The organism is Mucilaginibacter auburnensis, assembly GCF_002797815.1.
GTDB classification, from domain to species: Bacteria; Bacteroidota; Bacteroidia; order Sphingobacteriales; family Sphingobacteriaceae; genus Mucilaginibacter; species Mucilaginibacter auburnensis.
In genome coordinates this window covers 691,001-806,343 of sequence record NZ_PGFJ01000002.1, presented here as the reverse complement: position 1 = coordinate 806,343, position 115,343 = coordinate 691,001, and the positions used below count along the sequence as shown (strand labels likewise).

Genomic DNA, 115,343 nt, shown 5'->3' with positions numbered 1-115,343 from the left:
TGGTTACGGCTTGCGGGCACAAGCAAACGCAGGAAATATCTGAGCAACCCGAAGGACGGAAGGATACTCTTACTACATTGGTAAAAAGTGATTTAAAAGAAAAGCTTGATAGCACCTTAAATGTAGATGATGAATACGCAACCTATTATGTTGTTGTTGCCGATACCGGCGCTAACTATTATACCCTCCGAGGTAAGATGCTGAAAATAAACAAGCAGTTTGATATTCCTATTGATACCATCGGGCGTTATTATAATGCTAAAAAGAATTTGATAGCGCTTCCGGACGATGCCGATGACGAAATTTATGCGGGAGATTATTTCCCCCGCCGATATCCATCCGGTAATTTGAGTCTTGAATATCTGTCGGTTTATCAGCCAACGGCTAAGGATAAAACCATTGCTTTGGTTACAGGCATTTATGAAAATGAAACCAGCGCGGATAGTGCTCTAATTGCAATGAAGAAGGTTGACAGCCGTTCTTTTAAGCTCAAGTCAAAAATTTATGTTGGATGTATGCACTGATCAACACAGCCTGCAATACATTGACCCGATCAATAACATAAAAGCTCGCTTATCTTAAAGCTTCGCTTTTATGTTACAATGTGATAGAGAACTTAATCTCTCACAAACCTTACCGGGAAGCGGTACTCTGGCAAATTGCTGTTGCTGAAAAACTGCACATTCAGTAAGCTGCCGTTTGTGCCGGCCTCCATAATACTGAAGGTACTGCCGCTGGCCGTCCAGAACTCGGCTACGTCGCCATCTATAGCAGGCTGGCCATTATAGATCATGTTACTCGGAAACAGATTTAAACCAGAAGCATTGCTTCCGGTAGCGTTTTTCCAACCGGTTTTTGATATCAGTTTTTTGGCTGCTTCGGTATTTTGCGCTCCGGCAGTGAAATTAATACCTACAGCCTGGCCCATGGTTTTGTAATCATCAATAGTTGGCAGTCGCCAGCCTGCAGGTAGGGCAATGGCTTTCACTTCTGTGTAAGTGTAGTACTTGCCATACTCGGGTTTGACTGTTGGTCCGTAAGCCAAACCGCCGTCACCGGCATAGCTCTCGCTTGTCCATGTTTGGTTGCCTATTTGAACAGTTTTATAGTCTTTCCCGTTAATACTGATTGTACCGGTAGTTGGTGGTGGTGTGGGTTCTTTTTTTTCGTCTTTTTTGCAGGCAGTAAAGCAGAACAAAAGGGTTATTATTGCTAACAAGGTGGTTTTTAAACGCATAACAAGTATATATTTAATTGTAATTGTGCGGTAAGACGAGATGCGCTGCCCTATCGTTACACCTGTTTACAAAAAACGTACTTATACTTAGAATGCCCGGTTATAGTATCTGCCTGAAAGTTAAATTAATTCGCGCTTTCATGGGCTTGGCAGATTTGGCAATACGGTGCTGCCACTGCTCCTGCAAGCCGCTTTTCATCAATAAAAATGAGCCGTGCTCGAGTTTTACCGAGTAGTGCTCTTTGTGGTCGTCTTTATTTCGGATGTCAAAGCTGCGCACCTGGCCAAAACTTACCGATGCAATTACCGGCTGGCTGCCCATAATGCTTTCCTTATCACTATGCCAGGCAACCGAGTCGTTCCCATCGCGGTAATAATTGAGCAAAACGCTGTTAAAATGTATTCCTGCTAATGGCTCTACCAAATCCCTTATGGCTTGCAGATCGGGTGTCCAGGGCAGTGTGCCTTCAATGCGGTTGGTCTCACCGTACCAGCAGGTTAGGCGTGGCGTTAAAAATTCTTTGTCCCAAAGTTTTTGCGTAGTTTGTTTCCACGGTGTTTCTGTAATCAACTTTGTTAAAAGCAGATCACTTTCAGTTGCGCTAAGCAAAGCAGGGCGATATTCCAATAAATGCTTGGGCAGCCCTTTGCTTTGCCCTGCTTCTGCAAATAACGCCAGTTGTTCCATTACAAGCGCTCCATGTAGTTAATGATGAAGGAGGCGATCTGTTCCTGATCTGCTACCTGTAAATGGTATCCATCATATATCCAGTAGCCCTCAGCGTCAAATAAAATACGCCCTAAATTCTCGGTAACCTGTTCGTAAGATGTGTACAACTCATAGCATTGCTGCCCGACAGGCGCGTAGGAGGGAACCACGCGAATAACTTCGCCGCTGCCATTTGGGCGACTTAGCCATGCCCTGGCTTCGGCTGTTAAATATTGCTTTACTTTAGTTAACGGCATTGTTAAAACTTTTGTCAAAGTTAGTGTTTGCTAATAATATTAGCAAGTTTGTGAGCCGTTCCGAACCTCATAAATGAAAAAAGCAGCCGGATATTGTCCGGCTGCTTTTAAAAAAGAGTTTAAAATGTTTTACTGTTTACGGAAGGTGTAAACAATGTAGGCCGTTTTGCTGCCATTAGCAACGGGCGATTTTAAGGTCATTGACGTATCATCAACCTGGGCAACGTTAAGCTGGTAACCTTCGGCTATCTTGTTCGCCTTTTCACCCTCGTAGATTTTTTTGAACTGAAAAATAGGGTTGGCTTTATCAGCATTGTTATAGCTCCAGAATATGCTTTGTGATGTGCCATTACTTAGCGTGTACTTGCCGTTCCCGTTATTTGGCAGCTCCCATGTGCTGTTTACAAACGATGCAGGCGAAGCCTGATCAAATACGTTTTGTACCGCTCCCGGTACAAGCCCTTCGTAGCTTACGTTGGTTAATGTCCAGGTGCCGCGCAGCGGACCATTGTTAGTACCTACTACACTTTTGGTAGTTGAGCAAGCCTGTAAAATAATTGCAACGGCTAAAACGGTAAATGTTAGTTGAAATATCCTTTTCATGATGTTGTTGTGTTGTTAACGATGCTGATAGCATAAATCTTGCCAAATCACACTTAATGCAGCTATGACATATTTGGGTTAAATAAGGTATTTAACATCTTAATAAGGCGTATGTTTGCCAGTAATTTTTGTACAGGTTTTAAGGCGAAAAGTTTATTTATTGTAATTGGCTGGTTAGGTCGCTTATTAGTTTTTGATACGGAGCCGGATCGTCAATTACACCTTTGTCTTCCACAGAGATCACCCTGTTCTGCGTGCTTCCGCCCCAGTTCAGATCTTCGGCATAAATGTTTAAGAGCAATCGCGTTTTGCTGCCATCAGGAACAAACAAAAAACTAATAAATGTGCGTTCGCCTGCTTTTGCCGACAGTAATTTGGAGTTTTTGGAAAATGTTTTTGCCTTTATAAAGCCGCTCGCTTTATCGGTAGATTCTATAAAGTAGTTGTTTTCATGCAGAAAGACCAATGTTTTAGTAAAGCAAACATCTGTATTTTGCTGAAAAGTGGTTTGTTTGTATTCTTTGGTTTGCCCCATGCCGTTTAAGCAGAGCAATATAAACCAAGCTATTATTGATAATGCCGAGCCTAAAGTTTTATTATTCATACTAACTCAACGCAAAAAGCTTTAAATTAATATATACAATTATCTATTCAACATAAACGCAGCCACAATTGGCTCAACCGCTGGCTTATAATTGTAAAAAGCTTTGTAAACACTGTATGCCCAATCTTTTACAATTTGCTGGCAAGGATTGGGAGTATTGGCAGTTAACAGATCAACGGTAGTTATGCTGCCCCTTTGACCGACAGTTGGCGGAGTAGTAATGGGTTTATGAGTTCTTTTGAAATCATTAACAACATCGCTAAGTACAGGAGTGAGGCTGTAATTCCAGTCGACTTTATTTTCAAATATCAACACGAGTCGCGCAAAATGGATGTAATTGTTCCAAGGCCCGTGCACCTCATAATGGTGTAAGGCCATGGCATCAACACTTAAAAAGCGGGTGATATAGTTGGCAGGGTCATTATAGTCAAGTATTTCTGCAATGTGATGTACGTTTTGATGGCATTCGGCAACTCCATTTAAAACAGGAGCGCCGCAAAACTGACAAGGGCCTTTATCAAGCAATTTAATGCCGTGTTTTTCAGCGTAGGTTTGCCAGTTTTGCATAAGTAGATTGATTCAGTCTAAAATAGGTCTTTTCATCATTAAAGAACCGTTAAAACACGTTCTTATAAACGAGCAAGTGACCTAAATTTGAGAAAAAAAATCCATGAAACTAAATCTTAATCTTCCGCAAATGGCGTTTGCTGTCATTCTATGTATGGTGATTTTAACGCAAAGAGCTGATGCCCAATCGTATTTGGTTACGCCTGTAAACAATTTCTTTTCTGAATACAGAGGTAAAGAGGAAATTATAAAAAAATACGTGGAAAGTCGAACTGATTTGAATATAGAACAAAGACTTGCGCTGTTTCAATCTGAAATGAACAAACTTAGAGATCAGTACAAAGCATCAAGAAAAGCGGAATACGAATCAAAGAGTATCGAACTGGCAGTAAGGAATAGTTGTACCAGCAAATCAAGCGGGGGTAAGAAAACATGTGGAATTAAATACGTGTATGCTCCGATTCCTGAGTTGTTTACTACGCAAAATTGGATGAGGGTTGTTGGGACTAACAAAGGTACAGTTATATCTCCTGACGGCTCTACTGCCGGACTCAAAATGTCTGTTGCCGGTAAAGGAAAAAATGTTGGAACCCTGTTTGCCGTATATAAATATAGGCCGAACCGCATAACTGAGCTTATTGAGACAGAGCTTGCAGTTATATTTCCTGGAAGCTTGAATGGATAACTATAAAGGCAGTAGCGGTAAAATACTACTGCCTTCATACTAGGAATTTGAGTTGATGAGGTTAACCCCAAAATCCCTACATCGGGCCAATCAGTTCAATAAAGTTGCCATCAGGGTCTTGGACAAACGCAAACTGGCTTTGCGCGTTAAGGGTAGTTGGTGTGCTGCCCAATAGTTTTACGTTCATTTTGGTCAGCCTGTCAATTACTTGCTTTAACGATTTTACATTGATGGTAATGTACTGCGGCCTCACATCATCCTGAATGTAGTTTTGCTTAGGATGCGTTGCTTTAGCGCCTTTGATGCTAATGAGCTTCCACTCGTTGGCATCGGGGCTGTTCTCCAGCTTCAAAACGGTTACTGCGAAAGGCACACCGTTAGACAGGCCCGAACGTTTGGCAAAATCTTCGGCAATATTAAAACCACCGGTTTTTACCATGCCAATGCCGTTCACATAAAAATCAACCGACTTCTCAATGTCGGATACAACAACGCCAACGCCTATCAGCTTACTGCTGAAATTAGATTGCGCCATAGCTGCGGTGCCTCCAAATAAGACACACGCAATCAAAAGTGATAATAATCGCTTCATTTAGTTAATGGGTTAAGTGGGTGTTTTGTTCGGGTTTAAAAAACAATATAAATATGAGGCCTATTTCTTTCGGTATTTTATCAGGAATTGACTGTATTTTGCAGGTAGTCCGCACGTCGGGAAGTCCGAAAGTCCGAAAGTCCGAAAGAAGTACTTAAGTTGGACTGTCTGAAGTCGGTCAAGCAATTGTCTTTCGGACTTCCCGACTTCCGCGGACTTCGGACTATCAAAACATCCTATCCAACAAAAACAACACCGCGAACACCACGCTGGCAATGCCGTTGGTGGTCATGAAAGCAAAGTTTACCCGGCTCAGATCATTAGGTTTAACCAACAAATGCTGATAAATGAGCATAGCGCAGAAAAATACAATGCCGATATAGTATAAAACGCCAACGTTTGTATAGAACACAGGCATCACAATAAACAAAGCCGATAGCACATGTAAAAATGTTGACAGCCTCAACGCATTTACCTTACCCAGATAGGCCGGTATAGAATGCAGGTGCTGGCTGCGATCAAAGTCTTCATCTTGCAGGGCATAAATAATATCAAAACCACTTACCCAGCAAAGTACTGCCAACGAGAAAAATATGGGTAACAAAGCAAACTCACCAGTTACCACCAGATAAGCGCCGATAGGAGCGAGGGAAAGCCCCAGGCCCAGTACCAAATGGCACAAAGCAGTAAAGCGTTTGGTAGCGCTGTAACCTAAAACCACCAGTAAAGCCACCGGCGATAAATAAAAACACAACCGATTAATAAACCAGGTAGTGGCAATAAATAAAGCGCAATTAATAAGGGTAAAAGTAAGTGCCGAAGCCGGAGTAATGCGTCCCGCCGGAATATCGCGCACTTTGGTGCGGGGGTTTTGGGCATCAATATCCCTGTCCAGCCAGCGGTTAAAGGCCATTGCCGAGTTGCGGGCAAACACCATACAAAGCACCATCATAACCAGTTTTTGCCACACAAAGGGATGGTTGGTTGTAGTTACTGCCAGAAAAAAGCCTATAAAGGCAAAAGGCATAGCAAATATGGTGTGCGAGAAGGTTACCAGAGATAGATATTTCTTCATTTAAACAGTGCAATTTAGCGCTGCAAAAGTAACCAAAACTTTATATAAATGACGTCAGGCTTATGCCACAACAGATAGGAAGTTATTAATCGTATTCTCTGAGTCTTTTACTATCTCCCTGATCTTTTCATCCAGCTCTTTAACCGTATACTCCAGCATTTCCATATACTCATTCTCTGCTTTGGCTTGCTCCAGTTTTAGTAAAGCCATTATGCCTAACAGAGAGGCAACCGGTCGGCGCAACTCGTGTGATTGTATGATGGCTATGCGTGTTAGGGCAGCGTTCTGTATGTTGATCTGGTCTTCCTGCAATTTACGTTCTGTAATGTCAGTAGAGTTGGCTGCTACGCCAATAACATCTCCGTTAGCACCGTTAATTGGCGTAAATTCAATTTCCCGCCAGCTTTCAATCGCTGCATTTGCAATCTTCCATTCAATTTTGATCGTACCGCCATTAAATGCCTTTTCAAAATAGGGAAGGAGTTCTGCAAAGGTTCTGGCGCTTACAATTTGGTTAACGTGTTCCCCGGCTTGAAGCGGCTTACCTGTGTGCTGAACAAAAAAATCATTAGCGGCTTTATTAAAAGCCAATATCTCCATTTTTTTGTCTATCAGCATGTGCGTGTCTTTTGAACTGTCAAAAACAGCGCGCAATTTCAATTCAGATTCTTCTATGATCTTCTTTTGCAGTTCTGTTTGTTCATGGCGTTCTTGCAGCATCCGCATGGTCCAGCTGGCTTCCATTAAGTGCATCACCTGTTTTGACAGCGTTTTTAACGCGGTTCGTTGCATGTCATTGAGCTGGCGCGCTTCCATATCCACTACGCATAGTGTACCTATGTTTTGCCCGTCGTTGGTGGTAAGGGTTGCACCGGCATAAAACCTCACATTAGGCGCTTCTGTTACCAATGGATTACCAATAAAACGCTCATCGGCCAACATGTTGGGAATTTCCATAACTCCGGACTGCTGTATGGTATGGTGGCAAAAAGCAATACTGCGGTCGGTACTTTCCATATTCACACCCTTAGCCGCTTTAAACCATTGAACATGCTCATCAACCAGTGTTACCAGGGCAACAGGTGTATTGCAAATTTGCGCTGCCAGATCAATAATATTATTCAGATCAGCGGTAACACTCGCTTCAAGCGTAGTAAACCTGCTTACGGCGTTAAGGCGGTCTATCTCGTGCATATGTTCACGGTTGAGTATTGTGTGTTATTCGGGTAAAAATATGTTAAGGTACGTTTAAAACACACGCACAGTTTTAAAGTTCGTGTTTTAACATCAATTGTACTGTAAATATTAAAATACAAATGTTGTTCTATAGTTAGAAATTAACCGAAAGGAAAGTATTTGGGCGTTTTTACTGTTCTTTTCATCCTAAGTTCATATTCAATTGAATACTTTTGCCGCAAACAAACAATATATGCGAGCTTTTCTATTCGACTTAAACGGCACCATGATACATGATATGGAATTTCATACCCGCGCATGGATGCATTTAATGAACAACGATCTTGGCGGCAATTTTACATGGGATGAAGTGAAGGCGCAGATGTATGGCAAAAATCCAGAGGTATTGGTGCGCATGTTTGGGGCCGATAGGTTCACTGAACGTGAAATGAAAGAATTATCTTTTGAGAAGGAACGCCGCTATCAACAGGAATTTTTGCCGCATCTTGCCCTTTTGCCAGGCTTGCATGAGTTTTTAGAAAAAGCGCATAAGGCAGGTATTGTAATGGGAATTGGATCTGCCGCGATACCTTTCAATATTGACTTTGTGCTGGATAATTTGAACATACGTCACTACTTTAAGGCCATTGTAAGTGCTGATGATGTTACCATCAGTAAACCTCATCCCGAAACGTATTTGAGCCTGGCAAAATTGTTAGAGGTAGAACCGTCTGATTGTGTGGTTTTTGAAGATGTACCTAAAGGCGCCGAAGCCGCGCTGAATGCCGGAATGCAGGCAGTTATATTAACCACTACCCACCAAAAACATGAATTTGATGAACTGCCTAATGTGATACATTTTGCAGACGATTTTACCGGGGAGTTCTTTGATGAGCTGGTGACATAGATGTATGCTATTAACTAACAGACTTTTTTCTGTTTAACTTCGTTACTATCCATATGAAAATACAACTACCTGTAATTATTTTAGGCGCGGTTTTATTGTTGAGTTCATGCTCGCAGGTATACACACCGGCGCTGTACCATCAGGATATTGCATACATGCCTAAGCCGGCATCTTTTGATAAAGAAAGCACTGCCAACTATGTATCGGCAGGCTTGAATATGCACAGCACAAGTACTTATAATGATGTGCTGATAAGCGGGCAGCTTAACCTGAGCCGTGCGCACACCTTTCAAAACTTTAACGTAGCCTATGGCGCTTTTGGCGCTATTGGCGATTACCAGAACGGAGAAGACGACAAAAGTAAACCCAACTACTTTCGCAGCAAATATTTTGGCGCTGTAGGCGGGCGTTTCTCGGCTAACTTTTATGTAAATAGCGACAGGGTTGATTTTCGTTTTATTGGGGTGGAAGCTGCTTATAGTCATGAGTTTGGAGATTATGCCAATTTCAGGCAGACTTTGGTTAATCAGCCAGGTTATTATGTAGACCCAAGAACCAACCTGTTCAGCATGGGTTTAACTACCGAAGTATTGTTTCACAATCAAAACAATACCGACTTTCAACATGGCATACGCGGATACCTGGGCACAACCTTTGGCTACAACCGTGTTAATGATACCTTTTACGCCGACGATACTGCTACGGAGAGAATGCTGAGAAATATCTACCCAAAAGCAAGCTACTTTATAAAGTTTAAAGACTACTTTGGTACTGTTGAAGTAGGCAGCGCGGTGTTTTTAAGAGCGGGTATAAAGTTTTAAACAAGCCGTGTCGAACATTAACGTCGGCAACATGTTAATTAACCGTTTATTATCATTTAATAGTAAAACCAATCTTTGATAACCCAACTTTAATCTTCAATAACTAAATTTACCAAACAACATTAAACACACAACATTATGAAAAGAACAGCAAAAGCCCATTGGAACGGCACATTAAAAGAAGGAGCCGGTACGCTTACTACTCAAAGTACTACCTTAAATAATACACAATATTCATTTAAAACCCGTTTTGCTGATGGTGTAGGTACCAATCCTGAAGAATTATTAGCGGCTGCTCATGCAGGTTGCTTTACCATGGCCGTTGGTGCTGCTTTAACTCAGGCAGGTTTTACACCTGGCGATCTGGATACCGAAGCAATTTTAGAGCTGGATATGGTTGCCCTTTCAGTTACTGGTATTCATCTTGAAATGAAAGGCTCAGCTATTGAAGGTGTTTCTGAAGAACAATTCAAAGAAATTGCCGAAGGTGCTAAAGCCAACTGCATTATATCAAAAGCATTGAGCGTGCCTATTACTTTAGGTGTTAGCTATCAATAATAATATACCCAGGCTTTTTGCCGGTTACAACACAAAGGCCATGCATCAGCATGGCTTTTTTTGTGCTGTGTACTTGAAGCATTGATAAAATTTTGAATACGCATTAGTTTATTCGGCAAACATTTTTATTTTTGTGCCAGTAAATAAAATCAATATCATGATATCACCACAAGAAGCAAATTCACCACGTCATTACATGTTGTTAGTAGTTGCTATAGTTATAGGTATAGCGGGTGTTTACCTTCGCTTTTTCGATTTTAAATTTGCATCAGCTATTGCTAACGTACTATTGGTGATAGGTACAGGTATTGCATTAAAAGCAGTATTTGCTATTATAAAGTAGGTTTATATAATCAGCTATAAAGAAATAGCGTCCTGATAAATTATCGGGACGCTATTTTTATTTAGGGCGATATTTAGCCTCATTCAATATCTTCTGGGCATCTCGCTCTTCCATTAACTGCTGCAGGGTAACATCTGTATGTTCGGCCATGTATTTACGTACAATTTGCCAGCCCGTCCAAATGCCCAGTTTTGGTGCCGAATCATTGTGCTCACCTAAGCCCGGCGTAAAGGGCGCTTCATTAAGATAGGTTTGTAAGCGTTGGTAGTCGGTTTCATACAGCAGGTTCTCTTCCAAAAAGTAAGCCCAAATATTGCTTTCCATTGCCTTGCACCAGTCAAGTTGTTTGTTAGTGTAACCTATCTTAACAGAGTCGGCAGCGTTGGGTAACACCTTGTCCATAAAGTACAATATTTTGCCGGCGTAAACCATTTTTGATAATAGGGTTTTATCAGGATCATTTTCTGGGAACATATCCTCACGCGCTATTCCTTCAACAACTCGTGGTGCAATATAATCCGGGGTAAACCTGCGCGACAGATAGAATGGAAAAGTTTCGCGCAATGCCGGATAAAAACGCGAATCGGCACCTAAAAATAGATCTAATCCTATTGCGAAATAACCATCTCCTATAGAAGTTTGCGCTTTAAAGCCAGAGAAGTAGGCGTATACCTTAGGTAATTTTTTTTCAGGATAATAATATTTAATGCGGCGGAAAGCATCGGTAAGCTCCTCGTTCTGTTTTTCCATATTGCCGGGGAAAACAGCGTCAATATCATGCTTTAGATCTTTATAGGCCTGCGCGGCAAAAATCTGCCTTAATAAATTAAAATAGCTGGTATCCTGCACGTTGCCAACTTCCAGTATTTGCTGCACATAGTCGGCATAAAAGTTGCCATATTTTTGTTGCAGCAAATAAGCCTGTTGCGGCATAGGTTTACGGCTCATGGCGTCGAAATCGCGGTCAAACCGTTCAATCTTAACATCAACAGGTATGTTGCTAACGTCGATATCTTTGTTGTCGTCACATGAGGCAAACAATATACCGATGCAAAAAATTAAATAAATTTGTTTGATTTTGCTGATGGATAAAGGCATTTTTATACTTTCAGCAAAATTAGTTTATTATTTGCATTTAGTGTGCAATAACAATCAATACTACTTATGAAAATTGCCTTAGCCCAGCTTAATTATCATGTTGGTAATTTTGAATCGAATACCGCCAAAATCATACAATCAGTAGAAGAAGCAAAGCAAAACGGTGCCGATCTGGTGGTTTTTGCCGAGCTTTGTATAAGTGGATATCCGGCACGCGATTTCCTGGAATTGAACGAATTTATTGCCATGTGCGATGAATCTGCCCGTACTGTAGCTGCTGCCTGCAAAGACATAGCCTGCATAATAGGCCTGCCTATTCCTAACTTAAAGCCTGAGGGAAAAGACCTGAGCAATGCTGCCTGGTTTATTGAGAATGGCGAAGTAAAAGCCGTGGTTGAAAAAGCTTTGCTGCCTAACTATGATGTGTTTGACGAGTATCGTTATTTTGAACCATCAACCCAGTTTAACTGTATTGACTTTAAAGGCAAGCGCATAGCCTTAACTATTTGCGAGGACCTGTGGAACGACATCGAAAATCCGCTGTACGTTACCCGTCCTATGGATAAGTTGATTGAGCAACAGCCTGATGTAATGATCAACATCGCGGCGTCACCTTTTGCTTATAATCACGACGAGGAGCGTATTGCTATTTTAAAGGATAACATTAGTCGCTATAAATTGCCGTTATTTTATGTTAACCATGTTGGCGCTCAAACCGAGCTGATATTTGACGGCGGCTCGTTGGTATTTGATAAAACAGGTAAAGTGGTAGACGAGATGCCTTACTTCACCGAAAACATTGCTTATTACACTTTAGGTGAAGACGGAGCTATCACTTTTGACCACCCAACAACACTTAAAGCTGAGCGCGACAGTGATATATCACAGATACATGATGCACTGATATTAGGCATACAGGATTACTTTAAAAAGTCAGGCTTTAAGCAGGCCATTTTAGGTTTATCCGGTGGAATTGATTCGGCTGTTGTATGCGCTTTGGCCGCCGAGGCTTTAGGTCCGCAGAATGTAATGGCAGTATTACTGCCATCCAAATTTTCCAGCGATCATTCCTTAAAAGACGCGCAGGATCTGGTGGATAATTTGGGTTGCATGAGCCAGACCATCGCCATTGAACACATTACTGATGCTTTCGAAACAGCCCTGCACCCGCAGTTTAAAGATCTGCCATTTAACATAGCCGAAGAAAATATACAATCACGCAGTCGTGCTGTGTTGCTCATGGCTATGTGCAATAAGTTTGGCTATATATTGCTAAATACCTCCAACAAAAGCGAGGCGGCCGTAGGTTATGGCACTCTATATGGCGATATGTGCGGTGGTATATCTGTTATTGGCGATGTTTACAAAACGCAGGTATTTGAACTGGCGCGGTATGTTAATAAGGATAAGGAGATCATCCCGATCAACTCTATTGTTAAACCGCCATCAGCAGAGCTGCGTCCTGGCCAAAAAGACTCGGACTCGCTACCTGAGTATGATATATTGGATAAAATTATTTTTGAATACGTAGAGCAGCGCCGCTCATCTGCCGAGATCATTAAAATGGGTTATGACGAGGCCACAGTGCGCCGTACGTTAAGATTGATCAATATTGCCGAGCATAAACGCTATCAAACGCCACCAATTTTACGCGTATCGCCTAAAGCTTTTGGTATGGGCAGAAGGATGCCTATAGTTGGGAAGTATTTGCAGTAGCAATCTCTCCCAGCCTCCCCTTTAGGGGAGGCTGGGAGGGGCATTTACAATACCTCCGCCAGTTTCTTATCCAGATCCTCACCACGCAAGTCGCGGGCTATGATGCGGCCTTGTGGGTCAAGCAGGAAGTTAGCCGGTATGGACGAGATATTGTAAAGCTGCGCCACTTCATTGTTCCAATATTTAAGATCGGATACCTGTGTCCAGGTCAAACCGTCGTTCTTTATAGCGGCCAACCAGCTATTGCGTGCTTCAGGTTTATCTAATGACACACCCAAAATGGTGAACTTTTTGCCTTTATATTTATTATATGCCTTTACTACGTTAGGGTTCTCTTGTCTGCATGGTCCGCACCACGATGCCCAAAAATCTATCAGTACATATTTTCCACGGAAAGAGGACAGTGATACCGGCTTGCCGTTAACATCATTCTGTGTAAAATCCGGCGCGATGGAGCCAACGGCAGTTGCTTTGGCCACATCAATACTCGCCCGAAAAGTTTTGGCAGTTTGTGTGTTTTTTAATTGGGTTGATAGCAAACTGTAAAGGTTTTCCATTTCAGCCATATCTCCAGCATGGCTACCCAACATGCTCAGCGCAATAATGCTCAAAAAGCTATTGGTGTGGCCTGTAATAAAGCTTTTTAAAATTTGCTTTTGCCGGTTCTGTAATATAACCGCTTTAGCCTGTAACGCATTTTTAAACGCCAGCGAATTTTGCTTGTCAGGACCGGCAGCGGCAAATTCTGCCTGTAGCTTTTTTGCTTCATCTTCCACCTGGCTTAGCTGTGCTCTCAGCTCTTTGCTTTCGTTATTGAGCAGATCACTAACGGTGGCATTTTTTACTGAATCAGTAACGCTGTTTATTTTGATGTTCTCGTTAGATAAGAAGAAGGCCAGCACATCGACATTTTGTTGATCTCCTAATTTTTGCAGGCCTACGCCTTTATGATCAATAGCCAGTTGCGCCATTTCCGGCTCCAAAACATCTCCCGTAATATTGAAAACGCCATTCTCAATTGCTGATGAGTCTACGTTTTGATTAGCTCCAACTTTATAAATAAGATATGCTTTGGCAGGCGCATTAAGGCTGCCTATTTTGCCGGTAACGGTAAATTTAGCCGCGCCGCTTTGCGCGTTGGCCAGTAAGGGAAATGCCGCAAGGGCAAATAACCATTTCTTCATCTAATAAATATTTGTGTACATAACGTGCAAACGTTCTTGCAATTGCCTGTTAAGATAATTTTTGGTATGTGCGCCACCACAGATCGGGCATTTCGCCGTCTACCGCGGTACGGTAATCTTCGTAACGGCAAGGTACCAAATGGAAGCGTTCATTTAACGAGCCGGCTGTAGGGTAGGGTACCTGCATCCACCACCGGTCGGTCTTTTTGCTTTTTACAAACACCAGTTCGTGGTCGTCATGCTTTAAACTGGTTTTGTAAATAAGGTACTGCGATTTTGGGTTAAGCGGAAAATCGCGCTTACGGTTATAAAAGCCATCAATAAAATACCATATCATTTGCGCCAGTAGGGTAGCGGTTTGGCCGTTGTTGTCATAGGCCGGATTGAACTCGTAAAAGCCTATCGAGGTTAGTTTATCGTTCATGCCTGCATAGCGACAGATCTGGCAGGCCTCTTCACCATAAAAACCGTTAGGGCCCGCATTGGCATTGCCGCCACCGTCAGACGAGCGTACAGCACCTATATCAAAACTGATCATGTTAGCATTACGAATGATAGGTTCGGTAACGGTAACTTGTCCGCTCAACTCACCAAGGCGATGGGTATCAAAGTAGAGTTTCTCCATTACCCGCAAACTATCCTGACTGGTATAATAAGTTTGATAACCCAGATTGCTATAGTTAAACAGGTAGTTAGGCTGGTGCAATAATATTTTTTGTAAAAACGATGTTGATGTTGTTTCTATCGAATCAATATGTTCATCATCATCCAGGTCAAAACGTGGGTCGATCACTACCAGGTCGACCTTTTGTTCTAATGTTTCATAAGCGAGATACTGGGCGTAGGTAAGGTCTTGTCCGCCACCAATTATAACGGGTAGAATGTCTTTTTTGATGAGCTCATTTACCACCGTTTTAAGCGCGAAGTAAGTATCAATTACCGTTTCACCATGGATAATGTTGCCGAGGTCTGCAATTTTGGTGTTGTAAGCGCCTTCGTTCAACAGGTAAAGTTTTTCGCGAACATAATCAGGCCCCAAAGCACAGCCGGAATTATTAACAGCATTCCTGTCTTCCTGCACGCCAATAATGGCAAGGTCAAACTTTTGTTCCAGATCAGGAAAATCAACAGAAAAATGCTCTATCTTACTACCTAAATGGCTGGTGTAATAACCGTTTTTAGGTTGAATTTTTTTGAGATCAATAGGAGAAAAAAAATCGGACAAAGACATATGTATGTGCAAACTTAGTAAATGTGCAGATGCGAAGATATGCAAATGTGCAGATGTTTACTGCGAGAAAGTTTTTACGAGACATGACAGACCACTCAACTGTAACATGCAGATCTACGTATTCTGATATCAATAAGCACATTTGCACATCAGTATATTCCCACATCAAAAATAATGCGCACATTTGCACATCCACACATTTGCATATCAGAATAATGATACTTGTTACCGGTGCTACTGGTTTTTTAGGGGCCGAAGTTGCCAAACAATTAGCCGAAAAGGGTCTTGCTCTGCGTTGCACCAAAAGGGCAAGTTCTGCAATACCTCAGCTTTTACAGCCATATACAGCTATTGAATGGGTAGATGCAGATATGTTGGACATAGCCGCTTTAGAAGATGCTTTTGAAGATGTTGGGCAGGTTTATCATTGCGCTGCCTGGGTGTCGCTTAAGCAAGCCGAAAAAAGGCCCATGATCAACGCTAACGTTAATGGTACCGCCAATGTGGTAAATCTCTGTTTGCTGAACGATGCGAGGTTGATCCATGTAAGTTCTATTGCCGCGGTAGGTTACGCTAAACCCGGCGAGTTAACCAATGAGGAACACCAGTTAGACGTAAACGCTGAAGACGATGGTTACGCCATCTCAAAACTGGAAAGCGAAATGGAAGTTTGGCGAGGCATTGCCGAAGGGTTAAGCGCAGCGATTGTTAATCCTTCATTAATAATTGGCCCCAATGCCGGCACTAAAGGCAGCGGGCAATTATTTGAAGCCGTGCGCAAAGGCTTAAAGTTTTATACCGAAGGTATTGCCGGTTTTGTTGATGTGCAGGATGTTGCTAAAAGCATGATTGCTTTGATGGAGAGCGAAATTAGTGGGGAGCGTTATATCATTAGCGCGGAAAACCGTAACTACCGTGAGTTAACTACCGAAATTGCCTCTTGCTTTGGCGTGGCAGCACCAACCTTATACGCTAAACCCTGGATGATGGAAACCGGCTGGCGCTTGGCGCGCGTGGTATCTACCATAACCGGCAAACCTCCGTTTTTAGATAAGATAGCCGCCAAGGCTGCAAGTCAGGTACGCAACTTTGATAACAGGAAAATAAAACAAGCCATTGGAATTGAATTTAAGCCGATAAGTGTAACGGTGAGGGAGATATGTGAAAGGCTTAGCCCCCCAGCCCCCTAAAGGGGGAGTAAGAGATCAATTGTTCCCCCTTTAGGGGGTTAGGGGGCTCAATCAAACTCCAACGGCCCAATTATTTTCATGTTACGCTTAATAAGGTACTGTTTGTGCCTTACATATTTACTCGGGTTGGTTGGCGACCACTTAAGCGGACTTGGAAATATAGATGCTATAGCCGCGCATTGTGAGCGGGTAAGGTCCTTGGCATCTTTATGGAAATAAACTTGCGCAGCTGCTTGTGTTCCGTATATACCGTCGCCCATTTCAATTACGTTAAGGTAAACTTCCATTACCCGCTCTTTGCTCCAGAAAATTTGGATCAATACGGTAAAATAAGCCTCAAGCCCTTTGCGCAGCCATGAGCGCCCCGACCACAGAAACACGTTTTTTGCCGTTTGCTGCGTAATTGTACTGCCGCCTACCACTTTTTTACCTTTTTGATTTTTTTTGGCTGCGCGTTCAATAGCTTTAAAATCAAAGCCAACGTTGTTTAAAAAGGTTGCATCCTCTGCCGCAACTGCTGCGCGAGGCATGAAAGGCGACATCTCATCAAGGTCGCGCCACTCTTTATCAATTTTCCAGTCTTTACCATCAGCTTTGCGTTCAAAGCCTCGGCCTATCATCAACCAGGTGAAAGGCGGATTAATAAAACGGTAAGCAATAACGCCTAAAATGCTAATGGCGAAAAATGCAATAACAAATAATTTAACAAAGCGCCAAACAAGTTTGCCAATACCTTTCATGCAACTAAAATATCGGTTTATCCAATAAGTTTATAAAAGCAAAATAATTATTTAGCGCGCCTTGGTTTGCCACCCATGTTGCCATCTTCACGGTTTTTGGTTTTCTTTTTATCTGCCTTACCAAAGCCTCTGCCACGTTTCTCGCCACCACGTGGGTTGCCTCTGCTGCCACCTTTGTTACCACCTTGAGGCGGTGGAGCAAGTGGAGACGCAAGTGATGCCGCGCTCATAGGGTAGGGATGTTCTTCATTAACAGGTATTTGCTTGCCTATTAATTTATGGATATCCTTGATGTAGCCAATTTCTTCTCTGTCGCAAAAAGATAAGGCCATACCATTAGCACCTGCGCGCCCTGTACGGCCAATGCGATGGACATAGGTTTCAGGTATGTTAGGTATCTCGTAGTTGATAACGTAGGCCAGTTCATCAATATCAATACCACGCGCGGCAATGTCGGTCGCAATTAAAACACGTGTGGTTTTGTCCTTAAAGTTATTTAACGCGCGCTGTCTTGCATTTTGTGATTTATTACCGTGAATGGCTTCCGCAGTTATGTTGAGTTTGTGCAGATCTTTAACCACCTTATCGGCACCGTGCTTGGTGCGGGTAAAAACCAATACGCTTTTCAGATCCTTATTTTTCAGGATGTGCGCTAACAGGGAACGCTTGTCATTCTTCTCAACATAGTATAGTTCCTGTGTTATGGTGTCTGCGGTAGAAGATACCGGGGTAACCTCAACTTTTTCCGGGTTAGTTAAAATGCTATCAGCCAGGGTTTGAATTTCTTTGGGCATGGTGGCCGAAAAGAAAAGTGTTTGCCTTTTGGCGGGCACTTTGGCTATTACTTTTTTAACATCGTTCACAAAACCCATATCCAGCATACGATCGGCTTCATCTAATATTAATATTTTGATCTGGTCAAGTTTAATAAAACCCTGACTCATTAAATCAATAAGACGGCCAGGCGTAGCTGTTAATATATCAACACCTCTACGCAGAATATCTACCTGTGGGTTTTGCGATACACCACCAAAAATAACAGTATGCTTCAAGCCGGTATGGCGACCGTAAGCCGCAAAGCTCTGATCTATTTGTATGGCCAATTCGCGGGTTGGCGTAAGTATCAACGCCTTGATGCTTTTTTGTTCCTTGTGTTGCTGCCTGTACTGATGTAGCAATTGCAGGGTAGGTATAGCAAAGGCAGCAGTTTTGCCTGTGCCTGTCTGAGCGCAGCCCAGCAGGTCGCGGTGTTGTAAAATAATGGGTATGGCTTGTTGCTGTATAGGCGTGGGCGTGGTGTATCCTTCTGTTTTTAAAGCCTTAAGTATAGGCTCAATCAGTTTTAAATTTTCAAATGACATTATTGTATCTTATTTGCTAACGCGATTGCATAGCGGATTGAAGAGTCTCCCTTATTTGTAGAATTTCAAAGCCCTAAACTAACGGGTATTTGCGGCAAAGATACGGTTTTTGATTGGATGTTGGGAATTGTTCAAACCAATGGATAAATTGGTCGTTCTTTCATTAAACATCACCACCATGCCCGAATTACCCGATCTGCAAGTTTTTGCCCGTAACCTTAACAAACTTTTTAAAGGTAAAACCCTTGAAAAAGTTGAAGTGCCTCATTCTAAAAAGTTAAATGTGTCAATAGAACAGTTAAAAGATGCGCTTGAAGGAGCAAAACTCCATGATGTTAGGCGTGTAGGTAAAGAACTGCACTTTGCGTTCAACAATAAACATGTATTGGGCCAGCACCTGATGCTGCATGGCGAATTCAGGTTGTTTGATGGAGAGAACAAGCATAAGTCAACAATTATTGAATTGCATTTTAAAGGGGAGCAGGGATTAGCAATAACCGATTTTCAGGGAGCCGCAACGCCAACGCTTGACCCTGAAGAGAAAGATGCACCTGATGCATTGGATGTTGAAAAGGAATATCTGATGGGCAAATTAGCTAAGACCAAAAAGCCGGTTAAAACAGTGTTGATGGATCAAAAAGTTTTACGCGGCATTGGTAACGCTTATGCAGACGAGATACTTTGGGACGCTAAAATATCACCGTTCTCTATATCCAATAAGCTGCCCGAAGAGGTTGTTTCTAAACTTATTAAGTCAATCAAAGAAGTACTTGAGGATGCAGAAAAGCAGATAATCAAAAGCAACCCGGACCTGATAAGCGGTGAGGTGCGCGATTTTTTAAAAGTGCACCTGCCGCGGCAAAAGCAAACTGCAACAGGTGCAACTATTTATCAAAAGGAGCTTAACGCGCGCAAGACATATTATACAGATGAGCAGGAGTTGTTTGAGTAATTGATATTTGTTAATACAATAATATTGCTGTATTTTGAACCAACTATTGTATTAGCAAACACAAAACAAATGGAAGAGATAAAGCCGGAAGCAATTCAGCAGGTAAACGCTGATGACGAACGCACTAAAAAATTGATCACTGCGGGTTATGTATTTGCCGTTTTAGGCGGATTGATCGGCATATTTATCGGGCAGTATCTGGCTGGTCACAGAAAAACACTACCTAACGGCGAAATTGTTTTTACCCACACTGATGATGTTCGCAAACAAGGGCGTTACATTCTTACCTTAGGTACTATAATGTTTGTTGTTTTTGCCTGTTTGAAATTAGGTAGAGTGATATAAAATAAAAAGGCTCTCTTTATTCAAGAGAGCCTTTTACCTTTAGCCTTTCAGCTTTTACCTTATTTTTTGTAAGCGTATTTAAAATTTTTGCCGATGAATTTTGCGTTCTCGCCTAATTCTTCTTCAATGCGCAGTAACTGGTTGTATTTAGCGATCCTGTCTGAACGTGATGCTGAACCGGTTTTGATCTGACCACAGTTTAAAGCTACAGCTAAGTCGGCAATAGTGGCATCCTCAGTTTCGCCAGAACGGTGGCTCATTACTGATGTGTAGCTGCTGGTTTGCGCTAATGATACCGCGTTGATGGTTTCGGTTAATGAACCTATCTGGTTTACTTTTACTAAGATTGAGTTAGCGGTAGCATTGTCAATACCTTGTTGTAAACGTACAACGTTAGTTACAAACAAATCATCACCTACTAATTGTACTTTGCTGCCAATTTTGTCGGTAAGCATTTTCCAGCCATCCCAGTCATCTTCAGCCATACCGTCTTCAATAGAGATGATAGGGTATTTTTCTGTTAATGAAGCCAGGTAGTCTGCTTGCTCAGCGCTGGTGCGGATAGCACCTTTTTCGCCTTCAAATTTAGTGTAATCGTATTTACCGTCTTTGTAAAACTCAGATGCAGCACAGTCAAATGCCAGGCAAATGTCTTCTCCCGGTTTGTAGCCTGCTTTTTCAATAGCCTGCAAAATGGTTTCAACACCATCTTCAGTACCTCCAAACGTAGGAGCAAAGCCGCCTTCGTCGCCAACAGCGGTTGACAAACCACGGTCATGTAATATTTTTTTCAAAGTGTGGAACACTTCAGCGCCCCAACGTAAAGCCTCAGAGAATGATGGCGCGCCAACCGGCATGATCATAAACTCCTGGAACGCGATAGGCGCATCAGAGTGTGAACCACCGTTAACAATGTTCATCATTGGTATAGGTAAAGTGTTGGCGTTTACACCACCAATGTAACGGTATAAAGGCTGGCGGCTTTCCTGAGCAGCAGCTTTAGCCGCAGCTAATGATACACCTAAAATAGCGTTAGCACCTAATTTAGCTTTGTTAGGTGTGCCGTCAAGATCGATCATTATTTTGTCGATGCTGTTTTGATCAAACACATCAACGCCCTGCAATTCTTTAGCTATAATGTTATTAACGTTATCAACAGCTTTTAAAACACCTTTACCCAGGTATTTTGATTTATCGCCATCGCGAAGTTCAACTGCCTCATGTGCACCGGTTGATGCACCAGATGGCACAGCAGCACGACCCATAAAGCCATTTTCGGTTAACACATCAACTTCGATAGTAGGATTACCACGCGAGTCAAGTATCTGGCGGGCGTGAACATCAATTATTAAACTCATTTTCTTATTTAGGATTAATTTACAAGTTTCAAAGTGTATCCTGTACACTTTGGTAAGTCAAAGATACAAATCTCTTATAAATATGAACAAAAACTTTAAATATTAACAATGGCTTAATACCGGTATTAATCGGCCGAAGTTGGGATATGCTCTTTTGACTTGGCGTGATCGCGGTGTATGCGATAGTTAATGTTTATAGCAAGGTTGTTTTTAGCCCCGGCATTTGACAGGTTGTAGTTATACTGGTTCAACCAACCCAACTGTAAGCTGAATGATTTATCAAACTGATAACCAAGTCCTGCCGAAAAACGATTCCGCTCAAAATGAGGAGCCTTGTTGTTAAAGAACACCTCGTCGAATATGCCGATGAAGAAAGTGCCCGGCACAACTTTTTTATTGTTTAAAGGGATAACCATGTTGAGGCGGTAACGGAAACGGTTACGATAGATGCCATTTACCCAGCGCTGCTCGGCACGGTAGCGGTGTTCAAACTTAACACGGTCTAAAAAGCTGTTAACGGTCATTTGTTCCCACATCCTGAACTCGGTATTAGGTGTTAAACCCAGGTCGTTCTCATCAGTAACATACCTGCCGGTACCTAATAAGGCGGTGTAATTATTGGCAATATCATAGCTGATACCACCTTTGGTTTCGTAATAAAAAAACTGGTTAAAAAACTTATTGGAGCGCGATTGCAGCTCAATGTAACCGCCCCAACGGCTTAAACTATCGCCGGGCAAGGTTATTGTAGCTACACCGAAAATACCTGTTTTGTTGTTTTGTGCCTTTGCAGAAAATGCACATGCCGAAATGATGAAAATGATGAGCGCTAACTGCGACTTAAACTTTACCATGTTAAATTTGTGTAAATTTTAAGTGCAAATCTATTTTCTTAATATTATCTCAATATTAAGGTTTTGTTGTTGAGTGTTAAGTTTATGTTAACACTACTCCCATTTAAAAGTCTTAACGGCTACACCATATACAACTACGCCCCATATTAACATAATTAAGATCTGGTGCCCAACATCAAATAATCCCGCCCCTTCAAAGGCCACTTTGCGTAGTGCATCGTTTAAATAAGTTAAGGGTAAAGCACGGCTTATAGGTTGTAACCATGTTGGAAAAGCAGTAATGGAAAAGAAGGTACCCGATAAAAGAAATTGCGGAAGCGTAATGATATTGGCAATTGGGGGTACAGAGCTTTCATTTTTAGCAATACTTGATACCACAAAACCGAATCCCATAAAAACAATAATGCCTAATATGGAGAGCAGCAGCATATTAACTACCGTAACTGCCCCATGTATCAGCGTAAAACCAAAGGCAAAGTGTCCAACTAAAATGATGAACAACGCGCCAATTAATGAGAACGATATACGGGCAATAGCTTCGCCTAATACAATGCTGTAACGTTGCACTGGCGTTGCAAAGAACCGTTTGATGACCAACGTAACGCGTAAGCTCAAAAACACAAAGGCAGTACCAAAAACGCCTGTACTCAACAATGAAAAGCCTAACTGGCCTGGTAGAATAAAGTCAATGGTTTTGTATGCTCTGCCTTTTATCGTGGTTTCTTTAACTTCTGCGTATGTTAGTAATTGTGGGTTGCCGGTTATGCGTTTATAGGTGGCTGTATTTACTTCGGTTAAGATATTTGTTAACACAGATTTAACTATGCTGCCCTTTGAAGAGGCGTTGGTATATTGAACGTTAACGACAAATGGTGATTTGCTCAACAAATTGGTATCTGTAATAGCGGGAGTCACTTGCCAACCTTTATTTTGAACTTTTATATCTATTACTGCGTCTAAACTACCTTTGGATAAATTGCCGTTAAGATCGTCTTCTTTCAGATCTGTATACAACTTAACAATAGGCATTTTAGCTAATGCCTTATAAATAACGTTAGAGGTGTCAGAATTTGGCGCGACCCCAACATCAACACTTACACCACCTCCGCCGATAAAGCCAAACACCAATATAAATATCAGCGGAAAAGCCAGGCTAAACACCACTGCCGAAGGGCTGCGGGTTATGGAACGGAAGGCCGCTTTAGCTATAGCAAGCGTAGCTTTTAAATTGCTGTAAGGTTTGTTGTTATCAGTCATTGGTCATTAGTCAATAGTCATTGGTGAAATCCGAAATCTATAAATGTTCCCCCTTTAGGGGGCTAGGGGGCTTATCCGCGCCATTCCTTCCCGGTAAGGTTAATAAATACATCTTCCAGGTTAGCAGCTTTAACCTGTTTTGGGCGTTCAAAGCCGGTAGCTACCAGATTATCAATAAACTGGTCGGGTGTGTCAATGCCTATAATTTTACCACCGTCCACGAACGCTACGCGGTCGCATAGTACTTCGGCTTCATCCATATAATGAGTGGTTATTACCACAGTGGTTCCGTTATCACGTATCTCTTTGATCAGGTCCCATAGGTTACGGCGCGCCTGCGGGTCAAGGCCAGTTGTAGGCTCATCTAAAAAAACAATGCGCGGATCGTTTATCAGCGTAGTAGCGATTGAAAAACGCTGCTTCTGCCCTCCGGAAAGGTCTTTGTATTTAGCTTTGGCCTTATCGGTTAGCGCCACTTTAGCCAGCATTTCCTCTGCTGATTTTTCTACGCCGTATAATCCGCAAAATAAAACTATCAGTTCACTCAGGTTCAGGCTTGGGTAATAACCGGCAGCCTGCAACTGTACACCGATGCGTTTTTTAATTTCGCCGGCCTGGGTGTCAATATCAAACCCATCAACTGTAACCGTTCCGGATGTTTTATCGCGCAGGGTTTCTATGATCTCAAGAGTAGTGGTTTTACCGGCACCATTAGGGCCAAGCAAGCCAAAAATTTCGCCTTCAAAAACCTCGAAGCTAATATCCTGCACAGCCTTAAAATCGCCATAGTTTTTTACCAGGTTTTTTACTGTGATGATGGGTTGTTTTAACATATTGTAAAGGTGCTGCACAAAAAACTACGATGCAAGAGGCGGCCATAGTTTTTAATATTTTTTTGATGTGATTACTTAACTAAATGACCTATTAACTCAATAGCCAGTGCAACGTGCGCAATAAACTTCACTAAGATGATAAGAATGGGGGCGCTTAGTAATTTTTCCATTGTTGTAAGTGATGATTAACGAATCAAAATTGGCGCTAATTGGCATCATTACACATGGTTTTTAGGTAAACGGGGGGTAAATGTCGGTAAATGTGGAAAGGAAACCGCCGAGGATAGTTTGTATAGCGATGGTTTAAACCACCGCTATAAGGTGTCAGGCTTTTTTCAACTCACTTTCTGATTTGATTACCTTTCCGCCATCTTCCTGCTTAATTTCATAGGCGGGTTCGTCTTTGCTGGCGTTGCGTTTAATCTTGCTGCCTTTAATTGTTTTACTTACCGGTTTGTTATGCTTTTCAACAATTTCGCCTTCGGCTTTGCCTTTGCCCCATTTCCAGGTTACTTCATCTCCCTTTTTCATAGTAAAAGAGCCCTGCATGTGCAGAGCTCTTTTGTTAAAGCAAAGTTGTTGCCATTTATTCTATCAGCGTACCTATGTAATAATTAAAGGTATCTACTTCTATATTATCCTTGGTAAGGCCAGCAACCTCCAGCGGCTTTAACCTGGCAGTAGGGCTTACAAATTTCCACTCGCCTCCTTTAACCCTTATCTTAACAGGTATTGTAAAGCCCTGTGCATCGGCTATCCAACGGCAATATAACTTACCGTTAATGCTTTCAATATTCAAAATAGGCAAACTTTTGTAATGCAGGTATTGGTCAAATACAGGCAATAAATTTATGCCTGATTGTTTGGCGATGTAGCCGGTGATATCTTCATAAGTAACTGTTTTCCGGCCAAAAGTTTGGTTCAATCCGCGTAAAATATCGCGCCATTTGGCATCATTATTAATAATGGTACGTATCATGCTCAGCAATACCGAACCCTTCGGATACATATCGCCAGAACCTTCTTTATTAACGTTGTACGGGCCAACAATGGGCGCATCATTGTCAATACCTTTACGTAAACCAAAGTTGTATTCAAGCCCGGCTTGTTTGCCATACTGTTGCTCAATAAACAGCGATTCGGAATAATCAGTAAAGCTTTCATGTATCCACATGTCTGCAATATCTTTTGATGTGATATTATTGCCAAACCACTCGTGCCCACTTTCGTGCACCACAATATAATCCCATTTTAATCCCCAGCCCGTGCCTGAAAGATCCTGACCCAGATAGCCGTTTCCATAAGCGTTGCCATACGCCACCGCGCTTTGATGTTCCATACCTAAAAATGGCGTTTCAACTAACTTGTAACCATCTTCATACCATGGGTAGGGGCCAAACCAGTGCTCAAAGGCTTTTAGCATGGGTTTAACGTTGGCATCAAACTGTTTTTTGGCTTTAACCGCATTGTAATTCAATACCCAGTAATCAATGCTTAATTTGCCTTTTTCGCCGGCGTAGCTGTCAGTTAGGTGCGCGTAATTGCCAATGTTGACAGCAACACCATAATTATTAATTGGACTACCCAAAAACCAGTCAAATTTAGTATAGCCATCTTTCAGGTCGGTTGTTTTGCGTAAACGACCGTTTGAAACATTGGTTAGGCCTTTTGGAACGCTGATGCTGATGAGCATGCTGTCTACCTCATCAGCTTGATGGTCTTTGTTAGGCCACCAAACGCTGGCACCTAAACCCTGGCAGGCTGTGGCAACAAATGGTCTGCCTAACGAGTCTGTTGTATAAACTACGCCGCCATCCCAAGGCGCGTTCTTAGCTGTAATAGGGTTGCCGGAATAGTAAACAGTAAATTCATCTTTAGCGCCTTTTTTGATGGTTTGCGGAAAGGTTACAAAAACAGCGTTGAACTCCCGGGTAAAAGGCACTTCGGTGCCTTTGTAGACTACTTTTTCTACTTTCAGGTTATCAAAAAGGTCAAACTGCAGTTTGTTAAAATCTTCAGTAGCTGTAAACTTAAACTGGTTGCTGCCGCTGATGTACTTTTTAGCTATATCAAACTTAACATCGAGGTGATAATAGTTAATATCATAACAGGTGCGTAACGGCGTAAGCATACCGCGCAATGTATCTGCCCGTGTGTATTTTTGCTTGGTGGTCATGAGTTGCGCCTGGGCAAAAGCAGGAGTAAGCCCTAACAGGACAAGGAGGATTTTAACAAATTTCATAATAAGCAGTTAATGAAACCAAATATACAATTTTAGTATAATTTGACAGGCGTATAATAGTATCGTAACATTTTGCACAACAATGGTAACTAATCGCCAATTAACTAATCACTAATGTTCAAAATACTTACCTTTGGGCTCCAAAACAAACTACTATGCAATATGATGTTATCGTAATCGGCTCGGGGCCGGGTGGCTACGTGGCCGCTATACGCTGCGCCCAGCTGGGTTTAAAAACTGCCGTTATTGAAAAATATGCTACCTACGGTGGTACCTGTTTAAATGTTGGTTGTATTCCTTCAAAGGCGTTGTTAGATTCGTCTGAACATTACCACAATGCAGCCCACACTTTTCAAACGCATGGCATTAACCTTAAAGATCTGAAGGTTGACATAGCTCAAATGATGAAGCGTAAAACCGAAGTAGTTCAAAAGAACACTGCCGGTATTGCCTTCCTGTTCAAAAAGAATAAAATTGATCCTTATCAGGGCGTAGGTTCTTTTAAAGATAAAAACACTATTATTATTACCGCTGCTGACGGTAGCACTAAAGAAATAACCGGCAAGAATGTAATCATCGCTACCGGTTCAAAACCGTCAAGTCTTCCTTTTATCCAGATAGACAAAAAACGCATCATTACTTCAACGGAGGCTTTAACGCTTACCGAAATACCTAAACACCTTGTATTAATAGGTGGCGGTGTTATCGGCTTGGAGTTGGGTTCGGTTTACGCGCGTTTGGGTGCCAAAGTATCTGTAATTGAGTTTATGGATGGCATTATCCCAACCATGGACAAAGCTTTAGGTAAAGAATTACAAAAAGTATTGTCTAAACAAGGCATGGAGTTTTACCTGGGTCATAAAGTAACCGGAGCTACCGTTAAAGGCGAAGAAGTAACCGTAACTTTTGATTCTCCGCAAGGCGAAAAGAAAGAACTGAAAGGCGATTACTGCCTGGTTGCGGTTGGCCGTGTAGCTTATACTGATAAATTAGGTTTAGATAAGCTTGGCATTACCGTTGAAGAACGCGGCAGAAAAATTACTGTTAACGACCACATGGAAACCAGCGTAAAAGGCGTTTATGCTATTGGCGATGTTGTGCGCGGCGCTATGCTGGCTCACAAAGCTGAAGACGAGGGTACTTATGTTGCTGAAACTATTGCGGGCCAAAAACCACACATTAATTATAACCTGATTCCGGGCGTTGTTTATACCTGGCCTGAGGTTGCGGCAGTTGGCCAAACCGAAGAGCAATTGAAAGCAGCGGGTGTTAAATATAAAACAGGTTCATTCCCGTTCCGTGCAAGCGGCAGGGCAGTAGCCAGCGGAGATATGGATGGTTTTGTTAAAGTACTGGCTGATGCTAATACCGACGAGATTTTAGGCGTACACATGATAGGTCCGCGTGCGGCTGATATGATTGCCGAGGCTGTTTGTGCTATGGAGTTCCGTGCAAGTGCTGAGGATGTTACCCGCATGAGCCATGCTCACCCAACTTATACCGAAGCTATGCGCGAAGCATGTTTAGCAGCTACTGCTAACAGAGCGATACATATATAATTCCGGATTTCGGAATTTCGATTTGGGATTTTCATAAACGAGGAAAGCCTCTCTAATTGGAGAGGCTTTCTTATTTTCCTTTCATTCTGAGCGATAGCGAAGGGTCTTGTAATCTTGGGTGACAGAGCGCTTAGTTAGCCGCTTTTACAAGATCCTTCACTGCGTTCAGGATGAGAATTTGTGTTTACTTATTAGCGAAATTCGCAGCAATCGCATTTAACTCTTTTGCTGCTGGTGTAGTATTGCCATTCGTTATCACAATCCTGTACTTAAAAGTTACCGATTCTCCTTTTTGTAGCGTTAAGTTTTTAGCCGATTTGCCGTTGGTAAATATCTTTTCGCCTAAGGGGTTTGCGGCAAATAAACCATAGCCACGCGCATGCCAAAACGTAGGGTAGTTAATATTCTTAGGATGATCGATGATGGACACGCTGATAGAGTCGTTACCCATTTTACCGAATACCTTGCACCACTCGCCACGGGTACTCCAGGCATCATCGCCCAATTTACCGGCGCTGGTTAAGTAGTTGCCATTCGGTATCTTATCAGTACCGGCTTTAACAATTGTTACTATGCCCTTATCATCAGTAAACTTTTGGTCGGTTTTACTGGGTATTTCCAACGCATGGGCCAGGCGGATGCCCAACATGCCATCTTTAGCATCTGTAAATTTAGCTTCCCGTTGCGCGGTAAGCGTGGTTATCCGGTCAATGATGCGTTGATTGGCATTGCCACTAAACTCATAACGTGTGGTTTCTTCCAGTATAACTTCTTTGGCTTGATTGGTCCAGTTGGCGTGGTAGGCAATTACGCCAGTGGTGCCGCTTTTGGTTTCAAGTATCTTATCGGTACGTATCCAACCATATTGGTTCTTTTTAGCCGGTGGAATAGCGTAACTGTTATTCCAGAAATCCAGACCGTTCAAGTTCTCAAAATTGAACCATAGTCCAATGTGATGCGGGTGGTCAGTAGGGTCTCCGGGTTGCGGTTCAAGCGGAAAGCCGCGGGTAACTTTTGTTCCGTTAGCAGCGATCAATGGATACAATACCGATTTCTCCAGCGTATCAGGATACAAAAAGGTGGTGAACGGCTTGCCACCTATCAGCACCTCAATCTTTTTGTCTTTTGCAGATGGTACAACCTTAACCTGTTGCTGTGCAATGGCTACGGAAGAAAAGGCAGCCAGCGCCAATGTAGTAGATAGGAACTTATTCATACGTTTTAATAATGAACACTGAATATCGAACGCCGAATAGTGAAGTATTCGATATTCGGCGTTTGATATTCAGAATTCTTCTTACTAACCCTTAAATACTTTGCCGTTAACCATTACCTCCTGCGTTTTCTCATCGAAGGTTGCGCGGCCGCCTGTATGTGCAGCAGCGGTGGTCATGATGTTGGCAATAGAATGCGCATACCCTGCTTCAACAGGTGCGTTTGGCGTTTTACGACTACGTACGCATTCCATCCAGTTGCGCACGTGGGCAGATGTTAGCGCATCGCCGCCGGTGTTGGCGCTTGCCACAACACGTTCCGTACTTGCAAGGGTTTGCTCAGGCAGCAAGAACGGTTGCATGCCCATAGCCGCTGCAAAGCGTTGTGTTAGGCCGCCTTTAGGCGATATCTTATTAGTGTCGAGATTTAACTCGCCACCGTTTGAGTAATAGATCTCTGTAGGGTTCTCCGTACCATTGTGCATACGCGACTGGAATGATACCTGGAAGCCGCTTGTCAGGTCGTCAGCAGGACCGTAGTCGAATACCGCGGTAATGGTATCCCAGTTACGGCGACCGTCTTTCCATTGGTAGATACCACCGTTGGCGGTTACGCTGCGCGGATGCTTCAAGCCGGTAAACCAGTGTACCGTGTCAATCTGGTGGCTCATCCACTGGCCCGGTAAGCCTGATGAGTATGGCCAGAACAAGCGGTACTCTAAATATATCCTCGGGTCAAATTTCTCAAAGGGACGGTTACCTAAAAATCTCTTCCAGTCGGTGTCTTCCTCTTTTAATTGGGCTACAATATCGGGTCTGCGCCAGCGGCCAGGCTGGTTTACGTTCCAGGCCAGCTCCACCATGGTGATGTTGCCGAACTTGCCTGATTTAATGAAGTCATTAGCAGCATGGTAATTAGTGCCGCTACGACGCTGTGAGCCTATCTGCACAATCCGATCAGATGCCTTGATCACCTTTAGGGCCTCACGGTTGTCTGCCATGCTTTCGGCGAAGGGTTTCTCACAATAAACATCACATCCCGCTTTTACCGCTTCAATGGCATGATTAGCGTGCTGGAAATCAGCAGTGCTTACAAATACGGCATCAACCAGTTTTTTGCTGTACATTTCTTCGTTGTTACGGCAGGCTACAATGTCATGCCCCAATTTTTGTTTCCATGTGGCGGCACCTTCTTCACGGCGTTTGTTCCATATGTCTGATACGGCTACAATATCAAAATTCAGTTCCTTGTAATGGTTCAGAAAACAAGGCATGTGTGCGCCTTTATGGCGGTCTGAGTAGCCTACAACGCCTACGCGCACGCGGTCATTAGCGCCTATTATGCGTTTATAACTGGCTGCGCTCCATGCGGTGTTGCTCACCAGCATTCCACCGGCAGCAATTGATGCCTGCTTCAAAAATTTACGACGTGATTCTTCCATCTGTATAAGTAATTTAGTTAATGTGGGTTATAATTGGGTTCCGGCTTCGCTGCATGGGATATACATAACGACTCCGATTTAAAAATACAAACTTTGACCCTTAACCCACAACAAATTAGCCTGTATTTCTGCTCATACGATTGCGACAGACGGCATTATATAGCTAACGCAAATAATGATTAGCCGTTCCATCGTCTCACTGAAGATATGAAACGATGTGAGACGATTTTTATCGTAAGAATCTGATTTTTAATTCAATAACGTTTTTCTGTGAAACGAAAATGAGACGGGTGAAACGATTTTTGTACTCTGATAAACTCGTTTTAAAACTCATAGCACTAAAAGTGGTAAATTTTGTCTAATAAAATACATTAAATATTTAGACAATTAAAAACAACGTTTTTAGAAATGTGTTTAACTCCTATGATTTAAATATTAACTAATACGAATCACTATGAGAAAACTTAAACTTTTTGCAGCGGCTTTACTGGTTACAGCCGGTCTATTTTCTTCTTGCACAAAAAACAACGACAACATTGATCCTAATGCCAATGCTAACATCACAGCGTTAGTATCAGCAAATGCGAATTTATCATTATTGCGCGCAGCTGTAGTTCGCGCCGGTCTTGCTGAAACATTAGCCGGGTCAGGCACATTCACCGTTTTTGCTCCCGACAATGATGCATTTATAGCGGCCGACCTTGGTACTGTTGAAAAGATCAATGCTATGCCGGTTGATCAGTTAAGAGCAGTATTGCTATACCATGTGCTTGGTCAGCAATATACAGCAGCCAGCATAGCTGCCGGTACCACCGAAGTTACTACGGTAAACACCGCCAAAGCTTATGTGGTTAAAAATGGCAGTGCAGTGTCTATTAATGGCGCAGTTGTTAAACAAGCAGATATACAGGCATCAAACGGTATTGTGCATATAATCAACAAAGTTATTATGCCGCCATCGGCTAACATTGTGGCAATGGCTCAGGGCAATACTAATTTAACCTTTTTGGTTGCTGCTATAGTTCGTGCCAGTACAGGTAGTACCAATGTTGCACAGGTGTTAAGCGGTAATGGTCCGTACACTGTGTTTGCGCCAACCAACGCAGCTTTTATAAAAGCAGGTTTCAGCTCAATTGCTTCTATTCAAACTGCTGATCCTAACACATTAGCTTCTATTTTAACCTACCATGTAATTGCTGCACGTGTATTGTCAAGTAACCTTACTGAAGGTGCCGAACCAACCACTTTAAACGGCGCTAAAGTTAAAATTACGCTATCGGGCGGTGCAAAAGTTAAAGGTAACAGTAACACAACTGCTGCAAACATCACAGCTACCGATATGGTAGCTACCAACGGTGTGGTACACCTTATTGATGATGTTTTAAAACCTTAATTCAGTTAGAGGTATCTGTTTTAGTGAAGCGGCCGGAGCGCACCCTTTTTAGGGTTGTGCTTCGGCCGTCTTTGTTTATAAATAGAAATTTGGAAAGCTATCTCAATTTGCTATTATTTGCAAAATCACTACATTTATCAAAACCTAAACTTATGGTATATATACTTTCTATCATTTACCGCCGTAAGGCTCTTTTCATAGCCGCGGTATCGCTATTATTTATTACCTCAACGCACGCTCAAACGCTGTTAAAAAAACACATTAAAATAACAGCTCATATAAAAGGATTAACGAATGGGCGCTATTACATAAACAGCACAAGTCAGAGCGGTATTGATTCGTGCAATGCAAAAAATGGTGCGCTTGTATTCAATTATTTTGGTGAACCTGCCGGCCTTCTCATAGCATCAACTAAAGACAACGGAGGCGACGGAAAAAGTTTTTGTTCGCCGGCTTTTTGGGTGGATAATAGTGATGTTGTAATAACAGGAAAGGTGGAAGAAATTACGTCAATGGAAGTATCAGGATCTGAAATAAACGTTAAGCTTCATCAGATACAAACATTGGTAACGCCGCTAAAAGAGGAAAGAACGCAGTTTTTAGTTGCCTCTAAATTTACAGAAGCCGATAGTATAAGACGTGTAATTACAGAACTTTATAAAACAGAAATATTGCGCAATCTTAATAATGTTTACGGTATGATATTGCTTAACCATCTGGCGTTGACCAAATTGTTAAATCCGTCAGAAGTTGAACATTTATTGAATATGTTTGATGGTAAATTAAAAGATTCGCAGTATACACGTTCCGTAAAAGGGATTCAAAAAAATTCTTCGGCGCTCGGTATAGGAAAATTAGCGCCTGATTTTGTTCAATCAGACAAGAATAACAAAAATGTAGCGCTATCTGATTACAGGGGCAAATTTGTTTTACTGGAATTTTGGGCATCATGGTGCGGACCGTGCCGTGAAGAAAACCCGCAGCTTGTGAAAATATATAAAAAATTTTCCAAATCAGGATTTGAAATTATTGGCGTATCTACGGATGTTAATAGACAAACATGGATTAATACGATCAAAAATGACAATTTGACCTGGCCGCAAATAAGTGATCTTAAAGGTCAGGGTAACGAGGCAGCGGTTTTGTATAATATAAATGCTGTACCTTCAAACTTTTTGATAGATCCTGATGGGAAAATAATCGCGATCAATTTACTCGGCGAAGAATTGTCAAAAAAATTGAGTCAAATATTTCCTGAAAATTGAGCCGATATGCCAACGCAGTTCAAAAAAGCTACCACCTATAGCTCACCAAACAAAATCCGTAAATGAAATATTGGGCGCTCTCCATATTTGTTTTTTTAACATGCTTTTCCGGCCAATTGCAAGCGCAATTGCATTGCCCTTCTTATGATAAAATAAATTCTGTTAAGGATGCCCGGGCGGATATTGATTTCATCAGGAACTCTTTAGAAAAAGAGCATCCAAACTTATATCGATACATTAGCAAGCAGGCATTTGACAACAAGATTGACAGCCTTAAAAGCAGCCTCAAACGGCCTGTAACGAATATAGCGCTGCGACTTGGCATAGCAAGTGTGCTATCATCAATCGGCGACGGTCATCTTTCTATACGTATCAACCTTAGCAACACCGAAGTTGAGGCGGCAAAAGCAGCCGCTATAAATATCTACCCCATTGAGCAATTTAAATACAGGGTTTTACAGGGTAGATTGTATATCACTGGTGCTTCTGAAACGAATGTTGTAATTCCGTCAGGAGCGGAAGTATTGTCTATTAATGGCATTGCGGCCGCTAAAATGTTAGCTGATTTTTTTTCTGTTATCCCATCCGACGGATATAACCAAACTTTTAAATCCCAGGCATTAAATATGGGTTTGATTCCCGACCTTTTTACCCAGTTATACGGCCTTAAAAAGAATATTTTATTTAAAGTTAAGTTTAATGATACTGAACGGTTAGTTGAAGTTAAAGCTTTGCCACGCAAAACCCCTCCACAGCCGATCGGCGAGGTAACCTCAGATTTTAAATTATTACCAAATGGGACGGGTTATTTAAAGATAGGGTCATTCCCGAGGATGCCATTTGATGGGATGCCCGGTCAAATCCAATCTGGTGTGATGGGAGATTTACTGTCACCATACGCTTCAGTTTTTTGGAGACTGTCAAATACCAGAACTACGTCACTCATTCTTGACCTGCGTAACAACCATGGTGGAGATTTTATTGCGGTTACAAACCTGTTTTCTTACCTGATCAGTCGGCCATCCCTTTTTGCCAAAGTAGATAATAACGTGTTAAACGACAAAACTAAAACGCCAGATGAGCGTGTAAAATATGGAAGCGCAATACCTGTTACTCCTCAATCAGCGAATTTTAGAGGAAAATTGTTTGTATTGGTCAATGGTTGTACGTTTTCTGCTGCAAGTTTGTTAGCAGCAAATTTGCAGGGATTAGGCAATGCCGTGATTATAGGCGAAGAAACCGGCGGAGGCCGTAACGCGCTAATGGGTGGTTTAACAAAAGACGTGACGACACCACATTCGGGCATGATATTACAGTTGCGCACCGTTCAAATGGAATCACCGGTTCCTGACAATACTGAAGGCAGAGGAGTGATGCCCGACATTGCAATTTCTTACTCCATCAATGAGTATTTAAGCGGAGTAGATAAAGAGCTGGAGCGCGCAAAAAGTGAAATTGCGAAACAGGCGGTTAAGTAAGGTAATGACTTGAAATTATACTTTTATTTATATTCTAAAAATTCCTTTTCGTTATGAATGATCCGCATAATGGATGGGTTTCGGGTAGAATAAACAATCGGTAAAGTCTCGCCTTGATAAAGCCGGGCAAATTCGGTTTTTGAAATGCTGTGGCGCACAGTCCAGTCCTCCCCATTTTTTTTGGTGAATTTTAAGGTTATGTTGGAGAGATCCAGTTTTCTGGTTGAAAATGAGCTGCCATCTGCTATTACGGCCGTGGTAATTTCTCCATATTGCTGTAGCTCCTTTTTTTCTAATTCTATGGATCTGAAAATAAACAGGCACGCACTCCCAAAAGCGAAATAACAATAACTGCAAAAGCTATAAAACCGGCGCTATTACTCGGCCCTTTAGCCGGGTTAATAGCATTTAAAGCGTAACTCGCAGCAAATACAGACAATATACAAATTGCCAAACAAACCGGTACAATCAATACGTTACCCATGCTGTGGTACACACCAACAGGTACCAGCCAATACATACCAGCAACCAACAATATAACGATGCCGATTAATAAAGGAAATCTCTTTTTGGATTTTTGTTGTATTTCTAAATATGTAGCATTGTCCATAATACCAATGTTAGAGGAATGGTTGCTGTAAAAATAAGAAATTGAACCAATGCTACGCTTTTATTGTGTTATTGCAACAAACCTAAAATGGGTTGTCGCTTCGAAAAAATTCCTCCTTAGGTTGGAATGACAGGTGTTTTTACAATTACTTGAAATTATCATGTGGCGACACCCTTTTCAAAATAAAAGCAAGCAATGCGGCAAAACCTACATAGCCTGCAAAAATAAAATAGCCCGGTTGCAGCGACGTTCCGTTATCGGTAAAGATCTGTAAACCCTCTGTGCGGATATTAAGACTGGAAAGCTGACTTTTCAATATGCCGTTCAAGCCCATATAGGTCATCAATACGCCAACCACCATAACGTCGGCCATATCCCATTTACCCAGTTCAAAGGTCATGTAACGTATTACGGGGTGGCGGGCAATTTTTTTGGTGCTCAAAACATAGATGCCTTGCGCAATTAACCTGAGCAGGGGCAGGGCCAGTACAAAAAGCATAATGAGCGCTCCCACAACAATGGTATCCGGTTTTCGCTGACTCATTAATGTGTTAACTATACCCACAATGCTTTTACTCTGGTAAAATAACACCTGGTTTTTAAACTCCAGTGTATTGTCCATTATTAGTAGTTTCATGGAGTCAATGCGCGCGTCAACCTCTATCAGGGGCAGCGTGGTTCCAACGAAAAGCAGCACAAATGCAAATGCCAGCGAAAATACAAACAACGCTACCTGCAGCTCCACATGCTTGCGCATAGCCAGCCAAAGTAACAAAGCCAACGTTACACAACCCAACATTACACATACATATCTTATCAGCATGTTGGTGAGTTCCAGTTCACGCAGGCGTATTTGTTTATTGAAGTTCTCCGGGTCAGACACCTTGTATTTTTTATAAACGTATTGGGTTACGGCATAGTTGGCCACTCGGGTACTGTCATAGATCTGATCAACCAATTGGTCAACCTTGCTGCCGGCAATGGTTTTTAAACGTTCCTCGCTTTTTCTGCTGGTAATTTTGGCTACAATGAGGTTGGTAAATGGTGGCACCTGTGCCTGTAGTTCTGCCGAATCAACCAGGATGTTAAAAGCGATCTTTTTGAGCTTATTGCCCAACCCTTTTTTGGGTTTGTTAAATTCCCTGATGGTTTTAGCAATCAGCGTATGCAGTTCATTGGACACCGCTTTACGTATATCTTTACGCTGTTTTGGAGTGATATGATAATCGTCAATTTTTCCGCTGATGAGGCCTGATATCCTGTCACTCCATTCATCTACCGAAAACAACCCGAAAGTAACACTGTTCGACAGCGCATAGTCCTCTTTCACTTGCACGCGTTCAGCCGAAATTTGCTGCAACTTGTAGCCGCAAAAAGCTGCACCCGCCAGTAGTACACTTAACCCCGCCAGCAAGATGATATTAAAAATGGTATATTTTAATTTCTTAGTGGGCATGGTGCGGCGTGATATTTTTAAGGATGGTGGACAGAATAAGCCCGAACAGCACAAAACTGATGAATATGATATAACCCGGCTGCAGGGCGGTATTGTTGGTAGTAATAATGGTAAGGTCTTTACTGCTTACATTAAGTCCGGCCAACTGACTTTCCAGCAAGCCATTCAAACCAATATAGGTCATCAGGATGGCGATCACAATAACGTCGGCCATGCTCCATTTGCCAGACTGAAAAGCGAAGTATTTGATGAATTTGCTCTCGGCAATGCTTTTTTTGCCTAACAAATGAATGCCTGTTGAGCTCAACTTCATCACCGGAAAAATAACACTGAAGCAAAGTATAAGCACCCCAACGGCAATAGATTCAGCTCCTGATTGCTCTATCAGTACTTTTACCACGCCTAAAATGCTTTTACTCTCATAAAACAGCACCTGGTCTGTGAAAATTACGTGTTCGCCCAATAAAGTAAAGTCAAGCGTTTTGATGCGGCAATCCACCTCTATCATGGAGGCGCTTAAACCAACCCCTAACAATACAAACGCGCACACCAGCGACAGCATAAAAAGCGTGGTATGTAATTGCGTTTCTTTACGCAGTATCCACCATAAACTTAGCACTACTAAAATACAGGCCAGCATAACAAAGCAATCGCGGTACATTTCTGTTTTTAAATAACCTAATAATTGATTAAGCTTGGAATTTAGCTGCGGAGTTGAGCTTACACCATATTTGCGGTACATGGTGTTAAACAGCTTGTGGTTGGCCTTAAGTGTGCTATCAACCGTTTTGCTTTGTTTCAGATCCTGAAACTCATCCATAACCAGATCGCTCAGTTTGGCTTTTTGGTTGGGATTGTCGGCTTTGGCAATAATTTTACGCGCAAGCGATGGTACTTGTGCTCGTATCTTATCCGTTTTAACAAAGGTCTTTATGGCAAATTTCCTGATCTTACCGATGAGGCTTTTAGGCTTTTTATCCACCATAGCCTCAGCTTTATCTATCAGTGCGTTTAAAACCTCTTCCACCTCTTCCTGCATCAGGCGTTTTTGTTTGGAAGTAAATTTAAGATTACGGATCTGCTTATTAACAATGCTGGCCACCTCATCCTGCCACTGCTCAACAGACAGGAGGCCGTAGGCAATGTTGTTGATCTCAGAATAATCAGCCTTAACTACCTCCTGTTGAGCGGATAATTGCTTAAGCCGGTAGCCAAAATATGCTTCAACGCCCACCAATACACACATTCCCACAATAAGCGCTGCTTTTGCCCAGAAGAAAGATCGGTTAGTAGTTTTATTGGTCAAGATGGATGGCATCAAAGAAAAGCGCCGCTAAGGGCGCTTTTCCAACAGTTAGATAATTATATAGAATATATGAATTAAGCTGCCAGTTTGTTGCTGTTGGCTTGTTTTGCGCGGAATGCCTTAAGGTCGGCTTTTAACATAGCTTTTAATTCCAGATCTAAAGCTTTTAATAACAAATCAGTTGGAGTTACGTTTACTTTTTTCATAATCATTAGTGGTTTGTGATTACGATAGGTGTAAATATCATGCCAGTGTCAAACGTAGCTATAACGATTAAGTAACAAACTTTAAAATGTATAGTAAAATATACATTTCGATAGGTGTCGCTGTTTGTTTTTACGCCAAAATTAAAGCAAAATGCGGCTTATAGGTATCTGTTTTAACACGAGCCTTTAGGTCATGCAAAATGCTGTACAGCCCGAAATTAGTGCGATTGATGTAGATGAAATGTTTAACACCACGCGGCTGTTTAAACTCCGGCATCTTTGAAATTTTATCACCAAAAGCATACAACTCATTAAAAAAGTCGGCCTGGCCAAAATCAACAACCGGGTCAATATACGGACGCGCAAACAAGCCTATCATTTGCTTGTACATGGTGTAATAGAAGTTGATCTGCTGTTCGGTATCATTAGGCAATATCATTTCCAGTCTGCGGAACGCTGCTATGGTTTCTTCTTTATTATTAAGCGTTTGGGTATAAATTAAAGAGTAGAATGGATAATAAAAATCATCAGGCATTTCTTTGATGCAGCCAAAATCAATAACACCAAGCTTGCCTTCAGGTGTGATAAGGAAATTACCGGGATGTGGGTCGGCGTGTACGGCTTTCAGCTCATGCTGCTGAAAATTATAAAAATCCCACAAAGCTTGCCCCACCTGGTCGCGTAGTTGCTGTGATGGGTTGGTGTTTAAAAACTCACGCAGGTGCATGCCATCCAGCCAATCCATGGTGATGATGCGTTTACCCGATAACTCCGGATAGTATTTCGGGAACACCACATTATCAAGATCAGCACAAGCTTTTGAAAATTCAATAGAGCGGCGCACCTCCAGTTCGTAATCGGTTTCTTCCAGCAGGCGTTCTTCTACCTCGTTCATGTAAACGTCCAGCTCTTTGCCACTCATGCCTATTAGCCGAAGCGCGAAGGGTTTTACGAGTTTTAGGTCGGATGATATGGAATCGCCAACACCAGGATACTGTATCTTAATCGCCAGTTGTTTGTCGTTCAATTCGGCTTTATGTACCTGGCCGATGGAGGCAGCGTTAGATGATTTCAGTTCAAACTTATCATAGATCTTATCCGGCGATTTACCTAAATACTTTCTAAAGGTTTGGTAAATAAGCGGACCCGAAAGGGGAGGGGCATTATACTGCGATTGAGAGAACTTATTTACATAAGCCTGTGGCAGCAGGTTTTTATCCATGCTGAGCATTTGCGCTACCTTTAACGCGCTTCCTTTCAGCTCGCTTAACGATTGGTAGATATCTCCAGCGTTATCCTCGTCTAACTCTGTACGGTCAAGATCAGGGTTGAAAAGTTTTTTAGAGTAATGCTTTATATAGTTGCCGCTAACTTTCAGACCGGTTTTTACAAACTTGCCCGAGCGTTGCAACTTACTTGTAGGGATGCTATTTTGTTCTGATGCCTGTTCTGCCATTCACACTGTATCCTTAAACCACTATTAGCTAACAAACTCTTTTAACGAGCCGTTCTGCATTAAAAACTTGCCATAATCTAACAGGTTATCAATTGGTGAGCGCTGGAAAAGATCAAAGGCTACATTAATGCCTTTTTCAATAGCTTCGTCCGTTTTTTCAAAACCTGCTGAGCTGTCTTTTATCCAGAAATGCAGCACAAATACCAGCTGAGCCCAAAGCGCGTCTTTGTAACGTTTAGCAAAAAACTTACGGTCAGATAATTCGCCACTTTCCAGGCCTTCATTCAATATTTCATCGCTGAAGTTTAAGAACAAGTTTTTTAATCCCTCAAAAACTTTAGGGGTTTGCAGACCCTTAGGCGCGTGTTTTAAACTATAAACGGCAAAGCTGCGGTCGCGTTTTAGCAGTTCAAAAAAGCTGTAGAAAAACGACAGGGCTTTTTCGCGGGCGGCATAACCGGCCCAAACATCCTGCGCTTTAACTTCACTGATAACAGTTTGCCCTATGTCTGTCCATATACCTTCCTCTATCGCATCGAAAGAGGCATACAGGTCATAAAAATCGGCCTCGCTCATTTTTTGCTTTTTAGCAAACACATAAACCGAGTTAGGCCTTTTGCCTTCGGTTAGCACGTAATCAATAAATGCTTTTTTGATAGTTTCTTTAGTGGCCATGGCAAATAGTTGTTTATCAAATATACGGTATAAACGCCTGCCGGTATGTCATTGTTATTTAATAAACAACAATTTTTAGGTGTGCAGTTAAAAAAGTAAAGCCCCTGATGGGCAGGGGCCTTTACTTAACCAATTTATAAACCATATATGAGAAGAGAGGCGTGAGAATGGATTCGAACCATTGTAAAGAGTTTTGCAGACTCCCACCTGAACCGCTCGGTCACTCCGCCTTGTTTTTTGTTAGTTTATGTTTGTATAAAAGGCCTTGCTATCGGCATAAAACTGAGCGTTAACATTGTTGTCTGTGTAGATCATGTGACCGGCATTATAATAGTTACTGCTAACCTGCGCTGTGTTTAACTCACTTACCGCTTGCTTTATGGTTTCAACGGGCGTAGCCAGATCATAATAGCCACCAACCACATGCACTCTTAATAACGGGTTTTCTTTTAAAAGTTGTTTTAGCTGAGGGATCACATCGAGGTAGTAACCTGCCCGGCGTGAGCCAAAGTTCCAATCGCTTATGGTAATGGTAGCTTTGTAATCCAGATCTGTTTTAAAGCCAAGCTCGTTTTGAAAATAATTTGCCAAAGCCTTTGGATAAGTAGTGCGTAATGCGGCCTCGCTTGGATCGCCTTTTTTACTGATGCCGGCCACCCGTGCATCAAATATGCCTGTGCGGTTGCCATCCTCGTTCAAAATCAGTTGTGCAAATTCATGGTCAGTTATGCGGTAGTTATGTTGTTTTAGCCAGTTTTTATTAATGCCTGTGTAATAGCTGAGTTTGTTTAAAGTGCTATTGACATTGGTAGTATCTCCATTTAATAACTGGCTGTACTCAATGTTAGCAAAGGTCTTAACAAGTGCGGCTAATTGTTGCGGTGGCAAAGCCAGCAACTCAGGAGCTAACTGTTTATGATACTGTGCTATAAGCGCGTAAGTAGGCATATAGAGCGGGTAAGCGGCATCATTACCGGTTTTGAACGTAACCGTTTTATAATTCAATGCCGGCGAAATAAGCGTTAGTCCGGCTATTTTAATATTGTAATTGTTTTGCAGCTGTGCAGCCAAACCTGCCGCGCGGGCTCCGCCATAGCTCTCACCGGCCAAATAAATGCCTGAAAGTTTATTGTTAGCATTTTTTAAATATTGAGCTACAAATTGCGCAATCACCTCAACATCTTCCTTATATCCGTAAAATTGCTTTTCGTCAAAGCCTTCAGCCGCGCGGCTATAGCCTGTGCCTACCGGATCAATAAAAACCAGATCTGTAAATTGTAACCATGTTTGCGGATTGCCGCTATAATTTGCGTTACCTGTTTGTACCCTTACAGGCGCTAATGCACCCATGTGCAGCCATACCGAAGCAGAGCCCGGGCCACCGTTAAATACAAACGTTACCGGGCGGGTAGAAGTAGTATTGAGCGTATAAGCTGTGTAAAATATATCGGCGACTACCTTATCGTTATTGTTTTTTACCGGCAGATGCGCAGCAGTAGCATTGTAGTTATACGTGTTATTGCCAATTGAAATTTGGTTATGACCGGTTACTGGTGTTACCAAGCCGTTGGTTGTAGCCCATGAGCTTAATATAAGTACTAAGATTATTGCAGTTATGCCGGGTTTAACAAAAACTGCGCGCTGATGCGAGAATGTGAACATTGAAAATTGATATTAAGTATTTATTGATGTTGTTAGGCGAGGAGCCCCGCAGAGAATTAGCAGCAACAGCAGCAACACATGCTGTGTTGAGCCATGCGCATTCGCATCAAAAAATTAACTATAATATCTTTAACTGACATTTTATTTTGCTTGGTCTGTATTGCAGACGCAACAAATGTAAAAGGCATTTTTATTAAAAACAAGAAAAATCTATAAAATCTACCTATTTTGTAGATTATAGTAAAAAACAGATTTTGGTTAGATTGAAGAGAGGTGGGAGGATTAGCATACCTATAAAGCAAAACAGGAGACGGCATCTTGCGATGTGTCTCCTGTTTTTTAACTTTTCGCTCAACCGTAGTTATTCGTAAAGCTATCGGTGTTTCGTATGTTAACCGGCTTGCCTATAATAGGTCTTCCCTTTAAAAGGATACCTGCGGGCTAAGCTATTATGCCGGGTGCCAATCTCCGTAAAAACTGGCAGGGCTAATAATACCTTATTGTAATTACATTGCAGTTGCCGCGGCTGTCGCCGTTTTTGTTTTGTGTAATTCAGGCAGTACCGTGATCTTTAGCTTGTTCCGAAAAACCGTGCCCGATTCACTTCCCGTTATCCTGTAAGGCTGTTAAAGTACGTCGTTTCCGATAATTCTAATATCGGTGAGTAAGGCATTCAATGCAAATTTTTTTACCCGTTTTTACAAACAGGATATTAACAATAGAGGGTAGGTTATTAACATAATACCGACAGTTCAATATTGATTGTAAAGTATTAGTTAACAGGTAGGAGCAAAAACGCGTTAGTATTTTCATGGTCATTGTAATTTGGGTTGTCAACACAAAAAATATCAACACTTTGAGAGCTTTTTGAGTGAAAGCCTGACTTTTTTATATAGGAACTGAAGGAAAAGTACATTTAATTAAATAATTGGCAGTTAAGATTATACCAGGAGCTAAATGCTATTAATCCATTTGTGATTATTGGCACAAGTTGCTTACATTTATAAATAGCCACGGATAAACCTGCCGCGCTAAAGCCAATAAACCTGATTACCTATATGGAAAACCTATTGCTAACGCCCGACAAGGAAAAGAACTATCAAAGCTATATGGTATTTGCACTGACCATTATTTGGTCTTTGGCAACGAGTTTGGTTGTTGTTGTGGGGTTTTTCTATTTTCCGTTACTATGGTCACGGTGGGTACTTTTATTAACCATTGCAATTGTTATAGCTGTATCTAATCTCGCCTTAAACTATTACGGCCATACGCGCACGGCCAGCTGGTTACTTTGCACCATGCTTTGGTTTTACATTACCATTCCATGTATTACGGCAGGAGGTATTTTTGCCCCGGGCATTCTCTCGCAAACGGCTATTATTCTTACAGCAGGATTTTTATTGGGCCGCCGTGGTGGCCTGGCCATAGGGCTATTAACCATTGTTGCCGACTTTTTGCTCGCCTGGCTGGAATTAAACGGACACTTACCTGAAACGGTTGTTTTGCATGATCCTTTCAGCCGTTGGATCAGTGCTATTATTCCTTTCGGTACCGTAATGGTTTTACAATATTACGCAATTGATCATCTAAGAAAAAGCCTAACCTCTATGCAAAGGGAAATGGTAAAACGAAGAAATGCCGAAGCAGCCAAAGATGACACATCGCGGGAGCTCTCCGTGCGCGAACAAGAACTGCAAGATTACAAATATGCCCTGGATATTTCGTCAATTGTGGCCATTTCAAATGTGGAGGGCACTTTCACTTACGTTAATGAGAATTTTTGTAAAGTGAGTAAGTATACGTCGGAGGAACTGATAGGTAAGCCACATACCATACTCTTGTCCGGCGTACATCCACCTGAATACTTTATTGAGATGGGTAATGCTATGCTGGCCGGAAAGCCTTTTCGTGGTGAGTTTTGTAACAGGGCAAAGGATGGTTCTTTATATTGGGTTGACTCCACTGTGGTTCCGTTTCTGGATGATAAAGGCGAGGTTTATCAGTTCATTTCCATCAACCGGGATATTACGGAAAAAAAGGAAGCAGAAGAACAGCTCAGAGCCAACAAAGAACGGTATAAATCCATTATCGCCGTGTCTAACACCGGCGCATGGGAGTACGACCACGAAACAAATAAAGTATGGCATAGCGCGCAATATTTCTCCATGTTGGGTTATGATGAGCCGCAAGGCGTTTGGGAAGGTCCGGATAGCTTGTCATGGGTAACTCAGTTACATCCTGAAGATAAAGAACGGGCCGTTGAGGTTTTCGATGACTTTATGAAAGGAAACGACAAGGATATTTACGAGAACATTTTCCGTATGCGTCACAAAAATGGCGACTGGGTATGGATCCTTTCACGTGCTAAACGGCTGCTTGATAAAGACGGCAACATTACCAATATCTGTTTAGGCACCCATACCAATATTACGGAACGGGTAAAGGCCGACGATAAAATAAGGGAAACAGAACAATTGATAAAAAAGATCACCAGCCAAGTGCCGGGCAATACCTATATGTTTGAAATAGAGGAAAGCGGCATGCCAAATATATTATTTGTTAACAGGGGAGCAGAGGAATTCAATTTCAGGGCTGATCTGAATGATATTTCGGCCGACGCTGCAAAGATCCTGGAAGTTTGGCACCCGGATGACCGGGCGTTATTTACTGAAAAAATGAAGGAAGCACGTCTTACAACTGGGCGAATTAGCTTTCAATACCGTGTTATTGTAAACGACGCGATAAGATGGCGCTGGCTGCAGGCCACACCCGAGGAAGGCAAAGACGGGAAAATGATCTGGTATGGCGCTACGCGCGATATCACCGATCTGGTAGATTATATTGCCTCTGCCGAACAGATACTGTTTGATATTTCGCACGTTCTCAGACGCCCGGTTTCGTCAATGCTTGCGCTTACTACGCTCATCAATGAGGGAGATCTGGATGTGGAAGAGGTGCTGCATTTTGCGCGCCAGCTGCATCCCGTAGCGCTTGAAATGGACAAGTTTATGATAGAACTGAACGAGGTATATGAGCGGAAAAGAAAGGTAAATACGCTAAATATTGATTTCCATTTGCTTGTAGATAAGCGAAATTCTTTGTTTGATAGAAGTAATGGGGGTATGAAGTTATAGAGCCGTTCCTCTAAATTTGATTTCCATCATTTGGGATCTAAGTCCTCTTAAAAGCAAAACGGGAGTCCGTCTTTTTCAAGTGGATCTCCCGTTTTTAACTTTATGACTCACCGTAGTTTTTCATAAAGCATCAAGTTTTCTGTAACATTACTGACCCGATCTCATCTTCGTTTTCCCATGTTCCGTTTACCTACAACCCGATGGATATAGATAATTTGGCGATCAACGGTGCGCTACTTATGCGTATAACGCTGGCCTAAGCCAACCAACCATTTTTCCTGCACCTCGCCGGTCTATCTGTTATCCGTTACCGAATTTTTAATAGTTGGCGGTGGTTCAACTCCAATTCCTTCAAAGGTCATTATTTAAACTGCTTTCCTCCGTAGAGTAATCGCATTTAATAAATAATACCCCGTTAACTGTACCTTCCGTCATACCCTCTCGGGCTTGTCTTTTTGTACCAGTTCAGGCTTTCCCGTGATCTTTAGCTCCTCCTGAGATTCGCCCGATTCACTTTCTTTAGTCCTGTAAGGCTGTCAATGTACGTCGTTCTTGATAATATACTAATATCAAAAGGCTGAATAATGTTTCAGAAAAATTTAAATTTTTTCAAATAGGATGTTTTATAGCAAGGAAGGTTATTGGACCTTAAAGAGATAATTGATAAATCTGGATGTGGTTTGGAAGTAAAAATCTCTTAAAAGCAAAACGGGCATCTCCAAATTATAGAATTTGGCTCTGTAAAATCTATTCCTTAGGAGTTACTCTCTTTCCGTTTTTATCAAGATAAAATACGCCTCCAGAAAAGTGAAAGCCGCCGTAATATACAATCAGATCACCTTGAAAACCCAAATAACAATGCATTGGTATTTCGTTAACAACCTGGCCCTTTGTATTAATCAATGCGTCTAAATAGTAATCATTTATTGTTACAAAGGGTGCGTAATGTATTCTCACTCCACACAAACCATTTTCGAATTTATCAACTACATAAAACTTAGGTTGTATAACTATGTCCCCTTTCAAGTTTTTAAATCCCCATAGGTTGTCTTGTTGAAATTTTATAAGTGCGTCTTTATGTGATAAAGGATGATCGGCCAGCTTACTATTAACTTCGATTCGGGTATAAACCGAATTTTCCAACCTGTTTCCATGTACGTCAATAGGATAGAAATCAGTAAACTTTTTATCGCTAACAAAAGCGACTCCATTTTTGAAGTTGCCTTGTCCATCTTGCCATGTCTTATTGAAAACCCTTGTCCCTTTTTTATTTACAAACCATTGTTCTGTAAAACTGCTTATTCTTGCAAAGCCTTCACTAAATCCAGTTTCAGGGAAGTTATCACTTATATCAAAAACGAAGTTCCCAATCGTATCTATACATATCCATTTGCGTCCTTTATTAGTAACCTCTTTGGATACAAAACACAATCCATCGTTGAAATCTGTAACATGTAAGTAATCGGGTTTTACCTTTACATTTCCATACTTATCGATAAACCCATATTTGTTATTCTTTCCAACAAAAGCGTATAGTCCATTTCCTTGACCATAGCTTGCAACGGAAAATAGGAAGATAATTAGGGCAAATATTAAACGCATTAGTTATTGAGAGATATTACAGAAGATAAGGTAGCAAAAATCCCTTAAAAGCAAAACGGGAGTCCGTCTCTTTCAAGTGGATCTCCCGTTTTTAACTTTATGACTCACCGTAGTTTTTCATAAAGCATCAAGTTTTGTGTAACATTACCGACCCGATTTCATCTTCGTCTTCCCATGTTCCGTTTACCTACAACCCGATGGATATAGATAATTTGGCGATCAACGGTGCGCTACTTTATGCGTTTAACGCTGGCCTAAGCCAACCAACCATTTTTCCTGCACCTCGCCGGTCTATCCTTTTATCCGATCCGGATTTTTAATAGTTGGCGGTGGTTCAACTCCAATTGCTTCAAAGGTCATTATTTAACCTGCTTTCCTCCATAGAGTAATCGCATTTATAAATAATACCCCGCTAACTGTACTTTCCGTCATACCCCCTTGGGCTTGTCTTTTTGTACCAGTTCAGGCTTTCCCGTGATCTTTAGCTCTTCCTAAAATTCGCCCGATTCACTTTCCGTTGTCCTGTGAGGCTGTCAATGTACGTCGTTCTTGATAAATCCAAGTTCGTGACATTTTTACTTTTTTACAAATTTTTTTTATCGTTTTTATAAACAGTCAATTAACAGGTTACTCTCGGTTATCAACATAGATAATTTATATTTAAACATATGTATATCAATATCTTAAATGATAGCAATTTAAGGTTATTAACAATTTATTTATCCACAAAATGCGTTAATTTTAGCTATATATCACAATCAAATACTTCTTTTTATTTTTCGCTTCGATGTTTTGATAAAGCGTAATTAGCATTTTTCAATCAATAAAACACAACTTAAAAGCCGCTGTTGTAAGTACATGATAACTACAGAATTTGACGCTATGTTAACCGGATCAGATGGGCCGGTTAATGGTGTGGTAAAACGCTTGCCTAATGGCGCGTACCACTTTATTTCAATTGACGATACTTTGCACATCACTATTGCTAAAGATGAAGAAGGTAACTGGAAACGCATAGACGGTACAGAACCTTACTTTTCAGGCTGGGCAGATGAGTTGGCAGAGCAGATAAGTAAAAGCTAAACATTAATTTAATTTAGTGCATGGAAAACAGGGAACTTGGCAGATCGGGTATAATGGTTAAGCCATTTGCATTTGGCGGCAATGTGTTTGGCTGGACAGCCGATGAAAAGCGATCTTTTGAATTATTAGATGCCTTTGTTAATGAAGGTTTTGATCTGATAGACACAGCAGATGTTTACTCGCGTTGGGCGCCTGGTAATAAAGGTGGCGAAAGCGAAACTATTATAGGCAATTGGCTCAAACGATCAGGCAAGCGCGATAAGGTAATTATCGCCACTAAAGTGGGTAAGCCTATGGGCGATGATATGAAAGGGCTATCACGCGCTTACATCTATAAAGCTGTTGAAGCATCTCTAAAAAGGTTGCAAACCGATTATATAGATCTTTATCAATCGCATGATGATGACAAGGACACACCTTTGGAAGAAACCATGCAGGCCTTTACAGATCTGATAAAAGAAGGCAAGGTTCGGGCCGTGGGAGCTTCTAATTATAGTGCCGACAGATTTAAGGAGGCCCTTAAAGTGAGCATGGAAAATAATTTGGCCCGTTATGAAACCCTTCAGCCGGAGTATAACTTGTATGACAGGGAGCAATATGAAACCGAATATGAGCGTATTTGCCTGGAGAATAATATTGGCGTTATTACCTTTTACTCTTTGGCCAGCGGTTTTTTAACAGGGAAGTACCGTTCTGAAGCCGATCTTCAAAAAAGTGCGCGCGGCGGTGGTGTTAAAAAATATTTAAACGACCGTGGCTTCCGCACATTAGCCGCCCTGGATGAAGTGGCTGCTCGATACAACGCTACGCCTGCTGCCGTATCAATAGCGTGGGTAATGGCAAGGGTTGGTATAACCGCGCCTATTGCCAGTGCAACTTCTGTACAACAATTGAATGAAATTTTACAGGCCGCTAAACTAGAGTTAAGTATTGAAGCGATGGATAAATTAACGGACGCGAGCAGGTATTAAACTTTCCTCACGGTTAGAATGACAAAAAAAATAGAAAGCCCCGCTCGACTGAATTGAGCGGGGCTTTCTATTTATATTCCTTTTAAAAATTACCAAACCCTTATCCTGTCGGCAGGGGCTTTGTACATTTTATCGCCTGGTTTAACATCAAATGCAGCATACCATGCATCAATGTTGGTTATAGGCGCGTTTACACGGTGCTTGTTAGGCGAGTGCGAGTCTGTTAAAATTCGTTGCGCGGTTGTTTCATCGCGCATAATGCTACGCCAAATTTGCGCATACGATAAAAAGAAACGCTGATCTGGCGTAAAGCCGTCAATCTTCTCGGTAGACTGGCCCTGTTTGGTTTTTTTGAAAGCCTGATAAGCTACATTCACACCACCTAAGTCGGCAATATTTTCGCCCAAAGTTAGTCTGCCGTTTACGTGTAGGGTATCTAAAACCGTTAAAGCATTATATTGACCAACAACCTGGTCAGCACGTTTGGTGAATTTGTCGTTATCATCCTTGGTCCACCAATCGCGCAGGGTGCCATCAGCATCATATAAACGACCTTTGTCATCAAAACCATGGGTCATTTCGTGGCCAATTACAGCGCCAATACCGCCGTAGTTTATAGCATCGTCAGCACCCTCGGAGAAGAACGGAAACTGTAAAATACCCGCCGGGAAAACTATCTCGTTATTCTGCGAATTATAATAAGCGTTAACGGTAGGCGGTGTCATGCTCCAGCGACCTTTATCAACCGGTTTGCCTAAGCGGGTAACATTGAAATTGTAGCGCCATTCTGCAATACGTTTAACGTTGCCGGCATAATCATTACGATTGATCACAAGTCCGGTGTAATTTTCCCATTTATCAGGGTAGCCAATTTTAACTGTGAAGGAGTTTAATTTTTTAAGCGCTTTGGTTTTTGTCTCCGGACTCATCCAATCTAATCCCTGTATGCGTTCGCCTAAAGTAACTTTAAGGTTGTTTACCAATGCCAGCATACGTGCTTTTGCAGCCGGCGTAAAATATTTCTCTACATAAAGCTGACCCAACAATTCGCCAATGCTGCCGTCAACCAGGCTGGCCATACGCTCATTACGCGGAGCCTGAACTACCTGGCCGGTAAGTACTTTGTTAAAGGCGAAACGCGCGTCAACAAAAGGTGAACTTAACGAGCCTGTATTGTTTTTTAGGATGTTCCAGGTTAAATAAACTTTCCATTGATCTACCGGCGTGGCAGCTATCATTTCATCAGCCGTTTTAAAAAAGTTAGGGTCGTCAACCAGCATACTGTCTTGTGGAGTAGCTTTCATCATCGGGATGATCTGTGCCCAGTTTAAATTAGGAGTGGTTTTGCTGAAATCGCTTACCTTAACTTTGTGGTAAGTAAGGTTAGGATCCCTGCGGTCAACGCGGCTCATTTGCGCTTTAGCCAGCTTGGTTTCCATTGCCAAAATAATATCGGCATTGGCTGCGGCAGTAGTTTGCGGTGTGCCGGTCAACGTAAACAATGCAATAATGTATTTTTTGTAAGCCTCGCGAATGGTTTTTGAGCGGGCATCGTCTTTTAAATAATAATCGCGATCAGAAAGCGTGGTGCCGCCCTGATCAATATCGATCATATAATGCTCCGGATTTTTAGAATCTCTGCCAACGCCAAAGCTGAACAAAGTACCACCTTCGCCATGCGTGCGAGCATACGCAATTTCAGCTATTACGCCTTTAATGTCATTGATCTTGGCAACACGGGCCAAAGCCGGCTTAATAGGTGTATAACCGAGTTTTTCAATAGCAATGCTATCCATACCGCTGGCGTACAGATCGCCAACGCGTTGTTTCAGGCTGCCTGCCGGGGCACCTTTAACTTTGCTCACTTCGTTAACAAGGGCAATTAAGCGGTCGGTATTGTCCTGCGCTAAAACATAGAAACCACCCCAGGCGCTTTGCTTAGCCGGAATAACATTGTTTTTTATCCATCCACCATTGGCATAATTATAAAAATCATCGCCGGGCTTAACAGACATATCCATGTTGGCCGGGTCAATGTATTTTGCCGGTGGATCGGGTTCTTGTCGGTCAATAACAAATGCCGACGCGGCAAGGCATATCATGCCTCCCGCAAATAAGTGCGTGTACTTTACTTTCATTGAATAATAAAATCAGTTGCTGCGAATATAACGGATTTTGTTTGGATTTGGTGTCGACTCACCCCGGTGCCTCTCTGCTTCGCGTCAACTTACCCCCAGCCCCTCTCTGCTTCGCAAAGAGGGGAGAGTGAAATTGTGTAAGTTTGAAATAGCCCTCTTTCCGCCGCAGGCGAAGAGAGGGCAGACCAGCGTAGCGAGGTCGGGTGAGTAAAATAGTCCATCGACTCACCCCCAACCCCTCTCTGCTACGCAAAGAGGGGAGAAAGAAGATAATTAAGTTTGGAACAGCCCTTTTTCCGCCGCAGGCGAAGAGAGGGCAGACCAGCGTAGCGAGGTCGGGTGAGTAAAATAGTCCATCGACTCACCCCCAACCCCTCTCTGCTACGCAAAGAGGGGAGAAAGAAGATAATTAAGTTTGGAACAGCCCTTTTTCCGCCGCAAGCGAAGAGAGGGCAGGCCAGCGTAGCAAGGTCGGGTGAGTAAAATAGCCCGCTGACTCAACATGTGAGTAATATCTATTTATATTTGACTATGCCTTCCATTATCACCTTATGCCGAGAATTACGGCAGAGACAAACACCGGCCGAAAAAATATTGTGGCAACACTTAAGAAACAGATCAATTGTTAATGAAAAGTTTTTAAGACAACATCCAATTTGTGCTCAAAATGCTTTCGGAAAGAAACTTTATTATATACCCGATTTTTATTGTCACAACGCAAAACTGGTTATTGAGGCTGACGGTCCTATTCATTTGTTAAAAAGAGATTACGACAAAAATCGTGACGAAGTTTTGCAAGCTTCGGGATTGACAATTATGCGATTTGGCAATGAACAGATTATGAATGATACTGCTATGGTGCTTCAACAGGTTATGGAATTTTTGCAAGAAGCATCGCGGCGTTAGTTGACTCACCCCCAACCCCTCTCTGCTTGGCAAAGAGGGGAGAGTGAAACTATGTAAGTTTTCAAAGCCCTCTTTCCGCTGCAGGCGAAGAGAGGGCAGACCAGCGTAGCGAGGTCGGGTGAGCAAATAGACAGTCAACTCATCCCCGGCCCCTCTCTGCTTCGCAAAGAGGGGAGTGTCAGAACAACATATTTGATAGCCCTCTTTCCACCGCAGGCGAAGAGAGGGCAGACCAGCGTAGCGAGGTCGGGTGAGTAAAATAGCCCGCCAATTTTTGCCCCAAAAACCGTATTTTTGCAGCCTTATGAGTACTGCTAAAACTTATTCGCCTAAGCAAGCCGAAGAAAAATGGTACAGCTACTGGCTGCAACATAAATTTTTTAAGTCCGTGCCAGATGAGCGCGAACCTTACACTATTGTAATACCTCCGCCAAACGTTACCGGGGTGTTGCACATGGGCCACATGTTGAACAATACTATTCAGGATGTATTGATACGCCGTGCGCGTATGAAAGGTAAAAATGCCTGCTGGGTGCCTGGAACTGACCATGCCAGTATAGCTACTGAAGCTAAAGTTGTAGCTATGCTTAAAGAAAAAGGCATAAAAAAAGAAGACCTTACCCGCGAAGAGTTTTTAAGTTATGCATGGGAATGGAAAGAAAAATACGGTGGCATTATCCTTGAACAGTTAAAAAAACTGGGTGCCTCATGCGATTGGGACCGTACCCGTTTTACCATGGACCCCGACCTGAGCGATGCAGTGTTAGATACCTTTATCCACCTGTATAAAAAAGGATGGATCTATCGTGGTATACGCATGGTGAACTGGGACCCGCAGGGTAAAACCGCCGTTAGCGATGAGGAAGTAATTCGCAAAGAAGTTAATCAGAAGCTTTACTATATAAAGTATGAAGTTGCAGGTGAAGGCGAAAAAGCAAGTGCTGCAGGCGATCCTTTGGCCCTTGATCTTTTACCATCTACTTTAACTATCGCTACTACAAGACCCGAAACCATCATGGCTGATGCTGCAATTTGCATCAACCCTAATGATGAGCGCTATTTGCATTTACACGGATTGTCTGTTTTTATTCCGCTTATTAACCGAGAAATACCTATCATATTAGATGAGTATGTAGAGATGGATTTCGGTACTGGTTGTCTGAAAGTTACCCCTGCACACGATCTGAACGACTACGAATTGGGCCAAAAGCACAAACTGCCCGTTATTGATATTTTAAACGATGATGGCAGTCTGAACGAAAAAGCGCAGATACTGGTAGGCGAGGACCGCTTTGCCGCACGTAAAAAGATAGCGGTAATGCTGGAGGAAGCAGGCGCTTTGGAAAAAGTGGAAGAATATAAATCGCAGGTTGGTTTCTCTGAACGTACCAATGCGGTTATTGAGCCTAAGCTTTCTATGCAATGGTTCTGCAAAATGGGCGAGATGGCTAAACCTGCCTTAGATTATGTTTTGAATGGTGAGGTTAAGCTGATACCCGAAAAATTCATAAACACCTACCGCCACTGGATGGAGAACGTTCAGGACTGGTGTATTAGTCGCCAGTTATGGTGGGGACAGCAAATACCAGCCTGGTTTTTACCAAACGGCGAGTATGTAATTGCCAAAACCCGCGAAGAGGCTTTTCAAGAAGCAAAAGCTAAAAACGCGCAAATTAATCTGGATGATCTGGTGCAGGACCCGGATGTTGTTGATACCTGGTTCTCATCATGGTTATGGCCAATGAGTGTTTTTGATGGATTTAAAGATCCGGAAAATGCCGATATAAAATACTATTATCCAACCAATGACCTGGTAACCGCTCCGGAGATATTATTTTTCTGGGTTGCCCGGATGATCATGGCCGGACATGAATTCCGTGGAGACGTACCTTTCAAAAACGTATACCTTACCGGTATAGTTAGAGATAAACAGGGCCGCAAAATGTCTAAATCACTGGGCAACTCGCCAGACCCGCTTGATCTCATTGAACAATATGGTGCCGATGGTGTACGCGTAGGTATGTTGCTTGGGTCGCCTGCAGGCAACGATATCATGTTTGATGAAAAGGACTGCTTACAGGGCCGTAACTTCTTTAACAAGGTTTGGAATGCTTTCCTGTTAATTAAAGGCTGGCAGGTTGATGATAGCTTACCGAACGTAAACGCAACTACAATAGCCTGGTTTGAAAGCCGCTTTAACCAAGGCTTACAGGAAATTGAAGACAACTTTAGCCAATCCCGTTTATCGGAAGCTTTAATGGCTACTTATAAATTGGTTTGGGATGATTTCTGCGCATGGTACCTGGAAATGATCAAGCCGGTCTATCAGCAACCTATTGACAGGGAGACGTTTAATAAAACCATCGGTTTCTTTGAAAACATTCTGAAGATCCTGCATTCGTTTATGCCTTTTATTACTGAAGAATTATGGCACGACGAGATTTTTGGCGAACGCTCAGAAAAGGACTGTTGTATTGTTGCTCAATTACCAACAATTGGGGAAATTAATTCCCTGCTTATAAATGATGTTGAGCTGGTTAAGCAAATAATTACACAAATAAGGAATATCCGTCAGTCAAAACAGATCTCGCCTAAAGAAACCTTACAACTTGCGGTGAAAGCTAATTCGGGTGTTGATTATAAAGCATATTCCTACGTTATAACTAAGCTTGCTAATTTAAATGAGTTAACTTTTGTTAATGACAAAGTAGCCGACGCTGTAGCATTTTTAGTATCAACAGACGAGTTTTTTATTCCGATGCAGGAAACAGTTGATGCCGCGGCTGAACTGGAAAGATTAGAGAAAGAAAAAGCTTATCTGGAGGGATTCCTAAAATCTGTAAACGCCAAACTGCAAAATGAGCGTTTTATGGCCAATGCCAAACGTGATATTGTTGAGAACGAACAAAAGAAAAAAGCCGATGCTGAAGCAAAACTGATTATTGTGTTAGAAAATCTAAAACTCTTGGCAAACTAATTGCAAGGGCTTAGCTTTTAATATTGTTAAAAATTATTAGTGTTTCTGGTAAATATTATTAATTTTAGAAACAATATTTATAGCATAAGCTAAGCCCTTTATAATGACCAGTAACGCAGGTTTTTTTAACTTTTCTATAAATAAAATACTACATAGCGGACAATCTGCATTAGATGCCGCTCGTGTAAGGCTTTTGTATTATGGCTTAGCGCTTTCTTTTTTTACATCGCTATTATTATTTTTTGAGGTACTTTATAAAGAACACTTCATAATAAGTATTATTATAGGCAGTCTTACGCTTATTTCGGCCATATTATTCAAGTATTTAACTTATCGGCCGCGTTATCGCGTTATTTCTCATATAATATTGGTGGTTGCTACGTTGGCAAACATTGTAAATATTTACATAGCCAAGCAAAATGCTGATGCTGTTACGGTAGGTGTTATTATACTGATAACGCTATTTAGCTTTAATATGCTTGGGCAAAAGGCCGGATTTGTTTATTCGGCATTAAATATTGTTCCAACTTTAGCGCTGCTTATTCTGCAACATAACAACAGTTTTCTTATCACTCTTAAGCCCGAAAAGATTGATGATGCTACTTTTATTATCAGTCTTTCTTCGTGTTTAATGCTCATCCTGTTTGTTTACAGTCATTTTTATGCAGCTTTTAACAGGGCTATTTATGAGTTGAGCCAAACCGGCACCATGCGCGATCAAATTACAGCCGATTTTGAACAAGCTATAGAGAAGGCTAATAAATCGTCGGAAGCAAAATCGGAGTTTCTGTCTACCATGTCGCACGAGATCCGCACTCCACTTAATGCGGTTATTGGCATGACTGATCTGCTCATGATGGGCGGCCCAAGACCTGACCAAAAGGAGAACCTTGAAGTGTTAAAGTTTTCAGCAGGAAACCTGCTCTCCATCGTTAATGATGTGCTCGACTTTAATAAGATAGAGTCGGGTAAGCTCATCTTCGAAAAAATACGCCTTAACCTGCACGAACTGATGAACAACATCTGCGGCGGTTTGGCTATAACAGCCCGTCAAAAGGGCCTGAATTTTACTTTAAACGTTGACAAGGCCCTTCAGGACAAAGCCCTGTTTGGCGACCCGACCCGCATTACCCAAATTGTATTTAACCTGGTAAACAATGCCATAAAGTTTACAACACAGGGTGATATTTTGGTAAAAGTAAAATGTATTGAAGACAGGCACGACCGGTTAACAGTGAATTTCAAGGTGAAAGATTCAGGTATAGGCATTCAGCAAAACCGGCTCGATGTTATTTTTGAGCCTTTTACGCAGGAATCTGTAAGTACAACTAGGCAGTATGGTGGTACGGGCTTAGGGCTGGCCATAGTTAAAAGATTGCTTGAATTGCAAGGAATAAAGATCAACGTAAACAGTACGGTTAACGAGGGTTCTGAGTTTTCCTTCAATATGGAGTTCCCCGTAGCTACTGAAAAATTTATACCAGCAAGCAATAAGGTTGTAGTTGAACAACAGAATGAAGGAAATAATTTTGCATCATTGCGGGTTTTGATAGCCGAAGATAACCCGGTTAACGTGATGTTGATGAAAAAGTTGTTGTCAAAGTGGAACATTACACCCTTTATTGCAGAGAATGGTGAGCGCGCTGTAGAATTCGTTCAATATGGCAACTTTGATGTTATTTTAATGGACCTGCAGATGCCGGTAATGAATGGCTTTGATGCCGCTGTTGAAATACGCAAAATGGCCGACCCGCAAAAGTCTAACATTCCTATCATTGCTTTAACAGCGTCGGCTTTATTTGATATTAAGGAGCGGGTTTACAATTCGGGCATGAACGATTATGTTTCAAAACCGTTTAAACCTACAGAGCTTTTTGAAAAAATACAGAATCTGGTCAACCTCGCACCAGATGCTAAATATCCGCATATTCCGGTAAATCAGCAATAAAGCGGTAGCTGCCATTCACAAAATCAATTACGCAATAGTAATGATCAATGCCATTGGTAACTGCTAACAGGTCAATTTTGTGCACCATGTTATAGCGCGCAATTTGTTCAAATACTTTTTGCGTAATGGGCACACCAGGTGCTTTACATTCTACAAGCAGGACTTTTTGAGCCGTTTTGTTATAAACAACAATGTCAGACCGTTTTGGCTTACCGTGTAATTTATGTCCGCCCTCCAGTTTAATAAGTGTTTTGGGATAGTTTTTTTGTTTGATGAGATACTGCACAAAATGCTGACGCACCCATTCTTCAGGCGTAATAACGATGGTCTTTTTCCTTAGTTCGTCAAACAGTGTCAGTTGGCCGTTAACCTCGGTTATTTTAAAGGGGTAAGGTGGTAAATTAAGCGGCTGTAGCTGATGCATGGGCGAATTTAGTGATTAGTTAATTAGTGACCAGAAATTAGTTCGTAAATGTAAAATCCAATGTTCGGTTTCATCAACCACATTTTATTCAACTAATCACTAATCTCCAATCGTTAATCACTATTTTTGAAAACTCATGACTGCCGCTGATATCCTTAAAGATCTTAAAAACCGTAAGTATAAGCCGGTATACTTACTTCATGGCGAAGAACCGTATTTTGTTGATCTGATAGGCAATTTTGTTGAGCGTGAATTGTTGCCCGAAGCCGAACGAGGCTTTAACCAAACGGTGCTTTACGGTAAAGATACCGATATAATGACCGTGCTTAACGCTGCCAAACGCTACCCCATGATGGCTGATTACCAGGTGGTTTTGGTTAAAGAAGCGCAAGATATGAAATGGGGTAATGACAGCGACGAAAAGAAAGGTATCAATCCGTTTTTAAGTTACCTGGAAAGCCCGTTGCCCAGCACCATACTGGTGTTTTGCTACAAGTATGGTAAGTTTGATAAGCGTAAAAAAACTTACAAAGCCATTGAGAAGAATGGTTTGGTGTTTGAGTCAACCTCGCTTTACGATAATAAGATACCGGCCTGGGTTGAGAGTTATCTGAATGATGCCGGTTACAAAATAGGGCAACAGGCAGCTTTAATGGTAGCCGAATATTTGGGTAACGACCTTTCTAAAATAGCTAATGAGCTGGATAAGTTGATGCTTAACGTGGCCAAAGGGCAGGAAATTACGCTTAAGCATGTGCAGGATAACATTGGTATCAGTAAAGAGTACAACGTATTTGAACTGCAAACCGCGCTGGCAAAAAAGGATGTTGTTAAAGCCAATCAAATAGTTAATTATTTTGCCTCAAATCCTAAAAACAATCCAATTGTTTTGGTGTTAGGCAATCTTAATAATTATTTTACAAAGGTGCTTATGTACCACTACGTGCGCGATAAAACGCCACAAAACGTTGCAAAGGAAATAGGGGTGAATCCTTACTTTGTGAAAGATTATGAACAGGCCGCCCGTAGCTATAACTACGCCAAGTCCATACAAATAATTGGCTACCTTCGCGAATATGACCTGAAAAGCAAAGGTGTTGATTCTGTAGCAGATCATGGCGAGTTACTAAAGGAGCTGATGTTCAAAATACTGCACTAATAATATCTGCACTTTTCAAAGGCATACTTTAAGGCGCTATTTATTTTTTTGCGTAAAAACATCCTATAAATTATTTGTACTATTACTTTAAATTCCACAACAACCCAATCCATGGCAATAGACATCACAAAAGTTCTTAAAAAAAATCAGTCTGCTCTTCTTGAAAAGTGGATGACCAACCAACTGGCAGATGCAGGCTTACGCGACGACCTGATGAGCAATGAAGATCTTCGCGTAGAATCAGAAGAATTAGTGAATTCACTGGTCTCTGCCATCAGCTATTCAAACCTTGACAATGCAGAATCGGGCGATTTTGACCAGGTATTGGAAATACTGGGTGGCATTTCAATTTCGCGTGCGCGTCAGGGCTTTAGCCCTAAAGAGACCGGACTGTTTGTAATGAGCCTGAAAGATGCCTTGTTGAATTTACTTCAACAGGAAGTTAAAGATGCAAAAGAACTTTATACTTTAAGCAACAGGGTTGGCCGTTTAATAGATCATTTCTCTATTGCCACGTTCGAAACATTTATAAAAGGGCGTGAAGAAGTTATACTGAGACAAACGGACGAGATAACCGAAATTTCTACCCCGGTAATACGTGTTTGGGACGGCATTTTGGCGCTTCCTATTATAGGCACCTTAGATAGCGCCCGCACTCAGGTAGTAATGGAAAGCTTACTTACAGAGATTGTAGAAACCGGTAGCAGCATTGCCATTTTAGATATATCAGGCGTTCCCACTGTTGACTCATTGGTCGCTCAACATTTACTTAAAACGGTTAGCGCCACCCGCCTAATGGGCGCCGATTGTATTATCAGCGGCATACGCCCGGAGATAGCACAAACTATAGTGCATTTGGGCATTGATCTTTCGCAGATAATTACAAAAGCTTCACTTGCAAGCGCTTTACTGTACGCTTTCAGATCGCTGAAGTTAGAAGTTAGAAAAGTTAATGATGGTAACAGGTTTGCTGTTAAAAATTAAGAATACGCATGGATAGAATTCCTATTCTAAGGATGGGGCAGTTTTTACTGGTAACCATCCAGGTAGACCTTTATGACAGGCTTGCCCTTGATCTGGAAGCCGATATTGTTAAAATGGTGAATAAAACCGGTGCGCGTGGCGTATTGATAGATATATCTGCTGTAAGTATAGTTGATTCATTTATGGGGCGTATTATAGGCAACATAGGGGTTATGTCAAAATTATTAGATGCCGAAACTGTTGTTGTGGGTATGCAACCCGCTGTAGCCATTACTCTTGTTGAATTAGGTTTACCGCTTAAGGGTGTGTACACAGCTTTAAACGTAGATAAAGGCATGGATCTGTTAAGGTCAATTATTCAGGATGATGTAGATACAGCAGATACCGACGACGATGACGATAATATCGCTGAATAAAGACAACATGCCTGTTCAGCGGGAACAGGATGTAGTGCTTTTTCGCAATCGGGTAAAAGAGTATGCTGTAAAAATTAAAATGGGTTTGGTTAACCAAACAAAACTGATCACCGCAGCCAGTGAACTGGTAAGAAACATGTTGCGTTACGCGAACGGCGGAGAGGTATTGATCGAAGTGGTATCGCGCGGACGAGATAATGGTATTCGATTAACGTTTAGTGATAAAGGCCCCGGAATAGCAGATATCAGCCTTGCCATGAAAGATGGTTTTTCCACAGGCAAAAGTTTGGGTTTGGGTTTGCCCGGTACCAAAAGATTGGTAAACGAATTTGATATAAAAAGCGAACCTGGCAAAGGTACAAGGGTGATGATAATAAAGTGGGCCAATGGTTGACGCTACACATACCAGCTTTAATGCTTCCGACAGGAGTTACTATGCCATCCTGAAAAAGGAAATACATGCTATTGCAGTACAGGCAGGAATTGCGGATAAAAAGCTAAATGAACTTGATATTATTGTAGCCGAAATGACCTCTAACCTCCACAAGTATGCTATGGGTGGAGAGTTGTTGGTAGCCTACTTTGATAAGCCGGGTGAGGAGTACATTGAACTGATAAGCATTGATAACGGTCCCGGAATAGCCGAATTACAGAAAGCGCTGGTAGACGGTTACTCTACCGCTAATTCAATGGGCCATGGTTTGGGTAGCATTAAGCGTTTTTCAGACGAGTTTGACATTTACTCACTTAAAGGCTGGGGAACCATCGTATTAAGTCGTATTTATAAAACAAAACAGCCTTCAAAAAGCAGGTTGAAAACATATGTGCAGATAAGGCCTATCGTTATAAAAAAACCTGGAGAGACCACAAGTGGAGACGGACATTATGTAAAGGCTACAGATGGCATGATCAAATTACTGGTTGCCGATGGTTTGGGTCATGGTCCGGAAGCTAATTTGGCTGTGAACGAAGCGGTTAAGTCGTTTAAATCATGCCCGTATAATTCTCCTGCAGATATTATCAGATACATTCATCGGGATATCAGGAAAACACGTGGCATAGTGGGTACGGTAGCTATTTTTGATATGAATGCTAAAGCTGTTAGAATAGCAGGTGTTGGTAATATTTCTTCCCGTTTATCGGGAGGGGTAAACAATAAAACTTTATTGGCGTATAACGGAATAATTGGTCATAACATTCCAACCACTATGAATGACCATTTAATGCATTTTGCAGACTATCAGCAGTTGGTTTTATGTTCTGATGGTATTAAAAGCAGGTGGGAAACCATTAAACACGCAGGTATTAACCGTTGCGATAACACCATTCTCGCTGCGGCTATTTATAAAGATTTTTCCCGGCAAACAGATGATATGTCGGTTATTATAGCAAGGGTTAAGTAATAGAGCATGACGGCAATTGTATCAATATCACTTGAAAATGAAATGGACCTTATATTGGCTTATAAAAAGTCAATCAGGACCGCCGAAATGCTGGGACTAACCATTTCTACTCAAACTGCCTTCGCTACAGCCGTATCAGAAGTATGCAGGGAAGTAATAGACAAAACCTTTGATGGGCAACTAAGCATTGGGGTATTAACTGAAGGCGAACGTTATTCATTATCAGCACGCATAACTTTCAGGAAAGACGATAATTTTGGCAAAGTTAACGATGGTTTAGACTACGCCCGCCGCCTGGTTCCCGCCTTAGAAGTTTCTGTGGCTAATGACTGGGTTACCGTAATGTTGAAAATGCCGGTACCGCGCTCGGCAAAAGTTGACCGGGCTAAAATATCTGCCGTAAAGCTGCATTTTGAGGTAGCCGAACCCGTCAGTGCTTACGAAGAAGTTAAGCAGCGCAATTATGAGTTATTTAAGTTAAATGAAGAACGGGAGAGCGCTTTGCTGGCCGCTAATTATTTAAATGAGCAAAAAGATGAATTTCTATCAGTTGCCAGTCATGAGTTAAAAACTCCGTTAACTATTTTACGGTCTTTTGCCCAATTGGCTATTAAGACCGAAGGCGGAAACAACGCGCAACTGCAACTCTATTTAAAGAAAATTGAAACACAATCTGCTAAGCTTAACTCTTTGATACAGCAATTGTTGGATATTACAAAGATTGATGCCGGCACTGCGGATTACCAGATGGAACATGTCTCTATCAATACCTTTTTAACCAACGCTGTTGATCTGGTGAGTATGATCATTCCGAATAATAATGTATCGCTTCAATTAGGTAACGATGCAACCGTTATGCTGGATCGTTTACGGATTGAACAGGTGGTTAATAATATCGTTGGTAATGCTGCCAAATACTCCAAATCGGGCAGCTCAATTACCATCAGAACAAAAGTTAAAAACGGGGTAGTATCTGTAACTGTTGAAGACGAAGGGATAGGCATGTCTGATGAAACACTTCACCAGGTATTCAAGAAATTTTATAGAAGCGAACAGGTGTTGAAGAAGTATAATGGCTTAGGCATGGGTTTATACATTGCCTCAAAAATTATTGCTGATCATAAAGGCTCAATAACTGTTAACAGCAATGAGGGAATAGGTTCCGTTTTCTGCTTTACATTACCTGTTGCAGAACAAGCAGATGCTTTCATAGCTGCAGTATAACATTATCTGTTACCGGATGGCCGGTACAGGTTAGTACCCATCCTTCAGCAAGATCTGCTTCCATCAATACATCATTTACAGACATTTCAACTTTCCCTGACACGCATTTGGCAATGCATGTAGAACACATGCCTCCGCGGCAGCTGTAGGGCAAGGCAATATTATTTTGCAATGCCGCTTGCAGTATAGATTGGTTTTCGCCTACGGCAATGCTGTAAACCTCGTTATTTATTTGAAGTTTTATATTTTGCGGCGGATAAACAGCTGTGCTTTCTGCTACGGGTACTGTTTCTATAACAAAGTTTTCCTTGCGTATATTTTCCTGCTCAACGCCCATAAAAAGCAGCGTCAGCCTGATCATACGCATATAGGCAAAGGGGCCGCAGATGTAAAAAAGGGTGTTTGTAAAGTTATTTCCTAAGTGCTGATGCAGTAATTGTTCCAGATAATCGTTACTGAGGCGTTTACCCTCGCTGCTCAATAAACTTACTATGGTGAAACGCCGCGTATTATGGGTTTGTAATTTTGATAACGCTTCATTAAAAAGTATATCATCAGCTTTGTTGTTGCTGTAGAACAAAACAATGTTGATATCCTCAGGCCTTGCTAACAGGTATTTTATATGCGAGAATACGGGTACAATACCGCTCCCGGCTGCTAAATACATTATGTTTTTTATACCTGTTGTTTTGCTTAAAGTGAATTTACCCGCGGGAGATACGGCGTTGATCAGGTCGCCTTTTTTAACCTTGGACAACATAAAGCGGGATATCTCGCCATTGCTTACACGTTTTACTGTAATGGCAAGCAGAGCTTCATCCGGCGACGAACTTAACGAGTAGGAACGACGTATCTCATTACCGTGATGATTTAAAACAAGTGTGATAAACTGCCCGGCAGCATAAGGAACTTTTGCACCGTTTGCCTCGGCTAATAAAAATGTAGCTGTGTCAGCAGTTTCTTGCCTAATATCTTCAACACGCAGTTGCAGCATAATTATATAGTTAATACCAGCTTGCCAAATTGCGCAGACGTTCCCATTTTTTTGATCACATCACCGGCGGTGTTCATTGGGTATACTTCATCAATTACCGGTATAATCTGGTGTGTGTGCATAAATTCCAACATCGCCTTAAAGTCGGCAGCGTTGCCCATAGTACTGCCTAATAATTGCAACTGTTTCCAAAACACTTTCCGACCGTTTATTGACGGAATATCACCTGCTGTACCACCAAAAAACACAATACGGCCGCCGGGTTTACACAGGTCCGGGAATTTAGCGAAGCCTTCGCCAAGGGCGCTGTCAATAATAATATCAAAGCCGCCCGAGAGGTGCTGCAATTCTTCGGCCCAATCCTGCGCCTTGTAGTTTACACCTGCTAATGCGCCCATCTGTATGGCGCTATCCAGTTTCTCTCCTGAACCGCTTGTTACAAATACCCTGCATCCCATAGCTAAGGCAAATTGCAAAGCGAACGTACCTGTGCCACTGCCTACGCCGGATATAAGAACGGTGTCGCCTTTTTTAGCTTTAGCCTTAACAGTAAGTGCTCTAAATGCGGTAACGCCTGCTAACGGAAATGCCGCCGCCTGCTCCCAGGTTAAGTAAGCCGGTTTGTCAAAAAGGTTTTCTGCAGTCACCTTGACATATTCGGCCAATGTGCCGTCATCAGGCAACCCTAAAATTTTGAAATCCTTGCCCTGTGCATTATCGTTCTCTCCCCAGTTAAAGGCAGCGTTGATCACTACCTCCTTGTTCAGCCAGTTAGGGTCAACCCCTTCGCCAAACTCGGTAACAATGCCCGCACCGTCTGAACCCAAAATGGCCGGGTATTTTAAACCGGCATATTTACCAATGCTGATCCAGTAATCGCGGCGGTTAAGCGCTGCGGCTTTAATTTTAACTACAACTTCGCCCGGTCCGGGAATAGGGGTTTCAACCTCTTTCCAAACAATGGGTTGATCAGGGGCTTCTAATACGTTGGCTTTCATAAATGGTGTTGGTTATAATAAAAACGGCGGCCTAAAGCCGCCGTTCTAATTGTCTTAAAAATCCGAAACTGAACTTCCGAAATTAAGCTATCGCTTTAGCGTATAATTCAGCAACGTGGTTCCAGTTCACTACGTTCCAGATGGCAGCTAAATAATCCGGACGACGGTTTTGATATTTCAGGTAGTAAGCATGCTCCCAAACGTCAATACCTAAAATTGGAGTGCCTTTAACTTCGGCAACGTCCATTAATGGGTTATCCTGGTTAGGTGTTGAGGTTACAGCCAGTTTTTTATCAGCAGTAACAACTAACCATGCCCATCCTGAACCGAAACGGGTAGCACCAGCGTCAGAAATTTTGGTTTTTAATTCAGCAAATGAACCGAAAGTGCTTTTAATAGCATCAGCTAAAGCACCTGTTGGCTCGCCGCCACCGTTTGGCGATAGCAAGGTCCAGAATAGTGTGTGGTTATAGTGACCGCCGCCGTTGTTACGTACAGCAGCAGGATATTTTGATATGTTTTTAATGATATCGTCAATGTTTGCATCAGCCTCAGGCTTGCCTTCTAAAGCTTTGTTTAAGTTAGTAACATAAGCCTGGTGGTGCTTGCCATGGTGAATTTCCATGGTTGCCTTATCAATGTGCGGTTCCAAAGCATCGGTTGCGTAGGATAACGCCGGTAGTGTAAATGCCATAAAAGTAATTTTAAAGTTTAATGTTTGTTAGCAAATATAAGGCGTAAGCAAGCATATTGTTCTAAATAAATGTCAACTTTTTGCCATTAGTAACTGAGGCTTTTTTTAATTATATTTAGGTAAACGCTTAGCGCTTTAAGTAGTATGTTAAATTTTAATTTAAAATTGTAACTTATAGAAAATATTATCCATATTTGATAGATACTCACAATAATATATGCACAAAACGCCAATTGATCTAACCAATTGCGATACAGAACCAATTCATATACCTGGTCAAATTCAGTCTCATGGGTTTCTTATTGTAATAGATCAAAATTTAAACATAACTTACCACAGCGAGAACGTTCATGCTTTTTTAAAAGGCATACCGGATGTTTTGCTGGGCATATCCATTAGGGATATTGAAAGTATTATAGGCCAAAATGAACCGCCTGATTTTATCAATCAGCTCATTTCATTTGGAAAAATAAACGGCTTCGATCAAACCAACCCATTTCATACCGATATTCAGGGTGAAAGCTATAATCTGATCATTTCCCGGTCTGGGTCTGCTTATTTGCTTGAGTTCGAACCTGTATTGTCTGATCTGAAAACAGATATACAGAAAATGATCGGTCGTTCCATAGCTGAAATGCTGGCCGACAAGGATATTACCACCCTGTTGAATAATACCACATATCAGGTAAAAACTGTTATTGGTTATGACAGGGTGATGGTCTATCGCTTTGCATCTGACGGGCATGGTGAGGTAGTAGCTGAAGCTAAGAACGAGAATCTGGAGAGCTGGTTGGGACTACATTACCCGGCATCTGATATTCCTAAACAAGCACGCGAGCTTTATAAGCTTAACTTAACACGTTTAATAGCGAACGTTTTTACAACGCCATCAAAGATTTTATCTACGCGTCAGTTTGCAGAACAGCCTTTGGATCTAACCAATTCGCAACTGCGTGCGGTGTCGCCTATGCATATTGAGTATTTGAAAAATATGGGTGTGCATTCAAGTTTCAGTATATCGCTTATTTATAAAGGCGAACTTTGGGGATTGATCGCGTGTCATAATTATTCACCACGTTTTATTGATTACAAAGCGCGTGATTCTGCAAAACTCATCGGTCAGATACTTTCATCGGCTCTGGAGTTCAGGCAGGATGAGGCTAATAAATACTTGCTGAGTAAATTAAATGCTAACGTTGACGCGCTTTCAAAGCTGATGCTAAAAGATAATAGTATTGAGGAAGCGCTTACCGAACAGTATGTTACCCTTTTGGATGCTGTTGAAGCTACGGGGGCGTTACTGGCTTATGAAAACAATATCACCAAGCTGGGTAAAACCCCTGATGATAAGCAGATAGCGCAATTAATTGAATGGGTTGGTAATAACGTAAGCGAAACTTTTTATTATACTAATGAACTGCCCGAAATCTACTCGGAGTCGGTAGCATATAAGCACATTGCCAGCGGAATAATGGTGATCACCTTGTCGCGCGAATTAGCTGAGTATATTATTTGGTTTAAGCCGGAGCATATTGAAACCATTACCTGGGCAGGTAATCCCGATAAACCATTTGAATTAAATAGCGATGGTAGCATGATCTTATCGCCACGCAGATCATTTGAAGCATGGTCGCAGCAGGTTGCAGGCAAATCGCAGGAATGGCAAGATGAGGAAATCAAATCGGCTATGCGATTAAAGGCCGAAGTTACCTATGCCATTAATCAAAAAGCAGGCGCTATAAGGATGCTCAATGAGCGACTAAAGCAAGCTTATGAAGAGCTGGATACATTCAGCTTCACCATATCGCACGATCTGAAAAACCCTTTATCAACTATTAAAGGTTATGCCCAACTGCTAACCCGCGATGCCAGTTTGCAACCACGGGTGAAAGATACGCTTGTGCGCATTAATGATAAAGTTGATAAAATGAACCTCATGATCAACGAGGTGTTAGAATATTCACGCATTGGCAGGCAGGATATAAAGCCTGTTGAGGTTGACCTCGGAACAATCATTGCAGATCAAATTAAAGATCTCAAAATTGCCTTTAATACTGATAATTTGAAAGTTGTACTGGGAAATACGCCTGTGGCGTATGGCGATCCGGTTATGTTGTCGCAGGTGTTTGCCAACTTATTGAGCAATGCCATAAAATACAGCATGGAACAACCCCAGCCAACTATTCATGTTGAAGGCAAAGAAGACGAGTTAGAAATTACTTACAGCATAAAAGACAATGGCGTAGGTATTGAAATAAAACAGCTACCGCGAATATTTGAGTTGTTTAAACGTATGGATAACGTGCAGCATATAGAAGGCAGCGGGGTAGGCTTGGCTATTGTAAAACGTATTGTTGAAAAGCACAACGGCAAAATTTGGGTAGATAGCCAGCTTGGTAAAGGCTCAACTTTTTTTGTGTCGTTTAAGAAAGGGGTGTGATTTAGTGATCAGAGATTGGTTGAATAGCGATTAGGCAGATAAGCGAACTAATCAACCATACTTTGATTTAGATATTAGAGATTAGCGGAGCGGCGATTAGACGATAGCTAACTAATCACTGATCTCCAGTCAACTAATCACTAAATTTCACCATCCAATCCCTGAATTTTTCAAAGGTATTATTAGCGGCAGCAATTACTTCGGTTTGTTGTGCTTCAGTGGGAGCTATGGCATTGAGTTTCTGCTGAAATTGAACCCACTTGTTGCCGGTGTCTTCACCGTAGCCGTTAAAGAAGGATAGTCCCTGTCCATCTGTTATTCCCAAATGTTGCTGTACCATTTTACTGATGATCTTTCCGCCCAGTGTTGACCCCTCAATAACATATAAGGCACCAAACGCCTGTAGTAAATTGTTGATCTGGGGCAATTCAGTATCTTCTGCCTTTGGTGGCAAATTACCTTTGAGGTTAGTCAGATCATTTGCCAGTGCAGCTGTTTTGCGGCGATCAGTATAGTCAGGCAGGTTTTGGGTATTGATGTGTTTGTCTATTAGTAGCTCCAGTCCTCCAAAATAACCATAAAACAGTTCAAGTATATGCGCGTAATCGGCCACCGACCGCATGCTTTTCATTTTACCAACCAATATCTTTTCCGTTTCCTGATGATATTGTAAGGTCGTCGCTTTTATTTTTTCAGTTAACATAGGTATTTTCAAAGGGGATATCAACGGGCTAATGTATAGCTTCTATTGCATTAACGTTGCAGAACGGATAAATATTTCTTCATCTACTGCGCAATTCGCGCAAAGCATCGTTAGCTATCCATTTGGCGGCTTTATTATTTTGTTGCAAAATGCGTTCGCCTGTGGCTATGGCTACCTGTTTCAGCGCGCCATTGCGTTTGCCAATTTGCCGCAGCGCCCAGTTAACTGCTTTCTTAACAAAATTACGCTCGTCATTAGCCTCACGCTCTATTATTGGCATAAACTTAATAAACACCATGTCATCGGCCTTTTTATCATGGACGGAGAAGGCCGCCATTATTACAAATCCGGCCCGCTTTACAAATTCCTCTTCCCGATTGCAGTACTCAATAGCTTTCTCAATGGCAAAGGGGGTACGCGCGAATAAATTACTGCACGCCTGGTCGCAAATATCCCAGCTATCAAAACTAAGTGTCCATTCGTCTATTTGTTGCCCGGTTACCAACTTAGGGTCGTCTATCATGGTAGCCAGCAATTTTGCTTCGTGTACGTTGGTATCCCAAAGCTGCTGCGCCAGCGAGTGGTCAATCTTAATTACCTTAGCCAGCTTACGCAGATCGGGTATGCGTACACCAAGTGCATTGCTGTTATCAATGCCAAAGCGAAGCATGCCTTCGCGATAAGCAGGGGAGGATGATTGCTTTAACAGCTCTATAATATCTGACGCTTCCATAGTATGTGAATACAAGTATGTAAAATTTAATCGAACTTTACATACCTAAAATGGTTAAAGAGTTTAGAAAAACCATTTATATGATGCTGAAAACTTTACTTTTTTCCTCTGCTCTCTTGTGCGGTGCGTTTGCTCAGGCTCAAACAGACACTACCGGTAAATCTCCGGTACGTACTTTATCTTACCAGGAATATAATGCTTATTTAAAAGGCCAGGCGTCAACAGATATGGCCATGGTAGCCGAAATGAACCATTACCCCATGCCGGATAAGGTGTTGAAACTAAGCAACCAGCTAAACCTGAGTCCTGTTCAGATAAAAAAGATAACTGACATCAACACACAGATGCAGCGCCGCCGCGTACAAATAGGCGGTTCGGTAATTGCTAATGAGAAAATGTTGGATAGCCTGTTCAGAACCCGAAAGATGAGCGACGGTAACCTGATCTTTTATACAAACAGGCATGGTTTATACCAGGGCGAACTGAAAAACGCCATTTTACAGGCTTGTTTGGCTACCGAGAAATTGCTGTCGCAGCAGCAGATCGCTAAATTTGAAGCGCTTCAAAAAAAGTAGTTAGTGTTACTTAAACATTGCGTGATTATTAACATGCAAATTGCGATTGGTTTTGTTTAATTTAGCGGCCTCATTAATATATATGAAAATATCGTTTGATTTCGAAAAGCCTTTAGCCGAGCTGGAGCAGCAGATTGAAAAAGTGAAGCAGATGGAAGAGAAGAATAAGCTGGATATGTCTGCCACTATTAACGAACTTCAAGGCAAACTCGACGAAGCGCGTACTCAAATATACTCCAACCTTAACGGCTGGCAAAAAGTGCAAATTTCTCGTCACCCTGAGCGTCCATATACCTTGCAGTATCTGGAGCTGATGTGTGATGATTTTATTGAACTGCACGGCGACCGTACCGTGGGTGATGACAAAGCCATTATTGGCGGCTTTGGTACCTTGAATGGGCAAACCGTAATGTTTATTGGCCACCAGAAAGGGCGTAACACCAAAGAGCGCCAGTACCGTAATTTCGGTATGGCCAACCCAGAGGGTTACCGCAAGGCTTTAAGGTTGATGAAACTGGCCGAGAAGTTCAATAAGCCGGTAGTTACCTTAATTGATACGCCGGGTGCTTACCCTGGTTTGGAAGCGGAAGAGCGTGGACAAGGTGAGGCTATTGCCCGTAACATTTTGGAAATGTCTGTATTGAAGGTACCTATCATTTGCGTTATTATTGGTGAAGGTGCATCTGGTGGTGCTTTGGGTATTGGTGTTGGCGACAGGGTTTTAATGTTGGATAACTCTTGGTATTCAGTTATATCGCCCGAGAACTGCTCAACCATTTTGTTTAAAACTTGGGAGCATAAGGAACGGGCTGCAGAAATGTTGAAGCTTACCTCAACCGAGATGCTGAAAAACAAATTGATCGACGGTGTGATCAAAGAACCGCTGGGTGGCGCGCATCAAGACCCGGTGGCTATGGCAGCCATTGTTAAAAAGCAATTGATAAAAGAACTGAAAACGTTAAAAGAGCGCGACATAAACGAACTGGTAGCAGAGCGCATTGAGAAATTCTGCTCAATGGGTGTTGTGATTGACGGATAAACCCGAAGATTGAAGATCAAAAATTGAGGCGATTGGTTTATACCGGTCGCCTTTTATGTTTTAACACACTTAGTTGTACCACGTTGATATGCGTCCTAAGGTTTTTTTTTGGTGTCGACAGTTGATTTAATCGCTTGTTAATCAACTGTTTGATGTTTTATGATTGTTTTCTGGGATAACTTTTAAGTCAGTAGCATTACGCTTAAAAATTGGTTAACTATCTAAATTACAGTTGATTGAAATTAGACTGTCGCTACTCCAATTTTGGTCCACCGTTTGGGACAGGTTTCAATACACTAAGTTAATATAAAACAAAAGCGGCCACCCTTGTTTAAGGATAGCCGCTTTTTTAGTTTAAAGTTACTTGTTTATTCGGTTGGGAAACCAAATTTGCCTGCGTAATCTTTTAGTTGCGCGCTGAACTTGGCAGAGAGCGCCTTGTTATTGCTTTGTTTTGCCGTGCCGGCCATACCGCGTATTAACGATAAGCCTAATTGTATTTCGTTATTACCCAGATCTGTTTTGCCATTTTTATATAGCGTGTAGTTGTAATTAAGCGAGTTTACCAGATAGTCATCTATCAAATTCAACAGCTTATCGCCTATTGCGCTTTCGCCTAAGGCATAGGCAGATTCAGCAAGATAATATTTCCTGATAGCCGCTTCCTGCACCGGGATAAAGTTTGGCAGCTCGTCCATGTATTTGTTCAAAGCTAATTTAGCCTCCGCCGTTTTGCCTTCTTTCATCAATCCCTCAATCATGTCTATGTAAACACGGCTTAAAAGTGGGTAGAACATGGTTAATGATTCGTGGTCAAGGTATTTAGCCGTTTTAAAGTTACCCCACTTAAACTTAGTAGTAACGTTATTGTACATCACAGTTGGATTTACATTATTCTGCGCGCTTGCAGCGGTATCAGGGGTTAGCGGTAATAACCTCATGGCAAAACCTTCGTTATACAGGTATTTATCCAATCCCATCATTACGCTGCCAGGAGCGGTAACTGTAAAGTAAATTGGCCTTTTCCAGTTGTTGTGCGAAATAATGTCCATTAAAGCTAAGTTGTCTTTAGCTACATAGTTACCCGGATAAGTAAACTTAACGGTATCAGTAATGCGGCTCTGCAAGTCGGCAGGTACAACGTTATTCTTTAAAACATCATCTTTATTAACCGTGATCTTAAAGTTTTTAGTAGGTAAAAAGTTGCTTGTTTCGCCGCTTTGGTATTGTACTTTGGCTGCTTCATTGTCTGATAGCATAAAGTCAAATACCTCTTTCAGCTCAATAGCACCCTGAATTTTTTGATCGCTGTAGTACAATACATCGCGTACACCCATTTTAAACTGATCGTCTTTCATGGTGATCGGCAGTGGTGCAGACTCATTCATTTTGGTCTTCATCTGCCTGATGTACCAGTCGGTACCCAATAAGCTCAGGTTAACTATACGCACATCCGGACGCACATTTTCCACTTCCTGTATATACCATAGGGGGTAAGTGTCGTTATCGCCATAAGTAAATAAAATAGCATTTGGCGCGCATGAGTTAAGGTAGTTATAAGCCATGTCATGCGGGGTAAGCTTGGTTGAACGGTCGTGGTCATCCCATTCCTGGTTTGCCATTAATATAGGTCCCACGGCTAAACAAACTGTTGTGGCCAAAATAGCCGCGTTTTTGTTAGCTGCTTTTCGGCTTACCAGTTCAACAATAGCCGGTACCGCCAGGCCTATCCATATGGCAAACGCATAAAACGAACCTGCGTATGCATAATCACGCTCACGTGGCTGCAATGGGTCCTGGTTAAGGTAAAGCAAAATGGCAAAACCTGTAAAGAAGAACAGCACACCTACAACACCGGCATCGCGTTGATTACGCTTAAAGTGGAAGTAAGCGCCCAGCAAGCCTAAAATAAGCGGTAAAAAGAACAGGCGGTTGTATGATAAACTTTTGGTAACAGAGTAGGGCAGGTCCTTACCAAAGTTCCATCCGCTTATCCAGTCGCCGTCAATGCCGCCCTGCTGACCATCCATTTCGTTGGTGCGGCCCACAAAGTTCCACAAAAAGTAGCGGGTGTACATTTGGTTTACCTGCCACGTAAGGAAGAAACCCAGGTTGGTGCTAAAGGTTGGATGCTCCTCTTGCGCCAGACCAGACCAGCTGCGGTAAAACTCCGGGTGACCGGCTTTATCGCTAAACATGCGCGGGAAGATGGTATTACGGTCGTATTCTGTTTTTAATTTCTTTCCGGCAGGCTCATATTTGGTTAAGCCGCGGCGGTAAAGCGTAGCGCCTTCCTGCTGATCAATAGGCTGAGCATCAAAAAACTGACCGTATAATAAAGGCGTATCACCGTATTGATCGCGGTTAAGGTAGCTGTTCAGCGCGAAAGCATCCTGCGGATCGCTGTTGTTAAGGTTAGTGCCGGCTTTAGCTCTGATAACGATCATTACAAACGAACTGTAACCGAACAAGATAAAAGCGGTACAAAGCAGGAAAGTATTCAGTGCGAAGCGTTTTTCACGTATTTTAATAACATACTCAAGGGCGGCTACAACGGCTATGCCTACTACCAAACCAATAATGCTCGCGCTTACCGCTAATGCCAGTATAAAACAAACTGCAGCAGCGATGATTGCGGGTTTAGACGGTTTAACCGTATAGTAAATGCCGGCTACAATTGTGCCTATTACTAACAGGAAGAATACAACAGCTCCGCTGCCAAAGCCCATTCCAAGCGTGTTTACAAAGAACAGATCTGAAAAAGCAGCGCCTTTTACAGTGAATTGTATAATACCCCATAATACGGTACCCACCACAACAACACCTAATAAAAATGCCCATATTGTACCTTTTGTAGTAACCTTTTGCGAGCGGCGGAAATAGATAACCAACGCTATGGCAGGTATAACCAGCAAGTTTAATAAGTGTATACCTATTGAAAGGCCCATTACATAGGCAATAAATACTATCCATTTATCGGCACCTTCTTCATCAGCATGTGCATCCCATTTTAAAATGGCCCAGAATACAACTGCTGTACACAATGATGATAAGGCGTAGACCTCAGACTCAACTGCCGAGAACCAAAAAGTATCAGAAAAAGTATAAGCTAATGAACCTACCAGGCCTGCACCTATAATGCTGATCAAGCTGGCAAGGCTCATTTCTTCGCCTTTTTTTACCAGTATTTTTTTAGCCAGGGCCGTTATGCTCCAAAATAAAAACAATATAGTTACCGCGCTGGCCAGTGCCGAACCCATGTTGGTCCAGTAAGCAACTTTGGTATTATCGCCCAATGAGAGGAGGGAGAACACTTTACCAATTATGGTGAATAGCGGCGCTCCCGGCTGGTGGGCCACCTGCAAACGGTAAATACAGGCAATAAACTCGCCGCAATCCCAAAAACTGGTTGATGGCTCTAAAGTTAAGGTGTAGGTAATAGCAGCCACAGCAAATGCCAGCCAGCCAAAAATGTTGTTGATTTTATTATAATTCATTACTGGAAATTACAAGTGATGACGATTTAACGAGCCGAAAATAGTAAAACAATTAGCATGAACCGCAATAAACCAATATCATTTAACACAATTTAACGCATATGAGCGTTTGCTGCAATAATTTTTAGTGTAATTAAGTCGGGTGTTTTTTACGCATTTAGTTGGTAAATAAAATGTTAGGCAGGCCAACGTGTTAATGGCTTAACATTATGTTTAAATTTTATAAAAATTCATTTTGAATTGGAAATTTTCGTCTTATATTTGCAAACCTTTTCGGAACGACAGTTGCGAGCAGGAGATTGCCTGATAGTATAATGGTAGTACGACGGTTTTTGGTACCGTTTGTCTTGGTTCGAATCCAGGTCGGGCAACAATTCAATTTCGGATTTCGAATTTTTGATTTCGGATGTTTTATCTGATAGAAATTTGAAATCCGAATTGTGTTTTATAGCGAAAAAAAATAGTAAATCCGAAATCGGACATCCGAAATCCGAAACAAAGAAAATGCCTTTACAGTCTAATCCGGTTAAATTATTTTCAGGTTCAGGATCAACAGCCTTAGCCGAAAAGATTGCCGATGCCTATGGCAAAGACCTTGGCGATTATTCGCTTTCACGTTTCAGCGATGGCGAGTTTCAGCCTCACTTCAATGAATCGGTACGCGGATGCGATGTTTTTCTGATCCAGTCTACCCATCAGCCTACAGATAATTTAATGGAGTTGCTAATGATGGTTGATGCCTCTCGCAGAGCTTCGGCACATTATGTAAACGCCGTTATACCATATTTTGGGTTGGCGCGTCAGGACAGGAAAGATCAGCCACGTGTGGCAATAGGGGCCAAACTGGTTGCTAACTTGTTGGTAGCAGCGGGTATTAACCGCATCATGACCATGGATCTGCACGCAGCGCAGATACAGGGCTTTTTTGATGTGCCGGTTGATCACCTTGATGCTTCTATCATATTTGTGCCTTACATAAAAAGCCTTGGCTTAGGTAATTTAACTATTGCTTCGCCAGATATGGGAGGCTCATACCGCGCACGCAGCTTCGCTAAGTTTTTTAACGCCGAAGTTGTTATTTGCGATAAGCGCCGTAAACGAGCTAACGAGATAGAATCAATGACCATTATTGGTGATGTTACCGATCAGGATATTGTTTTGATAGATGATATTTGCGATACCGCCCGTACCCTGGCTAAAGCGGCAGCTTTAATTATGGAGCGTGGTGCACGCAGCGTTAGAGCAGTTTGTACGCACCCTGTTTTATCAGGAGATGCTTACGAAACAGTAGAGAACTCGGCTTTAACAGAATTGATCGTAACAGATACGATTCCGTTAAAACGCCCGAGCGATAAAATAAGAGTGCTTTCAACAGCCGACCTATTTGCCAAAGCCATTATTAATGTTAATGAGTATGGCTCAATAAGTCAGTTGTTTAAGGTGTAGGTTTTGGTCCATGGTCCATGGTCGATAGTCCATGGTGATGGGTTTAAACAGGAAAAATAAAACTATGGTCTATGGTCTATTGACTATGGTCTATAACAAACAATAAATTAAATAAATAAAAAATGAAATCAATTGCTATTAGCGGTTCTCCAAGAGAGAACGTAGGGAAACGCGACGCTAAAGAACTGCGTTATGACGGCAAAGTGCCTGCAGTACTTTATGGTGGGGCTACTCAAACCCACTTTTCAGTGTCCGCAGCTGATTTGAAACCCGTTGTTTATACACCGGATGTTCATTTCATCGACCTTGAAATTGCCGGTGTTAAATCACAAGCTGTTATTCAAGACATTCAGTTCCACCCGTTAACTGAAAAAATTATTCACGTTGACTTTTTGGCTTTAGATCAAAATAAACCTATCGCTATCGACATTCCTGTAAAATTAACCGGTACTTCTCCAGGTGTTAAAATGGGTGGTAAACTGGTACAGAAATTAAGAAAACTGAAAGTTAAAGGTTTACCAAAAGATCACGTAGATACTGTAGATGTTAGCATTGAAGGTTTAGAAGTTGGTAAATCAGTTCGTGTTCGCGAGATCAACTTGCCTAACCTGCAAATTGTAAGCGCTGCCGAAGATACTATCGTATCTGTAACTACTTCACGTGCGTTACGTCAGGCTGAGCAAGAAGCTAACAAAAAATAATTCCACCCCCTAACCCCTGAAGGGGGAACAAGAGGAACTAAAAGCGATGGCATTTACCATCGCTTTTTTGTTTTCTGGTATCACTTGATGCTTTTTACTATTTTCGCAGAAAATAAAAAAAGTTCCCCCTTTAGGGGGCGGAGGGGGTATGAAATATCTGATAGTAGGTTTAGGAAACATTGGTCCGGAGTATGCCGATACAAGGCATAACATAGGCTTTATGATATTGGATGAGCTGGTTAAGCGCGAAGGCGCTAAATTCAGCAACATGCGCCTGGCTTACTACACCGAGGTGTCGCACAAGGGCCGTACGCTGTGTTTGATCAAACCCACTACCTACATGAATTTAAGCGGTAAGGCCCTCAATCATTGGATGAAGGATCTGAAAATACCTGTAGAAAATGTACTGGTATTAGTTGATGACTTGGCTTTACCCTTAGGAACGCTGCGCCTTAAGCCGCAGGGGAGCGCCGCCGGGCATAACGGACTGAAAAACATTGAAGCTGTGTTGGGGCACAATAAGTACGCACGGCTGCGTTTTGGTATTGGCGATAACTACCCTAAAGGCCGCCAGGTTGATTATGTTTTAAGTGGCTTTGATGACGACGAACAGCCCGAGCTTCCTGCTTTGATTGACCGCTCCATTGACATGATAAAGAGTTTTTGCACTATAGGCGCGGAGCTTACCATGACCAAATTTAACAAATAGCCCCCCTTAAAAAGTTAAATGATGTTAAACAACATTATATAACTGTTAAATTTCTTTTTTCCTGTAACGGTTTAGGCATATTTACGTCTATATGTCTGAACATATACATATGAAGAAAATTATACTGATCCTTATCGCCCTTGGTTTTTCTGTTTCTTTATTCGCTCAAACCGCGTCAAATAAAATTACTGTTAAAGGCATAACCATTGATTCAACTACTAACAAAGCGCTTGATTTTGTTACTGTAGGATTGATTGACCCGCAAACAAAAAATGGTAAAAGCATGCTTACCAACGAGGATGGCAGCTTTGAACTTACCGCGCCTGAAGGTAAAACTTACCAGGTTGCTTTAGCTTTTGTGGGATATACCTCCAAAACTATCACACTAACCAAAACTACCGGCACTATTGATTTAGGTAGAATATTGATGGCAGCTACAGTAAATGCATTGAATGAGGTTTCAATTACCGGGTTAAAACCCTTGGTAAAGCGCGAGGTGGACCGCCTTTCATACAACGTACAGTCTGACCCTGAGAGTAAAGCCATAACCGCATTGGATATGATGCGTAAGGTGCCCATGCTTTCGGTTGATGCTAACGATAATATAAAATTACGCGGAAGCGGCAGCTATAAAATATTGATCAACAATAAGGAGTCGGCTTTAATGGCCCGTAATCCGGCTGATATTTTGAAAGCTATGCCTGCAAGTAACATTCTTCGTATTGAGGTGATCACTACGCCGCCCGCTAAGTATGATGCAGAAGGTTTGGCCGGTATCATCAACATCATAACCAAGAAAGATGCAGACCAGGGATATAATGGCTCGGTAAACACCGGTTATAATACGGTTTGGGGCTATCGTGCTAATTTAAACTTGACTGTTAAGCAGGGCAAGTTTGGGTACACCGGCTATGTTGGTTTCAATAAACGCGACCCGCGCACATCAGATTTCGAAAATGCTACAAGCTTTTTCAGCCCATCCGGATCGGAGAACATTACCTCGATCCAGCGTCAAACAGGTACACGTACCAACAGTAATCATAACACTTACACAGGTAACGAATTAAGTTTTGAACTGGATACCTTGAACCTGTTTACCGGTACATTTAACCTTTACAGTGGTGGAGGCAATAACAGCAATATTCAAAATACCGCTATCAATAATTTTGCTACAAATACACAAAGTAACTTTTTTACCAACAACATAGGTAACAGTACCTGGAAGGGTTTAGATGCGGGTATAAACTATCAGCATACCTTTAAGCGTAATAAAGAGCAGTTGTTAACACTATCGTACAAATTCAGTAACTCACCAAGTACGCAAGAAAATTTTATCACTACCAATCAAGGCACGGCAACCAACTACAGGCAGTTTAATGATAATGGTACAAAAGAGTATACTACCCAGTTAGATTATGTTCATCCTATGAAAAAGTTGACCATTGAGGGTGGTGGTAAAATGATTTTACGCAACAGCTTTAGTAACTCAATTGCTACGCCTCTGCAAGCGGCTAATGATTTTGTTTATCATCAGGATGTTTATGGTGTGTATAATTCGTATTTGCTTAAGTTAACAAAATGGACATTTAAAGGTGGTTTACGTTTTGAGCGTACCAATGTTAAAGCTGATGGCACTACGCTTGACCAGGCTTATAACAACGTAGTACCCACCTTTTCGGTACAGCGCCCGTTGGATAGCTTAAACAGTTTAACGTTTGGGTTTACACAACGTATCCAGCGCCCGGGCATTTATCAATTAAATCCGTTTGTTGATAATTCTAATCAGCAGTATGTATTTACGGGTAACCCTAATTTGCGCCCGGCGGTAAATAACAGCTTTGAAATGTCTTTTTCAAACACGGGTAAAGGATCATTAAACGTTACGCTTAACTATACTTTTGCCAACAACACCATTGAGAATGTAAACAGACCGTTGGGCAATAACAGGATTGAAAGTACCTATGCTAACGTTGGTCAAAACAAACGTTTAGGTATAAACGCAGATCTTAACTATCCCATAACTAAGAAAATGAACATTAACGTTAATGCGCAGATATTCAGAGTGTGGTTAAGAGGTACATACAACGGCAATTTTTATAGTAACAGCGGTTATCAGGGGTATATCTTCACTTATACCAGTTATAAGTTTGACAATGGCCTGAGGCTGGGTACCAACTTAGGATTTGATAGTCGTTACGTATTGCTGCAAGGTACTGATAACTATTGGGTAAGCTATTCATTAAGTGCGCAGAAAGAATTTTTCAAAGGAAAGATGAACGTATCTTTTGCGGCGAACAGTCCCTTTTCTAAATTTATCAGATTGGATTTTGCAACCAGAACCCCCGATTTCCAAACCACTAACATCAACATGAACTTTTACCGCTCATTCAACTTTGGTATAAACTACAAATTTGGCGGATTGAACGCATCCATCAAGAAAAATCAACGTGGTATAAGTAATGACGATACCAGCAGCGGAAGCAGAGCGCAGTAAGGTTTTTACCGTGTATTGATGTTAGTTAAGCGCATTATTTGCTAACTTTGTTTTACTATGAAAGTTTACGGAATACCTAACTGCGATACAGTAAAAAAAGCGCTTAACTGGTTTAGGGCCAACAATGTGATGTATGAATTTCATGACTTAAGAAAACTGGGCATCAGTGCTGAAAAGTTAAGTGAGTGGGATGCTAAAGTGGGTTACGAGCGTTTTCTGAACAAGCAAAGTGCTACCTGGCGCGAATTGGATGATGCTACCAAAAACAGTGTGGTTGATAATGTTTCGGCATTGCAGTTATTAATGGAAAAAACCAGCATGATAAAACGCCCGGTTATTGAGGATGACGACTTCCTTACATTTGGGTTTGATGAGAAGGTTTATCAGGAACATTTCTTATAGAAAATAAAAATTATGCAATGAAAGACACCGGAAGGTGTCTTTTTTATTTAATAGCTGCTGATTTTTAGCTATAATTTATAATTTTATAACTTCAATAAAACATTAACTGATGAGATTAAAAATGTTTACCGGGTTAAGCCTGGTTATTATTGGCGTTACTACCGCCACTGCTCAGCGCCCAACGCTGCAAACAGACCCCAATGCTCCCGCAACAAAGTATGATTACCACGAAACTTTCGGGCCTAACTTTTACACCAAAAACGGCAACGAATACCGTGCTGCTACCGGCGAACCGGGACCCAGATACTGGCAAAACCGCGCCGATTACCAGTTAGACGTAAAACTGGATGAAGAAAAAAACGAAATAAGCGGTAGCGAAATATTAACCTATACCAATAATAGTCAGCAAAAGTTGGGTTTTATATGGATGCAGTTAGACCAGAACTTGTTTAAGCAAGATTCGCGCGGTACTGCTATTGTAACCTTGCAAAACGGAGTACCGGTTAGCCGTAACTGGGGTAGGGGCCAGGCTTTTGATGCAGGTTATAAGATCAAATCAGTAAAAATATTAAGCGGGGCTAAAGACGAGAAAGCTGTAGATGCCAAATACCTGATAGATGATACCCGTATGCAGGTTTTCCTGCCAACAGCGGTAGCGCCGGCCGGCGGTAAATTGAAAGTGAAAATAGAATACTCGTTCATTTCGCCTGAATATGGATCAGACCGTATGGGTATGATGAACACCAAAAACGGTAAAATATTTAACGTAGCGCAATGGTACCCGCGCATGTGCGTGTTTGATGATGTAATGGGATGGAACACCTTGCCTTACAGCGGCCCCGGTGAGTTTTACCTGGAGTATGGTAGCTTCAACGTAAACATTACTGCACCTGCTAAAGTAATTGTAGTTTGTTCAGGCCAGTTACAAAACCCAACAGAGGTTTGGACAGTAGAACAGCAAAAACGCTGGGCGCAGGCATCAACAAGCGATAAAACCATTATCATCCGTTCGGCTGCTGAGGTTACTGATCCGTCATCACGCCCGGCAGGCAAATCAACCCTTACCTGGAAATATAAAATTGACAATGCACGCGATGTGGCCTGGGGCGCATCAGCATCATTTATAATTGACGCTGCTAAAATGAACATGCCAAGCGGTAAAAAAGGAATGGCAATCTCTGCTTATCCTGTTGAAAGCGATGGCGTAGGTGCATGGGGCCGCTCAACCGAGTATGTAAAAAAATCTGTTGAGTACAACTCAGCAAAATGGTTTGAGTATCCTTACCCTAATGCTACCGCGGTTGCAGGTATTGTAGGCGGTATGGAGTATCCGGGTATTGTATTTTGCAGCGCGCGTTCTGCCGGTCGTAGTTTATGGAGCGTACATGATCATGAATTTGGTCACACCTGGTTCCCTATGATAGTAGGTTCAAACGAGCGTATGTACGGTTGGATGGATGAAGGTTTCAATACCTTTATCAATACGCTTTCAACCACCAATTTTAACAACGGCGAGTACAAAGGCGCTGCACCTGATTTTGAGCGCACCGCACAAACCTACACACGCGTTGGTTTGGAGCCTATAATGAGCCAGCCTGCTAACCTGAAGGAACCCAACACCGGAACCTTGTTGTACAGCAAACCGGGTGCAGGTCTTACTTTATTGCGTGAGCAGATCTTAGGTCCGGAGCGTTTTGATTTTGCTTTCAAAACCTACATTCAGCGTTGGGCATTTAAACATCCAACTCCTGATGACTTTTTCCGTACGATAGAAAATGCAGCCGGCGAAAACCTGCAGTGGTTCTGGAGAGGCTGGTTTATGAATAACTGGCGTTTAGATGTTGGCGTGCGCGAGGTGAAATACATTGATAACGACCCTGCTAAAGGTGCCATCATCATTATAGACAACCTGGAAAAAATGGCAATGCCTGTGGTGATAGATATAAAAACCAAAAGTGGTAAAACCGATAGGGTTAAACTACCTGTAGAGATATGGGAGCGTAACACCAGCTGGCAGTTCAGGTATCCTTCAACAGAAGAGATCGAATCAGTAACTTATAACCCTGATAAACAATTGCCCGATTATAATCCGGCAAACAATGTTTGGAAGAAATAACAAAGCAAATGCCTCGCGGAAGCGGGGCATTTTTGTTTCAAAATAAACCTTTACGTTAGTGCATGTTTGTTTGCTAATCTATTTAATAGCCCTTGCTCACCTGTAACAACTCCATTTGTAATTTTTGTAATTGACCGCCATGCTCTACCTTAGCAGCCATTAAACCAATACAATCTAATTATGAAACACTTATCAAAGCTATGCGCATCGGCATTATTAGTACTGGCAGCTGCGGCAGCAAACGCGCAACACAAAGTTGAAAAGTTATGGGAAACAGAGCCACTGTTAAAAGTGCCTGAGTCTGCTTTATTTGCTAAGGATCTTATTTACGCTTCAATAATTGACGGGCAGCCCTGGGAGGCCGACGGCAAAGGCGCTATAGCCAAAGTTGGTACCAACGGCAAAATTATTAATGCTGATTGGGTAACCGGCTTAAGCGCGCCTAAAGGAATGGCTATAGTAGGCGATCTGCTTTATGTGGCCGATATAAAGGATATTGTTGCCATCAGCATCAGCAAGGGTAAAATAGACCATAAAATAACAGTTAACGAAGCAGGCGGATTTAACGATGTTTCGGCCGATAAAAAAGGGGTAGTTTGGGTAACCGATTCGCAAAAAGGTGCCATCTATAAAGTTGAAGGCAAAACTGCCACCCTGTTTATGGATAACATACGCGGTATAAACGGTATCAAAGCCATTGATGATAAATTGTATGTTTTGAGCGGAAAGGAAATGTTTGTTACCGACGCGTCTAAAAACAAAACTACCGTTGTTGCCCTTGAGCAAGGCGGAGACGGCATTGAACCTGTTGGCAACGGCGATTTTATTGTAACCGCATGGGCAGGTTACATGTATTACGTAAACACAGCCAAAGGAACAAAAGAGCTGATATTAGATAAACATGCCACAGAGAAAACTGCTGATATTGGTTATGACCCTGCGACAAAAACTATTTATGTGCCAACTTTTTCGGCTAACTCAATAGCGGCTTATAAGTTGCAGTAGTATTTCTATTTATAAACAAAATGCCCGGCTGGTCCGGGCATTTTTGTGATAGCCAAAATCAGTTTATAATAATAGACGAGTAATTATAAAAATGGCCTAATAGCCCAATATACTTGTAGGTGTAACCTTGAAATGTTTTTATCAATCGCGCCGCCTCCCGATTGCCGGTAAGTATTGAAGATAAAATAGCTTTCTCTTTTGATAGTTTCATTAGATGCCTTATTGGAACCGTGTACCTTTTTTTCATATGTAGTAAAATCCTGCAAATTCGGATTTGTACAAGTCAAAATGGTAACAGTTAATAAAAGAGTTATGATTATTCTATGAAATATCTTCTTCATGCAGTAGCGTTATTTTTGTTTGATCGAGTTTCAAGTCTTATCTGAATATCCTAAAACAAAGAAGGTGGCTCAGAGCCCTGTGAGCCTCTGTGAGCCCCTGTGAGCCCCTGTGAGCCACCCCTCATTATCGCGATTAAACTACCAACTTTCACCGGCAATCTCCAATTTTCTGACGGAATTTCAACTACTTGCTATGCATGCATAAATTTTATACCGAATACCGTTTTGCACTTTGGTATAGTTTGTTAAATTTTTAATTCTGATTTTGGAAATATTATAGATATTAAATATATGTATTATGTTTATATACAGAATTATATTTTAAAATGAAAATTTTATTTTTACCTATTGTCCGTTCCTAATGCTATCTCTATCTTAAAGAAATAGAATTTAAGGGATTTAACCCCAAACCTAAAGAGAATAAAATTTAATAAAAAATGAGTTCATCTAACACCAATACCGGAGTAGAATTAAACAAGTACAGCAAAACCTTTACGCAGGACCCAACACAACCTGCGGCTCAGGCCATGCTTTATGGTATTGGTTTGACTGATGAAGATATGCAAAAAGCACAGGTAGGCGTAGCCAGTATGGGTTATGACGGTAACACCTGTAATATGCACTTGAATGATCTGGCCAAACTGGTTAAACAAGGCATTTGGGATCAGGATCTGGTAGGCTTGATATTTCACACCATTGGCGTGAGCGATGGCATGAGCAACGGTACCGAAGGTATGCGCTACTCATTGGTTAGTCGTGATGTTATTGCCGATTCTATTGAAGCGGTTACCGGCGCGCAGTATTATGATGGTTTAATTACCCTGCCTGGTTGCGATAAAAATATGCCGGGCTCTATTATGGCTATGGCGCGTTTAAACCGCCCATCTATAATGGTTTACGGTGGTACCATTAAACCCGGTCACTGGAAAGGTGAGGACCTGAACATTGTATCGGCTTTTGAGGCTTTAGGTAAAAAACTGGCAGGTACAATTACTCCTGAGGATTTTATGGGTGTAATTAAAAATGCTTGTCCGAGTGCCGGTGCCTGTGGTGGTGTATACACCGCTAATACCATGGCTGCTGCTATTGAGGCCTTAGGTATGAGCCTGCCTTACTCATCAAGCAACCCTGCTTTAAGTGAAGAGAAGAAACAGGAGTGCCTTGCAGCGGGTAAAGCGATAAGAGTACTCTTAGAAAAAGATATTAAACCAAGCGACATCATGACCCGCGAAGCATTTGAGAATGCTATGGTAATAATTATGGTGTTGGGCGGTAGTACGAACGCGGTACTGCACATGATAGCCATGGCAAAAGCCATTGGCATAAAATTAACGCAGGATGATTTCCAGGCGGTAAGTAACCGCATACCTGTATTGGCAGATATGAAGCCAAGCGGTAAATATATGATGGAGGACCTACACGATGTAGGAGGTGTGCCGGCGGTAATGAAATACTGCCTTGCTCAAGGCTGGTTAAACGGCGATTGTATGACCGTAACCGGTAAAACCATTGCTGAGAACCTTGCGGAAGTTCCTGAAATGAGCTTTGATGAGCAAAAGATCATCTTCCCTAAAGAAAACCCGATCAAAGCTACCGGTCACTTGCAGATACTCTACGGAAATATTGCAGAAGGTGGTAGCGTAGCCAAAATAAGCGGCAAAGAAGGAACTCATTTTGAAGGCCCTGCCCGCGTATTTGATGGCGAGTTTGAACTGATTGCAGGTATACAAAGCGGTCGAGTCAAACCCGGTGATGTGGTGGTTATCCGCAACGTAGGCCCTAAAGGCGCACCGGGAATGCCCGAAATGCTTAAACCAACATCAGCCATTTTTGGCGCAGGCTTAGGTAGCTCGGTAGCATTAATTACCGACGGGCGTTTTAGTGGCGGAACACACGGGTTTGTGGTAGGCCACATCACCCCCGAGGCGTATGACGGTGGGGCAATAGGACTTATTAAAGACGAAGACAAGATCATTATTGACGCTACTACAAACAAGATCAATGTGATACTATCTGAGGAAGAATTAGCCGCCCGTAAAGCTGCATGGCAGCAACCGGAGCTAAAAGTAAGCAAGGGCTTACTTTACAGATACGCCAAAACCGTAAAATCAGCAGCAGAAGGTTGCGTTACGGATGAGTTTTAGCCCCCCGTTCCCCTAAAGGGGGAGTATGGTGGTTAAACGAATAAAGAGAGTGAGAATATTAATATAAACCTTTAAAAATTCCCCCTTTAGGGGGTTAGGGGGCTTTATGGAAGTTGCACAACAAGAAATCGAAACAAAACCCGCTCAGGAAACTGTAAACATCACAGGTTCGGCGGCGGTATTAGAGGCATTAATTGCTGAGGGAACAGATACCATTTTTGGCTATCCGGGCGGCGCTATTATGCCTATATATGATGCATTGTATGATTATAATGACAGGCTGAATCACATACTGGTTCGCCATGAGCAGGGCGGTATACATGCCGGTCAGGGTTATGCGCGTACATCAGGTAAAGTGGGTGTGGTATTCGCTACCAGTGGTCCGGGTGCTACCAACCTTATAACAGGTTTAGCAGATGCCCAGATAGACAGCACACCGTTAGTTTGCGTAACCGGACAAGTGTTTGCGCACCTGTTAGGTACTGATGCTTTTCAGGAAACTGACGTGATCAACATCACAACCCCGGTAACCAAATGGAACTACCAGGTAACTGATGCTAACGAGATACCTGAGGTAATGGCCAAAGCTTTTTACATTGCAAAAAGTGGCAGACCAGGCCCTGTATTGATAGACATTACCAAAAACGCCCAGATACAGTTGTTTGATTACAAAGGTTATACGCCTTGTAACCACATACGTAGCTACAGGCCAAAACCAATAGTTAGGCCGCAATATATTCAGGAAGCGGCTGATCTGATCAATAAGGCCGAAAAACCTTTCGTATTATTTGGTCAGGGGGTGCTTTTGGGTAAAGCTGAGGCTGAGTTCAAAGCTTTTGTTGAAAAAGCAGGCGTCCCGTCGGCATGGACAATTTTAGGTGCCGGTGCTATTCCAACCGAGCATCCGCTTAACGTGGGTATGTTGGGTATGCACGGTAACTATGGCCCTAACGTTTTAACCAACGAGTGCGATGTATTAATTGCCATAGGTATGCGTTTTGACGACCGTGTAACCGGGCGTTTAGATAAATACGCTAAACAGGCTAAGGTTATCCATTTGGATATTGACCCTGCCGAGATAGACAAGAACGTAAAATCAACCGTTCCTGTATGGGGCGATTGTAAAGAAACCCTTCCATTGTTAACTGCTTTGGTAGAGGAAAAACAGCACATCGAATGGTTGGCACGTTTTAACGACTATACCCGTCAGGAAGTTGAAGCAGTTATTCATAATGAACTGAACCCGACCACCGATGAAATGACGATGGGTGAGGTGCTTAAAGAGTTAAACGCCCTAACCAACGGCGATGCCGTAATAGTAACAGACGTTGGTCAGCACCAAATGGTGGCCTGCCGTTATGCCAGGTTCAACCAAACTCGCAGTAATGTTACCAGCGGTGGTTTGGGTACCATGGGCTTCGCGTTGCCTGCAGCCATTGGCGCTAAATATGGCGCTCAGGATAGAACAGTTGTTGCCATTATTGGCGATGGTGGTTTCCAGATGACCTGCCAGGAGTTAGGTACTATAATGCAAAGTGGTGTTGATGTAAAGATCATCATTCTTAATAATCACTTTTTGGGTATGGTGCGCCAGTGGCAGGAGTTGTTTAACCAGCGCCGCTACTCGTTTGTAGATATTGAAAGTCCGGATTTTGTGGCCCTGGCTGCTGCTTACCGTATACCGGGTAAAAGCATATCAGAGCGTACAGATCTGCAAGGTGCCTTGAAAGAAATGTTATCAACCGAAGGCTCGTTCCTGTTAGAGGTTAATGTTACTAAAGAGAACAATGTGTTCCCGATGGTGCCTCAGGGTTGCAGTGTATCAGAGATCAGATTAAAATAGGTAAAAGTTTAAAGACGAAAGGTAAAAGGTTTTTAACTGATGACCAATGATTAATTAAGAAGACAATGAGCCAGGATATAGAAAAAAAAGAGTTTAACATAACCATCTACACCGAAAATCAGGTGGGTTTATTAAACCGTATAGCTATAATATTTACGCGCCGTAAGATCAATATTGATAGTTTAAATACTTCACCTTCAGAGGTTGACAGTATTCACCGCTTCAATATTGTAATAACCGAATCGGAAGAGGTTGTACGCAAGCTTACCCGCCAGATTGAAAAACAGGTTGAGGTATTAAAAGTGTACTACAATACCAATGAGGATATCATCTGGCAGGAGTTGGCGCTGTATAAAGTGTCAACAGATGTAATTGCTGAGAAGGTAAGTGTTGAGCGTTTGCTGCGCGAGAATGGAGCCCGCGCGGTGGTGATCCGTAAAGATTACACCGTGTTTGAAACAACAGGTCATCGCGAAGAGACAGACAATCTCATCAGCATATTACAGCCTTATGGCCTTATTGAGTTTGTACGCAGTGCACGTGTAGCCATCATTAAAAACAGCGAAGGCTTTAATACAAAACTGCGCGAGTTTGAACAACTTCAACCGGGGGAAGAAGTGATGGAAAACGAATACCTGAACAAAGGACAGAAAGTATTTACCATGTAATTTTTAGCGATGGAGTTTTTACTTGACATAGCAAAACATACCCGGTTGAACTTTATCAACCTGATGGACGGTTTAACCATTGAGCAGTTGAATGTTATTCCGCAGGGATTTAACAATAACATTGCATGGAACTTTAACCACATTGTAGCGGCACAACAAATACTTTGTTATGTACGCGGCCATGTTGATACGCGCATTCCTTTAGATAAGATTACCAAGTATCAACGAGGCACAAGCCCGGATGAGTTTATTAGCGAAGAGGAGTTGGCGTATTACAAGGAGCAGGCTTTTACTTTACTGGAAACACTAAAGGCGGATGTTGATGCAGGTATATTCAATAATTATGAAGCCGTAACTACCATGTTTGGCGTAACATTAAACAACGTTAACGATGCTATAGCCTACTTTGTAACGCACGATAATTTGCATTTTGGATATGCGCTATCATTACGCAGAGCTGTTTTAGCTGAAGCTGAACAATTAGAATCACAAAACACAATTAATAATAATTAAACCAAAATCGGTGAAATCATTGCTAATCAGTGAAATCACAATAAACAAAACAAAACAATGGCAAAATTAAATTTCGGCGGAGTTGAAGAAAACGTAGTAACCCGCGAGGAGTTCCCTTTAGCGAAAGCTCAGGACATCCTAAAAAACGAAACTGTAGCGGTAATAGGTTACGGTGTTCAAGGTCCTGGTCAGGCGCTTAACCAAAAAGACAACGGTATCAACGTAATTGTTGGTCAGCGTAAAAATTCAAAAACATGGGATAAAGCCGTAGCTGACGGTTTTGTTCCGGGAGAAACCCTTTTTGAAATTGAAGAAGCTTTAGAAAGAGGAACTATTATTTGCTACTTATTGAGCGACGCTGCTCAGATTGCTTTATGGCCAACTGTTAAGAAACACTTAACTCCTGGTAAAGCATTATATTTCTCTCATGGTTTCGGTATTACTTTCAACGAGCAAACCGGTATCATTCCTCCTGCTGATGTTGACGTGTTCCTGGTAGCTCCAAAAGGTTCAGGCACTTCATTGCGTCGTATGTTCCTGCAAGGCCGTGGTTTGAACTCAAGCTACGCTATCTTCCAGGATGCTACAGGTAAAGCATTTGATCGCGTTATCGCTTTAGGTATTGCTGTAGGTAGCGGTTACTTATTTGAAACCGACTTCCGTAAAGAAGTATTCAGCGACTTAACCGGCGAGCGTGGTACTTTAATGGGTTGTATCCAGGGTATCTTCGCTGCTCAATATGAAGTATTACGCAGCAACGGTCACTCTCCATCTGAGTCATTCAACGAAACTGTTGAAGAGCTTACTCAATCATTAATGCCATTAGTTGCAGAAAATGGTATGGACTGGATGTATGCTAATTGCTCAACTACTGCACAACGTGGCGCTTTAGATTGGTGGAAACCTTTCCGTGACGCTACTAAACCTGTATTTGAAGAGTTGTATAACAGCGTTGCTACCGGTAAAGAGTCTCAACGTTCAATCGACTCAAACAGCAAGCCTGATTACCGCGAGAAACTGGATGCTGAATTAGCAGAACTACGCGATAGCGAATTATGGCAGGCAGGTAAAACAGTACGTAGCTTACGTCCTGAAAACCAAGCTGTAGAAGCGTAGTTTCAGATATGAGATGTGAGATATGAGATGTGAGACCATCTCATATCTACATTTCAGTATTTAGCAAAGAAGAAAATAATCGATGGCGACTTGAGTCTCAAATCTCATGTCTCAAATCTCAAATCTAACAAAGCATGTTGCACGATCCCAACCGAGTCTACGTTTTTGATACCACGCTACGTGATGGCGAACAGGTACCGGGTTGCCAGTTAACAACCCCCGAAAAGATTGAAATTGCCCGAGAACTGGAGGCGCTGGGCGTGGACATTATAGAAGCAGGCTTCCCTATATCAAGCCCGGGCGATTTTCAGAGCGTGGTAGAAATATCAAAAGCTGTAACTCACCCAACCGTATGCGCACTTACCCGCGCTAATAAAGGCGACATTGACGCCGCCGTTGCAGCCTTGCAGTATGCTAAACATCCCCGCATACACACCGGCATAGGCTCATCAGACATGCACATCAAGCATAAATTTAACAGTACCCGCGAGGAGATTTTGGAGCGTGCCGTTGAAGCTGTTAAATACGCCAAAAAATCTGTAGAAGACATTGAATTTTACGCCGAAGATGCCGGCCGAGCCGATATTTACTTCCTGGCGCAAATGGTTGAAGCTGTTATTGCAGCAGGAGCTACAGTAGTTAACATTCCGGATACGAATGGCTATTGCCTGCCCGATCAATACGGCCAAAAAATAAAGTTCCTGAAAGAGAACGTTAAAAATATTGATAAAGCCATCATCTCGGTACATTGTCATAATGACCTTGGTTTGGCTACTGCCAACTCGGTAGCGGGTTTGCAGAATGGTGCCCGTCAAATTGAAGGTACCATTAATGGTATTGGCGAACGCGCCGGTAACACTTCTATTGAAGAAGTGGTAATGATCCTGAAAACGCACCAGTCATTAGGTTTGCATACCAATATCAACAGCAAAAATTTTTACGAAATAAGCCGTATGGTTAGTACGCAAATGCGTATGCCTGTGCAGCCTAATAAAGCTATAGTAGGCGCCAATGCATTTGCGCATAGCTCTGGTATACATCAGGACGGTTTCTTGAAAAACAGGGAAAATTACGAGATCATCCGTCCGGAAGATGTTGGTTTCCCAAGCGCGACAATCGTGTTGACCGCCCGCAGCGGTCGCCACGCGCTGAAATATCACTTAGAGCGTTTAGGTTATAGCTTAAGCAAAGAAGAATTAGCCGACGCTTATCAGCGTTTCCTTGTTCTGGCAGATAGCAAACTGGACATTAACGATGATGATCTGGTAGGCTTGATGACTGGTGAAAAAGTGAGCAATTAATTTGAATAAAAACACAAGCGATAGGTGAAAAAGCAAAACTAATCACCAATCACAAATTAACTAACATAAAATGAGCAGTACATTATTTGACAAGGTGTGGGACAGCCACGTGATCCGCAAGATAGAAGGCGGTCCTGACGTGGTTTTCATCGACCGTCATCTTATTCATGAGGTTACCAGTCCGGTTGCCTTTTTAGGTTTAAAAAGCCGTGGTGTTAAAGTTTTATATCCTGAGCGCACGTTCGCTACAGCAGATCATAACACGCCAACTATTAACCAGCACTTACCGGTTCAGGATCCGCTATCAGCTAACCAGCTAAAAGCCCTTGAGTCAAACACTGCCGAGTATGGTATTAGCCACTGGGGTTTAGGTCATCAAAAAAATGGTATTGTTCACGTAGTTGGTCCTGAGTATGGTATTACCCAGCCCGGCGCAACCATTGTTTGCGGCGACTCGCATACATCAACGCACGGTGCTTTTGGTGCCATTGCTTTCGGTATTGGTACATCAGAAGTTGAAATGGTTTTGGCTTCGCAATGTATTATGCAGCCTAAGCCTAAAAAAATGCGCATTAACGTTACCGGTAAATTAGGTAAAGGCGTTACGCCTAAGGATGTCGCCTTATTCATTATATCTCAGTTAACCACATCAGGCGCAACAGGTTACTTTGTTGAGTACGCAGGTGAAGTTTTTGAGAACATGACAATGGAAGGCCGTATGACCGTTTGTAACCTGAGCATTGAAATGGGTGCACGCGGTGGCATGATTGCTCCTGATGAAACTACCATCAATTATGTTAGAGGCCGTGAGTTTAGCCCTAAAGGCGAGGCTTGGGAAAAAGCAGAAGCATACTACCGTACTTTAAAAACAGACGAAGGCGCTGTATTCGATAAAGAGTATACTTTTGATGGTTCAGCAATTGAGCCAATGATCACCTACGGTACTAATCCTGGTATGGGTATCGGTATCTCAAACGATATCCCTGATGCTGAGCAGGTAGAAGGTGGTGTTGCTACATATGAGAAATCATTAGATTACATGGGTTTCCATGAAGGTGACCATATGATTGGTAAACCGGTTGACTACGTATTTGTAGGCAGCTGCACCAATGGCCGTATAGAAGATTTCCGTGCATTCGCATCTTTGGTAAAAGGTCGCCATAAAGCGGATAATGTTACTGCTTGGTTGGTTCCCGGTTCACACATTGTAGAGAGCCAGATCAAAGAAGAAGGTATACTGGATATTTTAACCGAAGCAGGTTTTACACTGCGTCAGCCAGGCTGTTCAGCTTGTTTGGCTATGAATGATGATAAGGTTCCTGCAGGTAAATACGCGGTAAGTACATCCAACAGAAACTTTGAAGGCCGTCAGGGTCCGGGTGCGCGCACCATGCTGGCCAGCCCGCTGGTAGCAGCGGCAGCAGCCGTAACAGGTGTAGTAACCGACCCAAGAACATTATTAACAGAGGAATACGCATAGTAGTTCATAGTTAGTAGTTCATGGTTCATAGCTCTTTTGCTACATACACCATGATCTATGAACCATGAACCATGATCTAACAAAAACATGGCATACGATAAATTTACAGTATTGAGAAGCACTGCAGTGCCGCTTCCGATAGAAAATATAGATACCGACCAAATCATTCCTGCTCGCTTTTTGAAAGCTACTGAGCGTGTTGGTTTTGGTGACAACCTTTTCCGCGACTGGCGTTACAACAGCGACAATACACCTAAACAGGATTTTGTGCTGAACAACCCAACTTACAGCGGCAAAATTTTGGTTGGCGGTAAAAACTTTGGTTCAGGTTCATCGCGTGAGCATGCTGCCTGGGCAATTTATGATTACGGCTTCCGTTGCGTAGTATCCAGTTTTTTCGCTGATATTTTTAAAGGAAACAGCTTAAATATTGGTGTGTTACCCGTACAGGTTAGTCCGGAGTTTTTGGAGAAGATATTTACCGCTATCCACTCAGATCCGAGAACTGAATTAGAGGTTAACCTGCAGGAGCAAACCATTACTTTGGTGCCTACCGGCGAGAAAGAATCATTTGATATCAATTCATACAAAAAGAACAACATGCTGAACGGCTTTGACGATATTGATTATCTGTTAAGCCTTAAGCCTGATATTGAAGCTTTCGCCGAAGCGAAAGAGTTTTAAGAAAAAATGCATGTCATGCTGAACTTGTTTCAGTACCTCACAGGCAGGTCGCGGACTTTTCGGGTGAGGTGCCGAAACAGGTTCGGCATGACTGTTATGTACAGCGTTTCCTGACGGAACGCTTTTACGTTATATATATATCCAGCAATGGAAAGAAGAAAAATAGAGATAATGGATACCACACTGCGCGATGGTGAGCAAACCTCGGGCGTGTCGTTTTCAGTATCAGAAAAATTAACCATAGCACAACTGCTGTTAGAAGAGTTGAAGGTTGACCGCGTGGAGGTTGCCTCGGCCCGTGTTTCTGACGGGGAACTGCAGGCGGTAAAAGCCATTACCAACTGGGCTGCCGAACATGGTTATTTAAGCAATATTGAAGTACTGTCGTTTGTTGACAATGGCGTTTCAATTGGGTGGATGCAGGAGGCCGGTGTTAAGGTACAAAACCTGTTAACCAAGGGCTCGCTTAACCATTTAACGCACCAGCTCAAAAAAAAACCCGAGCAGCACTTTGCCGATATACAGAATGTTATTGAGCAGGCCGCAGCTAAAGGCATAGCTACCAACGTTTACCTGGAAGACTGGAGCAATGGCATGCGTAATTCTCAGGAGTATGTGTTCCAATATCTGGATTTTTTAGCCACGCAGCCTGTAAAACGTATTATGCTGCCTGATACTTTGGGGGTGCTTACTCCGCTGGAAACCTTTTTGTTCATCAGCAAGATAAGAGAGACCTATCCAAAGCTTCATTTTGATTTTCATGCACATAATGATTATGACCTGGGTACTGCCAACGTTTTAGAGGCGGTAAAAGCAGGTATTAACGGTTTGCACCTAACCGTTAACGGTATGGGTGAGCGTGCGGGCAACGCACCATTAGCCAGTGCTATTGCTGTATTACATGATTTTGTGCCTGATGTAGAGGTACAAATTGCAGAATCCTCTATTTACCAGGTAAGTAAACTGGTGGAAACATTCTCAGGGGTACGTATCCCGGCTAACAAACCTATTGTAGGCGAGAATGTGTTTACCCAAACTGCTGGTATACATGCCGATGGCGACAACAAGAACAACCTTTATTTTAACGACTTACTTCCGGAGCGCTTCGGTCGTAAACGAGAGTACGCTTTAGGCAAAACATCAGGCAAAGCCAATATTGAAAAGAACTTACAGGAATTAGGCCTTAAACTGAATGATGCCGACCTGAAAAAAGTAACCCAACGCGTTATTGAGCTGGGCGACAGAAAAGAGACGGTTACCAAAGAGGATCTGCCTTATATTATATCCGACGTATTGGATAGCAGTCTATATGAGAATAAGGTTGTAATCGAATCGTACGTGTTGATGCACTCTTTAGGCTTAAGGCCATCAGCTACAATTATGGTGAATATTGAGGGTGATAAGTTTGAAGAGAATGCGCAGGGCGATGGCCAGTTTGACGCATTTATGAATGCTTTGACCAAGGCTTACAACAAAAAGAAAAAGCGACTCCCTACACTGATAGATTATGTGGTGCGCATTGCCCCCGGTAGTGCTACCGATGCGTTGTGCGAGACCATCATCACCTGGGAGATAGACCAACGGAAATTTATAACCCGCGGTTTGGATTCAGATCAAACAGTATGTGCTATTAAGGCTACGGAAAAGATGCTGAATATAATTTGAAGTAGAAATAGTTCACGTCATGCTGAACTTGTTTCAGCATCCCATAAGACAGGTCGCGGACTTTTCTGATGAGGTGCCGAAACAAGTTCGGCATGACAGTTAAAATAAACATTACACTAAAACATACAATGAAATTAAACATCGCCCTTTTAGCAGGAGACGGAATTGGTCCTGAGGTTATAGATCAGGCAGTAAAAGTATCAAACGCTGTGGCCGCAAAATTCGGTCACGAAATAGCATGGACATCAGGTTTAACCGGCGCTGCCGCTATTGACGCGGTAGGTGAGCCTTACCCAGATGCAACCCATGAAATTTGTATGGCTGCTGACGCTGTATTGTTCGGCGCTATTGGTCACCCACGTTTTGATAACGATCCAACCGCTAAAGTGCGCCCTGAGCAAGGTTTATTGAAAATGCGTAAAGCGTTGGGCCTGTACGCTAACGTGCGTCCAACTTTTACTTTTCCATCATTGATCGATAACTCTCCGCTTAAACGCGAGCGTATTGAAGGTACCGATTTGATCATTCTACGCGAATTGACAGGTGGTATTTATTTTGGTGAGCGTGGCCGCAGAGATGATGGCGATACCGCTTACGATACTTGTACTTATACCAAAGAAGAAGTAACCCGCTTAGCTAAATTAGGCTTTGAACTGGCCATGACCCGTGGTAAAAAACTGTGCTGCGTTGACAAAGCCAACGTGTTGGAAACATCACGCCTTTGGAGACAAACGGTACAGGCTATGGAGAAAGACTATCCGGAAGTTACCGTAAGCTACGAGTTTGTTGATGCGGTTGCTATGCGTTTGGTACAATGGCCTAACAGCTACGACGTATTGATCACCGAAAACCTGTTTGGCGATATTTTAACCGATGAGGCGTCTGTAATTTCAGGTTCAATGGGTTTAATGCCATCAGCATCAAAAGGTATCCACACGTCATTATATGAGCCAATACACGGTTCGTATCCGCAAGCAGCAGGTAAGGATATTGCTAACCCGCTGGCAACTGTGCTTTCAGCAGCTATGATGTTTGAAGATGCATTTGGATTAACTGCAGAAGCAGCTGCTATCCGTGATGTGGTTAACAAGTCATTAGCTGAAGGTGTGGTTACCGAAGACTTAGCCGGAAAAAACAAAGCCTACAAAACCAGCGAAGTTGGTGATTGGCTGGCGGCTAATGTATAGTTGATTAGTTAATTGGTGATTAGAGATTAGTTACCAATATTGTTGTGAGTCATGCCGAATTCATTTCGGCATCCCATTGACAGGTGAAGGCCTGTTAAGTATGTGGGATGCTGAAACAAGTTCAGCATGACTTTCATTTTTTCTATATTTACCACCATGGATGATCAATTAAACTCAAAGGCAGCAGCACAACGGCTAAAAGGTGTAGCCAAGCACACACCATTGATCTATCATCCAAAGCTATCTGCTAAATACAACGCCGAAGTTTATTTAAAGCGCGAAGATATGCAGGTGGTGCGGTCGTACAAACTGCGTGGCGCTTATAACATGATCAGTCAGCTAACTGCTGATGAGTTAAGCCGTGGCGTGGTATGTGCCAGCGCGGGCAACCATGCGCAGGGCGTGGCGTTTTCCTGCAAAAAGTTAAATATAAAGGGTGTAATATTTATGCCCGAGATCACGCCTCGCCAAAAAGTAAAACAAACCGAAATGTTTGGCGATGGTAACGTACAAATAGTTTTAGTAGGAGATACTTTTGATGATTGCCTTGCTGAAGCGCTAAAGTATACTGCCGAAAACAACATGACCTTTGTGCCGCCCTTTGACAACCTGAGCGTTATTGAAGGACAAGGCACTGTAGGCGTGGAGATATTGGAAGATCTGCCGAGTGTTGAAGTAGTAGTGATGCCCGTTGGCGGCGGCGGACTTTCTGCCGGTGTGGGTACTTATTTAAAAAGCCAAAATCCCAACATCCGCATAATAGGCGTGGAGCCGCAGGGTGCAGCATCTATGTTGGAAGCCCTGGAAAACGGCGGACCTGTTACCCTTGGTATCATTAACCGTTTTGTCGATGGCGCCGCCGTTAAACGCGTAGGCGATGCTACCTACAACATCTGCAAAAACGTTTTAGACGATATGCTTACCGTTGCTGAAGGTAAAGCCTGTACAACCATACTTACCCTGTATAACGAAGATGCCATTGTGGTAGAACCTGCCGGAGCATTATCTGTTGCGGTATTGGATGAGTGCCGTGATAAAATAATCGGTAAAAAGGTAGTGTGTGTAATCAGCGGAGGTAATAATGACATAGACCGCATGGCCGAGATCAAGGAGAAGTCGTTATTATACGAGGGGTTGAAACATTACTTTATTGTCCGTTTTCCGCAGCGGCCCGGTGCTTTGAAGTTGTTTGTTAACGAGGTGCTTGGTCCGCAGGATGATATTACCCGTTTTGAGTTCATCAAGAAAACTGAGAAGGAGCAGGGACCGGCACTGGTAGGCATAGAGCTATCTAACCGCGTCGACTACAACGGACTACTGCAACGCATGAAAGATTACCGCTTTGATATAATTGAGCTTAACAAAGAGCAAACGCTGTTTGAATACCTGGTATAACTATTTGGGCAAACTGTTCAGGTAGGCGATGCTTTGCGGCACTTGCGTAACCGACGCGCTGCTTTCGTCTTCAATATAATAATGCTCAATGCCAGCCTTTTTTGCAGCTTTAATAATTGCCGGAATGTTGATCTGCCCTGTACCCAATACCACATCATTCTCCTGCGATGTCCAGCCGGTCATATCGCCTTTAACGCCTTTGTTTAGGTCTTTTAAGTGCATGGCTTTATACCGTTTAGGGTAACGTTTCAGCAGTTCGGCAGGATCATGGCCGGGGAAGAATGCCCAAAGTATGTCCAATTCAAAGCTTACATATTGCGGGTTGGTGTTTTTGACAATGTAGTCATACAGCGTACCTTCCTCATAAGGTTCAAATTCAAAGCCGTGGTTGTGGTAAATAAAAGTAAGGCCGTATTTTTCTTTAAGCGTCTTTCCAATGGCGTTAAATGTTGTTACAGCGTTCTTAGCATCATCTAAAGTAAAAGTGCCTTTGTGAGGTATGCTGGCTACGCGTACATATTTAGCACCCAGCTTTTTTGCGTTAACCGCAACTGTATCCAGTTTACCAACAGCATCTTCATAACTCACGCCAAACGATGAGCACTTTATACCCCGTTCATCTAACAGTTGCCTTATGTACTCCGCTTTTTGGCCAAACAAGTTAGAAAATTCCATATCTGTAATGCCGTTCTTTTTCACCATATCCAATGTGCCAGGCATATCTTTCTGAAACTCCTTGCGGAAGGTGTACGATACAAGGCCAGGCGCCTCGGGGAAAAGTTTAGCGCTTTGCGCATAAACGCCTAAACAACAAAACATCAGCAGGCCACAAAAAGCTGCTTTAAAACGGTTACTCATAACAGGTAAATTTGGTAAGGCAATATAGGTGTTTGCATGGTTAGTGCAACAAATTGTCTGAACTAAGATTAGAAGATTTTTAAGATGATGGGATTGACTAGTACTTTTTAAAAATTATTCAATCCTATAATCCAGCAATCATTGTTCGGACAGTAATCCTGTAATATTTTAAGCTCGAAACTTAATGCAAGCAGAATGCTTGCTGCATTTTGGGTCGAAGTTAAAAAACTTGGACCAGTTGAGCTGGGATTTTTATATATAATCCTATCATCCTAAAAATCCCTTCAATCTTAGTTCGGACAATCCTGAAACCCTTTCAATCCAATAAATCATGGTCCAGATAGTAAGTTCAAACTACTAAATCTATCACCACAGGTTGTATGGTACAGCAATTGTTTTACTCACATAAAAACATACTACCTATGGCAACTAAACAGAAAAAAGACCCATGTTGGTCCGGCTACAAAAAAGAAGGTACCAAGAAAAAGAACGGGAAAACAGTTCCCAATTGTGTTAAAGCTTCTAAGAAAGACTAAAATCAAATGTAAAAGGCCGGAAAACCGGCCTTTTTTTATAATGCGAGCTTGCAACATCTACCGTTTGTGGGAGGGAGTCGTGTGTATAATCCTACCATCGTAAAAGTCCTGCTAATCTTAGTTCACACAATACAACAAATTTACAAATCCATGAAACCACTCGATGCCTAAGGCTGCTAACTTTACGTTACAACATTAACAACAACATACTATGGAATACAGACAATTAGGTGCATCAGGGTTTTTTGTGCCGGTGCTGAGCTTTGGCACAGCAACCTTTGGCGGCGGTAATGAATTTTTTAAAGCCTGGGGCAGTACGGATGTTACCGAGGCGACGCGAATGGTTAACCTGTGCCTGGATGCCGGGGTAACCCTGTTTGATACAGCCAATGTTTACTCTCGGGGATTATCCGAAGAAATACTGGGACAGGCCATTAAAGGGCTGCATGATAAGGTGTTGATATCAACCAAAGCTACCTTCCCCATGAGCGACAATCCAAATGATGTAGGTTCATCGCGCTATAACCTAATTAGAGAGTGCGAAGCCAGTTTAAAACGCCTGGGGGTTGATCATATTGATGTTTACCATATGCACGGCTTTGACGGTAATACGCCGGTTGAAGAAACCCTACACGCCCTGCAAGACCTCATCACGGCTGGTAAAATACGTTACATTGCCTGCTCTAACTTTTCGGGCTGGCATTTAATGAAATCGCTGTCGGTTTCTGAGCGTTATGGCTGGGCGCGTTATGTGGCGCATCAGGCTTATTATTCGCTGCTTGACCGTGAGTTTGAATGGGAACTGATGCCGCTGGGCGTTGACCAAAAGGTAAGCACTATTGTTTGGAGCCCGTTATCATCAGGCAGGTTAACCGGCAAATATCGCCGCGGTGTAGAATTGCCTGCCGATAATCGTATCACACAGGGTGGCGGTCACGGCCCGGCTACTGATTTTGAGCATTTGTATACTATTGTTGATGCACTGGATGAAGTGGCAGAGGAAACAGGTAAAAGTATTTCGCAAGTAGCCTTGAACTGGCTGCTGCAAAGGCCAACCGTAGTAAACCTGATAATAGGAGCCCGTAACGAGGAGCAGTTAAAACAAAACTTAGGGGCGGTAGGATGGAACCTGACAGTTGACCAGCTTAAAAAATTGGATGCCGCAAGTAACAGAGACCCTGTTTATCCGTACTGGCATCAGCGTCAAAACACCAAACTTAACCCAATACCTAACTTGTACAAATAACAGATCAATTAAAATTGAAATAGCCCCGCAGTCGTAAGTACGATGCGGGGCTATTTGTTGTGAGATGGAATTATACCTTACGCGGTGGCAGATCAAAAGCTACAGCGTTATGCTCAAAGTGCCCTTTGTGTGAGCCATCGCAAAATGGTTTGTTGGCTGAAAGGCCACAACGGCAGATAGATACCACCGTACGGCCCTGCAAACCGTATGCATTGCCCTGCATGTCTACAATTTCAAAATCGCCGTCAATTTTTACTGATCCGTTATTGTTAATGGTTAGTTTAGTTGCCATGTTTTAGTTTTAATATGAGCGCCAAAGATAGCGTGCGGCCCTTATGGTTATTGGTGTTTTGTGTAATTCAGAATGTATCTAAAGGCTATTTAAAATGTTTTGGCAGGATAGTCGTCTGTAAGAGTAAGCTTTAGTATTTTTGACCGCTCATTAAAAACCACCATGCCTAACATACCCCCATCTAACGCGCCCAAGCCACCAGGTATTGGTAGTTTGCTTAAACCGTATCGCGGTTTGGTAATATTGCTTATTGTACTGGGGTTGCTCAGCAACGGCATTAACCTGCTGCTGCCCCGCATAATTGCCAATGGCATAGATGCCTACACCCATAAAACATTTGATTTAAATTCGGTGCTTACCGAGTTCAGCATAGCAGTTGTGCTGGTGTTTATATTCGGATACCTGCAAAGTGTGATACAAACATACGCCTCAGAACGTGTAGCCCGCGATTTGCGCACACGCCTGGCCGATAAGATCTCCCGCCAGAGCCACGCCTTTATTGAGCAGGCCAACCCGTCAAAGCTGCTTACCAACCTCACTGCTGATGCAGATTCTATCAAGCTGTTTGTATCGCAGGCTATTGTATCAATTGTATCGTCGTTGGTGATCATTTTCGGTGCGAGTGCATTGCTGTTAAGTATTAACTGGCAACTGGGGCTCACCGTAATAGCCATTATCCCAATCATTGGCGGCACCTTTTTTTATGTGCTGAAAAAGGTAAAGGTACTGTTCAAACAAAGCCGCGAGGTGATTGACTGGCTGAATAAGATCATTAACGAAAGTATCCTGGGCGCAGCACTCATCAGGGTGATTAATTCGCAAAACCTCGAGACGATGAAGTTTCTGGAAGCCAACAGCAAGGCGCGCGATTTTGGTCTGAGCATCCTTAAACTTTTTGCAGGGCTGGTGCCTGTAATTACGTTCACCGCCAACATGAGTATGTTGATTATATTGGCCTTGGGAGGGCATTATGTTATCAACGGCACCATGACGCTGGGCGATTTCTCAGCCTTTAACAGCTACCTTATTATGCTCATTTTCCCCATTTTGGTGATAGGTTTTATGAGCAATATCATTGCCCAGGCAACAGAATCTTTCCAAAGGCTTAGCGCTGTGTTAAACGCGCCTGATACCGAAGAGAAAGGAGTGGATACCGCACAGTTGCAAGGCAACGTTGCACTAAATAATGTAAGCGTGATCTACGGGGAGAAACCAGCATTGAAAAATATATCTCTTGATATTAAGGCCGGTGCCAAAATAGCCATTATTGGCCCTACAGCAGCGGGCAAAACGCAATTGCTTTACCTGCTTACCGGACTAATACCGGCTACCGAAGGTACCGTTGAATTTGATATGAAAAGCATCGAAACTTACAATAGCAAGTCCTTCCACCGTCAGGTTGGATTTGTATTTCAGGATAGCATTATATTCAATATGAGCGTGCGCGAGAATATCGCTTTTAGCGATACGGTTACTGATGAATCGCTGCAAAAAGCTATTGAGACCGCAGAACTGGCCGACTTTATAAACACCCTGCCTGATAAGTTAAATACTGTTGTTTCCGAGCGTGGCTCGAGCCTGTCTGGCGGACAAAAGCAGCGTATAATGTTGGCAAGGGCACTGGCTGTTAATCCAAAGGTTTTATTGCTGGATGATTTTACAGCGCGTGTTGATACCGCTACCGAGCAGAAAATACTGGCTAATGTACAGCTCAATTATCCGGGCACTACGCTTATATCAGTTACCCAAAAAATAGCGGCCATTGAGCATTATGATAAGATCATCGTATTGATGGATGGCGAGATGGTAGCAGAGGGTACACACGCTGAGTTGATGAGCAGCAGCCCTGAGTACGTACAGATATTTAATTCACAACAAAGCACCAGCAACTATGAACTACGATCTTAATCAACTTGCCGGCGCTCAGCAAAAAACATCTATATACAGCGGCTTAAAAAAGCTGCTGCAATTGATAGCACACGAGAGGAAAAATCTTTTGTTCGCGCTTTGCGCTATTCTGGTCAACTCCGGGCTGAACCTGTTAGGTCCTTACATTATTGGCCATACATTAGATAACTATGTGGTTAAGGCTGACGAACACATAAGCTCCGCAGAACGGTATCATGGTGTATTAATGAACTGCGCCATGCTATTAGGCATTTACCTGATTACGTTGGTGAGCAGCTATTTGCAAACACGTTTAATGGGCGGGGTAGGGCAGCGCATGTTGTTTACATTGCGAAACGCCATCTTTAATAAGTTACAGCAGTTGCCGGTGGCTTTCTTCAACCAAAACAAAGCCGGCGATCTGATCTCACGTGTAAACAATGATACCGATAAGATCAATCAGTTCTTTTCGCAGTCGTTAATGCAGTTTATTGGTAGCATTGCCACCATGGTGGGTGCGGGCATATTTTTGTTGGCTATTAATTTAAAATTAGGCGCTGCTGCACTGGCTCCGGGGTTATTGATATTGCTGTTCACCACTGTTGTGTCGCCATGGGTAAAGCGTACCAATGCCCGCAACCTGAAAAGTGTGGGGGGCATGAGTGCCGAAATACAGGAAAGCCTGAACAATTTTAAAGTCATCATCGCGTTTAACCGTCGCGACTACTTTAGAAAGCGATTTGATGTTGCCAATCAGCAGAATTATAAAACGGCTATTGGTGCTGGCTTAGCCAATAATATATTTATGCCGGTTTATACGCTGTTTGCCAGTTTCGCGCAGCTTGCGGTGTTAACCTATGGTATTTACCTGATAAGCGAGGGCGAGTTCACGGTTGGCTTGCTGATAAGTTATTTTTCGTACACCACCAACTTTTATAATCCGTTGCGTCAGCTGGCTACGCTATGGGCCAATTTCCAGGTAGCTATGGCAGGGTGGGACCGAATATCGCAAATATTAGATATGGAAACAGACCTCGCTACGGTAACTGATAACAGCGTGAATAATTCAACTGCGTTACTTGATTTTAAAAATGTGCATTTTGCCTATGGCGATAACGAAATACTGCACAACATCAATTTTAAAATGGAGCGCGGCAAAACTTACGCTTTGGTTGGACCTACCGGCGGCGGCAAAACAACAACAGCATCGTTAATAGCCCGGTTATATGACCCAACAAGCGGTAATGTTTTGTTAAATGGTAAAGATATACGCAGTTACCAACCTACCGATCGCTCAAAAAAAATAGGGTTTATTTTGCAGGAGCCTTTTCTGTTCACCGGAACTGTGCGCGAGAATATTCTATACGGAAATGAAGCGTATGCCGGATACACAGATGTGCAATTAGAGGAAGCCATTAAGAATGCAGGATTAGGCAAACTGTTAGCAATGTTTGATGCAGGTTTAGAAACCCAGGTATTATCTGCCGGCAATAGCATTAGTCTGGGGCAAAAGCAATTGATAGCTTTTATGCGGGCGGTTTTACGCAATCCCGATCTGTTGATCCTGGACGAGGCGACTGCCAATATTGATACTATCACCGAAAAACTGCTAAGCGAAATATTAAATAACCTTCCGCAACATACCACACGGGTTATTATAGCGCACCGTTTAAATACCATAGAAAATGCCGACGAGATATTTTTTGTGAACGGAGGAGAGGTTGTGCGGGCAGGCTCGTTTGATGATGCAATGGGATTGTTGCTAAATAACAAACGCGTTAGTTAACTCATTAATTAGTTAGTGCTGATTTGCAGCATTTAGCATAAATAATCTTAAATACTGACTTTTGGTGCAGAATGTGTACAAAAAACGCTTAGTCGTGCTTTCTATTAATTTTAATGATGTATAATTACCCGTGCTTGGTAAATAATTATGGCAGTTGGAGTTTTATATATTGACGACGAGATTAATAACTTAAATAGTTTTAAAGCATCTTTCAGACGCGATTTTGAAGTTTTTACAGCAATATCAGCAAAAGAGGGAAGAAAGATATTAGACGCAAATGAAATTGGTGTTATAATAACTGACCACCGGATGCCGGTTATGACAGGTATTGAATTCCTGGAATCAATACTTAACGTTTATCCTGATACCATCAGGATATTACTGACCGGCTTTGCAGATATTAATGCTGTAATGGATGCCATTAATCGTGGGCAGGTTTATAAATATATAGTTAAGCCATGGCAAAATGATGAGCTGAAAATGTACATCAGTAACGCCATGGAGATATACAGGCTGCGCCGCGAAAATAAAGACCTTACCGCAAAACTCAAGTTAGCCCTTGCCGAAATTGAATCTCTAAAAAAGTTATTGTAACAGTATTGTTATTGTGTTTTTTAAGTATGTATATTTAGCTGACTTTTTACAAGTCCCCTAAATTATTTTAAGTACTTGATAAACTTCAGGACGGTATATTGTACCTGCATCGTAGCGTTGTTGCTGTTTTGTTGGGGAGATGGGCTTGCGCAGGGCACAAGCAATAAAGGAACAGAGTTTTGGACACTGTATATGGATCATATCCGTCCGCCATCAGGTGGCGGAGGCAATATGGGTCCAAGTAGTATGATACTGTACATAACGTCAGACTTATCAACTACCGGAACGGTTGATGTTGCAGACGGGTCATTCACCGAAAATTTCTCTGTAACCGCCAACGCTGTAACAATGGTTAATATTCCGGCGGGTGCGTTTGTGGGTAGCCAGGGTCAGTTTTTAAAAGGTATTCATATCAAATCATTAAAGCCAATTGCTGTATATGGGCACATTTACGCTTCGTCAGTATCAGGCGCAACGTTGCTTTTACCGGTGAGTGCGTTAGGCAAAGACTACATGTCTATTAATTACAAGCAGTTATCAAATGCCGAAGTACAAGAGGGGGCCGCTTACTCCACAATGGCTATAATAGCCACAGAAGATAACACTTCCGTTGAAATAACCCCGTCAGAGCAACTTTTGAACGGCGAGCCAAAAGGAGTAACCTTTACCGTTAATCTGAAAAAGGGGGAAGTATATCAGGCACTATCAAATACTGATCTTACCGGCACCCGTATAAAGTCTGTAAGTAGTGCTGCCGGAAGTTGTAAACGTATAGCTGTATTTTCGGGCAGCAGTAAAATAGGCATCGGCTGTTCTGCGCCTGCACAGCTTACGTCTGATAATTTATTTCAACAGGTTTACGCTACAACTACCTGGGGGAAAAATTATGTCACTGCACCTTTAAAGTCGCGCCCATATGATGTTTACCGTATAATACTAAGCGATCCTGCAACGCAGGTAACGCTTAACGGCGCAGTGATACCGGCAAACCAATTTACTAATAACTTATATTACGAGTTTTCATCCACCACTACAAATTTTGTATCGGCAGATAAACCTGTACAGGTAGTTCAATATGCAGTTACACAGGGACAGGGCCCTAATTGCACCAGGGTTCAGGGAGATGTTGGAGACCCAGAGATGATCTACCTCAGTCCCATTGAGCAAGGCCTGGACAAGGTTACACTTTACTCAACCGGGTATTACAATATCATATCCAGCTATATCAACGTAGTTATACCCACCAGCGCCGTAAACTCGTTTACGTTGGATGGCGCGCCTTATACGTCATTCATTACTGTTCCCGGCCGCCCCGAATATTCTTATGCACAAATTTCAGTATCATCGGGCCCGTCGGCAAACAGAGGTGGTTCTGTTACCTCGGGCACACACACACTAAAAGCAGATAAGCCATTTAATGCAATAGCTTATGGTTTTGGCAGTACCGAGTCATACGGTTACGCGGCAGGAACCAATCAGGTTGACCTGAACACGCATCTTGTTTTTACAGATGTAGCTAATGATACTAAAACATTAACCGCGGCATGCAGCGGTTCGGCTTATAAGTTGCAGTTAACGTTGCCCTATCAAACTACACGCATAAGCTGGGACCTGGACAATGGCAGCCCGGCCATGTTACAAACTAACCCCATAGCTAAATCAACTTCAACGGTAGCCGGTAAAACCCTTTATAATTACGAGTACCCGGGCAGCGTTATTTACCCCCAAGGCAATTATGTAGCTACGGCAACAGTATTTAACCCGGTAGCAGACGATTGCGGATCTGACCAGGAAGTACAATTCTTTTTTGAAAGTACAGCTAAGCCTGTTAGCGCCATTGACGCTCCGGTAAATAATTGTTTGGGCGATATTGTGCAGTTTAAAGACGCGTCGGTATTAGCGGATGGCTCGTATGCTAAATCATGGTTGTGGAATTTTGGAGACAACACCACATCAACAGAACAAAACCCCAAGCACACCTATACCGCTCCGGGCGATTACACGATTACATTGATAGTAGTTGATAACAATGGCTGCAGTTCTGTTACTTCAACACGCACTGTGCACATCAGTAAACTTCCGGTGGCTTCATTTAATGCTACGGGGTTTGATTGTGTTGGTAATAGTGTTTCATTTACCAGTACATCAGTATCTGCTGATGGCAACATTGTTAGCTGGAAGTGGGATTTTAACGATGGTACGCCCGTTGAAGAGTATGCAACTGCAGCAACATTCGGGCATACTTTTACCATTGCTAAAGATTATAATGTAAAGCTTTTAATTACCACTGATAAAGGATGCACCGCCACTTATCAAAAACTCATCACTATACATCCGTTGCCGGTTGTTGATTTTACCCTGCCCGATGCCTGCCTTGATGATGTGGCTAAGTTTAATGACCTGAGTACTATTGCCGACCACACAGAGGCCGAGTTTACTTATGCGTGGAATTTTGGTGATAGTAATTCATCTGCGGCAAATAATACTTCTAATTTGAAAAATGCCCAGCACAAATACAGCGCGTCCGGAATTTATACAGTGACCCTGACTGTTACATCAAAATACAATTGTAAAACCGTTATACAGAAACAGTTTACTGTAAATGGCGCTACACCAAAAGCTAAATTTGAGGTGTTGAATAATTGTAGTGGAAGTGATATTGTTTTTAAAGATCTTTCTGCCCCGAGTTTTGGAAACATTACTAAACTTACCTGGTATTTTGATTACGATAACCATCCGGAGATATCTGAAACCTTCAATTCAAGTGCAATGCATGCCGATGGTTTGTATAACCATAGTTATGGCTTATTCAATACGCCGGCCAGTAAAACCTTCCATGTTAAATTGATTGCTTACTCGGGCGATAGCCAATCATGTACAAATGTTTTTGATGATAACATTGTCATCAATGCAAACCCCACGATAACGTTGGTTTATAATAACGCCCCTATAACAAGCGATATTGTACTTTGTAGCGACAATGGAGATATTACGATACATGAGGATAAGGGTATATACCAGGGCTCGGGTACGTTTACCGGCACCGGAATAACATCTGCCGGCAAGTTTGATCCGTCGTTATCTGGCACCGGTACGTTTAATATCAAGTATGTTTTCACTGCTGACGGTACCGCATGCACTTACACAACTAATTTTAACATTGTGGTTAATCCAATACCGGTAATTCAGGATGACGAGCAATACGGCATGTTGGAAGGGCAAACATTGTTATTAAAGCCAAATGTGAGTATAAGTTCTGGTACCTTGAAATATAGCTGGTCGCCGGATGCAACGCTGAGCGATGCTACTATTGCCAAACCATATGCCAGTCCTAAAGAAGACATAACCTACACGTTGACAGTAACATCCGATAAAGGATGTACAGCCGTGAAATCTTTTTTTGTAAAAGTTTTAAAAACGCCGCTTATCCCTAATGCATTTACGCCTAACAATGATGGGATAAACGACAGGTGGGAGATCAAATATTTAGATATGTATCCGAATGTAAAGGTGGATATATTTAGTCGCAGCGGGGAAAAGGTTTTCTCCTCAAGAGGGTACGGCATACCGTGGGATGGTACCCGCGGCGGCGGAAATTTGCCAATGGGAACCTACTATTATATTATTGATCCCGGTAGCGGACGCAAAACCACATCAGGATATGTAAGTATTATTAAATGATAAAAAGTTATGTTGGTTATAGTATGATTAAGTCAGAAAAGCTATATTCGTCGATAATTGTTTCGGTGTATTTAAAGTAATAAGTAAAAGTTACAGTAATTAAATCGCCATAGCCAAAAAATTGCTTTATAAGTGCGGAGTTATTCCTAAATGAAAAAAATTTTACTCTTTGTTTTCATCCTAAGCGCGCGTGCCGGTATGGCACAGCAACTCCCACAGTTTACACAATACATTTTTAACAGCTACTTACTCAATCCTGCAGTAACCGGTATTGAAAATTATACCGATGTAAAGGTTGGGCACCGTAACCAGTGGGTTGGTTTAGAAGGAGCGCCCGTAACAAGTTATCTTTCTATCAATGCGCCAATAGGTCGTAATTTTATTGAAGGAGATGCCACCAGCTTTTTAGCTGAAGGTGGAATCAATCCGTCAAGCAGATTATTTACGCAAAACTACCAGGCAGCAGAACCGCACCACGGTATTGGTGCGATTGTGATGACTGACAAGGCGGGGCCTTTTACTCAAACTAACGTAGCCGCAACTTATGCTTACCACTTGGGCTTAACTGCGCGGATGAACCTTTCTGTTGGTGTAATGGCAGGGTTCAATCGACTAAACCTAAATACCCAAGGGCTTACCCTTACCGACCAAAATGATCCGGCTATTACCAACGGCTTCAATAACAGCCAATGGAAACCGGACGTAGGTGTGGGTGTATGGTTATATTCGTCTAATTACTTTGTTGGCTTATCTGCTAAGCAGATATTACCTCAAACCTATTATTTTAATAATACAAAGGCCCCTAAAACCGGTAGCCAAACCGTTCCGCATTTTTATTTTACTGCTGGCGCTAAATTGTTCATGACGGATGAAATCACCTTTATGCCATCTGTAATGGTAAAAAGAACAGATCCGGTACCACTTACATTTGACATAAACGGTAAATTTAACTTTCAGGACAAATTTTGGATAGGTGGTTCCTACCGTCATAATGATGCCGCAGCGCTGTTAGCCGGCTTTAACCTGAGCTCCCTTATCAACGTGGGATATAGTTATGATATCACCACATCAGCCCTAAATACAGTTAGCCGTGGCACCCACGAGATATTCTTGGGATTGATGCTCAATAATCGTTACAAAGTTACTTCGCCTCAGCACGGTTTTTAAAAGTGCTGTTGAGTTATTTAGCAAGCGTATAATCTTCCCCAAAATTGCCTGGCGTTGCCACATAGATTTCGGTTTATCTACTAATTTTTTTATTGGTGTTTGACCGCGCCTGCTTTTTAAATAGCTTTACCGCAAATCATCAATAAATATGAAATATTGGTTAGTTAAGTCAGAACCGCATAAATACAGTTGGGAAAAATTTAATGAGGATGGCCGCACCTTTTGGGATGGTGTACGAAATTACCAGGCTCGCAACAATCTGCGCGAAATGAAAGAGGGCGACCTGGCCTTGTTTTACCACAGTAACGAGGGTAAAGAAGTGGTAGGCATTGCCAAAATAGTTAAAGAAGCATATCAGGATCCAACTACCGAAGATACTAACTGGGTAGTGGTTGAACTGGAACCCGTTGAAGCGCTGAAAAAGCCGGTTACTTTGGCCCAGATAAAAGCCGACCCGATGCTTAAGGATATTCAACTTATTAAATTAAGTCGCCTATCGGTTGCGAGCATTAAGCCGGAAGAGTTTGATCACATACTGCAATTAGGAAACGAATAATATAAAAACACCGCTGTACTTACAGGGTTATTTAAAAGATATGAATTACAGAAAATTTAAAGATGTAGCTGTTGCTGAAGTAGGCTTAGGCACCTGGCAGTTAGGTAGCGCCGACTGGGGGAATGTTAGCGATGATGACGCGTTTGCTATTTTAAATGCCTACGTTGACGGCGGCGGCAATTTTATTGATACAGCTGATGTATACGGCATGGGCGTGAGCGAGCAGGTGATAGGCCGTTTTTTAAAAACTGTTGATGAGCCAATTTATGTAGCTACTAAATTGGGCCGTAGAGGCGACGAGCCTAATGGCTGGCCGCAAAACTTTACTTACGATGCCATGCGCCGTCAAGTGGAAGATTCATTACGCCACCTGGATGTGCCGCAATTGTTTTTAGAGCAGTTGCATTGCATACCTACGGAAGAAATGCGCTTGGGCAAGGTGTTTGACTATTTACGCAAGTTTAAGGAGGAGGGATTGATAGCTAACTTTGGTGCCAGCGTTGAAACATCCGAAGAAGCTTTGATATGTTTGGAGCAGGAGGGACTGGCTTCATTACAGATCATTTTTAACCTGTTCCGTCAGCATGTCGCTGACCAGGTATTTGCCAAAGCAGCCGAGAAGGGCGTAGCTATTATTGCACGCGTGCCTTTGGCCAGCGGTTTATTAACCGGCCGTTTTAATCAACAAACCCGTTTTGCAGAGAATGATCACCGTAACTATAACGCCAATGGCGAGAAGTTCAATGTTGGCGAAACTTTCTCTGGTGTTGAGTTTAACGAAGGGGTTAAGTTCTCTCAACAAATAGGCGCTATGCTGCCTGACGAACGGATGGCACAATGGTCTATCAGGTGGATATTAGACCACCCGCAGGTAACTACGGTTATACCCGGAGCTTCTAAAGTTTCTCAGGTTGAAAGCAATATTGAAGCATCTACATTGCCGCCTTTATCGGCACAAACTTTTAGCGATCTGCGCAAGTTGTACGATGCCGAAATTTACAACAAGATAAGAGGCGTGTATTAGTGGTTTGGTCGGTTAAAATTAAATTCTTAGTTTTAACCGACCAAACCATTTTAAATATGAGCCTTCCCGAGATTAAAGCATATAAGCTGTTATTTGCTCTTGTTTTAATAATTACTTCATTTAACGGCTACGCTCAAAAATTGCCTGTTAAACAGGAGGGAAGTTTGCGGGCACCTGCAAGCGTTAAAATTGATGGTAAAACCAGCGAATGGAACTTTAAAGCTTACAATATTGCTACAGATGTTTTTTATACCATTGCGCATGATGCCGAAAATATCTACCTCGTTATAAAAGCCGCTGATGAAAGTTCAATGCGCAAAATTATCAGTAATGGTATAACCTTTAAAGTGAGCAGCAGCGCAAAAAAGAACGATACCACAGCTGCAACTATCACCTTTCCTTTATTTAATTATAAAAATAAACCTGCTATTACGTTTACCATAAAATCTAAACCAGTTGATAGTATTGATTACTTTATAGCAGCAAATAATAAACAGCTTACTGCAAACGGAAAGTTTTTAAGAACCCGAGGGTTTACTAATGTAGATACTTTGTTGTCAGTGTATAATACCGCCGGCATCACTATAGCTTCAGCTTTTGATAAGGATGGGAACTACAACTATGAACTTGCGATATCCCGAAAACTTATAAGTCCTTTCGTTAATGCTAACAATGGTATTTTTTATACGGTAATTGTTAACGGGATAAAATTAGATGACATGCCCGGCGTAACTGTTACGCGTAGCGACAACGGCACTATAACGGCCATTGATGTGAGAAAATCAGATTTTCGGCCTGGTTTGAGTGAGGGGATAAGCGTCCCGACTGATTTTTCAGGCGAATATGTGTTTACTAAATAAAGCAATAGTTATATTTAGCTACTGTTTGCCAAAATAGTTGGATACGTCAAAGTAAACAGCTATTTCACGCCCGTCTTGCGCAGTAATACTCACAACTTCATGCTGCTTGCCTTTGTAATCTTCATAACGTTGTGAAAGGCGTTTGTAGCCAGGATATAGCGTTGATAGTTGCAGGTTTTCAGCCTGTACGCCATTGGTTTCATTTTTTTCGTTGATAACTATAGCTCGTTCAAATGAACTTCCGTCGCGCTGCGCATCAAAGGCTGTAGTTGTTTTGGGCAACGGCGCGCTGGTAGTGGTATCAGTACTACTTTCCGGTATAGTGTTGCGGTTGCTTGAACAAGCGGCTAATAGTGACGCGACTACGATCAAGGCAAAAAATTTAGTTTTCATAGCTTTTGCAGTTTATGTAATAAGCTGTAAAGGCTATGAAAAGTTTTATTCCTTCTCCACAAAAAGCGCCTTTAATTCTGTAGCATCATTTGGTTTTAACTTGCCATCTAAGATGAGTCGCAACTGGCGGCGGCGAAGTGCGCCATCATAAAGCACTTGTTCCGCAGGTGTGCCAGGTACCAGTTCAGGTACAGGTAGCTTGTTTCCGGCGGCATCTAAGGCTACAAATGTATAATAAGCTTCGTTACTCTTTACACGCGTGCCTGACGGCACATTCTCTGCCCACACATCCATCCTCACCTCAACAGAAGTGGTAAACGCCCGGGATACCCGTGCTTCAATGGTTACAACATCACCCAGTTTAATTGAATGTTTAAATGATACACTATCAACCGACACTGTTACCGCCAAACTGTTGCAATGCTTTTGCGCAGATATGGCCGCTGCAATATCCATCCAATGCAGTAACCTGCCACCCATCAAATTGTGCAGCATATTGGTATCATTGGGTAATACCAATTCATTCATAATAGTTAGAGAGTCCTGGGGCTTTTTTGCAATCATAAGCGGTGTTTTTGTAAATATACGCTGTTGCCGCACAATAATAGCGCGGCACTGTTAAGTATCATATCAAACTAAAGGAATAATAGCTATTTTTATTGCCAACAATACCCATACCTAAGCAAAACTTATGAAAAAGATATTTTTTGTTCTTTTGTTAATTCTGAGTGCAAATGCAAAGCTGTTTGCCGATGTTATCAACATAGATCATTTTATTGTTAAAGAGAATCCGTTTGCCGAAAGGGAAGTAGCCATAGTAGCGGTTGACTCGTTGGAGAACATCCGCGAAGATGTAGATGGTTTATTCAGTTTTACCATAAACGGCTTTGAAGAACAAATGCGCTTTGAAAAAGGTACTGCCTTTTACCACCGTAAGTTAGATAAAAGCAGTTTTTTCTACGTAAAGCACATCAATGATAACGGCACCCACGCTATGCTGTATTATATATATAAACAAGACGGCGGCTTAAAACCTATAAAAGTAAGCTGGGCGCTGCTGTTGGGTATACCGCTTGGATTGGTGTTATTGGGCTATTTGTTTAAGCGCTTTATAGCCATTATACTCATTGTGTTCTGTATATTTTTGTTTTTTAACTATCAGAATGGTTTAAGCATTTCTACATTTTTGGAAAGTATTGTGAATGGATTGAAGGGGGTGTTTGGTGGGTAAAGATTAGTAATTAAAGATTGAAGATTAGTGTGTTGTGATAGTAAGCGGATTCCACCAGTCTTTATCTTTACTAACCAATCTTCAAATCAAAACGGCATTCCAATACCAAAGTTCAGCTGCATAAAATTGTAGCTTTCACCGCCGTTTGCTTTGCTATAGCTATCCTTGAATGCACCGCTTTTGAACAACTCGTTGGTATGTTTAAATAGCACCCATTGGTCTGATCCGTTAAATTGAGGATCTTTTACTTTAAACGCGGCATCAAGGCGGAACACAAAGAAATTTAGATCAAAGCGCAAACCGGTACCAACGCCAATGGCTGATGATCCTAAAATGTTGCTAAATTTAAACTCACCACCCGGATTCTCCACCTCGGGGCGTAAGCGCCATATGTTACCGGCATCAACAAATACTGCACCTTTTAAAACCGTTCCGAAAAAGTTGTTTGCCAATTTATAACGGTATTCGGCATTCATTACCAGCTTTACCTCGCCAAACTGGTCAATATATTTTAAACGGGCTCGTGTAACGTTGTCGCTCCCATAAGCTGTGCCACGGTTAAACTGGCCGGGGCCAAGTGTACGTGGCAGCCATGCGCGAATATCATTAGCCCCTCCGGTATAAAAATTCTTCTCGAAAATTAACTGTGTGCTGTTTCCGTAAGGAACGCCAATCCCTGGGTTCAAACGCAAAATAAACTGTCTGTTACCACCTAAAGCTTTGTAAACCCTAAAGTCTATCTCCGTTTTTGCATATTGTGCAAAGGTATAACCAAAAAGGGTGCGCTGGCCTTGTGCATCCTTTGGCGTGTTAAAAACGTTGCTCACCAATGACAGCATATTGCCGCCAACATCAAGCAAACCGCGGAAATAGGTGAAGTTTTTTAAACTGTTTAACTGGTTGCCGTTAACCTGGTAAGTATACTGACTACCGGTTGTAAATACAGTACGCCCGATCAGATACACATATGAGTACCTGTTTTGATCAAGTAATTGCTGGCGCGCAGTTGGATCAATTGAGCCCTTTGAAAACTCTATGTTGCCGGCTGTTATACTGTGTACTTTATTAGCTGTTTCTGCAAAATCATAAGTGATGGAGTTAACAAAACTTGTACGGGTAACAAGGTCGCGCTGAAAGAAAAGCGAGTAGTTACTGGCAAACGTGGTATGGGGGACCCCATATTTCCCAGGCTTGGCAAAATTAAACGGCGATATAATACGCGGGTAGCTTAAACTTACCCCTACCTTAAAATCCTGGTTGGTGACGCCGCTGGAACCTACCAAATCATTGCCGGTTGCATATAAAATACTGTAGTTAAATTTAATCTGAAGTATCGCAGCCTGTTTAAATATGTTCCGGTCGGTAAATGTATTCCCTATGTTGTACCCATAGCGGCCGCCGGCAAATAAAAACTCGCCTTCAACCCGGTCTGACATCTTTTTTAGCGGAACAATGTCTATGCGGCTATTCAGCCGGTTAGTGCTGTCGGCGGTTTTTGTATAAGTAGGGTTGGGCACGTTACGGAAAACGTTTAATTCTGATAACCGGGATGTTGTGATGGTCTGCATATCAACGTTGTAGGTCTCGCCCTTTTTCTGAAAAATATAGTCGGTAACGGTATGCGGCTTAAACTTACGCGAATGATCAACAAACCTGAATTGTGAATCAACCTGTATGGTGTCTGTGTTTTCGCTGGGCTGGCGGTTGCTGTTAAGAATGGTTATCAGGGTATTATTGATGGTATAAACCGGATGTTCGTTTTT

Annotated in this window: 100 protein-coding genes and 2 tRNA genes (2 of these 102 running past the window's edge); 58 read left to right on the top strand and 44 right to left on the bottom strand. The window is 42.2% G+C overall.

Annotated elements, in window-relative coordinates; all coding sequences use genetic code 11:
• Nucleotides 1–524: the 3' portion of a hypothetical protein gene (locus tag CLV57_RS14205; RefSeq protein WP_100342046.1), read on the top strand. The gene continues 55 nt to the left of window position 1, outside the view; 524 of the gene's 579 nt are visible here — the last part of the coding sequence; the start codon falls outside the window, past its left edge; its stop codon occupies nucleotides 522–524.
• Between the two features lie 92 nt (nucleotides 525–616).
• On the opposite strand, the gene CLV57_RS14200 is transcribed toward CLV57_RS14205, so the two are convergent.
• The 6 genes from CLV57_RS14200 to CLV57_RS14175 all read right to left on the bottom strand — a co-directional run bounded on the left by CLV57_RS14200 (nucleotide 617) and on the right by CLV57_RS14175 (nucleotide 3,977).
• Nucleotides 617–1,237, bottom strand: a complete 621-nt coding sequence (locus CLV57_RS14200; RefSeq protein ID WP_100342045.1) for an FISUMP domain-containing protein — start codon at nucleotides 1,235–1,237, stop codon at nucleotides 617–619.
• A gap of 100 nt (nucleotides 1,238–1,337) precedes the next feature.
• The gene (locus CLV57_RS14195; protein ID WP_100342044.1) at nucleotides 1,338–1,925 is read right to left on the bottom strand and encodes an alpha-ketoglutarate-dependent dioxygenase AlkB family protein; all 588 of its coding nucleotides are present in this window, start codon (nucleotides 1,923–1,925) and stop codon (nucleotides 1,338–1,340) included.
• Nucleotides 1,925–2,203 (bottom strand): hypothetical protein, encoded by a 279-nt coding sequence (locus tag CLV57_RS14190; protein WP_100342043.1) that lies wholly within the window; start codon nucleotides 2,201–2,203, stop codon nucleotides 1,925–1,927. Before CLV57_RS14190 ends, CLV57_RS14195 begins: the two co-directional genes overlap by 1 nt.
• A 129-nt stretch (nucleotides 2,204–2,332) precedes the next feature.
• Nucleotides 2,333–2,806, bottom strand: coding sequence for a hypothetical protein (locus tag CLV57_RS14185; RefSeq protein WP_245857081.1), 474 nt, complete (start codon nucleotides 2,804–2,806; stop codon nucleotides 2,333–2,335).
• 157 nt (nucleotides 2,807–2,963) lie between these two features.
• A complete protein-coding gene (locus tag CLV57_RS14180) occupies nucleotides 2,964–3,410 on the bottom strand; it encodes a hypothetical protein (protein WP_100342042.1) in 447 nt (148 codons plus the stop codon).
• A 39-nt stretch (nucleotides 3,411–3,449) separates the two neighbouring features.
• Nucleotides 3,450–3,977: a DUF5946 family protein gene (locus CLV57_RS14175; RefSeq protein ID WP_100342041.1), complete on the bottom strand. Its 528-nt coding sequence runs from the start codon at nucleotides 3,975–3,977 to the stop codon at nucleotides 3,450–3,452.
• Nucleotides 3,978–4,080: 103 nt separating this feature from the next.
• Between CLV57_RS14175 and CLV57_RS14170 the strand changes: the two genes are divergently transcribed.
• Nucleotides 4,081–4,662 (top strand): hypothetical protein, encoded by a 582-nt coding sequence (locus CLV57_RS14170; RefSeq protein WP_100342040.1) that lies wholly within the window; start codon nucleotides 4,081–4,083, stop codon nucleotides 4,660–4,662.
• 76 nt (nucleotides 4,663–4,738) lie between these two features.
• On the opposite strand, the gene CLV57_RS14165 is transcribed toward CLV57_RS14170, so the two are convergent.
• The 3 genes from CLV57_RS14165 to CLV57_RS14155 form a co-directional block, all read right to left on the bottom strand.
• Nucleotides 4,739–5,254, bottom strand: a complete 516-nt coding sequence (locus CLV57_RS14165; RefSeq protein WP_100342039.1) for a VOC family protein — start codon at nucleotides 5,252–5,254, stop codon at nucleotides 4,739–4,741.
• Nucleotides 5,255–5,480: 226 nt separating this feature from the next.
• The gene (locus CLV57_RS14160; protein ID WP_100342038.1) at nucleotides 5,481–6,329 is read right to left on the bottom strand and encodes a UbiA-like polyprenyltransferase; all 849 of its coding nucleotides are present in this window, start codon (nucleotides 6,327–6,329) and stop codon (nucleotides 5,481–5,483) included.
• A 60-nt stretch (nucleotides 6,330–6,389) separates the two neighbouring features.
• Nucleotides 6,390–7,523, bottom strand: a complete 1,134-nt coding sequence (locus CLV57_RS14155) for a GAF domain-containing protein (protein ID WP_100342037.1) — start codon at nucleotides 7,521–7,523, stop codon at nucleotides 6,390–6,392.
• A 235-nt stretch (nucleotides 7,524–7,758) separates the two neighbouring features.
• Here CLV57_RS14155 and CLV57_RS14150 point away from each other — a divergent pair, with 235 nt between their 5' ends.
• From CLV57_RS14150 to CLV57_RS14135, 4 genes are all read left to right on the top strand, one after another.
• Nucleotides 7,759–8,412, top strand: coding sequence for an HAD family hydrolase (locus CLV57_RS14150; RefSeq protein ID WP_100342036.1), 654 nt, complete (start codon nucleotides 7,759–7,761; stop codon nucleotides 8,410–8,412).
• A gap of 53 nt (nucleotides 8,413–8,465) precedes the next feature.
• Nucleotides 8,466–9,233: a hypothetical protein gene (locus CLV57_RS14145; protein WP_100342035.1), complete on the top strand. Its 768-nt coding sequence runs from the start codon at nucleotides 8,466–8,468 to the stop codon at nucleotides 9,231–9,233.
• 138 nt (nucleotides 9,234–9,371) lie between these two features.
• A complete protein-coding gene (locus CLV57_RS14140; RefSeq protein WP_100342034.1) occupies nucleotides 9,372–9,791 on the top strand; it encodes an OsmC family protein in 420 nt (139 codons plus the stop codon).
• A 157-nt stretch (nucleotides 9,792–9,948) separates the two neighbouring features.
• Nucleotides 9,949–10,134, top strand: coding sequence for a hypothetical protein (locus tag CLV57_RS14135; RefSeq protein WP_100342033.1), 186 nt, complete (start codon nucleotides 9,949–9,951; stop codon nucleotides 10,132–10,134).
• A 57-nt stretch (nucleotides 10,135–10,191) separates the two neighbouring features.
• Here the strand turns inward: CLV57_RS14135 and gldB are convergent, their stop codons facing one another.
• Nucleotides 10,192–11,232 carry a gliding motility lipoprotein GldB gene (gene gldB / locus CLV57_RS14130; RefSeq protein WP_100342032.1) on the bottom strand — a complete coding sequence of 347 codons (1,041 nt, stop codon included), beginning with the start codon at nucleotides 11,230–11,232 and terminating at the stop codon, nucleotides 10,192–10,194.
• Nucleotides 11,233–11,298: 66 nt separating this feature from the next.
• Here gldB and CLV57_RS14125 point away from each other — a divergent pair, with 66 nt between their 5' ends.
• A complete protein-coding gene (locus CLV57_RS14125) occupies nucleotides 11,299–12,948 on the top strand; it encodes an NAD+ synthase (protein WP_100342031.1) in 1,650 nt (549 codons plus the stop codon).
• 44 nt (nucleotides 12,949–12,992) lie between these two features.
• Here CLV57_RS14125 and CLV57_RS14120 read toward each other — a convergent pair whose 3' ends face one another.
• On the bottom strand, nucleotides 12,993–14,132 hold the full coding sequence (locus CLV57_RS14120) for a TlpA disulfide reductase family protein (protein WP_100342030.1): 1,140 nt from the start codon (nucleotides 14,130–14,132) through the stop codon (nucleotides 12,993–12,995).
• A 49-nt stretch (nucleotides 14,133–14,181) separates the two neighbouring features.
• On the bottom strand, nucleotides 14,182–15,363 hold the full coding sequence (locus CLV57_RS14115) for a formimidoylglutamase (RefSeq protein WP_100342029.1): 1,182 nt from the start codon (nucleotides 15,361–15,363) through the stop codon (nucleotides 14,182–14,184).
• A 215-nt stretch (nucleotides 15,364–15,578) separates the two neighbouring features.
• On the opposite strand from CLV57_RS14115, the gene CLV57_RS14110 reads away from it, so the two are divergent.
• On the top strand, nucleotides 15,579–16,553 hold the full coding sequence (locus CLV57_RS14110; RefSeq protein ID WP_100342028.1) for an NAD-dependent epimerase/dehydratase family protein: 975 nt from the start codon (nucleotides 15,579–15,581) through the stop codon (nucleotides 16,551–16,553).
• Between the two features lie 47 nt (nucleotides 16,554–16,600).
• Here the strand turns inward: CLV57_RS14110 and mtgA are convergent, their stop codons facing one another.
• Together mtgA and CLV57_RS14100 are read right to left on the bottom strand one after the other, a co-directional pair.
• Nucleotides 16,601–17,293, bottom strand: a complete 693-nt coding sequence (gene mtgA / locus CLV57_RS14105) for a monofunctional biosynthetic peptidoglycan transglycosylase (protein ID WP_100342027.1) — start codon at nucleotides 17,291–17,293, stop codon at nucleotides 16,601–16,603.
• Between the two features lie 47 nt (nucleotides 17,294–17,340).
• The gene (locus tag CLV57_RS14100; RefSeq protein ID WP_100342026.1) at nucleotides 17,341–18,654 is read right to left on the bottom strand and encodes a DEAD/DEAH box helicase; all 1,314 of its coding nucleotides are present in this window, start codon (nucleotides 18,652–18,654) and stop codon (nucleotides 17,341–17,343) included.
• 139 nt (nucleotides 18,655–18,793) lie between these two features.
• On the opposite strand from CLV57_RS14100, the gene CLV57_RS14095 reads away from it, so the two are divergent.
• The gene (locus CLV57_RS14095) at nucleotides 18,794–19,606 is read left to right on the top strand and encodes an Fpg/Nei family DNA glycosylase (protein WP_245857078.1); all 813 of its coding nucleotides are present in this window, start codon (nucleotides 18,794–18,796) and stop codon (nucleotides 19,604–19,606) included.
• A 69-nt stretch (nucleotides 19,607–19,675) separates the two neighbouring features.
• Complete coding sequence (locus CLV57_RS14090) at nucleotides 19,676–19,951, top strand: hypothetical protein (protein ID WP_157799166.1); 276 nt, start codon at nucleotides 19,676–19,678, stop codon at nucleotides 19,949–19,951.
• 59 nt (nucleotides 19,952–20,010) lie between these two features.
• Here the strand turns inward: CLV57_RS14090 and eno are convergent, their stop codons facing one another.
• From eno to CLV57_RS14060, 6 genes are all read right to left on the bottom strand, one after another.
• Nucleotides 20,011–21,309, bottom strand: coding sequence for a phosphopyruvate hydratase (gene eno, locus CLV57_RS14085; RefSeq protein WP_100342024.1), 1,299 nt, complete (start codon nucleotides 21,307–21,309; stop codon nucleotides 20,011–20,013).
• 125 nt (nucleotides 21,310–21,434) lie between these two features.
• Nucleotides 21,435–22,163: a DUF2490 domain-containing protein gene (locus tag CLV57_RS14080; protein ID WP_100342023.1), complete on the bottom strand. Its 729-nt coding sequence runs from the start codon at nucleotides 22,161–22,163 to the stop codon at nucleotides 21,435–21,437.
• 93 nt (nucleotides 22,164–22,256) lie between these two features.
• Nucleotides 22,257–23,420 carry an ABC transporter permease gene (locus CLV57_RS14075; RefSeq protein WP_100342022.1) on the bottom strand — a complete coding sequence of 388 codons (1,164 nt, stop codon included), beginning with the start codon at nucleotides 23,418–23,420 and terminating at the stop codon, nucleotides 22,257–22,259.
• Nucleotides 23,421–23,491: 71 nt separating this feature from the next.
• Nucleotides 23,492–24,253 carry an ABC transporter ATP-binding protein gene (locus tag CLV57_RS14070; RefSeq protein WP_100342021.1) on the bottom strand — a complete coding sequence of 254 codons (762 nt, stop codon included), beginning with the start codon at nucleotides 24,251–24,253 and terminating at the stop codon, nucleotides 23,492–23,494.
• 324 nt (nucleotides 24,254–24,577) lie between these two features.
• Entirely contained in the window at nucleotides 24,578–24,784 is a 207-nt protein-coding gene (locus CLV57_RS14065) for a hypervirulence associated TUDOR domain-containing protein (RefSeq protein WP_100342857.1), read from the bottom strand.
• Nucleotides 24,785–24,839: 55 nt separating this feature from the next.
• Entirely contained in the window at nucleotides 24,840–26,495 is a 1,656-nt protein-coding gene (locus CLV57_RS14060; protein ID WP_100342020.1) for a M1 family metallopeptidase, read from the bottom strand.
• 155 nt (nucleotides 26,496–26,650) lie between these two features.
• On the opposite strand from CLV57_RS14060, the gene lpdA reads away from it, so the two are divergent.
• On the top strand, nucleotides 26,651–28,054 hold the full coding sequence (lpdA, locus tag CLV57_RS14055; protein WP_100342019.1) for a dihydrolipoyl dehydrogenase: 1,404 nt from the start codon (nucleotides 26,651–26,653) through the stop codon (nucleotides 28,052–28,054).
• A gap of 184 nt (nucleotides 28,055–28,238) precedes the next feature.
• Here the strand turns inward: lpdA and CLV57_RS14050 are convergent, their stop codons facing one another.
• Both CLV57_RS14050 and CLV57_RS14045 read right to left on the bottom strand, forming a co-directional pair.
• Nucleotides 28,239–29,270 carry a DUF6807 domain-containing protein gene (locus tag CLV57_RS14050; protein ID WP_100342018.1) on the bottom strand — a complete coding sequence of 344 codons (1,032 nt, stop codon included), beginning with the start codon at nucleotides 29,268–29,270 and terminating at the stop codon, nucleotides 28,239–28,241.
• A gap of 84 nt (nucleotides 29,271–29,354) precedes the next feature.
• On the bottom strand, nucleotides 29,355–30,710 hold the full coding sequence (locus CLV57_RS14045) for a Gfo/Idh/MocA family protein (RefSeq protein ID WP_100342017.1): 1,356 nt from the start codon (nucleotides 30,708–30,710) through the stop codon (nucleotides 29,355–29,357).
• Nucleotides 30,711–31,164: 454 nt separating this feature from the next.
• Here CLV57_RS14045 and CLV57_RS14040 point away from each other — a divergent pair, with 454 nt between their 5' ends.
• The 3 genes from CLV57_RS14040 to CLV57_RS14030 all read left to right on the top strand — a co-directional run bounded on the left by CLV57_RS14040 (nucleotide 31,165) and on the right by CLV57_RS14030 (nucleotide 34,846).
• The gene (locus CLV57_RS14040) at nucleotides 31,165–32,103 is read left to right on the top strand and encodes a fasciclin domain-containing protein (protein WP_100342016.1); all 939 of its coding nucleotides are present in this window, start codon (nucleotides 31,165–31,167) and stop codon (nucleotides 32,101–32,103) included.
• A gap of 152 nt (nucleotides 32,104–32,255) precedes the next feature.
• Complete coding sequence (locus CLV57_RS14035) at nucleotides 32,256–33,368, top strand: TlpA disulfide reductase family protein (RefSeq protein ID WP_100342015.1); 1,113 nt, start codon at nucleotides 32,256–32,258, stop codon at nucleotides 33,366–33,368.
• Nucleotides 33,369–33,430: 62 nt separating this feature from the next.
• Nucleotides 33,431–34,846: a S41 family peptidase gene (locus CLV57_RS14030; protein WP_100342014.1), complete on the top strand. Its 1,416-nt coding sequence runs from the start codon at nucleotides 33,431–33,433 to the stop codon at nucleotides 34,844–34,846.
• Between the two features lie 298 nt (nucleotides 34,847–35,144).
• On the opposite strand, the gene CLV57_RS14025 is transcribed toward CLV57_RS14030, so the two are convergent.
• The 8 genes from CLV57_RS14025 to CLV57_RS14000 form a co-directional block, all read right to left on the bottom strand.
• On the bottom strand, nucleotides 35,145–35,456 hold the full coding sequence (locus CLV57_RS14025; protein ID WP_100342013.1) for a hypothetical protein: 312 nt from the start codon (nucleotides 35,454–35,456) through the stop codon (nucleotides 35,145–35,147).
• A gap of 145 nt (nucleotides 35,457–35,601) precedes the next feature.
• On the bottom strand, nucleotides 35,602–36,912 hold the full coding sequence (locus tag CLV57_RS14020; protein ID WP_100342012.1) for a paraquat-inducible protein A: 1,311 nt from the start codon (nucleotides 36,910–36,912) through the stop codon (nucleotides 35,602–35,604).
• Nucleotides 36,902–38,230, bottom strand: a complete 1,329-nt coding sequence (locus CLV57_RS14015) for a paraquat-inducible protein A (RefSeq protein WP_100342011.1) — start codon at nucleotides 38,228–38,230, stop codon at nucleotides 36,902–36,904. Before CLV57_RS14015 ends, CLV57_RS14020 begins: the two co-directional genes overlap by 11 nt.
• A gap of 62 nt (nucleotides 38,231–38,292) precedes the next feature.
• On the bottom strand, nucleotides 38,293–38,424 hold the full coding sequence (locus tag CLV57_RS18710; protein WP_262497433.1) for a hypothetical protein: 132 nt from the start codon (nucleotides 38,422–38,424) through the stop codon (nucleotides 38,293–38,295).
• Nucleotides 38,425–38,554: 130 nt separating this feature from the next.
• Nucleotides 38,555–39,880, bottom strand: coding sequence for an ABC1 kinase family protein (locus CLV57_RS14010; RefSeq protein WP_100342010.1), 1,326 nt, complete (start codon nucleotides 39,878–39,880; stop codon nucleotides 38,555–38,557).
• A 24-nt stretch (nucleotides 39,881–39,904) separates the two neighbouring features.
• The gene (locus tag CLV57_RS14005; RefSeq protein WP_100342009.1) at nucleotides 39,905–40,555 is read right to left on the bottom strand and encodes a TetR family transcriptional regulator C-terminal domain-containing protein; all 651 of its coding nucleotides are present in this window, start codon (nucleotides 40,553–40,555) and stop codon (nucleotides 39,905–39,907) included.
• A 157-nt stretch (nucleotides 40,556–40,712) separates the two neighbouring features.
• Nucleotides 40,713–40,785, bottom strand: a tRNA-Cys gene (locus tag CLV57_RS18400).
• Between the two features lie 10 nt (nucleotides 40,786–40,795).
• Nucleotides 40,796–42,217, bottom strand: a complete 1,422-nt coding sequence (locus tag CLV57_RS14000) for a S10 family serine carboxypeptidase-like protein (RefSeq protein WP_100342008.1) — start codon at nucleotides 42,215–42,217, stop codon at nucleotides 40,796–40,798.
• A gap of 1,058 nt (nucleotides 42,218–43,275) precedes the next feature.
• On the opposite strand from CLV57_RS14000, the gene CLV57_RS13995 reads away from it, so the two are divergent.
• The gene (locus CLV57_RS13995) at nucleotides 43,276–45,351 is read left to right on the top strand and encodes a PAS domain-containing protein (RefSeq protein ID WP_100342007.1); all 2,076 of its coding nucleotides are present in this window, start codon (nucleotides 43,276–43,278) and stop codon (nucleotides 45,349–45,351) included.
• A gap of 747 nt (nucleotides 45,352–46,098) precedes the next feature.
• On the opposite strand, the gene CLV57_RS13990 is transcribed toward CLV57_RS13995, so the two are convergent.
• Entirely contained in the window at nucleotides 46,099–46,953 is an 855-nt protein-coding gene (locus tag CLV57_RS13990) for a WG repeat-containing protein (RefSeq protein WP_100342006.1), read from the bottom strand.
• Between the two features lie 858 nt (nucleotides 46,954–47,811).
• Between CLV57_RS13990 and CLV57_RS13985 the strand changes: the two genes are divergently transcribed.
• Together CLV57_RS13985 and CLV57_RS13980 are read left to right on the top strand one after the other, a co-directional pair.
• Nucleotides 47,812–48,036: a hypothetical protein gene (locus CLV57_RS13985; RefSeq protein WP_157799165.1), complete on the top strand. Its 225-nt coding sequence runs from the start codon at nucleotides 47,812–47,814 to the stop codon at nucleotides 48,034–48,036.
• A gap of 20 nt (nucleotides 48,037–48,056) precedes the next feature.
• A complete protein-coding gene (locus CLV57_RS13980; protein WP_100342004.1) occupies nucleotides 48,057–49,007 on the top strand; it encodes an aldo/keto reductase in 951 nt (316 codons plus the stop codon).
• 89 nt (nucleotides 49,008–49,096) lie between these two features.
• Here the strand turns inward: CLV57_RS13980 and CLV57_RS13975 are convergent, their stop codons facing one another.
• Nucleotides 49,097–51,145, bottom strand: coding sequence for a M13 family metallopeptidase (locus CLV57_RS13975; RefSeq protein WP_100342003.1), 2,049 nt, complete (start codon nucleotides 51,143–51,145; stop codon nucleotides 49,097–49,099).
• Between the two features lie 531 nt (nucleotides 51,146–51,676).
• Here CLV57_RS13975 and CLV57_RS13970 point away from each other — a divergent pair.
• The 3 genes from CLV57_RS13970 to CLV57_RS13960 all read left to right on the top strand — a co-directional run bounded on the left by CLV57_RS13970 (nucleotide 51,677) and on the right by CLV57_RS13960 (nucleotide 56,976).
• Complete coding sequence (locus tag CLV57_RS13970) at nucleotides 51,677–52,051, top strand: endonuclease domain-containing protein (protein WP_100342002.1); 375 nt, start codon at nucleotides 51,677–51,679, stop codon at nucleotides 52,049–52,051.
• Nucleotides 52,052–52,355: 304 nt separating this feature from the next.
• Complete coding sequence (locus tag CLV57_RS13965) at nucleotides 52,356–55,028, top strand: valine--tRNA ligase (protein ID WP_100342001.1); 2,673 nt, start codon at nucleotides 52,356–52,358, stop codon at nucleotides 55,026–55,028.
• A 103-nt stretch (nucleotides 55,029–55,131) separates the two neighbouring features.
• Nucleotides 55,132–56,976 carry an ATP-binding protein gene (locus tag CLV57_RS13960; protein WP_100342000.1) on the top strand — a complete coding sequence of 615 codons (1,845 nt, stop codon included), beginning with the start codon at nucleotides 55,132–55,134 and terminating at the stop codon, nucleotides 56,974–56,976.
• Here the strand turns inward: CLV57_RS13960 and CLV57_RS13955 are convergent.
• Nucleotides 56,942–57,400 carry a type I restriction enzyme HsdR N-terminal domain-containing protein gene (locus tag CLV57_RS13955; RefSeq protein ID WP_100341999.1) on the bottom strand — a complete coding sequence of 153 codons (459 nt, stop codon included), beginning with the start codon at nucleotides 57,398–57,400 and terminating at the stop codon, nucleotides 56,942–56,944. The two genes, CLV57_RS13960 and CLV57_RS13955, sit on opposite strands and share 35 nt — an antisense overlap.
• A gap of 136 nt (nucleotides 57,401–57,536) precedes the next feature.
• On the opposite strand from CLV57_RS13955, the gene holA reads away from it, so the two are divergent.
• The 6 genes from holA (at nucleotide 57,537) to CLV57_RS13925 (ending at nucleotide 62,586) form a co-directional block, all read left to right on the top strand.
• Complete coding sequence (gene holA, locus CLV57_RS13950; protein WP_100341998.1) at nucleotides 57,537–58,559, top strand: DNA polymerase III subunit delta; 1,023 nt, start codon at nucleotides 57,537–57,539, stop codon at nucleotides 58,557–58,559.
• Nucleotides 58,560–58,670: 111 nt separating this feature from the next.
• The gene (locus CLV57_RS13945; RefSeq protein WP_100341997.1) at nucleotides 58,671–59,543 is read left to right on the top strand and encodes an STAS domain-containing protein; all 873 of its coding nucleotides are present in this window, start codon (nucleotides 58,671–58,673) and stop codon (nucleotides 59,541–59,543) included.
• Between the two features lie 8 nt (nucleotides 59,544–59,551).
• Complete coding sequence (locus tag CLV57_RS13940) at nucleotides 59,552–59,959, top strand: STAS domain-containing protein (RefSeq protein WP_100341996.1); 408 nt, start codon at nucleotides 59,552–59,554, stop codon at nucleotides 59,957–59,959.
• Nucleotides 59,937–60,353 (top strand): anti-sigma regulatory factor, encoded by a 417-nt coding sequence (locus CLV57_RS13935; RefSeq protein WP_100341995.1) that lies wholly within the window; start codon nucleotides 59,937–59,939, stop codon nucleotides 60,351–60,353. Before CLV57_RS13940 ends, CLV57_RS13935 begins: the two co-directional genes overlap by 23 nt.
• The gene (locus CLV57_RS13930; RefSeq protein WP_100341994.1) at nucleotides 60,346–61,362 is read left to right on the top strand and encodes a SpoIIE family protein phosphatase; all 1,017 of its coding nucleotides are present in this window, start codon (nucleotides 60,346–60,348) and stop codon (nucleotides 61,360–61,362) included. The genes CLV57_RS13935 and CLV57_RS13930 overlap by 8 nt, the downstream gene beginning before the upstream one ends.
• 6 nt (nucleotides 61,363–61,368) lie before the next feature.
• The gene (locus CLV57_RS13925) at nucleotides 61,369–62,586 is read left to right on the top strand and encodes a sensor histidine kinase (RefSeq protein ID WP_100341993.1); all 1,218 of its coding nucleotides are present in this window, start codon (nucleotides 61,369–61,371) and stop codon (nucleotides 62,584–62,586) included.
• Here the strand turns inward: CLV57_RS13925 and CLV57_RS13920 are convergent.
• The 3 genes from CLV57_RS13920 to CLV57_RS13910 form a co-directional block, all read right to left on the bottom strand.
• Nucleotides 62,570–63,580 carry a flavin reductase family protein gene (locus CLV57_RS13920; RefSeq protein ID WP_100341992.1) on the bottom strand — a complete coding sequence of 337 codons (1,011 nt, stop codon included), beginning with the start codon at nucleotides 63,578–63,580 and terminating at the stop codon, nucleotides 62,570–62,572. The genes CLV57_RS13925 and CLV57_RS13920 overlap by 17 nt on opposite strands.
• 2 nt (nucleotides 63,581–63,582) lie before the next feature.
• Nucleotides 63,583–64,578 (bottom strand): zinc-binding dehydrogenase, encoded by a 996-nt coding sequence (locus CLV57_RS13915; RefSeq protein ID WP_100341991.1) that lies wholly within the window; start codon nucleotides 64,576–64,578, stop codon nucleotides 63,583–63,585.
• A gap of 82 nt (nucleotides 64,579–64,660) precedes the next feature.
• A complete protein-coding gene (locus tag CLV57_RS13910; protein ID WP_100341990.1) occupies nucleotides 64,661–65,272 on the bottom strand; it encodes a superoxide dismutase in 612 nt (203 codons plus the stop codon).
• A 217-nt stretch (nucleotides 65,273–65,489) separates the two neighbouring features.
• Here CLV57_RS13910 and CLV57_RS13905 point away from each other — a divergent pair, with 217 nt between their 5' ends.
• On the top strand, nucleotides 65,490–67,712 hold the full coding sequence (locus CLV57_RS13905) for an ATP-binding protein (protein ID WP_100341989.1): 2,223 nt from the start codon (nucleotides 65,490–65,492) through the stop codon (nucleotides 67,710–67,712).
• 133 nt (nucleotides 67,713–67,845) lie between these two features.
• Here the strand turns inward: CLV57_RS13905 and CLV57_RS13900 are convergent, their stop codons facing one another.
• Together CLV57_RS13900 and CLV57_RS13895 are read right to left on the bottom strand one after the other, a co-directional pair.
• A complete protein-coding gene (locus tag CLV57_RS13900; RefSeq protein ID WP_100341988.1) occupies nucleotides 67,846–68,415 on the bottom strand; it encodes a biliverdin-producing heme oxygenase in 570 nt (189 codons plus the stop codon).
• Between the two features lie 79 nt (nucleotides 68,416–68,494).
• Nucleotides 68,495–69,148 carry a DNA alkylation repair protein gene (locus tag CLV57_RS13895; protein ID WP_100341987.1) on the bottom strand — a complete coding sequence of 218 codons (654 nt, stop codon included), beginning with the start codon at nucleotides 69,146–69,148 and terminating at the stop codon, nucleotides 68,495–68,497.
• 50 nt (nucleotides 69,149–69,198) lie between these two features.
• Here CLV57_RS13895 and CLV57_RS13890 point away from each other — a divergent pair, with 50 nt between their 5' ends.
• Both CLV57_RS13890 and CLV57_RS13885 read left to right on the top strand, forming a co-directional pair.
• Nucleotides 69,199–69,723 (top strand): hypothetical protein, encoded by a 525-nt coding sequence (locus tag CLV57_RS13890; protein WP_100341986.1) that lies wholly within the window; start codon nucleotides 69,199–69,201, stop codon nucleotides 69,721–69,723.
• Nucleotides 69,724–69,805: 82 nt separating this feature from the next.
• On the top strand, nucleotides 69,806–70,762 hold the full coding sequence (locus CLV57_RS13885; RefSeq protein WP_100341985.1) for an acetyl-CoA carboxylase carboxyltransferase subunit alpha: 957 nt from the start codon (nucleotides 69,806–69,808) through the stop codon (nucleotides 70,760–70,762).
• Nucleotides 70,763–71,130: 368 nt separating this feature from the next.
• Here the strand turns inward: CLV57_RS13885 and CLV57_RS13880 are convergent, their stop codons facing one another.
• Nucleotides 71,131–74,259, bottom strand: coding sequence for a glycosyltransferase family 117 protein (locus CLV57_RS13880; RefSeq protein WP_100341984.1), 3,129 nt, complete (start codon nucleotides 74,257–74,259; stop codon nucleotides 71,131–71,133).
• A 300-nt stretch (nucleotides 74,260–74,559) separates the two neighbouring features.
• Here CLV57_RS13880 and CLV57_RS13875 point away from each other — a divergent pair.
• The 19 genes from CLV57_RS13875 (at nucleotide 74,560) to ilvA (ending at nucleotide 97,469) form a co-directional block, all read left to right on the top strand.
• Nucleotides 74,560–74,630, top strand: a tRNA-Gln gene (locus CLV57_RS13875).
• A gap of 133 nt (nucleotides 74,631–74,763) precedes the next feature.
• Nucleotides 74,764–75,705, top strand: coding sequence for a ribose-phosphate pyrophosphokinase (locus CLV57_RS13870; protein ID WP_100342856.1), 942 nt, complete (start codon nucleotides 74,764–74,766; stop codon nucleotides 75,703–75,705).
• A gap of 122 nt (nucleotides 75,706–75,827) precedes the next feature.
• Nucleotides 75,828–76,406 carry a 50S ribosomal protein L25/general stress protein Ctc gene (locus CLV57_RS13865; protein ID WP_100341983.1) on the top strand — a complete coding sequence of 193 codons (579 nt, stop codon included), beginning with the start codon at nucleotides 75,828–75,830 and terminating at the stop codon, nucleotides 76,404–76,406.
• A 148-nt stretch (nucleotides 76,407–76,554) separates the two neighbouring features.
• Nucleotides 76,555–77,115, top strand: coding sequence for an aminoacyl-tRNA hydrolase (pth, locus tag CLV57_RS13860; RefSeq protein WP_100341982.1), 561 nt, complete (start codon nucleotides 76,555–76,557; stop codon nucleotides 77,113–77,115).
• A gap of 109 nt (nucleotides 77,116–77,224) precedes the next feature.
• Entirely contained in the window at nucleotides 77,225–79,609 is a 2,385-nt protein-coding gene (locus CLV57_RS13855; protein WP_169927087.1) for an outer membrane beta-barrel family protein, read from the top strand.
• 57 nt (nucleotides 79,610–79,666) lie between these two features.
• A complete protein-coding gene (locus CLV57_RS13850; protein WP_100341980.1) occupies nucleotides 79,667–80,011 on the top strand; it encodes a Spx/MgsR family RNA polymerase-binding regulatory protein in 345 nt (114 codons plus the stop codon).
• Nucleotides 80,012–80,120: 109 nt separating this feature from the next.
• On the top strand, nucleotides 80,121–82,127 hold the full coding sequence (locus CLV57_RS13845; RefSeq protein WP_100341979.1) for a M1 family metallopeptidase: 2,007 nt from the start codon (nucleotides 80,121–80,123) through the stop codon (nucleotides 82,125–82,127).
• Between the two features lie 180 nt (nucleotides 82,128–82,307).
• A complete protein-coding gene (locus CLV57_RS13840; protein WP_100341978.1) occupies nucleotides 82,308–83,132 on the top strand; it encodes an ATP-binding protein in 825 nt (274 codons plus the stop codon).
• Between the two features lie 778 nt (nucleotides 83,133–83,910).
• A complete protein-coding gene (gene ilvD / locus CLV57_RS13830; protein WP_100341976.1) occupies nucleotides 83,911–85,617 on the top strand; it encodes a dihydroxy-acid dehydratase in 1,707 nt (568 codons plus the stop codon).
• Nucleotides 85,618–85,723: 106 nt separating this feature from the next.
• On the top strand, nucleotides 85,724–87,460 hold the full coding sequence (ilvB, locus tag CLV57_RS13825; protein WP_100341975.1) for a biosynthetic-type acetolactate synthase large subunit: 1,737 nt from the start codon (nucleotides 85,724–85,726) through the stop codon (nucleotides 87,458–87,460).
• A 65-nt stretch (nucleotides 87,461–87,525) separates the two neighbouring features.
• Nucleotides 87,526–88,128, top strand: a complete 603-nt coding sequence (gene ilvN / locus CLV57_RS13820; protein WP_100341974.1) for an acetolactate synthase small subunit — start codon at nucleotides 87,526–87,528, stop codon at nucleotides 88,126–88,128.
• Nucleotides 88,129–88,137: 9 nt separating this feature from the next.
• On the top strand, nucleotides 88,138–88,641 hold the full coding sequence (locus CLV57_RS13815; protein WP_100341973.1) for a DinB family protein: 504 nt from the start codon (nucleotides 88,138–88,140) through the stop codon (nucleotides 88,639–88,641).
• Nucleotides 88,642–88,698: 57 nt separating this feature from the next.
• On the top strand, nucleotides 88,699–89,757 hold the full coding sequence (gene ilvC / locus CLV57_RS13810; RefSeq protein WP_100341972.1) for a ketol-acid reductoisomerase: 1,059 nt from the start codon (nucleotides 88,699–88,701) through the stop codon (nucleotides 89,755–89,757).
• Nucleotides 89,758–89,891: 134 nt separating this feature from the next.
• Nucleotides 89,892–91,058 carry a 2-isopropylmalate synthase gene (locus CLV57_RS13805; protein ID WP_100341971.1) on the top strand — a complete coding sequence of 389 codons (1,167 nt, stop codon included), beginning with the start codon at nucleotides 89,892–89,894 and terminating at the stop codon, nucleotides 91,056–91,058.
• A 70-nt stretch (nucleotides 91,059–91,128) separates the two neighbouring features.
• Nucleotides 91,129–92,538, top strand: a complete 1,410-nt coding sequence (gene leuC / locus CLV57_RS13800) for a 3-isopropylmalate dehydratase large subunit (RefSeq protein WP_100341970.1) — start codon at nucleotides 91,129–91,131, stop codon at nucleotides 92,536–92,538.
• An 87-nt stretch (nucleotides 92,539–92,625) separates the two neighbouring features.
• Entirely contained in the window at nucleotides 92,626–93,222 is a 597-nt protein-coding gene (gene leuD / locus CLV57_RS13795) for a 3-isopropylmalate dehydratase small subunit (protein ID WP_100341969.1), read from the top strand.
• A gap of 147 nt (nucleotides 93,223–93,369) precedes the next feature.
• Entirely contained in the window at nucleotides 93,370–94,887 is a 1,518-nt protein-coding gene (locus tag CLV57_RS13790) for an alpha-isopropylmalate synthase regulatory domain-containing protein (protein WP_100341968.1), read from the top strand.
• A 128-nt stretch (nucleotides 94,888–95,015) separates the two neighbouring features.
• The gene (gene leuB, locus CLV57_RS13785; protein ID WP_100341967.1) at nucleotides 95,016–96,074 is read left to right on the top strand and encodes a 3-isopropylmalate dehydrogenase; all 1,059 of its coding nucleotides are present in this window, start codon (nucleotides 95,016–95,018) and stop codon (nucleotides 96,072–96,074) included.
• A 156-nt stretch (nucleotides 96,075–96,230) separates the two neighbouring features.
• Entirely contained in the window at nucleotides 96,231–97,469 is a 1,239-nt protein-coding gene (ilvA, locus tag CLV57_RS13780; RefSeq protein ID WP_100341966.1) for a threonine ammonia-lyase IlvA, read from the top strand.
• Here the strand turns inward: ilvA and CLV57_RS13775 are convergent, their stop codons facing one another.
• On the bottom strand, nucleotides 97,470–98,327 hold the full coding sequence (locus CLV57_RS13775; RefSeq protein WP_211290076.1) for a sugar phosphate isomerase/epimerase family protein: 858 nt from the start codon (nucleotides 98,325–98,327) through the stop codon (nucleotides 97,470–97,472).
• A gap of 747 nt (nucleotides 98,328–99,074) precedes the next feature.
• On the opposite strand from CLV57_RS13775, the gene CLV57_RS13770 reads away from it, so the two are divergent.
• On the top strand, nucleotides 99,075–100,109 hold the full coding sequence (locus tag CLV57_RS13770; RefSeq protein ID WP_100341965.1) for an aldo/keto reductase: 1,035 nt from the start codon (nucleotides 99,075–99,077) through the stop codon (nucleotides 100,107–100,109).
• 70 nt (nucleotides 100,110–100,179) lie between these two features.
• On the opposite strand, the gene CLV57_RS13765 is transcribed toward CLV57_RS13770, so the two are convergent.
• Nucleotides 100,180–100,401 carry a CDGSH iron-sulfur domain-containing protein gene (locus tag CLV57_RS13765; protein ID WP_100341964.1) on the bottom strand — a complete coding sequence of 74 codons (222 nt, stop codon included), beginning with the start codon at nucleotides 100,399–100,401 and terminating at the stop codon, nucleotides 100,180–100,182.
• 162 nt (nucleotides 100,402–100,563) lie between these two features.
• Here CLV57_RS13765 and CLV57_RS13760 point away from each other — a divergent pair, with 162 nt between their 5' ends.
• The 8 genes from CLV57_RS13760 to CLV57_RS13725 all read left to right on the top strand — a co-directional run bounded on the left by CLV57_RS13760 (nucleotide 100,564) and on the right by CLV57_RS13725 (nucleotide 111,956).
• On the top strand, nucleotides 100,564–102,309 hold the full coding sequence (locus CLV57_RS13760; RefSeq protein WP_100341963.1) for an ABC transporter ATP-binding protein: 1,746 nt from the start codon (nucleotides 100,564–100,566) through the stop codon (nucleotides 102,307–102,309).
• Entirely contained in the window at nucleotides 102,293–104,074 is a 1,782-nt protein-coding gene (locus CLV57_RS13755) for an ABC transporter ATP-binding protein (protein WP_100341962.1), read from the top strand. The genes CLV57_RS13760 and CLV57_RS13755 overlap by 17 nt, the downstream gene beginning before the upstream one ends.
• A 147-nt stretch (nucleotides 104,075–104,221) precedes the next feature.
• Nucleotides 104,222–104,668, top strand: a complete 447-nt coding sequence (locus CLV57_RS13750; RefSeq protein ID WP_100341961.1) for a response regulator — start codon at nucleotides 104,222–104,224, stop codon at nucleotides 104,666–104,668.
• 75 nt (nucleotides 104,669–104,743) lie between these two features.
• Nucleotides 104,744–108,349 (top strand): PKD domain-containing protein, encoded by a 3,606-nt coding sequence (locus CLV57_RS18725; RefSeq protein ID WP_157799163.1) that lies wholly within the window; start codon nucleotides 104,744–104,746, stop codon nucleotides 108,347–108,349.
• Nucleotides 108,350–108,499: 150 nt separating this feature from the next.
• A complete protein-coding gene (locus CLV57_RS13740) occupies nucleotides 108,500–109,516 on the top strand; it encodes a PorP/SprF family type IX secretion system membrane protein (protein ID WP_100341959.1) in 1,017 nt (338 codons plus the stop codon).
• Nucleotides 109,517–109,664: 148 nt separating this feature from the next.
• The gene (locus CLV57_RS13735; protein ID WP_100341958.1) at nucleotides 109,665–110,072 is read left to right on the top strand and encodes an EVE domain-containing protein; all 408 of its coding nucleotides are present in this window, start codon (nucleotides 109,665–109,667) and stop codon (nucleotides 110,070–110,072) included.
• Nucleotides 110,073–110,112: 40 nt separating this feature from the next.
• Nucleotides 110,113–111,096, top strand: a complete 984-nt coding sequence (locus CLV57_RS13730; protein WP_100341957.1) for an aldo/keto reductase — start codon at nucleotides 110,113–110,115, stop codon at nucleotides 111,094–111,096.
• A gap of 56 nt (nucleotides 111,097–111,152) precedes the next feature.
• Entirely contained in the window at nucleotides 111,153–111,956 is an 804-nt protein-coding gene (locus CLV57_RS13725; RefSeq protein WP_157799162.1) for a hypothetical protein, read from the top strand.
• An 18-nt stretch (nucleotides 111,957–111,974) separates the two neighbouring features.
• Here CLV57_RS13725 and CLV57_RS13720 read toward each other — a convergent pair whose 3' ends face one another.
• Both CLV57_RS13720 and CLV57_RS13715 read right to left on the bottom strand, forming a co-directional pair.
• Nucleotides 111,975–112,349, bottom strand: a complete 375-nt coding sequence (locus tag CLV57_RS13720; RefSeq protein WP_100341955.1) for a hypothetical protein — start codon at nucleotides 112,347–112,349, stop codon at nucleotides 111,975–111,977.
• Between the two features lie 45 nt (nucleotides 112,350–112,394).
• Nucleotides 112,395–112,913: an acyl-CoA thioesterase gene (locus CLV57_RS13715; RefSeq protein WP_100341954.1), complete on the bottom strand. Its 519-nt coding sequence runs from the start codon at nucleotides 112,911–112,913 to the stop codon at nucleotides 112,395–112,397.
• Nucleotides 112,914–113,040: 127 nt separating this feature from the next.
• Here CLV57_RS13715 and CLV57_RS13710 point away from each other — a divergent pair, with 127 nt between their 5' ends.
• Nucleotides 113,041–113,580, top strand: coding sequence for a hypothetical protein (locus CLV57_RS13710; protein ID WP_100341953.1), 540 nt, complete (start codon nucleotides 113,041–113,043; stop codon nucleotides 113,578–113,580).
• Between the two features lie 86 nt (nucleotides 113,581–113,666).
• Here the strand turns inward: CLV57_RS13710 and tamL are convergent, their stop codons facing one another.
• Nucleotides 113,667–115,343, bottom strand: partial view of a translocation and assembly module lipoprotein TamL gene (gene tamL / locus CLV57_RS13705; RefSeq protein ID WP_449560054.1) — the 3' portion only. 687 nt of this gene lie beyond the right edge of the window; the window shows 1,677 of its 2,364 coding nt (coding positions 688–2,364); its start codon lies off the right edge, out of view; it ends in the stop codon at nucleotides 113,667–113,669.

Bases quoted from the DNA above. Each gene is read 5' to 3' on its own strand.
- CLV57_RS14165 (WP_100342039.1), bottom strand. From the start codon at position 5,254: ATGAAGCGATTATTATCACTTTTGATTGCGTGTGTCTTATTTGGAGGC.
- CLV57_RS13725 (WP_157799162.1), top strand. From the start codon at position 111,153: ATGAGCCTTCCCGAGATTAAAGCATATAAGCTGTTATTTGCTCTTGTT.
- CLV57_RS13855 (WP_169927087.1), top strand. From the start codon at position 77,225: ATGAAGAAAATTATACTGATCCTTATCGCCCTTGGTTTTTCTGTTTCT.
- CLV57_RS13815 (WP_100341973.1), top strand. From the start codon at position 88,138: ATGGAGTTTTTACTTGACATAGCAAAACATACCCGGTTGAACTTTATC.
- CLV57_RS14000 (WP_100342008.1), bottom strand. From the start codon at position 42,217: ATGTTCACATTCTCGCATCAGCGCGCAGTTTTTGTTAAACCCGGCATA.
- ilvN (WP_100341974.1), top strand. From the start codon at position 87,526: ATGAGCCAGGATATAGAAAAAAAAGAGTTTAACATAACCATCTACACC.
- CLV57_RS14075 (WP_100342022.1), bottom strand. From the start codon at position 23,420: ATGACTGATAACAACAAACCTTACAGCAATTTAAAAGCTACGCTTGCT.
- CLV57_RS14120 (WP_100342030.1), bottom strand. From the start codon at position 14,132: ATGAAGAAATGGTTATTTGCCCTTGCGGCATTTCCCTTACTGGCCAAC.
- CLV57_RS14145 (WP_100342035.1), top strand. From the start codon at position 8,466: ATGAAAATACAACTACCTGTAATTATTTTAGGCGCGGTTTTATTGTTG.
- ilvB (WP_100341975.1), top strand. From the start codon at position 85,724: ATGGAAGTTGCACAACAAGAAATCGAAACAAAACCCGCTCAGGAAACT.
- CLV57_RS14040 (WP_100342016.1), top strand. From the start codon at position 31,165: ATGAGAAAACTTAAACTTTTTGCAGCGGCTTTACTGGTTACAGCCGGT.
- CLV57_RS14140 (WP_100342034.1), top strand. From the start codon at position 9,372: ATGAAAAGAACAGCAAAAGCCCATTGGAACGGCACATTAAAAGAAGGA.
- CLV57_RS13955 (WP_100341999.1), bottom strand. From the start codon at position 57,400: ATGCATCAGCTACAGCCGCTTAATTTACCACCTTACCCCTTTAAAATA.
- CLV57_RS13990 (WP_100342006.1), bottom strand. From the start codon at position 46,953: ATGCGTTTAATATTTGCCCTAATTATCTTCCTATTTTCCGTTGCAAGC.
- leuB (WP_100341967.1), top strand. From the start codon at position 95,016: ATGAAATTAAACATCGCCCTTTTAGCAGGAGACGGAATTGGTCCTGAG.
- CLV57_RS14155 (WP_100342037.1), bottom strand. From the start codon at position 7,523: ATGCACGAGATAGACCGCCTTAACGCCGTAAGCAGGTTTACTACGCTT.
- CLV57_RS14070 (WP_100342021.1), bottom strand. From the start codon at position 24,253: ATGTTAAAACAACCCATCATCACAGTAAAAAACCTGGTAAAAAACTAT.
- CLV57_RS14100 (WP_100342026.1), bottom strand. From the start codon at position 18,654: ATGTCATTTGAAAATTTAAAACTGATTGAGCCTATACTTAAGGCTTTA.
- CLV57_RS14010 (WP_100342010.1), bottom strand. From the start codon at position 39,880: ATGGCAGAACAGGCATCAGAACAAAATAGCATCCCTACAAGTAAGTTG.
- CLV57_RS14150 (WP_100342036.1), top strand. From the start codon at position 7,759: ATGCGAGCTTTTCTATTCGACTTAAACGGCACCATGATACATGATATG.
- CLV57_RS14175 (WP_100342041.1), bottom strand. From the start codon at position 3,977: ATGCAAAACTGGCAAACCTACGCTGAAAAACACGGCATTAAATTGCTT.
- lpdA (WP_100342019.1), top strand. From the start codon at position 26,651: ATGCAATATGATGTTATCGTAATCGGCTCGGGGCCGGGTGGCTACGTG.
- CLV57_RS13980 (WP_100342004.1), top strand. From the start codon at position 48,057: ATGGAAAACAGGGAACTTGGCAGATCGGGTATAATGGTTAAGCCATTT.
- CLV57_RS13850 (WP_100341980.1), top strand. From the start codon at position 79,667: ATGAAAGTTTACGGAATACCTAACTGCGATACAGTAAAAAAAGCGCTT.
- ilvD (WP_100341976.1), top strand. From the start codon at position 83,911: ATGAGTTCATCTAACACCAATACCGGAGTAGAATTAAACAAGTACAGC.
- CLV57_RS13790 (WP_100341968.1), top strand. From the start codon at position 93,370: ATGGAAAGAAGAAAAATAGAGATAATGGATACCACACTGCGCGATGGT.
- CLV57_RS14185 (WP_245857081.1), bottom strand. From the start codon at position 2,806: ATGAAAAGGATATTTCAACTAACATTTACCGTTTTAGCCGTTGCAATT.
- CLV57_RS14115 (WP_100342029.1), bottom strand. From the start codon at position 15,363: ATGTCTTTGTCCGATTTTTTTTCTCCTATTGATCTCAAAAAAATTCAA.
- CLV57_RS13720 (WP_100341955.1), bottom strand. From the start codon at position 112,349: ATGAAAACTAAATTTTTTGCCTTGATCGTAGTCGCGTCACTATTAGCC.
- CLV57_RS13935 (WP_100341995.1), top strand. From the start codon at position 59,937: ATGACGATAATATCGCTGAATAAAGACAACATGCCTGTTCAGCGGGAA.
- CLV57_RS13940 (WP_100341996.1), top strand. From the start codon at position 59,552: ATGGATAGAATTCCTATTCTAAGGATGGGGCAGTTTTTACTGGTAACC.
- CLV57_RS14090 (WP_157799166.1), top strand. From the start codon at position 19,676: ATGGAAGAGATAAAGCCGGAAGCAATTCAGCAGGTAAACGCTGATGAC.
- CLV57_RS13715 (WP_100341954.1), bottom strand. From the start codon at position 112,913: ATGATTGCAAAAAAGCCCCAGGACTCTCTAACTATTATGAATGAATTG.
- CLV57_RS14125 (WP_100342031.1), top strand. From the start codon at position 11,299: ATGAAAATTGCCTTAGCCCAGCTTAATTATCATGTTGGTAATTTTGAA.
- CLV57_RS13710 (WP_100341953.1), top strand. From the start codon at position 113,041: ATGAAAAAGATATTTTTTGTTCTTTTGTTAATTCTGAGTGCAAATGCA.
- CLV57_RS13880 (WP_100341984.1), bottom strand. From the start codon at position 74,259: ATGAATTATAATAAAATCAACAACATTTTTGGCTGGCTGGCATTTGCT.
- CLV57_RS13925 (WP_100341993.1), top strand. From the start codon at position 61,369: ATGACGGCAATTGTATCAATATCACTTGAAAATGAAATGGACCTTATA.
- CLV57_RS14015 (WP_100342011.1), bottom strand. From the start codon at position 38,230: ATGCCATCCATCTTGACCAATAAAACTACTAACCGATCTTTCTTCTGG.
- CLV57_RS13840 (WP_100341978.1), top strand. From the start codon at position 82,308: ATGAAACACTTATCAAAGCTATGCGCATCGGCATTATTAGTACTGGCA.
- CLV57_RS14190 (WP_100342043.1), bottom strand. From the start codon at position 2,203: ATGCCGTTAACTAAAGTAAAGCAATATTTAACAGCCGAAGCCAGGGCA.
- CLV57_RS13975 (WP_100342003.1), bottom strand. From the start codon at position 51,145: ATGAAAGTAAAGTACACGCACTTATTTGCGGGAGGCATGATATGCCTT.
- CLV57_RS13735 (WP_100341958.1), top strand. From the start codon at position 109,665: ATGAAATATTGGTTAGTTAAGTCAGAACCGCATAAATACAGTTGGGAA.
- CLV57_RS14160 (WP_100342038.1), bottom strand. From the start codon at position 6,329: ATGAAGAAATATCTATCTCTGGTAACCTTCTCGCACACCATATTTGCT.
- CLV57_RS13970 (WP_100342002.1), top strand. From the start codon at position 51,677: ATGCCTTCCATTATCACCTTATGCCGAGAATTACGGCAGAGACAAACA.
- CLV57_RS13915 (WP_100341991.1), bottom strand. From the start codon at position 64,578: ATGAAAGCCAACGTATTAGAAGCCCCTGATCAACCCATTGTTTGGAAA.
- CLV57_RS13920 (WP_100341992.1), bottom strand. From the start codon at position 63,580: ATGCTGCAACTGCGTGTTGAAGATATTAGGCAAGAAACTGCTGACACA.
- CLV57_RS14050 (WP_100342018.1), bottom strand. From the start codon at position 29,270: ATGAATAAGTTCCTATCTACTACATTGGCGCTGGCTGCCTTTTCTTCC.
- CLV57_RS14095 (WP_245857078.1), top strand. From the start codon at position 18,794: ATGGATAAATTGGTCGTTCTTTCATTAAACATCACCACCATGCCCGAA.
- CLV57_RS14020 (WP_100342012.1), bottom strand. From the start codon at position 36,912: ATGCCCACTAAGAAATTAAAATATACCATTTTTAATATCATCTTGCTG.
- leuD (WP_100341969.1), top strand. From the start codon at position 92,626: ATGGCATACGATAAATTTACAGTATTGAGAAGCACTGCAGTGCCGCTT.
- CLV57_RS14080 (WP_100342023.1), bottom strand. From the start codon at position 22,163: ATGGTAAAGTTTAAGTCGCAGTTAGCGCTCATCATTTTCATCATTTCG.
- CLV57_RS14110 (WP_100342028.1), top strand. From the start codon at position 15,579: ATGATACTTGTTACCGGTGCTACTGGTTTTTTAGGGGCCGAAGTTGCC.
- CLV57_RS13755 (WP_100341962.1), top strand. From the start codon at position 102,293: ATGAACTACGATCTTAATCAACTTGCCGGCGCTCAGCAAAAAACATCT.
- CLV57_RS13870 (WP_100342856.1), top strand. From the start codon at position 74,764: ATGCCTTTACAGTCTAATCCGGTTAAATTATTTTCAGGTTCAGGATCA.
- ilvC (WP_100341972.1), top strand. From the start codon at position 88,699: ATGGCAAAATTAAATTTCGGCGGAGTTGAAGAAAACGTAGTAACCCGC.
- pth (WP_100341982.1), top strand. From the start codon at position 76,555: ATGAAATATCTGATAGTAGGTTTAGGAAACATTGGTCCGGAGTATGCC.
- CLV57_RS13995 (WP_100342007.1), top strand. From the start codon at position 43,276: ATGGAAAACCTATTGCTAACGCCCGACAAGGAAAAGAACTATCAAAGC.
- CLV57_RS14035 (WP_100342015.1), top strand. From the start codon at position 32,256: ATGGTATATATACTTTCTATCATTTACCGCCGTAAGGCTCTTTTCATA.
- CLV57_RS13910 (WP_100341990.1), bottom strand. From the start codon at position 65,272: ATGGCATTTACACTACCGGCGTTATCCTACGCAACCGATGCTTTGGAA.
- CLV57_RS14005 (WP_100342009.1), bottom strand. From the start codon at position 40,555: ATGGCCACTAAAGAAACTATCAAAAAAGCATTTATTGATTACGTGCTA.
- CLV57_RS14180 (WP_100342042.1), bottom strand. From the start codon at position 3,410: ATGAATAATAAAACTTTAGGCTCGGCATTATCAATAATAGCTTGGTTT.
- CLV57_RS13985 (WP_157799165.1), top strand. From the start codon at position 47,812: ATGATAACTACAGAATTTGACGCTATGTTAACCGGATCAGATGGGCCG.
- CLV57_RS14060 (WP_100342020.1), bottom strand. From the start codon at position 26,495: ATGAAATTTGTTAAAATCCTCCTTGTCCTGTTAGGGCTTACTCCTGCT.
- CLV57_RS13885 (WP_100341985.1), top strand. From the start codon at position 69,806: ATGAAAATATCGTTTGATTTCGAAAAGCCTTTAGCCGAGCTGGAGCAG.
- CLV57_RS13760 (WP_100341963.1), top strand. From the start codon at position 100,564: ATGCCTAACATACCCCCATCTAACGCGCCCAAGCCACCAGGTATTGGT.
- CLV57_RS18710 (WP_262497433.1), bottom strand. From the start codon at position 38,424: ATGAAAAAAGTAAACGTAACTCCAACTGATTTGTTATTAAAAGCTTTA.
- CLV57_RS14045 (WP_100342017.1), bottom strand. From the start codon at position 30,710: ATGGAAGAATCACGTCGTAAATTTTTGAAGCAGGCATCAATTGCTGCC.
- CLV57_RS13965 (WP_100342001.1), top strand. From the start codon at position 52,356: ATGAGTACTGCTAAAACTTATTCGCCTAAGCAAGCCGAAGAAAAATGG.
- CLV57_RS13740 (WP_100341959.1), top strand. From the start codon at position 108,500: ATGAAAAAAATTTTACTCTTTGTTTTCATCCTAAGCGCGCGTGCCGGT.
- ilvA (WP_100341966.1), top strand. From the start codon at position 96,231: ATGGATGATCAATTAAACTCAAAGGCAGCAGCACAACGGCTAAAAGGT.
- CLV57_RS14030 (WP_100342014.1), top strand. From the start codon at position 33,431: ATGAAATATTGGGCGCTCTCCATATTTGTTTTTTTAACATGCTTTTCC.
- CLV57_RS13750 (WP_100341961.1), top strand. From the start codon at position 104,222: ATGGCAGTTGGAGTTTTATATATTGACGACGAGATTAATAACTTAAAT.
- CLV57_RS13865 (WP_100341983.1), top strand. From the start codon at position 75,828: ATGAAATCAATTGCTATTAGCGGTTCTCCAAGAGAGAACGTAGGGAAA.
- CLV57_RS13905 (WP_100341989.1), top strand. From the start codon at position 65,490: ATGCACAAAACGCCAATTGATCTAACCAATTGCGATACAGAACCAATT.
- CLV57_RS14195 (WP_100342044.1), bottom strand. From the start codon at position 1,925: ATGGAACAACTGGCGTTATTTGCAGAAGCAGGGCAAAGCAAAGGGCTG.
- mtgA (WP_100342027.1), bottom strand. From the start codon at position 17,293: ATGAAAGGTATTGGCAAACTTGTTTGGCGCTTTGTTAAATTATTTGTT.
- CLV57_RS13900 (WP_100341988.1), bottom strand. From the start codon at position 68,415: ATGTTAACTGAAAAAATAAAAGCGACGACCTTACAATATCATCAGGAA.
- CLV57_RS13775 (WP_211290076.1), bottom strand. From the start codon at position 98,327: ATGAGTAACCGTTTTAAAGCAGCTTTTTGTGGCCTGCTGATGTTTTGT.
- CLV57_RS13890 (WP_100341986.1), top strand. From the start codon at position 69,199: ATGGTTAAAGAGTTTAGAAAAACCATTTATATGATGCTGAAAACTTTA.
- CLV57_RS14135 (WP_100342033.1), top strand. From the start codon at position 9,949: ATGATATCACCACAAGAAGCAAATTCACCACGTCATTACATGTTGTTA.
- CLV57_RS14170 (WP_100342040.1), top strand. From the start codon at position 4,081: ATGAAACTAAATCTTAATCTTCCGCAAATGGCGTTTGCTGTCATTCTA.
- CLV57_RS13960 (WP_100342000.1), top strand. From the start codon at position 55,132: ATGACCAGTAACGCAGGTTTTTTTAACTTTTCTATAAATAAAATACTA.
- CLV57_RS13730 (WP_100341957.1), top strand. From the start codon at position 110,113: ATGAATTACAGAAAATTTAAAGATGTAGCTGTTGCTGAAGTAGGCTTA.
- CLV57_RS13845 (WP_100341979.1), top strand. From the start codon at position 80,121: ATGAGATTAAAAATGTTTACCGGGTTAAGCCTGGTTATTATTGGCGTT.
- CLV57_RS13805 (WP_100341971.1), top strand. From the start codon at position 89,892: ATGTTGCACGATCCCAACCGAGTCTACGTTTTTGATACCACGCTACGT.
- CLV57_RS14065 (WP_100342857.1), bottom strand. From the start codon at position 24,784: ATGAAAAAGGGAGATGAAGTAACCTGGAAATGGGGCAAAGGCAAAGCC.
- CLV57_RS14200 (WP_100342045.1), bottom strand. From the start codon at position 1,237: ATGCGTTTAAAAACCACCTTGTTAGCAATAATAACCCTTTTGTTCTGC.
- CLV57_RS13930 (WP_100341994.1), top strand. From the start codon at position 60,346: ATGGTTGACGCTACACATACCAGCTTTAATGCTTCCGACAGGAGTTAC.
- eno (WP_100342024.1), bottom strand. From the start codon at position 21,309: ATGAGTTTAATAATTGATGTTCACGCCCGCCAGATACTTGACTCGCGT.
- CLV57_RS13765 (WP_100341964.1), bottom strand. From the start codon at position 100,401: ATGGCAACTAAACTAACCATTAACAATAACGGATCAGTAAAAATTGAC.
- CLV57_RS13770 (WP_100341965.1), top strand. From the start codon at position 99,075: ATGGAATACAGACAATTAGGTGCATCAGGGTTTTTTGTGCCGGTGCTG.
- leuC (WP_100341970.1), top strand. From the start codon at position 91,129: ATGAGCAGTACATTATTTGACAAGGTGTGGGACAGCCACGTGATCCGC.
- CLV57_RS13895 (WP_100341987.1), bottom strand. From the start codon at position 69,148: ATGGAAGCGTCAGATATTATAGAGCTGTTAAAGCAATCATCCTCCCCT.
- gldB (WP_100342032.1), bottom strand. From the start codon at position 11,232: ATGCCTTTATCCATCAGCAAAATCAAACAAATTTATTTAATTTTTTGC.
- CLV57_RS14025 (WP_100342013.1), bottom strand. From the start codon at position 35,456: ATGGACAATGCTACATATTTAGAAATACAACAAAAATCCAAAAAGAGA.
- holA (WP_100341998.1), top strand. From the start codon at position 57,537: ATGACTGCCGCTGATATCCTTAAAGATCTTAAAAACCGTAAGTATAAG.
- CLV57_RS13945 (WP_100341997.1), top strand. From the start codon at position 58,671: ATGGCAATAGACATCACAAAAGTTCTTAAAAAAAATCAGTCTGCTCTT.